Source organism: Solirubrum puertoriconensis (assembly GCF_001483135.1).
Lineage (GTDB): Bacteria > Bacteroidota > Bacteroidia > Cytophagales > Hymenobacteraceae > Solirubrum > Solirubrum puertoriconensis.
The window spans coordinates 1-113,982 of record NZ_LNAL01000003.1; the positions used below are offsets into that span (position 1 = coordinate 1).

At 57.7% G+C, this 113,982-nt stretch carries 99 protein-coding genes, 2 rRNA genes and 1 pseudogene (1 of these 102 only partly in view); 48 read left to right on the top strand and 54 right to left on the bottom strand.

Annotated features, from left to right (window positions below; all coding sequences use genetic code 11):
• Window positions 1-793 (top strand): 23S ribosomal RNA (locus ASU33_RS00375); the annotation flags it as partial.
• Between the two features lie 90 nt (window positions 794-883).
• A 5S ribosomal RNA gene (gene rrf / locus ASU33_RS00380) occupies window positions 884-995 on the top strand.
• Between the two features lie 510 nt (window positions 996-1,505).
• Here rrf and ASU33_RS00385 read toward each other — a convergent pair.
• The 5 genes from ASU33_RS00385 to ASU33_RS00405 all read right to left on the bottom strand — a co-directional run bounded on the left by ASU33_RS00385 (window position 1,506) and on the right by ASU33_RS00405 (window position 9,527).
• Entirely contained in the window at window positions 1,506-2,789 is a 1,284-nt protein-coding gene (locus tag ASU33_RS00385) for a M16 family metallopeptidase (RefSeq protein WP_078062748.1), read from the bottom strand.
• A 6-nt stretch (window positions 2,790-2,795) separates the two neighbouring features.
• Complete coding sequence (gene porV / locus ASU33_RS00390) at window positions 2,796-3,989, bottom strand: type IX secretion system outer membrane channel protein PorV (protein WP_059067032.1); 1,194 nt, start codon at window positions 3,987-3,989, stop codon at window positions 2,796-2,798.
• A 52-nt stretch (window positions 3,990-4,041) separates the two neighbouring features.
• Window positions 4,042-8,016: a type IX secretion system sortase PorU gene (gene porU, locus ASU33_RS00395; RefSeq protein ID WP_059067034.1), complete on the bottom strand. Its 3,975-nt coding sequence runs from the start codon at window positions 8,014-8,016 to the stop codon at window positions 4,042-4,044.
• 126 nt (window positions 8,017-8,142) lie between these two features.
• Window positions 8,143-8,874, bottom strand: a complete 732-nt coding sequence (locus tag ASU33_RS00400; protein WP_059067035.1) for a CDP-alcohol phosphatidyltransferase family protein — start codon at window positions 8,872-8,874, stop codon at window positions 8,143-8,145.
• Window positions 8,875-8,888: 14 nt separating this feature from the next.
• Entirely contained in the window at window positions 8,889-9,527 is a 639-nt protein-coding gene (locus tag ASU33_RS00405) for an MBL fold metallo-hydrolase (RefSeq protein ID WP_059067038.1), read from the bottom strand.
• A gap of 91 nt (window positions 9,528-9,618) precedes the next feature.
• On the opposite strand from ASU33_RS00405, the gene ASU33_RS00410 reads away from it, so the two are divergent.
• The 7 genes from ASU33_RS00410 (at window position 9,619) to ccsA (ending at window position 19,054) form a co-directional block, all read left to right on the top strand.
• Window positions 9,619-10,716: an NAD(P)/FAD-dependent oxidoreductase gene (locus ASU33_RS00410; RefSeq protein WP_059067040.1), complete on the top strand. Its 1,098-nt coding sequence runs from the start codon at window positions 9,619-9,621 to the stop codon at window positions 10,714-10,716.
• Between the two features lie 32 nt (window positions 10,717-10,748).
• Complete coding sequence (locus ASU33_RS00415) at window positions 10,749-14,003, top strand: PD40 domain-containing protein (protein WP_059067042.1); 3,255 nt, start codon at window positions 10,749-10,751, stop codon at window positions 14,001-14,003.
• Window positions 14,004-14,299: 296 nt separating this feature from the next.
• A complete protein-coding gene (locus tag ASU33_RS00420) occupies window positions 14,300-14,932 on the top strand; it encodes a heme exporter protein CcmB (protein WP_059068261.1) in 633 nt (210 codons plus the stop codon).
• Window positions 14,933-14,946: 14 nt separating this feature from the next.
• Complete coding sequence (locus tag ASU33_RS00425; protein ID WP_059067044.1) at window positions 14,947-15,618, top strand: cytochrome c biogenesis protein; 672 nt, start codon at window positions 14,947-14,949, stop codon at window positions 15,616-15,618.
• On the top strand, window positions 15,599-15,844 hold the full coding sequence (locus ASU33_RS00430; protein WP_059067047.1) for a CcmD family protein: 246 nt from the start codon (window positions 15,599-15,601) through the stop codon (window positions 15,842-15,844). Before ASU33_RS00425 ends, ASU33_RS00430 begins: the two co-directional genes overlap by 20 nt.
• A 110-nt stretch (window positions 15,845-15,954) precedes the next feature.
• Window positions 15,955-16,380, top strand: a complete 426-nt coding sequence (locus ASU33_RS00435) for a cytochrome c maturation protein CcmE domain-containing protein (protein WP_059067049.1) — start codon at window positions 15,955-15,957, stop codon at window positions 16,378-16,380.
• 97 nt (window positions 16,381-16,477) lie between these two features.
• Entirely contained in the window at window positions 16,478-19,054 is a 2,577-nt protein-coding gene (gene ccsA / locus ASU33_RS00440) for a cytochrome c biogenesis protein CcsA (RefSeq protein WP_059067050.1), read from the top strand.
• A gap of 78 nt (window positions 19,055-19,132) precedes the next feature.
• Here ccsA and ASU33_RS00445 read toward each other — a convergent pair whose 3' ends face one another.
• Entirely contained in the window at window positions 19,133-21,067 is a 1,935-nt protein-coding gene (locus ASU33_RS00445) for a T9SS type A sorting domain-containing protein (protein ID WP_059067053.1), read from the bottom strand.
• A gap of 128 nt (window positions 21,068-21,195) precedes the next feature.
• On the opposite strand from ASU33_RS00445, the gene ASU33_RS00450 reads away from it, so the two are divergent.
• The 14 genes from ASU33_RS00450 to rodA all read left to right on the top strand — a co-directional run bounded on the left by ASU33_RS00450 (window position 21,196) and on the right by rodA (window position 35,104).
• A complete protein-coding gene (locus ASU33_RS00450; RefSeq protein WP_078062749.1) occupies window positions 21,196-21,999 on the top strand; it encodes a Rossmann-like and DUF2520 domain-containing protein in 804 nt (267 codons plus the stop codon).
• 75 nt (window positions 22,000-22,074) lie between these two features.
• Entirely contained in the window at window positions 22,075-22,407 is a 333-nt protein-coding gene (locus ASU33_RS00455) for a 2Fe-2S iron-sulfur cluster-binding protein (RefSeq protein ID WP_078062750.1), read from the top strand.
• Between the two features lie 92 nt (window positions 22,408-22,499).
• The gene (gene iscX, locus ASU33_RS00460; RefSeq protein ID WP_059067060.1) at window positions 22,500-22,739 is read left to right on the top strand and encodes a Fe-S cluster assembly protein IscX; all 240 of its coding nucleotides are present in this window, start codon (window positions 22,500-22,502) and stop codon (window positions 22,737-22,739) included.
• 84 nt (window positions 22,740-22,823) lie between these two features.
• A complete protein-coding gene (locus tag ASU33_RS00465; protein WP_059067062.1) occupies window positions 22,824-23,297 on the top strand; it encodes a KdsC family phosphatase in 474 nt (157 codons plus the stop codon).
• A 114-nt stretch (window positions 23,298-23,411) separates the two neighbouring features.
• Window positions 23,412-23,606, top strand: a complete 195-nt coding sequence (locus tag ASU33_RS00470) for a cold-shock protein (protein WP_059067064.1) — start codon at window positions 23,412-23,414, stop codon at window positions 23,604-23,606.
• 158 nt (window positions 23,607-23,764) lie between these two features.
• Window positions 23,765-24,667 carry a geranylgeranylglycerol-phosphate geranylgeranyltransferase gene (locus ASU33_RS00475; protein WP_078062751.1) on the top strand — a complete coding sequence of 301 codons (903 nt, stop codon included), beginning with the start codon at window positions 23,765-23,767 and terminating at the stop codon, window positions 24,665-24,667.
• 121 nt (window positions 24,668-24,788) lie between these two features.
• The gene (locus ASU33_RS00480) at window positions 24,789-25,976 is read left to right on the top strand and encodes a BamA/TamA family outer membrane protein (protein ID WP_078062752.1); all 1,188 of its coding nucleotides are present in this window, start codon (window positions 24,789-24,791) and stop codon (window positions 25,974-25,976) included.
• Window positions 25,977-26,083: 107 nt separating this feature from the next.
• Window positions 26,084-27,256, top strand: coding sequence for a BamA/TamA family outer membrane protein (locus tag ASU33_RS00485; RefSeq protein ID WP_149866970.1), 1,173 nt, complete (start codon window positions 26,084-26,086; stop codon window positions 27,254-27,256).
• Window positions 27,257-27,417: 161 nt separating this feature from the next.
• Window positions 27,418-28,998 carry a bifunctional phosphoribosylaminoimidazolecarboxamide formyltransferase/IMP cyclohydrolase gene (gene purH / locus ASU33_RS00490; RefSeq protein WP_059067073.1) on the top strand — a complete coding sequence of 527 codons (1,581 nt, stop codon included), beginning with the start codon at window positions 27,418-27,420 and terminating at the stop codon, window positions 28,996-28,998.
• Window positions 28,999-29,183: 185 nt separating this feature from the next.
• The gene (locus ASU33_RS00495; protein ID WP_059067075.1) at window positions 29,184-30,209 is read left to right on the top strand and encodes a rod shape-determining protein; all 1,026 of its coding nucleotides are present in this window, start codon (window positions 29,184-29,186) and stop codon (window positions 30,207-30,209) included.
• Between the two features lie 96 nt (window positions 30,210-30,305).
• Window positions 30,306-31,232 (top strand): rod shape-determining protein MreC, encoded by a 927-nt coding sequence (mreC, locus tag ASU33_RS00500; RefSeq protein ID WP_059067077.1) that lies wholly within the window; start codon window positions 30,306-30,308, stop codon window positions 31,230-31,232.
• Window positions 31,233-31,288: 56 nt separating this feature from the next.
• Window positions 31,289-31,756 (top strand): hypothetical protein, encoded by a 468-nt coding sequence (locus ASU33_RS00505; RefSeq protein ID WP_286130379.1) that lies wholly within the window; start codon window positions 31,289-31,291, stop codon window positions 31,754-31,756.
• 193 nt (window positions 31,757-31,949) lie between these two features.
• On the top strand, window positions 31,950-33,758 hold the full coding sequence (mrdA, locus tag ASU33_RS00510; RefSeq protein ID WP_059068263.1) for a penicillin-binding protein 2: 1,809 nt from the start codon (window positions 31,950-31,952) through the stop codon (window positions 33,756-33,758).
• 56 nt (window positions 33,759-33,814) lie between these two features.
• Window positions 33,815-35,104: a rod shape-determining protein RodA gene (gene rodA, locus ASU33_RS00515; RefSeq protein ID WP_059067081.1), complete on the top strand. Its 1,290-nt coding sequence runs from the start codon at window positions 33,815-33,817 to the stop codon at window positions 35,102-35,104.
• Between the two features lie 104 nt (window positions 35,105-35,208).
• Here rodA and ASU33_RS00520 read toward each other — a convergent pair whose 3' ends face one another.
• On the bottom strand, window positions 35,209-36,465 hold the full coding sequence (locus tag ASU33_RS00520; RefSeq protein WP_059067083.1) for a DUF8457 domain-containing protein: 1,257 nt from the start codon (window positions 36,463-36,465) through the stop codon (window positions 35,209-35,211).
• A gap of 40 nt (window positions 36,466-36,505) precedes the next feature.
• Between ASU33_RS00520 and ASU33_RS00525 the strand changes: the two genes are divergently transcribed.
• Window positions 36,506-36,835, top strand: coding sequence for a 2Fe-2S iron-sulfur cluster-binding protein (locus tag ASU33_RS00525; protein WP_059068265.1), 330 nt, complete (start codon window positions 36,506-36,508; stop codon window positions 36,833-36,835).
• Between the two features lie 23 nt (window positions 36,836-36,858).
• Here ASU33_RS00525 and recO read toward each other — a convergent pair whose 3' ends face one another.
• From recO to ASU33_RS00560, 7 genes are all read right to left on the bottom strand, one after another.
• The gene (gene recO, locus ASU33_RS00530; RefSeq protein ID WP_059067086.1) at window positions 36,859-37,575 is read right to left on the bottom strand and encodes a DNA repair protein RecO; all 717 of its coding nucleotides are present in this window, start codon (window positions 37,573-37,575) and stop codon (window positions 36,859-36,861) included.
• 126 nt (window positions 37,576-37,701) lie between these two features.
• Window positions 37,702-40,056 carry a type IX secretion system anionic LPS delivery protein PorZ gene (gene porZ / locus ASU33_RS00535; protein WP_078062755.1) on the bottom strand — a complete coding sequence of 785 codons (2,355 nt, stop codon included), beginning with the start codon at window positions 40,054-40,056 and terminating at the stop codon, window positions 37,702-37,704.
• A gap of 48 nt (window positions 40,057-40,104) precedes the next feature.
• The gene (locus tag ASU33_RS00540; protein WP_059067090.1) at window positions 40,105-40,737 is read right to left on the bottom strand and encodes a thymidine kinase; all 633 of its coding nucleotides are present in this window, start codon (window positions 40,735-40,737) and stop codon (window positions 40,105-40,107) included.
• Between the two features lie 153 nt (window positions 40,738-40,890).
• Window positions 40,891-41,331 (bottom strand): FKBP-type peptidyl-prolyl cis-trans isomerase, encoded by a 441-nt coding sequence (locus tag ASU33_RS00545; RefSeq protein ID WP_078062756.1) that lies wholly within the window; start codon window positions 41,329-41,331, stop codon window positions 40,891-40,893.
• A gap of 3 nt (window positions 41,332-41,334) precedes the next feature.
• On the bottom strand, window positions 41,335-41,877 hold the full coding sequence (locus ASU33_RS00550) for an FKBP-type peptidyl-prolyl cis-trans isomerase (RefSeq protein ID WP_160328102.1): 543 nt from the start codon (window positions 41,875-41,877) through the stop codon (window positions 41,335-41,337).
• Window positions 41,878-41,952: 75 nt separating this feature from the next.
• A complete protein-coding gene (locus ASU33_RS00555) occupies window positions 41,953-42,972 on the bottom strand; it encodes an FKBP-type peptidyl-prolyl cis-trans isomerase (protein WP_059067097.1) in 1,020 nt (339 codons plus the stop codon).
• Between the two features lie 81 nt (window positions 42,973-43,053).
• Window positions 43,054-44,094, bottom strand: a complete 1,041-nt coding sequence (locus ASU33_RS00560) for a DHH family phosphoesterase (RefSeq protein WP_059067099.1) — start codon at window positions 44,092-44,094, stop codon at window positions 43,054-43,056.
• A 414-nt stretch (window positions 44,095-44,508) separates the two neighbouring features.
• Here ASU33_RS00560 and ASU33_RS00570 point away from each other — a divergent pair, with 414 nt between their 5' ends.
• Window positions 44,509-44,928, top strand: a complete 420-nt coding sequence (locus ASU33_RS00570; protein ID WP_059067102.1) for a nucleoside-diphosphate kinase — start codon at window positions 44,509-44,511, stop codon at window positions 44,926-44,928.
• 334 nt (window positions 44,929-45,262) lie between these two features.
• On the opposite strand, the gene ASU33_RS00575 is transcribed toward ASU33_RS00570, so the two are convergent.
• The 8 genes from ASU33_RS00575 to ASU33_RS00610 form a co-directional block, all read right to left on the bottom strand.
• The gene (locus ASU33_RS00575; RefSeq protein WP_059067104.1) at window positions 45,263-46,546 is read right to left on the bottom strand and encodes a nucleoside permease; all 1,284 of its coding nucleotides are present in this window, start codon (window positions 46,544-46,546) and stop codon (window positions 45,263-45,265) included.
• Between the two features lie 175 nt (window positions 46,547-46,721).
• Complete coding sequence (locus ASU33_RS00580) at window positions 46,722-47,336, bottom strand: superoxide dismutase (RefSeq protein WP_059067107.1); 615 nt, start codon at window positions 47,334-47,336, stop codon at window positions 46,722-46,724.
• 102 nt (window positions 47,337-47,438) lie between these two features.
• Window positions 47,439-47,888, bottom strand: coding sequence for a nucleoside deaminase (locus ASU33_RS00585; protein WP_059067109.1), 450 nt, complete (start codon window positions 47,886-47,888; stop codon window positions 47,439-47,441).
• Window positions 47,889-47,974: 86 nt separating this feature from the next.
• The gene (locus tag ASU33_RS00590; protein ID WP_059067111.1) at window positions 47,975-48,433 is read right to left on the bottom strand and encodes a hypothetical protein; all 459 of its coding nucleotides are present in this window, start codon (window positions 48,431-48,433) and stop codon (window positions 47,975-47,977) included.
• A 6-nt stretch (window positions 48,434-48,439) separates the two neighbouring features.
• Window positions 48,440-52,069: a M1 family aminopeptidase gene (locus ASU33_RS00595; protein WP_059067113.1), complete on the bottom strand. Its 3,630-nt coding sequence runs from the start codon at window positions 52,067-52,069 to the stop codon at window positions 48,440-48,442.
• A gap of 37 nt (window positions 52,070-52,106) precedes the next feature.
• Entirely contained in the window at window positions 52,107-53,006 is a 900-nt protein-coding gene (locus tag ASU33_RS00600; RefSeq protein ID WP_059067115.1) for an ABC transporter ATP-binding protein, read from the bottom strand.
• Window positions 53,007-53,182: 176 nt separating this feature from the next.
• On the bottom strand, window positions 53,183-53,755 hold the full coding sequence (locus ASU33_RS00605; protein ID WP_059067117.1) for a hypothetical protein: 573 nt from the start codon (window positions 53,753-53,755) through the stop codon (window positions 53,183-53,185).
• A gap of 260 nt (window positions 53,756-54,015) precedes the next feature.
• Window positions 54,016-54,483 carry a T9SS type A sorting domain-containing protein gene (locus ASU33_RS00610; protein ID WP_059067119.1) on the bottom strand — a complete coding sequence of 156 codons (468 nt, stop codon included), beginning with the start codon at window positions 54,481-54,483 and terminating at the stop codon, window positions 54,016-54,018.
• 181 nt (window positions 54,484-54,664) lie between these two features.
• Between ASU33_RS00610 and aspS the strand changes: the two genes are divergently transcribed.
• Both aspS and ASU33_RS00620 read left to right on the top strand, forming a co-directional pair.
• The gene (gene aspS, locus ASU33_RS00615) at window positions 54,665-56,425 is read left to right on the top strand and encodes an aspartate--tRNA ligase (protein ID WP_059067121.1); all 1,761 of its coding nucleotides are present in this window, start codon (window positions 54,665-54,667) and stop codon (window positions 56,423-56,425) included.
• Between the two features lie 9 nt (window positions 56,426-56,434).
• Complete coding sequence (locus ASU33_RS00620; protein ID WP_149866972.1) at window positions 56,435-56,986, top strand: hypothetical protein; 552 nt, start codon at window positions 56,435-56,437, stop codon at window positions 56,984-56,986.
• 49 nt (window positions 56,987-57,035) lie between these two features.
• On the opposite strand, the gene ASU33_RS00625 is transcribed toward ASU33_RS00620, so the two are convergent.
• Window positions 57,036-57,710, bottom strand: a complete 675-nt coding sequence (locus ASU33_RS00625) for an MCP four helix bundle domain-containing protein (RefSeq protein ID WP_059067124.1) — start codon at window positions 57,708-57,710, stop codon at window positions 57,036-57,038.
• Window positions 57,711-57,854: 144 nt separating this feature from the next.
• Between ASU33_RS00625 and ASU33_RS00630 the strand changes: the two genes are divergently transcribed.
• The 4 genes from ASU33_RS00630 to ASU33_RS00645 all read left to right on the top strand — a co-directional run bounded on the left by ASU33_RS00630 (window position 57,855) and on the right by ASU33_RS00645 (window position 64,434).
• Window positions 57,855-60,935, top strand: a complete 3,081-nt coding sequence (locus ASU33_RS00630; protein ID WP_059067126.1) for a sensor histidine kinase — start codon at window positions 57,855-57,857, stop codon at window positions 60,933-60,935.
• A 117-nt stretch (window positions 60,936-61,052) separates the two neighbouring features.
• A complete protein-coding gene (locus tag ASU33_RS00635) occupies window positions 61,053-61,703 on the top strand; it encodes a response regulator (protein ID WP_059067128.1) in 651 nt (216 codons plus the stop codon).
• A 458-nt stretch (window positions 61,704-62,161) separates the two neighbouring features.
• On the top strand, window positions 62,162-62,959 hold the full coding sequence (locus tag ASU33_RS00640; protein ID WP_059067130.1) for a 3'-5' exonuclease: 798 nt from the start codon (window positions 62,162-62,164) through the stop codon (window positions 62,957-62,959).
• Between the two features lie 146 nt (window positions 62,960-63,105).
• Window positions 63,106-64,434, top strand: a complete 1,329-nt coding sequence (locus ASU33_RS00645) for an OmpA family protein (protein ID WP_059067133.1) — start codon at window positions 63,106-63,108, stop codon at window positions 64,432-64,434.
• A gap of 72 nt (window positions 64,435-64,506) precedes the next feature.
• On the opposite strand, the gene ASU33_RS00650 is transcribed toward ASU33_RS00645, so the two are convergent.
• The 5 genes from ASU33_RS00650 to nuoK all read right to left on the bottom strand — a co-directional run bounded on the left by ASU33_RS00650 (window position 64,507) and on the right by nuoK (window position 70,156).
• Window positions 64,507-65,940 carry an NADH-quinone oxidoreductase subunit N gene (locus ASU33_RS00650; protein ID WP_059067135.1) on the bottom strand — a complete coding sequence of 478 codons (1,434 nt, stop codon included), beginning with the start codon at window positions 65,938-65,940 and terminating at the stop codon, window positions 64,507-64,509.
• A 12-nt stretch (window positions 65,941-65,952) separates the two neighbouring features.
• A complete protein-coding gene (locus tag ASU33_RS00655; RefSeq protein ID WP_059067137.1) occupies window positions 65,953-67,410 on the bottom strand; it encodes a complex I subunit 4 family protein in 1,458 nt (485 codons plus the stop codon).
• The gene (locus ASU33_RS00660) at window positions 67,410-67,763 is read right to left on the bottom strand and encodes a superinfection immunity protein (RefSeq protein WP_059067139.1); all 354 of its coding nucleotides are present in this window, start codon (window positions 67,761-67,763) and stop codon (window positions 67,410-67,412) included. Before ASU33_RS00660 ends, ASU33_RS00655 begins: the two co-directional genes overlap by 1 nt.
• Window positions 67,764-67,776: 13 nt before the next feature.
• Entirely contained in the window at window positions 67,777-69,714 is a 1,938-nt protein-coding gene (gene nuoL / locus ASU33_RS00665) for an NADH-quinone oxidoreductase subunit L (RefSeq protein WP_059067141.1), read from the bottom strand.
• A gap of 109 nt (window positions 69,715-69,823) precedes the next feature.
• Entirely contained in the window at window positions 69,824-70,156 is a 333-nt protein-coding gene (gene nuoK, locus ASU33_RS00670) for an NADH-quinone oxidoreductase subunit NuoK (RefSeq protein ID WP_059067143.1), read from the bottom strand.
• 230 nt (window positions 70,157-70,386) lie between these two features.
• Between nuoK and ASU33_RS00675 the strand changes: the two genes are divergently transcribed.
• Together ASU33_RS00675 and ASU33_RS00680 are read left to right on the top strand one after the other, a co-directional pair.
• Window positions 70,387-70,989: an RNA polymerase sigma factor gene (locus ASU33_RS00675; protein ID WP_059067145.1), complete on the top strand. Its 603-nt coding sequence runs from the start codon at window positions 70,387-70,389 to the stop codon at window positions 70,987-70,989.
• Between the two features lie 14 nt (window positions 70,990-71,003).
• On the top strand, window positions 71,004-71,387 hold the full coding sequence (locus tag ASU33_RS00680; RefSeq protein ID WP_078062757.1) for a hypothetical protein: 384 nt from the start codon (window positions 71,004-71,006) through the stop codon (window positions 71,385-71,387).
• 40 nt (window positions 71,388-71,427) lie between these two features.
• On the opposite strand, the pseudogene ASU33_RS00685 reads toward ASU33_RS00680, so the two are convergent.
• The 15 genes and pseudogenes from ASU33_RS00685 to ASU33_RS00755 form a co-directional block, all read right to left on the bottom strand.
• Window positions 71,428-71,778 (bottom strand): annotated as a pseudogene (locus tag ASU33_RS00685) (DUF2314 domain-containing protein); the annotation flags it as partial.
• A gap of 178 nt (window positions 71,779-71,956) precedes the next feature.
• Window positions 71,957-72,469, bottom strand: coding sequence for an NADH-quinone oxidoreductase subunit J family protein (locus ASU33_RS00690; RefSeq protein ID WP_059067150.1), 513 nt, complete (start codon window positions 72,467-72,469; stop codon window positions 71,957-71,959).
• A 100-nt stretch (window positions 72,470-72,569) separates the two neighbouring features.
• The gene (locus ASU33_RS00695) at window positions 72,570-73,145 is read right to left on the bottom strand and encodes a NuoI/complex I 23 kDa subunit family protein (RefSeq protein WP_059067152.1); all 576 of its coding nucleotides are present in this window, start codon (window positions 73,143-73,145) and stop codon (window positions 72,570-72,572) included.
• Window positions 73,146-73,235: 90 nt separating this feature from the next.
• Complete coding sequence (gene nuoH, locus ASU33_RS00700; RefSeq protein WP_059067154.1) at window positions 73,236-74,297, bottom strand: NADH-quinone oxidoreductase subunit NuoH; 1,062 nt, start codon at window positions 74,295-74,297, stop codon at window positions 73,236-73,238.
• 11 nt (window positions 74,298-74,308) lie between these two features.
• On the bottom strand, window positions 74,309-75,316 hold the full coding sequence (locus tag ASU33_RS00705; RefSeq protein WP_059067157.1) for an NADH-quinone oxidoreductase subunit G: 1,008 nt from the start codon (window positions 75,314-75,316) through the stop codon (window positions 74,309-74,311).
• 48 nt (window positions 75,317-75,364) lie between these two features.
• Complete coding sequence (gene nuoF / locus ASU33_RS00710) at window positions 75,365-76,705, bottom strand: NADH-quinone oxidoreductase subunit NuoF (protein ID WP_059067158.1); 1,341 nt, start codon at window positions 76,703-76,705, stop codon at window positions 75,365-75,367.
• 18 nt (window positions 76,706-76,723) lie between these two features.
• Entirely contained in the window at window positions 76,724-77,290 is a 567-nt protein-coding gene (locus ASU33_RS00715; RefSeq protein WP_059067161.1) for an NADH-quinone oxidoreductase subunit NuoE family protein, read from the bottom strand.
• 12 nt (window positions 77,291-77,302) lie between these two features.
• Window positions 77,303-78,493: an NADH-quinone oxidoreductase subunit D gene (locus ASU33_RS00720; RefSeq protein ID WP_059067163.1), complete on the bottom strand. Its 1,191-nt coding sequence runs from the start codon at window positions 78,491-78,493 to the stop codon at window positions 77,303-77,305.
• A gap of 130 nt (window positions 78,494-78,623) precedes the next feature.
• Window positions 78,624-79,193 carry an NADH-quinone oxidoreductase subunit C gene (locus ASU33_RS00725; protein ID WP_078062760.1) on the bottom strand — a complete coding sequence of 190 codons (570 nt, stop codon included), beginning with the start codon at window positions 79,191-79,193 and terminating at the stop codon, window positions 78,624-78,626.
• Between the two features lie 68 nt (window positions 79,194-79,261).
• Window positions 79,262-79,819, bottom strand: a complete 558-nt coding sequence (locus tag ASU33_RS00730; RefSeq protein ID WP_059067165.1) for an NADH-quinone oxidoreductase subunit B — start codon at window positions 79,817-79,819, stop codon at window positions 79,262-79,264.
• A gap of 88 nt (window positions 79,820-79,907) precedes the next feature.
• Complete coding sequence (locus ASU33_RS00735) at window positions 79,908-80,294, bottom strand: NADH-quinone oxidoreductase subunit A (RefSeq protein ID WP_059067167.1); 387 nt, start codon at window positions 80,292-80,294, stop codon at window positions 79,908-79,910.
• A 234-nt stretch (window positions 80,295-80,528) separates the two neighbouring features.
• Window positions 80,529-82,199, bottom strand: coding sequence for an L-glutamate gamma-semialdehyde dehydrogenase (pruA, locus tag ASU33_RS00740; protein WP_059067169.1), 1,671 nt, complete (start codon window positions 82,197-82,199; stop codon window positions 80,529-80,531).
• A gap of 381 nt (window positions 82,200-82,580) precedes the next feature.
• The gene (locus ASU33_RS00745; protein WP_059068269.1) at window positions 82,581-83,279 is read right to left on the bottom strand and encodes a YjjG family noncanonical pyrimidine nucleotidase; all 699 of its coding nucleotides are present in this window, start codon (window positions 83,277-83,279) and stop codon (window positions 82,581-82,583) included.
• Between the two features lie 66 nt (window positions 83,280-83,345).
• The gene (locus tag ASU33_RS00750) at window positions 83,346-83,666 is read right to left on the bottom strand and encodes a (2Fe-2S) ferredoxin domain-containing protein (RefSeq protein ID WP_059067171.1); all 321 of its coding nucleotides are present in this window, start codon (window positions 83,664-83,666) and stop codon (window positions 83,346-83,348) included.
• A gap of 52 nt (window positions 83,667-83,718) precedes the next feature.
• Window positions 83,719-84,114 carry an ArsR/SmtB family transcription factor gene (locus tag ASU33_RS00755; protein ID WP_059067173.1) on the bottom strand — a complete coding sequence of 132 codons (396 nt, stop codon included), beginning with the start codon at window positions 84,112-84,114 and terminating at the stop codon, window positions 83,719-83,721.
• 114 nt (window positions 84,115-84,228) lie between these two features.
• Between ASU33_RS00755 and ASU33_RS00760 the strand changes: the two genes are divergently transcribed.
• Window positions 84,229-84,903 carry a carboxypeptidase-like regulatory domain-containing protein gene (locus ASU33_RS00760; RefSeq protein WP_078062844.1) on the top strand — a complete coding sequence of 225 codons (675 nt, stop codon included), beginning with the start codon at window positions 84,229-84,231 and terminating at the stop codon, window positions 84,901-84,903.
• A 252-nt stretch (window positions 84,904-85,155) separates the two neighbouring features.
• Complete coding sequence (locus tag ASU33_RS00765) at window positions 85,156-86,532, top strand: NAD(P)/FAD-dependent oxidoreductase (protein ID WP_059067175.1); 1,377 nt, start codon at window positions 85,156-85,158, stop codon at window positions 86,530-86,532.
• Between the two features lie 86 nt (window positions 86,533-86,618).
• Here ASU33_RS00765 and ASU33_RS00770 read toward each other — a convergent pair whose 3' ends face one another.
• From ASU33_RS00770 to ASU33_RS00785, 4 genes are all read right to left on the bottom strand, one after another.
• Window positions 86,619-87,023, bottom strand: coding sequence for a hypothetical protein (locus ASU33_RS00770; RefSeq protein WP_149866973.1), 405 nt, complete (start codon window positions 87,021-87,023; stop codon window positions 86,619-86,621).
• Between the two features lie 82 nt (window positions 87,024-87,105).
• Window positions 87,106-87,480, bottom strand: a complete 375-nt coding sequence (locus ASU33_RS00775) for a PH domain-containing protein (protein ID WP_059067179.1) — start codon at window positions 87,478-87,480, stop codon at window positions 87,106-87,108.
• A 322-nt stretch (window positions 87,481-87,802) separates the two neighbouring features.
• The gene (locus ASU33_RS00780) at window positions 87,803-90,163 is read right to left on the bottom strand and encodes a M1 family metallopeptidase (RefSeq protein ID WP_059067181.1); all 2,361 of its coding nucleotides are present in this window, start codon (window positions 90,161-90,163) and stop codon (window positions 87,803-87,805) included.
• Window positions 90,164-90,342: 179 nt separating this feature from the next.
• Entirely contained in the window at window positions 90,343-90,957 is a 615-nt protein-coding gene (locus tag ASU33_RS00785; RefSeq protein WP_059067183.1) for a HupE/UreJ family protein, read from the bottom strand.
• Window positions 90,958-91,045: 88 nt separating this feature from the next.
• Here ASU33_RS00785 and ASU33_RS00790 point away from each other — a divergent pair, with 88 nt between their 5' ends.
• The 4 genes from ASU33_RS00790 to ASU33_RS00805 all read left to right on the top strand — a co-directional run bounded on the left by ASU33_RS00790 (window position 91,046) and on the right by ASU33_RS00805 (window position 94,438).
• Complete coding sequence (locus tag ASU33_RS00790; RefSeq protein ID WP_059067184.1) at window positions 91,046-91,468, top strand: hypothetical protein; 423 nt, start codon at window positions 91,046-91,048, stop codon at window positions 91,466-91,468.
• 264 nt (window positions 91,469-91,732) lie between these two features.
• Window positions 91,733-92,719, top strand: a complete 987-nt coding sequence (locus ASU33_RS00795; RefSeq protein WP_059067187.1) for an L-threonylcarbamoyladenylate synthase — start codon at window positions 91,733-91,735, stop codon at window positions 92,717-92,719.
• A gap of 104 nt (window positions 92,720-92,823) precedes the next feature.
• Entirely contained in the window at window positions 92,824-93,654 is an 831-nt protein-coding gene (locus ASU33_RS00800; RefSeq protein ID WP_149866974.1) for a hypothetical protein, read from the top strand.
• Window positions 93,655-93,928: 274 nt separating this feature from the next.
• Window positions 93,929-94,438: a hypothetical protein gene (locus tag ASU33_RS00805; RefSeq protein ID WP_059067191.1), complete on the top strand. Its 510-nt coding sequence runs from the start codon at window positions 93,929-93,931 to the stop codon at window positions 94,436-94,438.
• Between the two features lie 129 nt (window positions 94,439-94,567).
• Here ASU33_RS00805 and clpB read toward each other — a convergent pair whose 3' ends face one another.
• The 3 genes from clpB to bla all read right to left on the bottom strand — a co-directional run bounded on the left by clpB (window position 94,568) and on the right by bla (window position 99,323).
• Entirely contained in the window at window positions 94,568-97,183 is a 2,616-nt protein-coding gene (gene clpB / locus ASU33_RS00810) for an ATP-dependent chaperone ClpB (RefSeq protein WP_059067193.1), read from the bottom strand.
• Window positions 97,184-97,407: 224 nt separating this feature from the next.
• Window positions 97,408-98,484 (bottom strand): AlbA family DNA-binding domain-containing protein, encoded by a 1,077-nt coding sequence (locus ASU33_RS20895; protein ID WP_160328103.1) that lies wholly within the window; start codon window positions 98,482-98,484, stop codon window positions 97,408-97,410.
• 89 nt (window positions 98,485-98,573) lie between these two features.
• Window positions 98,574-99,323: a subclass B1 metallo-beta-lactamase gene (bla, locus tag ASU33_RS00820; protein ID WP_059068273.1), complete on the bottom strand. Its 750-nt coding sequence runs from the start codon at window positions 99,321-99,323 to the stop codon at window positions 98,574-98,576.
• A gap of 183 nt (window positions 99,324-99,506) precedes the next feature.
• Between bla and ASU33_RS00825 the strand changes: the two genes are divergently transcribed.
• From ASU33_RS00825 to ASU33_RS00835, 3 genes are all read left to right on the top strand, one after another.
• Window positions 99,507-100,079, top strand: a complete 573-nt coding sequence (locus ASU33_RS00825) for a Crp/Fnr family transcriptional regulator (protein WP_059067196.1) — start codon at window positions 99,507-99,509, stop codon at window positions 100,077-100,079.
• A gap of 96 nt (window positions 100,080-100,175) precedes the next feature.
• Window positions 100,176-100,604 carry a carboxymuconolactone decarboxylase family protein gene (locus ASU33_RS00830; RefSeq protein ID WP_059067198.1) on the top strand — a complete coding sequence of 143 codons (429 nt, stop codon included), beginning with the start codon at window positions 100,176-100,178 and terminating at the stop codon, window positions 100,602-100,604.
• 113 nt (window positions 100,605-100,717) lie between these two features.
• A complete protein-coding gene (locus ASU33_RS00835) occupies window positions 100,718-101,128 on the top strand; it encodes a cupin domain-containing protein (protein WP_059068275.1) in 411 nt (136 codons plus the stop codon).
• 92 nt (window positions 101,129-101,220) lie between these two features.
• Here ASU33_RS00835 and ASU33_RS00840 read toward each other — a convergent pair whose 3' ends face one another.
• Window positions 101,221-102,237: a DUF2268 domain-containing putative Zn-dependent protease gene (locus ASU33_RS00840; RefSeq protein ID WP_078062762.1), complete on the bottom strand. Its 1,017-nt coding sequence runs from the start codon at window positions 102,235-102,237 to the stop codon at window positions 101,221-101,223.
• 214 nt (window positions 102,238-102,451) lie between these two features.
• Window positions 102,452-103,999, bottom strand: coding sequence for a DUF4394 domain-containing protein (locus ASU33_RS00845; protein ID WP_059067203.1), 1,548 nt, complete (start codon window positions 103,997-103,999; stop codon window positions 102,452-102,454).
• A 204-nt stretch (window positions 104,000-104,203) separates the two neighbouring features.
• On the opposite strand from ASU33_RS00845, the gene ASU33_RS21380 reads away from it, so the two are divergent.
• Both ASU33_RS21380 and ASU33_RS00850 read left to right on the top strand, forming a co-directional pair.
• Window positions 104,204-104,344: a hypothetical protein gene (locus ASU33_RS21380; RefSeq protein WP_160328104.1), complete on the top strand. Its 141-nt coding sequence runs from the start codon at window positions 104,204-104,206 to the stop codon at window positions 104,342-104,344.
• A gap of 526 nt (window positions 104,345-104,870) precedes the next feature.
• Complete coding sequence (locus ASU33_RS00850) at window positions 104,871-105,623, top strand: DUF72 domain-containing protein (RefSeq protein ID WP_059067205.1); 753 nt, start codon at window positions 104,871-104,873, stop codon at window positions 105,621-105,623.
• 15 nt (window positions 105,624-105,638) lie between these two features.
• On the opposite strand, the gene ASU33_RS00855 is transcribed toward ASU33_RS00850, so the two are convergent.
• Together ASU33_RS00855 and ASU33_RS00860 are read right to left on the bottom strand one after the other, a co-directional pair.
• Window positions 105,639-106,220 (bottom strand): hypothetical protein, encoded by a 582-nt coding sequence (locus ASU33_RS00855; RefSeq protein WP_059067207.1) that lies wholly within the window; start codon window positions 106,218-106,220, stop codon window positions 105,639-105,641.
• A 102-nt stretch (window positions 106,221-106,322) separates the two neighbouring features.
• Entirely contained in the window at window positions 106,323-107,789 is a 1,467-nt protein-coding gene (locus ASU33_RS00860; RefSeq protein ID WP_059067209.1) for a S41 family peptidase, read from the bottom strand.
• Between the two features lie 241 nt (window positions 107,790-108,030).
• On the opposite strand from ASU33_RS00860, the gene ASU33_RS00865 reads away from it, so the two are divergent.
• The 4 genes from ASU33_RS00865 to ASU33_RS00880 all read left to right on the top strand — a co-directional run.
• The gene (locus ASU33_RS00865; protein WP_059067210.1) at window positions 108,031-108,762 is read left to right on the top strand and encodes a DUF72 domain-containing protein; all 732 of its coding nucleotides are present in this window, start codon (window positions 108,031-108,033) and stop codon (window positions 108,760-108,762) included.
• A 204-nt stretch (window positions 108,763-108,966) separates the two neighbouring features.
• Window positions 108,967-110,367: a TolC family protein gene (locus ASU33_RS00870; protein ID WP_078062763.1), complete on the top strand. Its 1,401-nt coding sequence runs from the start codon at window positions 108,967-108,969 to the stop codon at window positions 110,365-110,367.
• Window positions 110,368-110,383: 16 nt separating this feature from the next.
• Window positions 110,384-111,679, top strand: a complete 1,296-nt coding sequence (locus ASU33_RS00875) for an efflux RND transporter periplasmic adaptor subunit (RefSeq protein ID WP_078062764.1) — start codon at window positions 110,384-110,386, stop codon at window positions 111,677-111,679.
• Window positions 111,676-113,982, top strand: partial view of a multidrug efflux RND transporter permease subunit gene (locus tag ASU33_RS00880; RefSeq protein ID WP_078062765.1) — the 5' portion only. 1,086 nt of this gene lie beyond the right edge of the window; 2,307 of the gene's 3,393 nt are visible here — the first part of the coding sequence; it begins with the start codon at window positions 111,676-111,678; its stop codon lies off the right edge, out of view. The genes ASU33_RS00875 and ASU33_RS00880 overlap by 4 nt, the downstream gene beginning before the upstream one ends.

The following is a 113,982-nucleotide window of genomic DNA, read 5'->3' on the forward strand; positions in this document are numbered from 1 at the left end:
ACATTGACCCTGGGCACCGCATGTGTAGCATAGGTGGGAGGCGTTGAACCGGGGCCGCTAGGTCTCGGGGAGCCGACGTTGAAATACCACCCTTGCGTTGCTTGGGGCCTAATCTCGGACGACGGGAAACAGTGTCTGGTGGGTAGTTTGACTGGGGTGGTCGCCTCCAAAAGTGTATCGGAGGCTTTCAAAGGTCCGCTCAATCCGCTTGGTAACCGGATGCAGAGCGCAATAGCAGAAGCGGGCTTGACTGTGAGGCGTACAGGCCGAGCAGGGTCGAAAGACGGATATAGTGATCCGGTGGTTCCGCATGGAAGGGCCATCGCTCAAAGGATAAAAGGTACGCCGGGGATAACAGGCTGATCTCCCCCAAGAGCTCATATCGACGGGGAGGTTTGGCACCTCGATGTCGGCTCGTCACGTCCTGGGGCTGGAGAAGGTCCCAAGGGTTCGGCTGTTCGCCGATTAAAGTGGCACGCGAGCTGGGTTCAGAACGTCGTGAGACAGTTCGGTCCCTATCTGTGGCGGGCGTTGGAATGTTGACAGGACCTGACCTTAGTACGAGAGGACCGGGTTGGACCAGCCGCTGGTGTACCAGTTGTGCCGCCAGGTGCAGCGCTGGGTAGCTACGCTGGGTCGAGATAAGCGCTGAAAGCATCTAAGTGCGAAACTCACCTGAAGATGAGCATTCCGTTCAAGAAGGTCCGTGGTAGATCACCACGTCGATAGGCCGCAGGTCTTAAGCCGGAGACGGCCAGCCGAGCGGTACTAATGAACCGAACGCTTCCGAATACCGCCTCGTAATTTTTCCGCTGCGTTTGCTGGCCGTGCGTCACAAGCCCACGGCGCCCGCCGCTTCACCAGCCGGGATGTCCGCTACGACAATGGTGGCTTTAGCCCGGGTGTTCACCTCTTCCCATTCCGAACAGAGCCGTTAAGCCCCGGAGCGCCCATGGTACTGCCTTCGCCGGCGGGAGAGTCGGTCGCCGCCAACCTTGTCCCTTGCCCGAGGCCCCCCGCGGGTTCCTGCCCTCCAGGAACCGCCGCGGCGGGGCCTCGGCTGTTTGTACCGCCCCACCGCCCCCGCCCCGGGGCACCAAGCGGGGGCAGCGCGTTCGTTGTGTGGGGAACTGTTGATCGTATTCATTCCGCCTTCTTGGGGTTGCGTAGCGCCGTGCTCGGCCTTACTGGCCCGTGAGGCTGTGCTTTCAGGATTTTTTGCCTGAGCCATCGCGCGCATGCGTGCTGGCTGCGGGCGTCCGAGCTTGGTGGCGGCAGCCTTCTGCCAAAGGGCAGTTCCGAAAATCTTCGCTACCCCAGTTGACTTACCCGTTAAGCCAGGTCGCACCCCGCAACGGAACTGGAACTGGCGTGGTGCTACAAGCAGGTTATACTGCGGTATTCACTGAAACAGCAATGCAAAAGCCCCGCGCTGTACACAGCGCGGGGCTTTTGCATTGCTGTTGATGAGCTAATAAATTCCGTTAGAACTCAGTTTGCTGAGCTTAATTATGTGGTGGCCCAGCTACGGCTTGGGTTAGCGTATCTGGAGCTAGATACGCTTGAGCTAGCTCTTGCAGCTCGGCCGCGGTTACCGCTTCCACATCTGCTACGAACCGCCCGTGAAAGTCAGCTGGCAATCCTAGTAATACACGGGTTTTGTATTTGTCAACCTGCTCGAAAATAGTACCGAGTTCGTTTAGGAATTTTCCCAAAATGTAGCTGCGAACTGTCTCTAGTTCTTCTCCCGGTATAGCTTCTTCTTGCAGCTTACGCATTTCAATATGTATCTCACGGATTGCTGCCTGTGCATTTTCAGCGTTGACATCGGAGCCAATTATCAAATTACTTCTGTGCTCCCGATGACTGATACTTGCGTGGATACCATAAGTGAAGCCTTTATCCTCCCTGATATTCTTCATTAGGCGGGAGCCAAAGTAACCACCTAGAACTTTAATAAGGAACTGCAGTTTGTGAGTGTCGGCATGAGTAGGAGCTGGCCAAACACGACCTAGTCTGAGAGACGCTTGCAAGCTACCTTCCACAGGTACGTAGTCTTCTTGCGCGGCGGTAAGCTCTGCATGTTCGGTTTGCTGGTCCTGTTCAGTATTTACAGCTGCTGAGCTACCTAATAGCTCTAGCAACAGTTTTGTATGGCTATCATCAACCTCGCCGCAAAGGAACACCTCGGCTTTGCTCAGGTTATAAGTTTTGCGGTGTAAAATGCGCGCGTCATTCGCAGAGAGGGCCAGAAATGCTTCTTCATTGAACACCCTGCCGTAAGGGTGTGCAGATCCGAACAGGTTGCGAGAAAACCGTTCTGAAGCTAGGTAACTAGTCTTCTGTCGCTCTACGCGTATGTTCTGAACGGTGCGAGTCTTAAGCAATTCAACGTCTTTGTCGGGAAAGATTGCGTTTACCAGTACATCATGCACCAAGGGCAGCAGCTTTTCTAAGTGCCGAGACAGGCAGTAGAGCGTGAGCGTAGCGCGGTCGAAGCCTTGGTCGCATTCCAAGGAGGCTCCGTAAAAAGCTACCTCGTCAGCTATCTGGCGAGCAGTACGGGTATGAGTACCATCTAGCAACGTGCGGGCTGTAAGTAGCGACACACCCGGAGATGGGTCGAACCAGCGGCCAGCCGGCAGCACGACTTGCAGGCGAACTACCGGTTGCGCATTGTGCGCAAGCACGTGCAATCGGGCGCCGTTGGGTATCTGAATAACATTGGCCGTAGGCAAATCGACCCGGCCAATTGGCCGGGTCGGAGGTGCAATTTGACGATTTAACATCGACAGTTAGTTTAAGGACGAATCGCCTGAAGTGGCGCCACCGTCGCTTGCATTACCAAAGTTGAAGTGGAGCGAAACCCGGATGGTGTTAGCCAGCGGATTGGCTCGGGAGTTAGGAACTAAGTAAGCTGCATCTACGCCAAATACCTGATAGCGCAGACCTAGGCCCAAGCACAAGTACTGCCGGTCGCCCTTTTTCGGGTTTTCGTAGAAGTAGCCTACGCGCGCCGCCAGCAAGTCGTTGTACCAGTATTCGGCACCAGCTGACAAGTTGATTTCCTTCAGCTCCTCACTGCCACCGCCTGGCGCGTCGCTGAACGAGCCTAGGATGCCGCTTACGATGGATTTGCGAGCAATACGGTCGTTCTCAGCCACAATAGCCGGATCGGAAGAATCAACCCCGTCGATGTAGTAGGGGGTAGGTACGAGTAGCTTATTGGCATCTACTGTTAGCGTAATCTTGTTGAAGGCATCCAGCTCACGCGTAATAGCGGTACCCAGCTTCAGGTTCGTGGGTAAGAAGTCGGCTTGGTCGGCACGCGTGTATGTGATTTTGTTGCCGATGTTGGAGACTGCTGCGCCGAAAGCCAGATTGTAGTCGCCTGCACCAATAGTGACATCGCGCGAGTAGTAGGCGCCTAGGTCAACGGCAAACGCATTGCCAGGGCGGCTATCAGCAATCTGACTGCCGGTGAGGTTGGAGCGAATGTAGCGCGTGGTGACGCCCACGCCTAGGTATTCGCTGAGCTTTTGCCCATAGGTGAGGCTTACAGAGTATTCCTTCGGGTTAAAGGTGCCCTCGGGTTGGTTGGTGCTGCTCCGAAAGTCGATCGAACCTAGATCAAAGTAGGTGAGCGAAGCAGCCAGAGCCGAACGCTCGCCCAGCTTTTTGTAACCCGATAGAGCCGAAATGCTCATGTCATCGGTTACGTTGCGCAGCCACGGCGAATACGAGGCCGATGCGCCATAAGGGTTGCGCAAAAAGCCCAGCTTACCTGCGTTGTGGAACGGTGCATTGGCATCGGGCGAAGTGGCGGCACCAGCATCACCTAGGGCTGCTGAGCGCGCATCGGGGCTAATGGTGATGAACGGAACCGCCGTGGTAATGGTGTTGGCTTCTTGTTGGGCCTGCGCGGCGCCAGCTGTGCCAAGCAGGGCTGGCAACAGCAAACGCACGGCCGTCGACTTCGGAGAGGGCATATGCAGAGAAAAGGTTCGGAAAAGCGGAAGGTAGAAAAAAGCAGGCAGCAGCTCAGTTAAGAAGTACCAGCTTCTCGTATTTGCTTACAGGTGCATCGCGTGAGGTGCGTACGCTGAGGCGGTACACGTACACGCCACGCGCAAGTTGGTCGTTGTATTCGTCGCGGCCGTTCCAGGTTATGGATTTGACATGCGACTCGCTTGCGGGCACATACGCGGAGAGGGTACGTACGAGTTTGCCCGAAACGGTGAAAATCTGCACTTGCACGTCGAGATCCTCGCCCGGGCGGTTGTGGTCGAAGTGAAAAGCGGTGTGAGTGGCAAAAGGGTTAGGGTAGTTCAGAATATGATCGAGCGCCAGCTTTTCGTCGCGTGCTACAATGAACTCAACTTCCTTTTCACCCGAGTTATTGAAGTTGTCCCAAGCTTTTACGCGCAGTACGTGCGGCCCAGCCGTTAGGCTTTTGAACAGGTAACGTACCCGGCCGCTTGTAAACTTGTTCAGATCGGCGGTGTAGTACTCGTTCAGGATAGTAACCTTGCTAGGGTCGTTATCAAGCGTAGCCGTAAGCTCGTGGCCAATGCCCGTACCAGCGGTATTAATTCCGCTGGAGTCGCTTAACGTAGCCAGCAGCGTAGTGTTGGGGCGGGTAAGCCCGCCGAACGCGAACGATTCCGTATCCATGGCCAATCGGATTGTAGGCGGGATAGTATCGTTGAGCCCGGTTTTGGAGGCGCCGCCGACGATAATGCGCGGGTTGGCCCCGTGGGCATCGGTATTACGCGTCGAGTCGGAAGCATACAAACTGATCTTACCCAACCCGAATCGGTAGTTGATATCCTTTGGAACTACAAATTGCACTGTAAAACGGCCGTTGCGCACGGTGGCTTGTCCATCGTACACCACATTGCGCTGTACTGCAACGACGGTAGCCGGGTTCTGATTGCCCAGCGTACGTACCGAATCAGCTTTTTCGTAAACCGTTACTTGTGCTTTCCCATTGAAATCGGTTTGCAGGGCATTACCCACCGAGCTAACTACCTCGCCTTCTAAGCGCACGCGCTGCATAGCCCGCACGGTATCGAGTGGCGTGCGAGCCGGATCGTCAGCGTCGCTGAGGCGGGTAGCACGGGCTACCAGATTAGGCATAGCCAACCGCATGGATGGGTCGCCGAGCAGGGAGAAGTTGCGGTTGTATACGTCCTCAAAATCGTTGTTTTTGCCAAAGACTACCGCGTCACCTAGGCGCGGCCAACGGCCCGTAGTGGTGCTGCGCTGCAACAGGTGCCGGTAGAAAGCATTGGCCAAGGCTTGGTTGTTCTGGGCGTACACCAAGCGAGTAGTGGTAAGCAGGCCAATAGCGCCGTTGGGCGTGTCGGTGAGCATCTGCTCGCCCGCGGAGGTAAGGCTAGGGTCGTCGTACTGAGCAAAATCGCACGTGCCGGTGAACATAAACGTGAGACGCTGCCGGTTTTGCAGCTGCTGCACCGAGGCTTCGGTAATCAGCTTTTCATCGGCCCACGCCGTAGGGCCACCGTGGCCTGCATAGCTTACAATTAAGCTCCCTTGCTCAATGGCAGCATCCAAGGCAGTGCTTGCCGCCGGCGAACGTTGCCCATCAGCAGTGCTTACCTGCGGGTACATATCGAGGTACACCTTGTTCACTTGAAAGCCCGGCTGGGTGCTTGCGAGCGGGTTGGCGGTATCCTCAGAGTTGTGGAGGTGCAGATTGTTGTCGCCGTCGTCGGCTACAAACGTCAGGCGGTTGCGCCATTTGCCTTGCGCCGGTGCTTGGTCGTACTCGATGAGCTTGCGCACTACTGCCGCAGCCATTGCCGATGCATTGGCTTGCTTGCTGGTGAAGCGCACGGGTAAGCGCCCCACGGCAGCATCCATTAGCTGCGAGCCTGCCGAGCCATCTTCGGGCCAAGCGCCTTCGTTGTCGTCGAGGAAGGCGTAGTAATCGTCGGAGCAGTAGGATACGCCTTGCCCATTGTAGCGTGGCGATACTTTGGCAAACGATTCAACAGCCTCGTAGGTGGGCACCAAGTTTTGGTTGTCGGCATCCTTAATCTGTCGATCCTTCCACCAAGCTGGTAACTGACTAGCTGCATTGCTCGCATCGGCTTTGTAGTCGTAGGAAGCATCGCCAAACAGCAGCACGTACAAGCCTGGGGTACCGCCCCGGCGGTCGTACAGCATCTTCACGAAATCGCGGATGGCGGTAACATCCTGCCCGCCCGAGCTAAACTCGTTGTAGATCTGGTTGGTGGTTACCACCGCAGTGCGGAGGCCGTCGTGCGTGCGGCGGTGGGCCGCCAAGCGTTCGGCCTCGGCCACAAATAACGGGTGCGTGATGATGGCCAGATCGACGGGCGAGGTGGCGCCGACGGCGTGTAGGTTTTGGTTTGCCACCCGGCCAAAAGCCCGTGGGGTATCGAAATTGCCGCTGAGGTTAAAGGCTGCGTACTCACGCACTTGGTTGGTGCGTGCCAGAAAGCGACCTGCAGCATGAGCAACGGTCTGCGGAGTGCGAGACTCGGTTACATCCCACAGCAAAGCGTTGCCGGCATTCTGGAGTACAAAGGTGCTTACGGCGCCAGTTGCGTTATTTTCGAGCGAGCGGAACAACAGCGGTGCATTGCCTAGGCGTAGCTGACGACGCGCTTGTACCTCCAGGTAATCGAGGTAGCCGGAGGCCGACAGATCAGCCGCCGTGCCTGCATACGTGAGTCCGATACGCAAATCGGGCCCGGCGGGGGCGCTGGTGGTGTAGGTACTCACCTCGGTGTTGGCGGCCTCTTGGTAGCAGAAGGCAGTGCCCGGGTTGCAACTTAGGTTTCGGATTACCTGCGTACCTAGGTTACTGCCGTTGAGCGCTAGGTTGAAAGAGGTAGTGCCGCCCGGCGGCAGCGCCGAAGCAGCTGCCGATGAGGTAATGAGCAAAGGGCTGCCCGCTACCAGATCAGAGATGCCCGAGAACGTAAACTCCTTCTGCAGGCCCGTATTGCTGCTGAACGTTTCGCCCAACCACTGCCGGCCCGATTTCAGCAAGTTGATGATGTCGCGCTCGTAGAAGAAGTGGTCGGTGTACTCGCGGATTTCGGCCGAGGAAGTGCCGGTTACGGCCGGAGCCGGGGCCACGCGCTTACCAAGGTTGCTGCCTACCGTCAGGAAGTAATAAGCGGTGTCGGTGTAAATGTTAAGCCGGTGCCGAAAGCGCCCACCGCTCAACTCCCAGGTGTGGGGGCCAGGCGAGTAGAAGAGAAAGTATTCGTCGTCGTCGAAGGAAGCATTATTGCTGCCGTTGTCGGCGAAGTAGATGGCGTTTTCCTCGAGGTCGTCGGGACGGGCGGCGCTGTTGGCTTGCGGCAGCATGCCCAGCCCATGGCCGTACAGCTGCAAGCGCTTGGGGTCGAGCGATTGTACGGGTAGCCCTAGGTTGCGTAAAAACGCCTTGTCGAGCTTGAACACGTTGCCATTACCCAAACTGGTGCTGGCCACGCCAATCTTAAACCACTCGCCTTGGCGCAGCACTGAGTTGGTGGCGTAGGTACGATTAGTACGTGCTTGCGCCGGGTTGCTGCCGGTGCGGTAGGAATACTCAAACGAAACCAGCTTTTCGAGCTGCCCGCTCTGCGGATTGCGGCGCAACGGAACCAAGGAGGCTACCGTAACGGGCAGGCGGTTTTCGGTGCCATAGCGCAGTTGCACTTGCGGCACTGCCCCAATGGTAGCATTACCAAAAGCGGCGGCTTCCTGTGTCGTAAAGGGGGCGTACTGCGTGGCTTGCAGCTGCACCTCGGTTATGTAGCCACCTAGGCGCAAGTGCAGGCTGGGCACGCGTTGCCCAGTTTCAAACACGGCGTTGACGAAGGTGGGTACCCGCACACCCTGGCCACCTTGCGGAAAGGCTACTCCTTGTCCGCGCCACGTTAGCTGTACCTGCTGAGTCGGAGCCTGCGCCAGAGCAGCCCACGGCCAACCCAAGATTGCAAGGATGAGAAGCGAGGTAAAAAAGCGCATGAACGGTAGAGCGGCTAATGAAGCGGGGCAGCGGCAAGCAGCGCGGCCTAGGTGTGATAAGTTGGCGCTAGGCTAACAGGATAGTTGCAGCTACAACTGCCACCCGCCCAAAATATTGTGCGGGTACTATCCGTACGATGGCCGAACCACTGAGAGCAGCACGTACAGCAAAATGATGAGCGGAACCGCCGACGCTTGCAGGAGGACTAGCAGCGCCACGGTCATAATCAAGAACACGAAACGCAGCGAATTGTCTTGCCATGTTAAGTTCTTGAATTTAAGTGCAAACAACGGTAACTCGGCAACCAGCAAACCCGAAAGCGCAAACGTAAGTGCCAGCAGCACCCACGGGTTGAGGATAATGCCACTAACACCAAACTGATCGTTGAGCAGAATGACGGGTAACGACGTAACCAGGATGGTGCACGCCGGCGTGGGCAGGCCGATAAACGAGTCGGACTGGCGCGTGTCGTTGTTGAATTTGGCTAGGCGTAGTGCCGAGAAAATGCTGACGGTAAAAGCCAAGTAAGCCAGCGAGGAATTGGACCCCGCGGTAGCATGTTGCAGCAGCTTGAACAGAAACGCGCCAGGCACCACGCCGAACGAAACCATGTCGGCCAGCGAGTCAAGGTCTTTGCCGATGGGAGAAGACACTCTCAGTGCCCGCGCCACCAAGCCGTCAAAGAAGTCGGCAATGGCGGCAATGCCGATAAGCACGGCAGCTGGCATCAGCTCTTGCCAATCGGAGGCCTGCTGAAACGCGGTGGTTTTGGTACCTAGGATGATGCTCAGCGCTACGCAACCGCACAGCAGATTGACGCAGGTAAGTGCGTTCGGAATATGTTTTTTGATTGCCATAATCAGCCTAGGGCCTAGCGCAGGAAGGGATTGGTGCGGCGCTCTACGCCAATGGTAGTGGCGGGGCCGTGGCCGGGGTACACCGTTACGTCGTCGGGCAAGGTGAACAGCTGCTCGCGGATGCTGCGGATCAGCGTATCGAAGTCGCCGCCGGGCAAATCGGTGCGCCCGATGCTGCTCTGAAACAGCACATCGCCACCAATAACTGCTTTGCTAGGGGCGTGGTAGAACACCACGTGGCCAGGAGCATGACCGGGAGCAAACCGCACCTCCAACTCGGTTTCGCCAAACTTCAGCGGCTCGCTTGGTTGTACGAAACCCGTGGGCTCGGCAGGATTGTAGTGCGGAAATCCGTACACCGGCGCGTAAGTGGGCACGGCGCGCAGGGTGGCCAAATCGGCTTCGTGAATGAGAAAGGGCGTGCCGGGCCAGGTGTCGAGCACAAACTGGTTGCCAAATACGTGGTCGATGTGGCAGTGCGTGTTCAGCAGCAGCTCTACCCGCAGGCCTTGGTCGTCGATAAATTGGCGGAGGGCCTGCTGTTCGGCGCGGTCGTAGCAGCCGGGGTCGACGATGGCGCAGGCGCCGGAGGCATCGTGCAGCAGGTAAGTGTTTTCGGAGAAGGCGTTGAACGTAAAGCCCGAAACAGTCATGCAGTCAGGAAAAGGCCAGCCCTAGGTGAGCGGCATACAAAGGGAGGGTAAGTTACGCAATCAGCAACGGAAAGTGCGTATTTTGCTAGGAATGCAAGAGCAAGCCGATTACCTGATTATAGGCCACGGTATAGCCGGTGTCACCCTCGGGTGGGAACTGCGCCGCCGTGGTTTGCGCGTAGTAGTACTTGATGAACACCAGCCCAACTCGGCTACGCGCGTGGCGGCTGGGCTCATCAACCCCGTAGCCGGCAAACGGTTTGCGCTGGCTTGGCGCATCGATGATTTGCTGCCCGCTGCGCAGCAGTTTTACCAAGCTTTGGAGGCTGAATTCGGGCGCCGCTTCTTCTACGAAATGCCCATTCTGAAGCTGTTTTCGTCGGTGCGCGAACAGAATGACGTGCTGAGCCGCTCGGCCGATCAGCCTTGGGGCGACTACGTGGCCGACCCGGCCCTAGGTCTGCCCAATGTGCCCGGTCTGCAACACCCGTTTGGGGGCTTGCAACTAAAGCACGGCGGTTGGGTTGATACCACGGCGCTGCTCGATGCCCTATGTACCCAAGGGCGCGAACAGGGCTGGTTGCGCACCGAAACTTTTGTGCCGGAGCTGCTTGTTCCCGACGAGCTAGGCGTGAGTTACGGCCGCGAGTTACGGGCCCGCTATGTGGTGTTCTGCGAAGGCGCCACGGTGGTACACAATCCGTGGTTTAGCTGGCTGCCCGTTACGCCTAACCAAGGCGAAGTGCTCGATGTGGAAGCGCCCGAACTGCCCACCGGCTACGTGCTCAACCGCGGAGCCTACGTGGTGCCGTTGGGCAACGGGCAAGTGCGCGTAGGGGCTACCTACCGCTGGCCGCCCTTCGAGCTGCAGCCCACGGCCGAGGCGCGGGCCGAGCTTACGCAGCGCCTGCACGAGCTGACCACGGTACCTTTTGCCGTGGTAGGGCAGCGGGTGGGCGTGCGCCCCACGGTGCGCGACCGTAAGCCCTTGTTGGGTAAGCATCCGGTGCATCCGGCACTGGTGGTTTTCAATGGCCTAGGTTCAAAAGGCGTGCTGCTGGCTCCGCGTTTGGCGCAAGTACTGGCCGATGCCTTAGAATTCGAAAAAGAGCTTTGGCCAGAAGTCAATATTATACGTTATCAGGCGTTGTATACTGCTGCTGCTTCGGCAACGGCGTCGCCCGCCTGAGTTACCTCTCCTCCAGCCTATACGCGGCTTCTATGATGCACCTGTCCAATCTATCGCCCCGCCTGCGTTGGGGGGTAAGCCTGCCGGCCTTGTGGCTGGCGCTGCTGGCTCCGGCCGGAGCGGCAGTAGGGCAAACGGCGCAGGAAAGCTTTGGCCGTACCCGCATTCAGTACAAGCAGTTTGAGTGGCAACTGCTCAGCACGGCCAACTTCAACGTGTACTACTACGGCGGTGGCGAGGCTATGGCGCGCCGGGCGGCCGAGTATGCCGAGCAGGAACTGCAGCGCATCACGGCCCTCATCGGGTACTACCCGTACTCGAAAACCACCCTCATGCTCTACAACTCAGTAGGCGACCTGCGCCAGAGCAATGTGGGCCTCAATGCCGATAAGTACCAGACGGGCGGCGAAACCTCTCTGCTGCGCATGACCAAGGTGCAGCTGGCTTTCCAGGGCCAGCAAACCCTGTTTAAGCGCGACCTAAGTTACCAGATTACCAAAGTGCTGCTGAACGACATGATGTACGGCGGCTCGCTGAAGGAGGTAATCCAGAGCAGCTACCTGCTGCAGCTACCGGATTGGTTTGTGTCGGGCGCCTCGGCCTACGCGGCCGAGGGCTGGAGCGTGGAGATGGACGACTACATGCGCGACATGACGCAGAAAGTCGACAAGGACAAAGCTGCGCAGTTTTTTGTGCGCAACCCCGAGCTGGCTGGCCAGAGCGTGTGGAACTACATTGCCGAGCGCTACGGCTACACCAGCATTCAGAACATTCTGAACCTAACGCGCATTACGCGCGACGTGGAAACGGGCATCAGTTCGTCGCTGAACGTGCCGTACCGCCAGTTCTTGCGCGATTGGCTGGGCTACTACCGCCAGCTGAACGCCCAGCCCGAAACTGCTTATACCCTGCCCGACGAACAGCGGCAGGTAATGCACCGCAACAAGCGTAACCTCAGCTTCAGCGAGCCAGTTATCAGCCCCAACGGCAAACTGCTGGCTTACACCGAAACCGACCGCGGCCGCTACCGGGTCAGTGTATCGAATGTAGATGGCTCGGGGCGCCATGTGGTATACAACGGCGGATATAAAACGCCCGACCAGGAAATAGACCGTCGTATGCCCGTGCTGGCTTGGCGCAACAACAGCCAACTGGCCATTGCCGAAGAAGTTAGAGGCTTGATGTCGTTGCGGTTGCGCTCCGCCGACGGCGGTGCGGTGGGCATTTTTGCTCGCCTCAAGGAGGCACTGCCCTTCGGCGACAAAGGCTCGTCGGTGCTCAACCCGTACTCGCAGGTGCACAGCATGGCCTACTCGCCCGATGGCAAGGCGCTGGCATTTAGCGGTACCCGCAACGGCCAAGCCGATTTGTATTTGTTGCGCGCCGGCAGCCGCCAGCCCGAGCGCCTCACCAACGACGTGTTCGATGATGTGCAGCCCGTGTTTATGCCCGATGGCAACTCGCTTGTGTTCAGCTCCAACCGGTGGCTCGATTCGGCTGGCACCGCCAAAGGCTCTTTCAATGCCGTCGTAAACAACTACGACTTATTCCGGTACCGCCTCGATGGCAATGCCCAGCGCATCGAAGGGCTGGTAGCTACCATCTCCAACGAAAGCCGGCCTAGGGTGCTATCGGAAAACGAGCTGCTGTACCTAAGCGAGGAGAGCGGCGTCCGGAGCGTGTACCGCTACAACCTTGCTACACGCGAGCGTACGCCAGCCACAAGCTTCCTTAACAACCTCAAGAGCTTCGATTACAACGCCACCAGCGGTGCGCTGGGGTTTGTGGCTGCTGATCGTGCCCGCGACTTCGTGTATGCCTATCCTAAGTACGAACTGCCACAAAACCTGAAGCTGAGCAAAACAGCTCGCCAGGAAATCCTGGAGGATCGTTCGGCCGCGGCAGCCCGCCCGCGCCCGCAAGCACAACCGCAGCAGCAACAAGCGGTACCGCCTACCGAGCCTGGTACCTCCGGCAACAGTACACAGCCCACCGAACCGGTTCGTAACCAAGGCGTTGATGTGAGCGACTACCAGTTCGAGGAAGATACGCCTCAGTTGCGCCGCCGCACCAATGCCCCGGTTGCCCAGCAGCCCGCACCCACTGCTCCCGACCTAGGCCTCACGGGCCCGGTACGCTACGACACCCGCTTTAGCCTCGATAATGTGGTATCGACGATTTATGCGGATCCGCTCCTAGGTATTGGTTTGGTGGGGCAAGCCTCCATGTCGGATCTGTTCGAAGATCATCGCATTCGGGCCGGCATTTTTGCGCTTACCGATTTGCGCACCAGCAACCTGTTTGCCGAGTATACCAACCTCAAGCACCGCTACGACTGGAGCATTGGCTTTCAGAAGCAAAGCAACTACGTGCAGCTCGAGGAAACCGGCGCGCAAGTGCGCATGGGCCGCTACGAGGTTACGCCCGGTGTGTCGTACCCCCTCACGCACAACCTCAGCGTGCGGGCTAATTTGCGCTACGTAGCCAGCACCATTTCATTCCTCGACGACATCTCGCGCGGCGACCAGCGCGAGCATTACTACGGGGGCAGCGGCGAGCTGGTGTTTGATAACTCGGTAGCCACCGGCGTAAACATGCTCGAAGGTTCGCGCATGAAAGTGGGTGTAATGAAACTGCGCGAGTTCAACGACTCCGACGGCGACTTCGGCAAGGTATACGTTGACTTGCGGCACTACCAGAAAGTACACCGCCAGATTATATGGGCTAACCGGGCTTCGTATGGGCAATTCTTTGGCAGCTCGCCCAAGCAGTTCCGCCTAGGTGGTATGGACAACTGGCTGAATGCCCGCACCGACGATTTCCGCGACGTGCGCCCGCAAATTGATGCTTCGCCCACCGATTTCTTCTACCAGCAGTTTGTAACCAACCTACGCGGCTTTAACTACAACACGCGGTCGGGGCCCAAGTACGTTCTGTTCAACTCGGAGCTGCGTGTGCCCATCATTCAGTACTTCTCGCGTAAGCCCATTTACTCCGGCTTCTTCCGCAACCTACAGCTGACAGGTTTTGTGGATGCGGGCACGGCTTACCGTGGCTCCAACCCGTTCAACGTCAACAATTCCTTCAACACGCGTCCGTACGCCGGCAACGACAACGCCTTCTCGGGCACCGTTACCAACTTCCAGAACCCCTTTTTGGTGGGTTATGGGGCAGGGGCCCGTACCACGCTGCTGGGCTTCTATGGCAAGCTCGATGTGGCTTGGGGCCGCGAAAACGGTCAGGAAAACGGGCCGAAGTTCTACTTCACGCTCGGTTACGATTTCTAGTAAACATTCTCTCTAGCTCAACAGCATGCACTGCCCGGCCGCAAGGTTGGGCAGTGTTGTTTAGGGCCTAGGTGGTTTGGCAGCAGGCAGGGTGGCCAGCTAACAAGAGGAGCCTCAAGCAGCGTAGCACAATTGGGTGAGGTGCTTTGTCCAGTACCAATTCTGGCCCAAGTAGGCGGTCGAGTCATTCACATATTCAGGCTATACCAACCCCTTTCCGCGCGTTGGGTTGTATCTTTGCACTTTCGCTTACCCACCGACCGGCCGTGCAGCTGTTACGCGAGATTTGGTATCTGATGCAGAAGGACTTCCGCCTGGAATGGCGGCAGCGCTCAGCCCTCAATGGCATGTTGCTATATGTGGGTAGCACGGTGTACGTATGCTACTTGAGCTTTGTGCGCGGTGGCCAGTTGCCGGCTCCAGCCTGGAATGCGCTGCTTTGGATTATTCTGCTCTTCACCGCCATCAATGGGGTAGCTAAAAGCTTCCTGCAGGAAAGCCGCGGGCGGCTGCTCTACTACTACACCCTGGCACGGCCCGAGGCCGTTATTCTGGCCAAAATAGCTTACAACACCTTGCTGCTGCTGGGCCTTGGGCTAGTGGCATTTGGCGCATACGCCCTGATACTCGGCAATCCCGTGCAGGATGTGCCGCGCTTTACGCTCGTAGTTGCTCTGGGTGCAGTGGGGTTTGCTACATCCCTCACCCTTATTTCGGGAATTGCGGCCAAAGCGGCTAATAGCAACACCCTTATGCCGGTGCTGGGTTTTCCGGTGGTCATTCCCATTCTGCTTCAACTAATCAAAGCCGCCAAAAACGCACTCGACGGCCTCGATGCTTCGCCGCAACCCTTATACATGCTCATGGGATTGAGCCTGCTGGTGGTGGCAGTTTCTTATTTACTCTACCCGTTTTTGTGGCGCACTTAATGCGCTAAGCTCTTATGAGAAACGCTTGGTGGAAAGTTCTGACGGTGGTACTGCTGATTTACTCAGTAGTGATGGGCTTGCTGGGTACTGTGCCCAGGCTGGCCATTCTAAACGAAACCATCCGGAACCTGTACTTCCACGTGCCGATGTGGTTCGGCATGACAATCATTCTGTTTGCCTCGGTAGTGTACTCGGTACTGTACCTGCGCAAACCTTCCGATCGGCTCGATGTATGGGCGTACCAAACGGCCCGCACCGGTATCGTGCTGGCGGTACTAGGCTTGGCTACCGGAAGTGTGTGGGCCCGCTTTACGTGGGGCACTTGGTGGACGTCGGACCCGCGGCTCAACGGAGCGGCGGTAGCTGTGCTGATCTACGGCGCCTACCTGGTGTTGCGCTCCTCCATTGTCGATGAGCAACAGCGGGCCCGTATCTCGGCCGTCTACAACATTTTCGCCTTCTGCGCGGCCATTCCGCTGCTGTTCATTTTGCCACGCCTCACCGATTCGCTACACCCTGGGGCTGGTGGCAACCCTGGCTTCAGCCAGTACGACCTCGACAATAACATGCGGTTGGTGTTTTATCCGGCCGTGATTGGCTGGACGCTCCTCGGCGTCTGGATTACGAACGTGTCGGCTCGCCTGACCTTCGTTAAACACAAGCTCTATGAAAAACAATTGGCTTAACCGCTTAGGCCGTCGCGCCCTGTTGGTCCTGTCGGCCGTGTTGCTGCCACTACTGCCCGCACTCGCGCAAGAAACCACCTCGCCCGAAATGGCCGATCAGCTACGCCAAGATGGCAAGATCTACGTGGTGGTAGCCGTGGTTGTAGTGATTTTGGTAGGCTTGCTGCTCTACTTGTTGTCGATCGACCGCAAGGTGAGCCGCTTAGAGCGCGAGCTGCGCGACTGATAAAAATCATTTCGATGGTGCGGATTTTTTCCGCCCTTCGTGGTTGTTCAAAGAGGGCTGGCTGCCGAGCAGTTGGTCCAATTTTCCGGCTGCTTTTCTAGGTAAGCACCATGAAAAAAACACATTTATTAGCCCTTGTGGTTATTGCCCTAGCCATCGGCATTGTGATGGCAACCGCTGGTGATGCCAGTGTGTACGTGTCGTTTAAGGAAGCGAAAGAGCTTGCTGCCGACGGCGACCTGCGCAAGGTGCACGTAGTGGGCCGCCTGCCGCACGACGCAGGCAACAACATCGTGGGCATGCAATACAACCCCACGCTCGATCCTAACTATTTCACTTTCGTGCTCGTCGATACGAACCGCGTGCACCAGCAAGTGGTTTACTTCAACCCTAAGCCCCAGGATTTCGAGAAATCGGAGCAGGTGGTAATTACCGGCAACATGCGCAACGATGTGTTTGTGGCCGATAAGATCCTGTTGAAGTGCCCCTCGAAGTACGTGGAGAACGAGGTGAAAGGCGCTACCGCCGCGCGCTAAAGCGGCAACCATTGAACTTGGCCAGCTGAGCCCGCGCCGAAGCAGCGCTGGGCCAACCGCTCCTAGTTCAGGATTCAGATACAGCATTCCAAGAGAAATGAGCATCGGCGACTGGGGACATTTAAGCGTTATCGTAGCCTTTGTGGCGGCGGTAGTGTCGGCGTTAGGATATTATATGGCAGCGCGGGGCCGGGCGCTGGGCGAAGCGGATACGGCTTGGCTGAAGCTGGGCCGTGGCGGCTTTGCTGTACACAGCCTGGCTGTGATTGGCGTAATCGTAACGCTATTTGGCATTATTTACGGCCACCGCTACGAGTACTACTACGCTTGGTCGCACTCCAGCAACCACTTGCCGGTGCATTACATGATATCCTGCTTCTGGGAAGGGCAGGAGGGTTCATTCCTGCTCTGGATCTTTTGGCACGTGCTCCTAGGTGCAGCCCTGATGCGCATGGCGCGGCAGTGGGAGGCACCCGTAATGGCTGTGTTTGCGGGCGTGCAGCTTTTCCTGATGTCCATGATTTTGGGCGTTACGGTAGGCTCGCTCAAAATTGGCTCGTCGCCGTTTATTCTGATGCGCGAGTTCATGCCCGATCTGCCGGTGTACAAGCTTAACCCTGATTGGGTACCCCAAGATGGTAAGGGCTTGAATGCACTGCTGCAGAACTACTGGATGGTGATTCACCCGCCCACGCTGTTCTTGGGCTTTGCCCTGACGCTGGTACCGTTTGCTTACGCCATTGCCGGCCTCTGGAAGGGCGAACTGACGAAGTGGGTACAGCCAGCCATCCGGTGGAGCCTGTGGGGCGGTGGCGTACTCGGTATTGGCATCATGATGGGTGCTTACTGGGCCTACGAAACCCTGAACTTTGGCGGATACTGGAACTGGGACCCCGTTGAGAATGCCGTGTACATTCCGTGGCTGGTGCTGGTTGCCGGTTTGCACGCCTTGGTGTTGTGGCAGCGTGGCCGCACTGGTTTGCGTACTGCCTTTGCTTTGGTAGTAGCTACATTCCTACTGGTACTCTACGCCACCTTCCTCACGCGTAGCGGTGTACTGGGCAATGCATCGGTACACTCCTTCACCGACCTAGGCCTCTCGGGCCAGCTTATCCTCTACTTGGCAGCTTTCGTAGTGCTGAGCATTGGCATGCTTGTATGGCGTTGGAAGAGCATTCCGGTATCGGAAAAGGAGCTGACGATGTACAACCCCGAACTGTGGGTGTTCATTGGAGCTACGGTATTGTGCCTAGGTGCCTTCCAGGTGTTGGTTACTACCAGTATTCCGGTATACAATGCCTTCGTAGGCTTCTTCGGCGTTAAGTCGAACCTGGCTTTGCCGGCCGATCAAATTGCCCACTACACCAAAATCCAGCTCTGGATGGGCGTAGGCGTGGCAGTGCTTTCGGGCATTGCGCAGCTGATGTGGTGGCAGAAGAACGACAAGGAAAGCGTTAGCAATACGTTTACTATCCCGGCAATGCTCACGCTGCTGGGTGCTGCGCTGGTGATTTTGTTGGTGCGCCAGAATGGCCACCAGATGACACTGCCTTACATTGCCTTGCTTACTACAGGCTTGTTCGGAGTGTTGGCTAACCTCGGAATGCTGCTGCAGTTGCTGCGCCGCAAAGTGAGAATTTCCGGCGGTGCGGTATCGCACATAGGGGTTGCGCTGATGCTGTTGGGTATTCTGGCTTCGGCAGGTTATTCCAACATCATTTCCAAGAATACCTCGGGTTTGCTGTACTCGCGCGAAATGCCCGAGGAAATCAACCGCGACAACGTGCTCTTGTGGCGCAACGACGCCACCAAAATGGGCCCCTACGAACTCACCTACACCGGGCAGTACTTTGATGTGCCCAGCGTACCCGAGTACGTGAACAAAGAGCTGCTCTTCCCGGTGATGAACGACGAGTACAAAGCCGTAGCTCGTGGCGAAATCAAAGTAGGCGACAAGTCGTACTACAAAGCCGGCGATACGCTCGAGATTCGTCCCGAAGACACGTACTACCGCGTGGTGTACAAGCACAAGGATTCGGGCGAAGATTTTGTGCTGTTCCCCCGTGCGCAGGTGAACGAGGAAATGGGTGGCCTGCTAGCGTCGCCCGACATCAAGCTGTTCTGGGACCACGACATTTACTCACACGTGTCGTCGGTGCCCGATCCGACTAAGGAAAAGGATTGGAGCGAAGCCAAGGAGTTCACCGTATCGATGAATGACACCTTGTTCCTGAACGACTACTTTGCCGTATTCAAAAATGCCGAGCCCGCGCATAACACCGCTGGCCTAGGCTTGGGTAAGGGCGATATTGCCGTGCAGGGCGACATTATCGTGTACGGCGAAAAGGGCCGCCAGTACCACGTACACCCAGTGTTTGTGGTACGCAATGGTGGCATGGTTGGCCGCGTGCCCGATGAGATTGAGGACCTAGGGCTTCGCATCACCTTGGATAACATCGACCCGCAAAAGGGCAAGTTCACCTTCGGCGTAAGCACCACTCAAAAGGATTATGTCATCCTCAAGGCGATGGAGAAACCTTTCATCAACCTACTGTGGAGCGGAACCCTGCTGATGGGCTTTGGTTTTGCCTTGGCTATCTATCAGCGTGGCCGTAAGCCCAAGCCGGCACCTGCCGTTGCCAAAGCAAGCAAGAAACAGGTGCAAGCTGCATAACGATAGCGCTAAAGCAAAAAGACCGGTGGTCACTTGGCCACCGGTCTTTTTGCTTTAGCGCTATGCAACTCGCGGATACTAGTGGCGAATGGAGATGTTGCGCACCATGTACTCGCTGCCCTTCGTCACTTTCAGGGTGTGAATACCGGCGGCTAAGTGCGAAAGTTCGAGCTTGTTCTCGAAGTTGTCGCGCGCTGCGCTGCTGTACACCCGCTGACCTAGGGAGTTAAGCACCTCTACCTTCAAGCCTTCCTTGGCATTGGCGCCGCGCACATCCAGCGAGAAGCTACCATTGCTGGGGTTGGGATACACGCTGATGGAGCGGTCAAGCACCTTTGAGACACCAGTGGTGGTGTTCATAACCGCCTCGATGATAAAGGCGCCCAAGTTCGATGGAGCTGTGTCCTGGAGGTTGTAAGCGGTAGTAGAAGCTGGGTCGAATGGCGAAACGAAAAAGAAAGTACCCGGGCGAGTGGGGATTTCTGAAGTTGTGCCCATTGGGAAATAGGCGCTGCCACCCACTGGTACCGAGCCCTGAACCAGACCTACGTAGAAGTTTCCGGCAGGGATTGTCAGGGGTGTAGGCAGGTTAAATGTCTTCAGAGCAGATATGTCGTTCGCAACAGCTACATAATCCGGCGTGCGACCCAGCAGAGCACCGTTAGCGTCTAGTACAACTGCGTACAACGTCCGGCCAATGGTATTGGGATCTTCGAGATATACCCGAACTGCCGTTACCGCTTGTGGCGCGTTAGTATTGTACTTGGTGAGCAGCGCAGCTCTGGGGTTTGGAGAAGTGGCAGTAGCAACCGTATTTCCGCCTACACCACCACCAGCCGGACCGTTGATATCGGCTGCACCGAATATGTTATCGGTTACCGTTTGCGTAAATGTTTTGGTGTTGTTGAGGGGTTGATCGTCGTTCGGTACAGTTGCAGTGATGGTGCTGTTGCCTAAGCTGCTTGGCGTATAAGCAGGAAAGGACACTACAGTGCTGCCGTTGATTGGCAGCGAAGCAATCTGCTGCGTGTTGCTATAGGTTGTGGCGCCAGAAATAGTAAGCGTAACCGGGATGTTGGCTTGAGCAGCACCACCGGAGTTGCGCACCACCACCTGCACCGTGTGGGGTGTTGCTAGCCCTCGAGGCAGCTTTCCAAGGGCGTAGATGGCTTGAACCTCGATTTCATTTGGCGGCGCTGGGCGGAAGCGATAGGTCCGACCGGCGTTGGGCGGCGCCACATTGCGCACAAAGTGTGCAGAAAGTGTGTTGCCCGTAACACCAACGAAAGTAGTAGTGCTCCATGGGTTAGCGCTGCTGGTCTTGGAGGCAAGTAGGCTGCCCAAAGTAGCATTAGCTTTCAAGCCGATGAGAAAGGGCTGACCCGATGGAGCCGCTACGCCACTAGAAGTCCAGGTGCCGTAAACGAAATCTATGTTGTTGGTGCCTTCGTACAGCTTTATCTGGAACTGCATGGCACTAAACTGGCTAGGAATAGTAGTTGTGCCAGACGTCGTAGTTTTGTCGGATACATTCTTGTACTGAATCGTGCACACGCGGCTACCTGCGGCCCCGGTGGTAAATACCCGATACTCCGTTGGGGTGCTTGCTTGGTTAGCAGCACCTTGTAGATCGATACCGCCAGCTACGGAAATGATGTTTACATCAGCCGGGCTTGTGGTAAAGAAGTTAAATAAATTTGGCGCTGAAGGAGCGGTATTGCCAAGCTTGATAAAACCGTTCGTATTCAGTACAAATTGAGAGAACGACTGCCCTGCATAGTTGAAAGTAAATCCAATCTCTTGAGGTGCTGAATTGTCGTCGTCGGTATTTGCGGTGGGTATAACCGTACCATCGGTACCCAAGTCGGTGTAGGTACCGTTTAGGTTTTGCGCAAAAAGCGACGTGTAGTTTAGGCTTTGCGCTTGCGCCGCTATGCCGGATAGGCTAAGCAGACCTAGCAGCGCTAAACCGCGCCAGCTGCAAACGCGGGCGATGTTGGTTGAAAAAGGCATGAAGAAGAGTAAGGGTGTGTAATACGGCCGAAAAAAAGTGGGTGAAAAAGCTTTTTTGAAGCTGTTAAAATTTCAGTTCTCAAAATGCGAAACTTTAACCCAAAACCCACCTCAACTAGTCAAATACTTTGAATTATTCCCTCCGAATAGCATTTATAGGGGCCGGGAGAGTGGCTGGGCACTTGGCTCCTGCTTTGGTGCAGGCAGGCCACCAAGTTGTGGCAGTATGGAGCCGTACTCTATCAACTGCTCAGCAACTGGCGGACAAAGTAGCCGCTACTGCTCTGCACGGCGACAAACCTGATTTTGCAGCCGTGCAGGCAGATTTGTACCTGTTGGCGGTGCCCGACGATGCAGTGCCTACCGTGCTGCAGGCGTCAAAGTGGCCATCCGGAGCACTGGTAGCACATACTTCCGGCGCGTTGCCCCTAGGTGTATTTGCCGGTTATCCACAGATAAAAGGTGGAGTGTTCTATCCGCTTCAAACGTTTAGCCCCGGGCGTGCACTTACCTGGGATGCCGTTCCATTGTGCCTCGAAGCAGCCGATGCAGCGGGGTTTGCAGTACTGGAGGCGGTTGCTCGTTCTTTAAGCCAGCGGGTATTGCGGGTGCCTTCAGCAGCACGCCAACAGCTACATGTAGCGGCCGTGTTTGCATGCAACTTCACCAACCATTTGCTGGGCATTGCTGATGCGCTGTTGGCCGGCGCCGATTTGCCCGCCGATATACTTGCGCCGCTCGTGCGCGAAACCATTGACAAAGCGCAAAGCAACCCGCCCTTTGCAGTACAAACCGGGCCTGCCATCCGGCGCGATGCTTCTACCATTGAGGCGCATACCCAGGCCCTAGCCACGCACCCCACTTGGCAGTTGCTGTACCAGCAGCTTACGGCTAGCATTCAGCAAGCGGCCGAAACGGGCCGGCAGGCGTAAACATCTGAGCGGGTTCAGGCTTTATGGAAAGGCGTGCGTACCTTCGCGGCCGCATTTGTAACAGCACAGGATTCAGTGAAAGCCGTTAATATCACCTTCAAGTTTTCGGACGGGCAGCCCGAGCAAACCCACGTGGCCGCTGAGGGCGAGTCGGTGCTCGATGTGGCGCTCAACAACGGCATACAGCTGCAGCACAACTGCGGGGGCGTGTGCGGTTGCAGTACCTGCCACGTGTACGTGCTCCAAGGGGGCGACGAACTGCCCGAAATCAGCGACAAGGAGGAAGACTTTATCGACCGTGCGGTAAACCCGCGCATCAACTCGCGCCTAGCTTGCCAGTGTGTTGTACAAGCCACCAGCGAGAACCTCGTCATCGAGGTTCCGCCGCAAGATTTCCTAGGGCACTAATACTTGAGTTGGCAGTTGCGGATTGTCGGTCGACAGTTCGTACTAATTTCCGCGCACTGACAACTCGCAACCGTTAACCGAAAAATTTGCAAATGACTCATTTCGAGCCGCCCATGCAGTGGCAGGACCACGAGGATATTGCCATGGCGTTGTACGAGAAGTTCGGCGACGACTTTACGGAAGCCAAAATCTACCGCATCCGCTTCACCGATTTGCTCGAGTGGATCCTGAGCTTGCCCAATTTTGAGGGCACACGGGAGCAAGCCAACGAAGGCCACCTGGAGCAAATTCAGGCCAAGTGGGTGTACGAGTGGCGCGATAACCAGAAGTAGTAGTGAACCGCCCATAAGCAGCAAGTGACCGGTAGCAGGTGTTGCCGGTCACTTGCTGCTTATAAGCCATACCGGGTGCTTACCATGCTTGATTTTTCGGCCATCGAGGCCTTTGTATTCGACGTTGACGGGGTACTGACCGACGGCACGTTGCTGGCGCTGAGCACGGGCGAGCAGGTGCGCAGCTTTCACATTCGCGATGGTTTTGCCATCCGGCACGCGCTGCGCCGCGGCTACCGGGTGGTTATCATCTCGGGCCGCCAGGAAGAGGGCGTACGCAAACGCCTAGAGTCGCTCGACGTAACGGAAATCTACCTAGGGGTCGACGATAAGCTGCAAGTATTTGCCGCTTGCGGACTCGATGCCGACCGCGTGGTATACATGGGCGACGATGTGCCCGATTTGGAGGTAATGCGCCGCTGCCGCATTGCCGCGTGCCCCGCCGATGCCGCCACCGATGTTATCGGGATCAGCCAGTACATTGCCAAACTGCCTGGCGGCCACGGTGCTGCGCGCGAGCTGATCGAGACCGTGATGAAAGCGCAGGGCAAATGGTAGCCGCCGCGTTTACAATTCCTTAATATTAGCCGACTTTGATACAGGGGTTGCAAGTGTGAGATATTCCGGTACATTTACCGGAACATTATTCACCTTTTCCCTTTTCGCGTACCAATGAAAACAGGAACCGTCAAATTCTTTAATGAGTCGAAGGGCTACGGCTTCATTACGGAAGATGCCACCAAGGAAGATTTCTTCGTGCACATCACAGGCCTGAACGGGCTGCAGATTCAGCAGCACGACCGCGTGGAGTTCGAAACCCGCGAGGGCCGCAAAGGCATCAACGCAGTTAATGTGAAGAAGGTATAACCTACTATTACGCGCTTTTGCGCTACCCCTATCAGAAGACCCTTCCGCACCATGCAGGAGGGTCTTTTTTATGCGCGTAGCAGGGTGGGTGGGTGTAGGCATATAGCTTTGCACCATCTGGCTTGCGCAGTACTGTAGTCCGTTGCTTTTCCGTGTTTATGCCTACCCCCGTCAGTGCTTCTTTGCCCCCTGGTGTTGCCGCGCGCTGGCGTCACCTAGGCCGGTTGGTGCGCCTGCCCAACCTGCTGATCATGGCTTTGTGCCTAACGCTGACGCAGACCTGCCTGCTGTATCCGCAGCAGCCTTTGCAAGCACTCCTGAACGTGCGTTTCTTGCTGTTGCTGCTGGCCACGCTGTGCGTTGCCGCTGGTGGTTACATCATCAACGATTACTACGACGTTAAAATCGACGCCATCAACCGCCCCGAGCAATTGGTGGTGGGCCACAGCGTAGGGCGCCGTGCCGCCATGATGGCGCATCTTATTTTATCATTCGAGGGGGTGCTGGTGGCGGGTGTACTCAGCCGCGTGGTAGGATTGGTAACCTTGGGTGCTGCACTGCTGCTGTGGGGGTACTCGGCGCGGTTTAAGCGGTTGCCGTTGGTGGGCAATCTGAGCATTGGGCTGCTCACAGCGGCCTTGGTACTGCTGCCCGAGCTGTTGCAGCGCACAGGAAGTACTGCCGTGTGGGCGTATGCGCTGGCGGCTTTTCTGCTCACGGTAGTGCGCGAAATCATCAAGGATATTGAGGACATGCGTGGCGATGCGGCCCACGATTGCCGTACGCTGCCTTTGGTAATCGGTATAGCACGCAGCAAATGGGTTGCGGGGCTGTTTCTGGTTAGCCTGGGTTGGCTTGTGGCAGCGGCTGCTCTCGAGGGGTTTGCCAGTGGGTATTGGCGCCTCGGTTTGTGGCTGCTAGGTGCTGTGTTGGGGCCCATGCTGATGATGGGTTGGCAATTGCTCAGAGCCGATCGGAAGCGGCATTTCGCCCAGTTGAGCCTGCTTTGCAAACTCACGATGTTGGCAGGCGTGCTCTCCATGCTGGTGCTCGGGCGTTAGCGCACCTAGGTAGGGGCAACCGCAAGGGGCAGAGGGCCGTTAGCTCATCGTTGCTCACTCGCTGCGGTTGGCAGAGCGGCCCAAGCGCCGTTGTTGCCCGCGGCTCATTCGCACCTACTACATGTTACTCCGGCTTTGCCTCGTGTCTGGGTTGTGCCTTGCGGCCTTATCGTCGGCCCGTGCCCAAACCCCAGACTCTACTGCCACACCTGTTGGGCAGCCCGTTACCACTCAGCAAACACCACCAGCCACCACGCAGCCACCGAAAGATCCACGTGATAAGCCCAGCTTTATTCCGGCGCCTGTGTTGTTCTACGAGCCCGAAACGGGTGTAGCCGCCGGTGCCACTTTTCTGCCTACCTGGCGCCACGGCCGCGACACTACGGTGCGCAAATCAAACGGGCGCATAGGAGGGTGGTATTCCCAGAAAAAGCAGCTCAACCTGCAGCTCTCGCACACCATCTTCACGCGGCAGGAGCGCTACTTGGTTATGGGCGACATTCTGTTCTACGATTACCCTATTTTCTTCTACGGCATCGGCAACGATACCAAGGAGAGCAACGAAAGCGAAATCTCCTACAAGTTGCTGATTGTGCAGCAGCGTGGGCTTAAGCGCTTCCGACCATTTTGGTTTGCCGGTGCCACTTACCGCCTCACCGATATGCGCAGCATCAAGGCAGATAAGCCTACGGTGAACGATGGCGATACGCCCAACTTGTTGCTGGGGCTTACGGAGCGCGAGCGGCAGCCAACCCTTATTTCGGGATTGGGCCCAACCATCATTCACGATAGCCGCGACAACATCCTGAGTTCATTCACGGGTGATTACCTCGAAGCGCAGGCCCTGTTCAATGGTAAAGGCCTGGGTAGCGACTATTCTTTTACGCGCTATTTGCTCGATGCACGCCACTACCAACCGCTCTTTGGCACCGCCAATACCATTTGGGCATCGCAGGTTATCGGGCAGTTCCACAGCGGCACGGTACCCTTTCGCGAGCTGGCCAACCTAGGCGGCATTAGCCTGCTGCGCGGTATTTACGAAGGCCGCTTTCGCGACCGGCAGCTGGTAGCGGCGCAAACCGAAATTCGTCAGCACCTGTTCTGGCGTATCAACGGGGCTGTATTTGCGGGGGTAGGCCAAGTAGCTCCCCACGTCAACGACCTAGGGTTTGATCGGTTCAACTTTGCTGGCGGGGCCGGCATCCGCTTTCAGTTCAACCGGCGCGACCGGATTAATGTGCGCTTCGACTATGGCGTAGGCTCGGGCGGGAATAGCGGGCTGTACTTCGGCGTGAACGAAGCCTTCTGACCTAGGCAGCCCAGGCACGAAACTGCGCCCCACAAGTTCACCTATTCACAGCATTATTCCTGTACATTTAGCAGCCGTCCGAGTTGGGCGGCTGCTATTTTACGTTGATGCGTAGCCGTTTACTTCTGCTCGCGCTTGGGTTGCTGCAGGTTGCCACCCACACCTCCAAAGCCCAAATCCTGCCACCGCCACCTGCCGCCGATGAGCCTGCTGCCGTCCCGCCGCAGGCTGCTCCGCGCAAGGAGCGCCGCGTTAAGGTAGCCGCACTGCCCATTGTGTTTTCGCAGCCCGAAACGGGAATTGCGTACGGAGCGGCGGTGCTGCCGGTGTGGCGCTTTGGCACCGATACGGCCACGCGCAGCTCTACGGCGCGGTTGCTGGGGTATTACACCCAAAAAAAGCAGTCGAGTGCCTCGCTTACCTACAACATCTTCACCGCCGGCGAAAAGTGGGCCCTTAGCGGTGAGGTGTTCTACTTCAATTTGCCCATTTACTACTACGGCATCGGCAACGACACGCGCAAAACCGACAAGAGCGACATATCCTATAAGGTTGTAATTGCGACGCAGCGGGTACTCAAAAACCTACGCCCCCACGTGTTTGCGGGCCTGAGCTACCGCCTCACCGATCTGCACCATATCCGCATCGACGACCCGCTTACCGACGATGCCTCGCGCCCCAATCTGTTGCTCGAGCGCGATGCCCGGGAGCGGCAAACCACCGTTACCTCGGGCGTGGGCCCCACATTCCTGTACGACAACCGCGACAACATCCTCAGCGCTTGGCGCGGCAGCTACCTCGAGGCCACTTCGCTCTTTATGGGGCGCTACCTAGGCAGCGACTATGGCTTCACGCGTTTGTCGGTGGATGCGCGGCATTTTCGGCCGTTGCGCCGTGGCTCTACCAATACCATTCTGGCGGGGCAGGTGCTAGGGCAATTTCATTCGGGGCAGGTGCCCTTTCGGGAGCTGGCTAACCTAGGCGGCGAAAAAATGCTGCGCGGCATTTACGAGGGCCGCTTCCGCGACCGGCAAATGATAGCCGCCCAACTCGAGCTACGCCAAAAGCTGTTCTGGCGCCTAGGCGGTGTGGTGTTTGGCGCTGCCGGGCAGGTGCACGAGCAGCTCGATCAGTTCCGCGTCAACGACTTCAACGTGGCCGCCGGCGCCGGTTTGCGCATCGCCGTCAATCGTAAAGACCGGCTAGCCATCCGCATCGACTACGCCGTAGGCTCGGGGCAATCGAGCGGGTTATACTTCGCTTTCAACGAAGCGTTCTAGCATGCTATACCTCTGCTATAGGCTTAATTGATCAAAGTTTTAACCAACGATTACTGTCGACCTAGGGCCGCAGATAACAATTCGGTAACGTAGCTGGGTTGAGTGAGCCGGCGGCAGGGGCTACCTTCGCCCCGCGTTTCACCCCAATTTCCCTGCTTGCTATGTCTACCGTGCCGTCGCTCACCACCCCCGAGTCGGTTGCCGATGCGCAGCTGTTGCCCATCCGCGCTGCCCTCGTATCCGTGTATTACAAAGACCGGCTCGAGCCCTTGGTGCGCCTACTGCACCAGCACGGCGTGAAGCTGTACTCTACGGGCGGTACACTCAAGTTTATCGAAGGCCTGGGGGCCGAAGTAACCGCCGTCGAGTCGCTCACAGGCTTTCCAGAAGTGTTTGGCGGCCGCGTAAAAACCCTGCACCCCAAAGTGTTTGGAGGCATTCTGCACCGCCGCCACGAGGCCGGCGACCTGCAAGAAGCCGAGCAGCACCAGATTCCGCCTATCGATCTGGTAATTGTTGATCTGTATCCGTTTGAGGAAACCGTAGCCAGCGGGGCTGCCGAGGCTGATGTTATTGAGAAGATCGACATTGGGGGCATCTCGCTGCTGCGCGCCGCGGCCAAAAACTACCGCGATGTACTTGTAGTAAGCTCGCGCGAGCAGTACCAGGCCGTAACCGAGCTGCTAGAGGCCCAGAACGGCGGCACTAACCTAGAGCAACGCCGCCACTACGCCGCAGCAGCCTTCAATCAAACCTCGCACTACGATACCGAAATCTTCAACTACCTGGCCCAAGGCACCGAGCTGGCCGGTAGCGCTCTGAAGATTAGCCAAAGCCCGGCCACGCCGCTACGCTACGGCGAAAATCCCCACCAGCAAGGCACGTTCTACGGCGACCTAGGCGCACTGTTCGAGCAACTGCATGGCAAGCAGCTGAGCTACAACAACCTGGTTGATGTAGACGCCGCCGTGCTTCTGATGCAAGAGTTTCAGGAAGGCAAGCCTGCTTGCGCCATCCTTAAGCACACCAACGCATGCGGTGTAGCCCAAGCCGATTCGCTGCAGCAGGCATACCTGAACGCACTGGCCTGCGACCCGATTTCGGCGTTCGGTGGCGTAATCATCGTAAACCAGGAAGTGGATGCCGCTACGGCCGAAGAGCTGAACAAGCTGTTCTTTGAGGTGCTGATTGCACCCGGCTTTGCTGCCGATGCACTGCCCACGTTGCAAAGCAAAAAGAACCGCATTCTGCTGCGCCAGAAGCCGGTGGCTTTCCCACAAAAGCAGGTGAAGACTTTGCTCAATGGCATCATCGAGCAGGATTTCGACCGCGTGATAGAAGGCCGCAACGAGTTCCGCACCGTAACCGAAACGGCGCCTACCGCCGAAGAAGTAGAAGCCCTGGAGTTTGCCCTGAAAGTGTGCAAACACACAAAAAGCAACACCATCGTGCTGGCCAAAGCCGGTCAGTTGCTGGCTTCGGGTGTAGGCCAAACTTCGCGCGTCGATGCCCTCAAGCAAGCCATTGAGAAGGCGCGCTCGTTTGACTTCGATCTGCAGGGCGCCGTTATGGCTTCCGACGCGTTTTTCCCGTTCCCCGACTGCGTCGAGATTGCCGGCCCGGCTGGCATTAAGGCCGTAGTGCAGCCCGGCGGCTCGATCAAAGACCAGGATAGCATCGACGCCTGCAACCGCCTAGGCATGGCCATGGTGCTCACCGGCGTACGTCATTTTAAGCACTAAGCGCTTAGCTACTTAGCAGAAAAAAGACCCGGCTGGGGAATAACAGCCGGGTCTTTTACGTTTAGGGGCCCAATCGGCAAGCTTCATCCAGCACAAAGGGTTGGGCTTCGCCGAAGAGTGCTTACCTTTGCCCACCTTTTTGCAAGCGCACAACCCGCGCTGTATCTTTCAATTGCCGCTACTCAATGGGATTTTTCAACTTCCTCACCAGCGACATCGCCATTGACCTGGGCACGGCCAACACGCTCATCATCCACAACGATAAAATTGTGGTTGACGAGCCGAGCATCATCGCTAAGGACCGTACGACCAATAAAGTAATTGCCGTGGGCCGGCAAGCGCAGCAAATGCACGAAAAGACCCACGACAACATCAAAACCATTCGTCCGCTGAAGGACGGCGTAATTGCCGACTTCCACGCCGCCGAGGAGATGATCAAAGGCATGATTCGCATGATTGATGCGAAAACGCGCCTGTTTCAGCCCTCGCACCGCATGGTTATCTGCATTCCGTCGGGTATCACCGAGGTAGAGAAGCGCGCCGTGCGCGACTCGGCCGAGCACGCCGGTGCCAAGGAAGTGTGGATGATTCAGGAGCCCATGGCCGCCGCTATCGGTATCGGTATCGACGTGGAGCAGCCCGTAGGTTCGATGATCATCGACATCGGAGGTGGTACTACCGAAATCGCGGTAATCGCCTTGTCGGGTATCGTGTGCGACCAGTCGATCAAAACCGCCGGCGACGTGTTCAACCAGGATATCCTGGACTACATGCGCCGCCAGCACAACCTACTCATTGGCGAGCGTTCGGCCGAAAAGATCAAGATTGAAGTAGGTGCTGCCCTCACCGAGCTGGAGCAAACGCCGCCTGATTTCGAAGTACGTGGCCGCGACTTGATGACCGGTATTCCGAAGGTTATCAAAGTTACCTCTGCCGAAATTGCTATTGCCCTGGACAAGTCGGTAGCCAAAATTGAGGAAGCTACCTTGAAAGCCCTCGAAATTGCCCCGCCCGAACTCTCGGCCGACATCTACGACAACGGCATTCACCTAACGGGTGGTGGCGCGTTGCTGCGTGGCCTCGATAAGCGTTTGGCCGCCAAAACCAAGCTGCCCATCCACGTTGCCGAAGACCCGTTGCGTGCTGTAGTGCGCGGCACCGGTGCGGCCATCAAGAACATTCAAGGCTTCCGCAGCGTGCTGCTGACCTAGGCAAACACACTCTTGCCCAATGAGCAATGAACAGTGGCCGCTGGCACCGCAAGCCGGCAGCATTGTTCATTGCTCATTGTTGTTGATAATTGCATAATGCGTAATCTGCTCGCTTTCCTTTTTCGCTACCGGGGTATCCTGGTTTTTGCGTTGCTGGAAATCGTGAGCCTAATTATGCTTATTCGCAATAGCGCCTACCAGCGGGCGGCGTTTTTCAACTCCTCCAACGCGTACGTAGGGCGCGTGCTCGAATTCCGGACGCAGGTGTACGACTACTTCCGGCTGGTGGACGTGAACAAGGCCTTGGTAGTTGAAAACGCGAAGCTGCGGCAGCAACTCTACCGCTCCGACTTAGCCAGCCGCCTCCACGATAGCCTGCGCGTGCCTGGCGACACCACTGGTTCGCGCCTACGGCCCGACACGCTCATCCTTGGCATGCAGGCGGTGCTTACGCGCTCTTCCGACTACCCACTCATTCCGGCACGGGTGATCAACCAAACGCTGCGGCGGGTTGATAATTACCTGACACTGAATGCGGGCAGCAACCAAGGGGTGCAACCGGGTATGGGCGTACTTACGGCTACCGGCGTGGTAGGCCGGGTGCGGCAAGTAAGCGCCCATTACGCTACCGTAACGTCGGTATTGCACTCCAAAACCAACCTTTCGGCCAAGCTACAGCGCGACAATACTTTCGGTACCATCAAGTGGTTGGGCGAAGATCCCACGCACGCGTTGCTCGACTACATTCCGCGCCAAAACAAGCTGCTGCGCGGCGACACGGTGGTTACCTCTGGCTACAACGCCGTATTCCCCGAGGGAGTGATGGTCGGCACGGTAGATTCGTTCACCCAAGAGCCCGACAAAAACTTCTGGACGGTGCGCGTGAAACTCGCCGTTGATTTCTCGAAACTGAGTTACGTGTACGTGGTAGGCCCGCAACCGCGCGCCGCCGAGCGCGACACATTAGAAACCCGCTCGGGTTTGCGTACGCCTGCTGTGGGCGAGGAAGGAGTGCAACCCTGATGGGCAACGTAGGGCAAATATTGTTGCAGCTACTGCGCTTTGCTTTGTACGCGGGCGTGCACGTACTCCTAATCAGCCGATTGTCGTTGTTCAACGTAGGCTGGTGCTTATTCTACCTAGGCTTTCTGCTGTTTCTGCCGATTGCCACGCCCATCGTACTGCTGTTGGTGATAAGCTTCGTCACGGGCTTCACCATGGATTTGTTCTACGACACAGGCGGGGTACACGCCGCTGCTGCGGTGCTCCTAGGTTATTTGCGTCCGTGGGTGCTCAAACTGCTCACTCCGCGCGATGGCTACGATGCGCAGGATTCCGTCAACATTCACCAGATGGGTTGGCAGTGGTTTTTGGTGTACCTAGTACTGCTGGTGGGCATTCATCATTTTGCCTTTTTCTTTCTGGAACTGGGCAGCTTCAGCGCCATTGGTCTTACTCTCCTGAAAGTATTAGCCAGCACGTTGTTTACGGGCATTACCATGCTCATCGTGCAGTTGCTCTTCTTCCCGGCCAAGCGCCGCCGCTAAAGCCTGCAGCAACAACGAGGGAGCTAAACTCCGCCGAGCAATGTTGTGGCGGCAGCTACTCGGCTCATTCGGCGCGGAGCATAGGGATAAAGCCACACTTGTGGTACCTTTGCTGGCTGATTGCACCTAGGGCAGTCACCTCACCTTCAGATCGTAACGCAACTTGCAGTACTTAGAAGGCCGCAAATTTGTCGTGCAAGGAATTTTCCTGGCAGTGGCGTTGGTGTTTGCGGTGCGGCTCTTCCACATTCAGGTGCTCGACGGCAGCTACAAGCTGGCTGCCGATAAAAACACGCTGCAGCGCATTGTGCAAACGCCCTATCGGGGCATGATTTACGACCGGAATGGGCAGTTGCTCGTGCACAACATACCTGTGTACGACCTGCTGGTCATTCCGCGAGAGGTAAAAAACCTCGATTCAGCGCGCTTCTGCCAGATACTGCAGATGCCCATCGAAGAATTGCGCGAAGGCCTCAAAGCGGCCAAAACGTATTCGCGTTCCAAGGCTTCGCCGTTGGTGCAAAACCTCTCGACTCCCGAACTGGCAGCCATTCAGGATAACCTGGTCGACTTCCCGGGTTTCAGCATCAAGGCACGTATGGCCCGCGCCTACCGTACCGATAACATGGCGCACGCCCTAGGGTACGTAGGACCTATTTCGCCCATGATGCTGGAGAAGCCGAAGTATGCCAAGTATGTGGCGGGCGACTTTCTGGGCATCAGCGGCTTGGAGTCGTTCTACGAAAAGGAGCTGATGGGGCGCCGCGGCGTGCAGTACCGCATGGTAAACGTGCGCGGTGTGGAGAAAGGCGCCTTTCGTGACGGCGAGTTCGACACGCTGTCGGTGGCGGGGCAGGATTTGCACCTGAGCATTGATGCCGAGCTGCAGAAGTACGGCGAGTTTCTGATGCAAGGTAAGCGTGGCTCTATTGTGGCCATCGACCCCAAAACCGGCGAAATCCTGGCGTTTGTGTCGGCGCCGGCGTTCGAGCCGACTCGCCTAACGGGCAAGGGCCTTGGCAACCGCTACATGGAACTGCTGCGTGATGAGTCGCGCCCATTGTTCAACCGCCCCTTGGCGGCTACTTACCCTCCGGGTTCGGTATTCAAGCTTGTAAACGAAGCTATTGCCTTGCAGGAAGGAGTGGTAACGCCCGAAACCGGTTTCCCGTGCAATCAGCGCTTGGTGCGTTGCACTCACCGCCACGAGTACCCGGCCAACTCTACCATTGCCATCAAGAACAGCTGCAACCCGTACTTCTACCAGGTGATGTTTGCCACCGTGCGGCGCAACCGTTCTCCTAACAAGTTCAAGGATGCCGCCCTGGGCCTGGCCGAGTGGCGCAAGCATGTTACCTCGTTTGGGTTGGCGCAGCACCTAGGGGTCGATATTCCGGGCGAACGGATGGGCCTAATTCCCTCGCCCAATTTCTACGACAAGCGCTACGGACAAAACCGTTGGGGCTACAAAACGGTGTACTCGCTTAGCATCGGGCAAGGCGAGATTGGTATTACACCGCTGCAAATGGCCAACCTGATGGCCATTTTTGCCAACCGCGGCTGGTACTACGCGCCGCACTTTGTGCGCCGCATCGGCAACGGTGGCCCGCTGCCCCAGTTCGCTCAAAAGCATTACACCACTGTAGCAGCCCAGCATTTCGAGTCAATTATTCCGGGTATGCTGGCGGTAGTAAACCAGCGCGGCGGCACGGGTATCAACGCCAACCTCTCAGATGCCGGTATTTGGGTGGCCGGTAAAACGGGCACCGTGCAAAACCCCCACGGCGACGACCACGCCACCTTTGCTGCTTTTGCACCAGCCGAAGACCCCAAGATTGCCATTTCGGTATTCATCGAAAACGCTGGCTTTGGTGGCTCATCGGCTGCGCCGCTAGCGGGGCTGATGATTGAGAAGTACTTACGGGGCAAGATTGCCCCGTGGCGCAACCGCTGGGAGCAGTGGTTGCCTGGGCCGGCGCATCGGTTTGTGGTGCACCACTAAAGCAAGCCGCTTAAGCATTAGCCTGTTTACCAAACGCTCTTAACCGCACCTCGCACTTGAACCAGGTTCGCTACAGCCGCAGCATCGATTGGGTAACGCTGCTGCTTTACATCCTGATGGTAGGCCTAGGGCTGCTCAACGTGTACGCCGCGTCGTACTCGCCCGAAATGCCTTTTTCCAAGGTATTCTCCTCGGACTGGAGTGGGCTGATGGCCTTCAACTGGTTCAAGCAGCTGGTCTGGATTGGCGCCGCCGTGGTGCTGATCGTAATACTTATCGTAATCGACTACAAAGCCTACGATACGTTTGCGTACGTGCTCTACGGCGGCATGATTGCGTTGCTGCTGGTAACGCTTGTTATTGCCCGTCCCATTGCGGGTTCGCGCTCCTGGCTCGAGCTTGGCCCCGTGCGCCTGCAGCCCGCCGAGTTTGCCAAGTTTACCACTGCCTTAGCCGTATCCCGGTTTATGGCGGGTATCAACCTGCGTCAGCAAAATTTTCGGCAGCAGATGGTGCTGGTGGGTCTCACGCTGTTGCCGCCCGCTCTCATTATTGCTTCCAACGAAACGGGTCAGGCGCTGGTGTTTGGCGCTTTTCTACTGGCATACTTCCGCGAGGGTATGTCGCCGCTGATTCTGTTGATTTTGGCTGCGGGAGCGGTAGTCCTCATTCTGTCGCTGCTGGTGCCTAAGCTATGGCTGGTGGGAGTATTTACCGTGATACTGGCACTGGTATTTGTGTTCAACTCCCGCATTCTTCGCCACCATCTACCGCTTGCGTTATCAACCTACGCTGTGGTAGTGGGCATGGTGTTCGGGGTTGATTTTTTCTATAACAACGTGCTTCAGCCTCACCAGCGCAAGCGAATCGAGGTGCTCATCAACCCCTCGGCCGACCCGCTGGGCTTTGGCTGGAACGTAACCCAATCCAAAATTGCCATTGGCTCGGGCGGACTGCTCGGCAAAGGCTTTCTCGAAGGCACCCAAACGCGCTTCGACTTTGTGCCCGAGCAAAGCACCGACTTTATCTTCTGCACCGTGGGAGAGGAGTGGGGCTGGTTTGGTACCATGATAACAGTTGTGCTGTTCATGACGCTCTTGGCCCGCATCATTTATGTAGCCGAACGCCAGAAATCGGTGTTTGGCCGCACCTATGGCTATTGTGTGGCCAGCATCATATTCTTCCACTTCTGCGTGAACATCGGCATGACCATCGGCCTCGCGCCGGTAGTAGGTATTCCGTTGCCGTTCTTCAGCTACGGAGGTTCCTCGTTGTGGTCCTTCACCATTCTGCTGTTCATCTTGCTAGGCATTGATGCCTACCGTAAGCAAGATCTGGTGCGGTAGCCCCTGGGCCCCAACCCGCAGCACAACGCCCGTTTCGGTAGGCACTGTAGCAGTAGCCTTCCGAAACGGGCGTTGTGTTTTGTTGCAACTTCGCGCAGCCGGGCTTACGCGAACTTGCGCTCGATAAGCCGCAGCAGTTTGTTTACGTGTTCTTCCTTTCGCACCCATTGGTAACGCTGGGCCAGCTCTTCGGTAACAAAGGAGCGGGCAGCATCGCCATTAGCCAACGAGTCGAGGTGCTCGATGGCAGCGTGGTATTCCATGTTTTCGCCATTGAACAGCTCGTTGATAAAGCTGAAGCGCTGGTTGATGGAAATGGCTCCGCGCAGCGAATCAATCTTGGGCTGAGCTTCGGCAATGGTGTTGCTGGAGGCTTTTACGCCAAGCTTTTCACCTAGGGCCACGGGCCGGTTACTAGCCAGCTTATCGTTGAGGGTATTGATGGGTTGTACCGTTTCAACCAAAGGCTTCGTGCGGGGCGGCACCGGTATTGCTTCGGACGGGGCTGGCGGCGCAGTTGCCACTGGGGTAGCAACGTGCACTACCAGCGGCTCCGCGGGCGGCACCGGCTCAGCAACTGGCTCCGGCGCTGCTGCCTGAGGAGCAGCAGTGGAGTTGGTAACCGCATCCGTAACGTTCTGGGCCTCATGAACCGCTGGAGCAGCAGTAGCAACGGCTGTTACGGCCGGCTCTGGAGCAGGCTGCTGAACCGCTACGTTGCTGGGCTTTTGCCGCAACTCGCTGGCGGTTACCGGCAGCAAAGGACTGAGGTCCGAGAGCAGCGCACTTAGGGTTTTAACCTCTTGGTAATGCGCATCGGAATACACCCGGAAGCGCGTTAGCAGCGCATCGCGCTCCTGTGGTAGGTCGGCGGGTAAGCTGTCAATAAAGTCCTGGTAAAGCGGCTTGTTTACCTCCACGTAGCGCAACGCATCGCGCAGTTGGGCAGGGGTGACAGCTGCTTGCTCGGCGGGCAATAGCTTGCTTTCGAAAATAGCCGCCGGATCGAGCGCGGTGCGCAGCGTATCGGCAACCGCCAAAGCCAGCAGCGGCTCGTAGGTGGCGCGTGTGAGCTTGATACGGCGCGAAAGCAGGTTCATCAACTGCGTAAGGGCCTGCCGAACCGCCGCATCCTCGTAGTCGAAGTACGGACTGCGCAGGCGCGCCATCTCTTGCGTCCACTGCGCCAAGAGCTGCTGCACTACATACAAATTCAGCTGTCGGATGGGCGCCAACCGCAGCACGGCGGGGCCATCGAGGGTGGTGCCAACGGGTTGCGTGGCAAAGTATTGGTCGCAGAGGCGGGCCGCCAGCTGGCGGCCGTAAGCCAGTAGCTGGTCGTTGCTATACGTATCTTGCATCCTCAAAAAAAGCCTGCTTCAAGTAGGCAAGTTAGCCAAAATGCCTACACTAACCGTGCAAAACCTGCCCGGCGGGCCTATCAACGTAAGTAGCGGCCAGACGTTGCTGCGCGCGCTCCACGCAGCCGGCCACGACTGGATGCACGCCTGCGGGGGCAAAGGGCGATGCACTACTTGTCGCATCGAGCTCGTAAGCGGCTCCGAAAACCTGGCGCCCCCTACCACGCACGAGCTGCGCTACCTCAACACCGGGCGGTTGGCGCCAACGGCCCGCCTAGCGTGCCAGGCCCAACTGTTGCAAGGCGAACTGACGGGGCGGGTGCCAGAAGCTACCAAGCTGCCGCATGTGCAGTACGTAGAGGAGAGCTAAACGAGCGGGCGGCAGTTTGCCGATTACTCAGCTAGCACCTCCGAGAGCACGTCAAGGGAGCGAATATCACCTAGGCCTTCGATGTGCAATTGGTAGTAACGTAGCAGGATATTGAGCAAGTCGCGGCGCACCCGCCCGTTTGGAATGCTAACGTGCTGGGGCTGGTGCAGGAGTTCGTCGTAGAAGTGCTCGAACTCCTGGAACCGCAGCACCGTGCTACGAGCCGTTGACGTCTGATTGACATCGGTAGCGAAAGCAACCTGCTCGGTAATCTGCTGCCCCGATTCGGGCCCGAACCCTAGGTAGCCGGCAAGGTTGAGCAAAAACAGCAAGGGAAAATTCTCAAAACCGGTTTCCTGCTCGTCGAAGGCAATAATGGCATCGTACAGAAAATCGAACAAGGCCGCGTTTTCTTCCTCCTCGCGCAAGGTGCGGCTTACCACTTCCGATAAAAACAACAATACGCTGCTCTTGCGCATGTCGTACGGAATGCTGCGGAACGGCCGCACGCAGCGGTATTCCGAAAGGCGCGTTAAGCCCCCACGCGGCGAAACGTAGGCCACCATATCGAGCAGCGTGAAAGGCTGGAAAAGCGCAATGCGGCCCGGTGGCTTGGCCTTGCGCACCCCATTCACGATGTAGGATTGCACCCCGCGTTCTTCGGTGTAGACGCGGGCAATGATGCTGGTTTCGCGGTACTTCAGGTAGTTCAGGACGATGCCCCGGGTTTTTATCAGCATGCGCTGTCAGTTGTCTCGTATGGTTGATAGCTCAACACCGATTTGCCTGCTGAGGTGCAATTGTGCTAGGTGCAAATACGCGTTATGGGGGCAAACAGCTGCTTTTTGCGTGAGCAGCGCAGGTGCTTACTTACCCAATACGGCCACCTTCGAGATGCAGCCATTCTTGCCCTGCGCATCGGCGGTGAGCACCAGGTAAACGCCCGATTGCACACGGCGGCCGTTGTAGTCGGTCAGGTTCCAGACCACGGTGCCGCCGGTGGCACGCGTTTGATACACGAGCGTGCCCGTAATGTCGGTAATCTTTACCTCGGCGTTGTTGGCCAGGCCCGAGATGCCCACTTGCCCGCTGAACTCGGCTCGCACCGGGTTCGGAAACACCTTGGCGCATTCGATTTTGCCCTCGGTAACCGTGGCCGAACCGCGGTAGCTCACCAAACCGTTGTCGGTGGCTACCCATACTTCGCCGGTGCGGTCGTCCACGGCCACATCCACAATGCGGTTGGAGGGCAGGGGGCTGTTGTCGGTGGTGAAGTGCAGCAAGCCTTCGTTACCATCGGGGCTAAAGAGCCACAGCCCGTTGTCGGTGCCAAACCATTTGCGGTTGGCCCCGTCGACGGCAATAGCTCTCACCACTTCAGCATACAACAGCTCGTTGCCGCGGCCCTCGCCCCGGGTTACCACTGGTTTGATAAAGTCGGGGGCATCTTGCTCGAACACCTGGCCGGGGTTGCTGTACACCACCGCCCCCTCCGAGGTAGCCACCCAAATGTCGCCGTTGCGGTCCTTCACAACATCCCAAACAATGTTGTTGGGCAGGTTGCCGTTGCTCACCGTAAAATTGCGGTAGCGGCCATCTTGGGGGCGGTAAGCGGCCAGGCCGGGCGAGCTGCGCCGGTCGCGGCCTACCCAAGCGTTGCCTAGGTCGTCGAACACCAAGCGCTCCAGCGTGCCCGAGCCCGGAAATGCCTGCGAAGCCTGCCAGGAGTTGGTAGCCGGAATGTACTTATAGAGGCCCGGGAAGCGCGTTTGCAAGGGCGGATCGTTGTTGTCGCCCCAGCGGTTTACGGCCCACACGTTGCCTTCGGGGTCGGTGGCAACATCGGTAACGCGCACGAAGAAGGGGCGGTTGGGATTCTGCAGATCCTGAATACTCGAGCGTAGCGGACTATTATTCAGACCGAATACCTGGTACTCGCCGGGGCCCTTCCACTGCAGTACTCCTTGCCCGTAGCTGGCCACGTAGAGGGTACCATCGGGGGTGCGGGTGCCGCGGCTTAGGTCGAGCAGGTTGGGGAATTGGTTGCCCGGCAGGGTTTGGGCGTTGAAGCTCGTCCAGCGGCCGTCAGCATCGAACTGGTAAAAGCCGTTGCGCGAGCCTTGCTGCAGGTAGCTCTCTTGGTAGCCACCCGTAAACACCGTCACCGTGCGGGTAGTAGCATCGGTCAGGATGTTGAAAGCTGCCGTGGTAGGCGGTGCATTGCTTACAAACGCCTCGGCGTTTTGCCCGTTGGCATCGATACGAATCAGCCCGTTCCGAAAATCAGCTACGTACATCGGGCCGCTGTTGGTGCGTATAGCGTCGCGGATGTCGGCAAACGAAGCGGCTTTAAGCTGGTAGCGGCCGTTGGTGCGGGTGTTGAGCACGTTTACCACGGTAGGCTCGGCAACCAGCAGCCCCGCCGCCGACGAACGCAGCATCCGAAAATCGGCCGAGCCAAAGCCAGCGCTTACTAGGTTGGCTCCTACCGCGCGGTACAGATTATCGTTGTTGATGCCGGCAAATACTTTGCCTAGGTGCGTAACAAGGTTGCGGTAAGGATTACCGGGGCGCGGGCCAAAACCGGTGTAGCCGCGCCAGCTGTTGAAATCGAGCAGGTTGGTGCCTATCCGTCCGCGGAGCAAACCAACGCTGGTGGCCGCGTACAGGCTGTCGTTGAGCACGGTAGTGGCATACACTTGCGGCACGGCGCCGCCGGGCGCAATGTTGGCGTACGTGTCGCGGATTTCGCGTCGCTGCAAATCGAGTATTACAATGCCAAAGCTGGTGCTTAGGTAAGCCAAACGGCGCGCAACGCTGATGCTCGCTATTTCTTTACTACCCGAAATGGCTTTACGCCGGATATCGGCATAGGAGGTAACGAGCCGCCCGGCGGCATCGAGCACATCAACCGTACCGCTACGGTAACCCACTACTACCTGCTGCGTGAGCGAATCGTAAGCCACTGCGCTAACGCCCACATCGGTAAGCCCGTCGCGGCGCGAGAGTAGCTGAAGGCTGGTTGTTTCCTTGTCGAAAGCATAAAAGGCATCCTGCGCCACTACAAACACGCGCTTGCCTGCATCGGCCAGCATAAAGCTGCGGTTGGTGGGCAGGTGCAGCTGCCAGTCGCCGTAGGCGGCGGTGCGCTGCGCCACGGCTTGCGTGGCCGCGCAGGCAAGTCCAACCAGCAGCAAAAGCAAACGGAGCGCGTGTGTCATAGCGGGGGCAGAAGCAGGCGTGCGCACCTAACGCCGCCTAGGTGGCGGTTAGTGCTTGAGGTGCTCTACAGCAGCGGCCGACTGCGCCTCCGATTTATCTTGCTGGCCTTCCAGAAAGCAGTGGCGGCAGCGGGCCTCGTACGAATCGGTTTCGCCCAGCAGCACCTGCTCGGCCGAAGCGATTTTGCGGAACGAGTAGGAGGCAATATCGCCGCAGCGCACGCACACGGCGTGTACTTTGGTAACGTACTCGGCCACGGCCAACAGCGCCGGCATCGGACCGAAAGGTTTGCCTAGGTAGTCCATATCGAGGCCAGCCACAATAACGCGCACGCCGTGGTCGGCCAGCTGGTTGCACACATCCACCAACGAGTCGTCGAAGAACTGTGCCTCGTCGATGCCCACTACGTCGCACGAGGAAGCGGGCAGCAGCATTTCGTTGGGAAACGTAACGGGCGTGGAGCGGATGCTGTTGGAGTTGTGCGATACCACATCCTCGGCGTGGTAGCGCGTATCCAACCCGGGCTTGAAGATTTCGACGTGTTGGCGCGCAATCTTGGCACGGTTGAGGCGGCGAATCAGCTCCTCGGTTTTGCCCGAGAACATCGAGCCCACAATTACTTCTATCCAGCCCCGGCGGGGCAATCCGCGGCCATTGCCGACACGGGGTTCAATAAACATACTCGGGTAAGAAAGCGGCAGGTTCGAAGTCCGAAGTTACGCCGCTGGGCAGCGCTTTTTCAAACCTCGTTTCGCGGCACCTAGGGTCCACAACGGGTTCGTCCAAAAACCAACCGGCCGAAACACCTAGGGTTTAGGGTTTCGGCCGGTTGGTTAGTTGATGCGCACAATTTCGAGTTCAAACACCAAATCGGTATTGGGCGGTACGCGGTACTTGCTGTCGTCGTCGGGGTCGCGGGCGCCTTTGGCTCCGTAGGCCAACTCAGCCGGAATGCGGGCCCACACGCGTGCTCCTTCGGGCAGCAGCGGCAGCAACTCTTCCCAGCCCTGGATTACCTCGTGCTTGCCAAGCTTCACCCGAATAGGTCGCCCGTCGGTAGCCGATGAGTCGAAAAATTTACCGTTAGGCAGAAAGCCCGTGTAGTTCACCCGTACGGCCGCTGATGGGCCAGCTGGCTTGCCTTGCCCAGCCTCCCGCAGCACGTAGCGCACGCCGCTGGGGGTGCGCAGTGTGTCCGCTTCGGGGTTTGCAGCAGCAATACCTAGGGCCGGCAGCCCGGCAAACAAGGCTAAGAAAAAGGCAGTACGTAGCACGTCTTACTGCTTAACGTCGAGCAGCTCCATTTCAAACATAATTGGCGTGAACGGCCCTATCGAAGTACCGCTGCCCGTATAGCTGTAAGCCAAGTGCGACGGAATCAGCAGCAGCACGTCCTCGCCTTTGTACATGTGCTCTGTAAGGGCTTCGTTCCAGCCCTCGATTACCTGGCCTACCTGAAAACTGGTGCATCCGCAGCTCGTTCCGTTGTCGATGGAGGAATCAAACCGCAAACCACTGCTGATGATGCGGCCGATGTAGCGCGTGGAAACATTATTGCCACGCACTGGGCGCAAACCCGAGCCAATTTTCTTGCGCCACACGATGTACAAACCCGAGTTGGTGCGGGTGTAGTTGGTGATGTTATTTTTCTTCAGGTAGTCCTGAATGGTGGCATCATCGATGGGCTTTTGGGCCTCAATCTTCTTCTCGATGTCCTTCTGAAAATCGGTTTTGTTATCGCAGGCACCTAGGGCCAGCAGGAGGGGCAGCAGGGCCCACAAAGCGAGGCGGGCAAACATGGAGGTTGAAGCAGTGCGCATGGTTTTGTTAAATAACAGCGGGCGACCAGCTACAGGAGCCGGCCGCCCGCCGGCGGGTTGCATCAATTTAGCGAATTAACGGCCAGCCGGAGCGCCACCGCCGGGCATCATGCCCATACCGGGTTGCGGAGCCGGCGCAGCTTTCACGTCAACCAGCTCCACGTCGAAGCGCAGCACGGCATCAGCGGGGATGTCGTTGCCGGCGCCGCGCTGGCCGTAGGCCAGGCCCGACGGAATCAGCAGGGTGGCTTTGGTGCCTTTGTTGAGCAGGGCAATGCCTTCGTCCCAGCCCGGAATTACAGCGCCTACGCCAATCGGGAATTCAATCGGCTTGCCGCCGTTGCCCTTGGCCGACGAGTCGAACTCTTTGCCATCGAGCAGGGTGCCACGGTAGTTTACCGATACCAATTGGCCCTGAGTGGGCTTGGCGCCGGTGCCAGGCTGCGTAACCACGTAGTACAGACCGGAGGCGGTTTTCTGCCCCTTCAGGTTGTTCTTCTGTACGTACTCCTGAATGGTCTTCTCGTCGACGGGCTTCTGCTGCTCGGCATGCTGCTGCATTTTAGCCATGGCAGCTTGCTGATCTTTTTGCTGGTTGGCCATGGCCGTAGCCTGATCTTCGATAGCCGCCACCTTCACGAACAGCGTCATGGTGTTGCCGTGCTTCTTGATCTGGGGCGGAGCGGGCTGGCCTGTGGTTTTCACCGACAGCGTGTCGGCGTTGAAACGGAACACGGCCGAGTCGCCGGGTTGCAGCAACGAAATGGCTTCTTCGAGGCCGCCTTTGCGGGTTACATCTTGCAGGGGCACGCGCACCGGGAAGCCCATCTGCTGCTTGCGCGACTGGAACAACACCGAATCCTTGGCAGTGCGGTACTCTACGTGCAGGGCAATGATCTGGCCCAGGCGCTTTTTGTAATCAGCTTCCGCGGTTTCGGGCTTGATGTCGCGGGCTTTGCCGCTTTTGTCGAACACCTTGTATTCGATGCCCGATTTGGTTTTGGCAAAGTTGCCGCCGGCAGAGTTACAGCCGTTCAGGCCTAGGGCGCCAACCAGCAGAGCGGCCGGCCACAAAAGGAGGGAGTTGCGGAGCATGAAGTAGAAAAAGAGAGAAAGTGCGGCTAAAGGTAAGGATACCTAGGTGCTGTGTGCGATGCGCCCGCCAAGGCAGGCAATTTACTGTTGTGGAGCGGCTGCCAGGGGCGCAGTTACCAGTTGGGCCTGGTAATTGGGCAGCAAATCAAGAAACTTCTTGACCGTGGCGTCGAGCGGCTCGTAGCTCACGCCGCCGGCGGCGTTGTGGTGGCCACCGCCGTTGAAGTGCCGGCGCGAAAACTCGCTTACCGAAAAGTCGCCCACCGAGCGGAACGAGATTTTGACGGCCTGCACGCGGTCGATGAGGATGGCCGCGAATACAATGCCCTCGATGCTAAGCGCAAAGTTGACGAGGCCTTCGGTGTCGCCGGTTTTGGAGTGATACTGGCGCAGCTCGTCGGACGTAATGGCAATGTAGGCCGTGTTGTACTCGCGCAGCACCGTAAGCTTGTCCTTCAGGACGAAGCCCAGGAAACGCAGGCGCTCCTCGGAGTGCGAATCGTAGATGCGGCGGTGTACGGCCGAGAGGTTGATGCCCGCATCGAGCAGCTCGGCAATGATGAGGTGCACGTTGCGCGAGGTGCTGGGATGTCGGAACGAGCCCGTGTCCGTCATGATGCCGGCGTACAGGCACTCGCCGATCGAGGGGTCGATGAATGACTGGTCGCCTAGGTCGCGAATCAGCTCAAAAACCAGCTCGGCTGTGGCAGCGGCGGTCGGAAAGGAGAAAGCAATGTCGGCAAACTGCTCGGGCTGCTCGTGGTGGTCGACGAGCACTTTTTTGCCCGGGGCCTGGCGCACGTACTCGCCCAGCTCGTTGATGCGGCCGAGCGAGGAGAAGTCGAGGCAGAAGATGACGTCGGCGGTGCCAACCAGTTCCTGTACTTGGCGGTCGTTGCGGCCGGGCTCGAACACGACAACCTCGTCGTTGCCGGGCATCCAAGCCAAGAAATCGGGGTAATCGGAAGGCGTAACCACCGTTACGTGGTGGCCTTTCTTTTTGAGGTACCCCGCAAGGCCCAGCGACGAGCCGAGGGCGTCGGCGTCGGGTTTGTGGTGGGTGGTAATAAAGATGTGCCGCGGCTCCCGCAGGAGCTCCTTCAGCGCCGTGACTTCGTGCATTGTCGGCTGATAGGTGACTGACTTTGCGGCCCTTACAGGCCGTGCAAGGGGCAAATTTCGGGAATGATTCGCAAAGTTGTTCTGGCTTGCAACATTCGGCCTTGGTCTTTCGGTTCGCCGAGGCACCCGAAGTACGTTACGCATGTAGGCAAAAGTGCCCTAGGTGCCTCAAAAGGGGAGTAGGGCTTCGCGAGCAAAGGCACCGGCGCTTGCCGCTGCAGCTCCAAATTAGTAGCTGGAATAAACGCGGTGCCCAACAGTAATGCGGCCAAATAGGCAATCTTAATCGGGGTTACTGCTGCCGGGCTACACCGCGTCTTCGCATTAACTCCTACTTTTGCGCCCGCAATTCCATTGTTTCTGTAATCGACCGCGCACCCTAGGTGCTGGTCCATCATTTCATTCTCCGACCACATGGCAACGAACCGCACCTTCACCATGATTAAGCCCGACGCTGTACAAGACGGCCACACGGGCGCTATCCTCGCTGACATCGAGAAAGGCGGCTTCCGCATCGTAGCGCTGAAGAAAGTGCTGCTCACCCCCGAGCGCGCTGGCAAGTTCTACGAAGTACACAAGGAGCGTCCGTTCTACAACGACCTCGTGAAGTACATGTCGTCGGGCCCGATCGTAGCGGCTATCCTGGAGCAGGACAACGCCGTAACGGCTTTCCGCGAGCTGATTGGTGCTACCAACCCGGCTCAGGCTGCCGAAGGTACCATCCGCAAGAAGTACGCTAAGAGCATCGAGGCCAACGCCGTGCACGGCTCTGACTCCGACGAAAATGCCGAAATCGAAGGCAGCTTCTTCTTCGGCGCCGACGAGCGTTTCTAAGCTCAGCCACAAATAGTTTTCGAGCTGAAAAGCCGCGCTGTAACCTACAGCGCGGCTTTTTTATGTACTGGTTTTAGACCAGTTTTATACTACTTATGTATTGCTGAGCTTACTGCAGAAGGGTATGTATCCTTGCTTTGCTCAGGGTTTTACACGGTAGTCAGCCTGCAGTAACACGGCCGCTGCCAAGTGCTTTAATGGTAATTACCGGGCAAAAGCCGGCGCAAGGTGCTAAGCCTAATTAATGATAGAGGTTAAAGCAAAAAAACCGCGCCGCCTGCAGTCGAAAGCTGCAGGCGGCGCGGTTCATTATGGGTGTAAAACCCTGGCTTCTCTATGCTGAAAGTACGGGCTCAGCGGCGTGCGTATCGGCGTCGCGTACTTCCTGCGGGTTATGCTTATGCTTGAACAGGAACAGGAACAGCACGGCTATTACGAGGGCATACAGTGCGAAAGCCGTCCAGATGCCGGGCCAGTTTTTGCTTTGGTCGGCGTAAGTGAAATACCTCTCGATAACGATGCCGCTTACGGAGCTGCCCAGTACGGCACCAAATCCGTTGGTCATCATCATAAACAAACCTTGGGCACTGGCACGGATGGAAGGTGCCGTTTGCGTTTCGACGAATAACGAGCCGGAGATGTTGAAGAAATCGAAGGCCATGCCGTACACGATGCACGACAGGATAATCATCCAGAGGCCGTTGCCGGGGTCGCCGTAGGCAAACAGGCCAAAGCGCAGCACCCAGGCAATCATGCTGAAGAACATTACCTGCTTGATGCCGAAGCGGCGCAGGAAGAAGGGAATGGCCAGGATGAACAGCGTCTCGGAAATCTGCGAAATCGACATGATGATGGCCGGGTACTTCACCGTGAGGGTGTCTTGATACTCGGGCACTTTGTCGAAGTCGTGCAGGAAGGTGTCGCCGTAGGCATTGGTCAGCTGCAGAGCCGCACCGAGGAGGAGCGAGAAGATGAAGAAGGTGAGCATCTTGGAGTCGCGCAGCAAAGCGAACGACTTCAGGCCCAACACATCAACCAGTGAGCGGCTCGGGGTATCCTTGGCAGTAGGAGGGCAGGCCGGCAGCGTGAACGAATACAAGCCCAGCAGAATGGCCGCGCCGGCCGCTACGTAAAACTGGCTAGCCGATTTTTCCAGGCCCAGGAGGCTCACCGTCCACATGGCGGCGATGAAACCAATGGTTCCCCATACCCGGATGGGCGGGTAGTCCTTCACCACATCAAGCCCCTCGCGTTTGAGAACGGAGTACGAAACGGCAATCGACAAGGCCAGCGTAGGCATGTAGAAGATCATATTCAGCAACATAACCCAGAACATGAGGCCCGGATCGGTGACCAGTGGAACGGTGCACAACACCGCGCCACCTAGGAGGTGCAGAAAGCCGTACAGCTTCTCGGCATTCACGTACTTATCGGCCACAATGCCCATGAGTGAGGGCATGAAAATGGACGCAATGCCCATGGTCGAGAAGATGGCGCCAAACTGAGCTCCCGACCATTGTTTGGTTTGAAACCAATATGCCCCGATGGTGATCAGCCACGAGCCCCAGATAAAGAACTGTAGAAAGCTGAGGATAATAAGACGCAGCTTAGTACTCATGCGAGTGCAGTTGGGAGAAGGTAGGGAATGTTTAAGTCCATAAAGATACAAGTTTTCTGCCGTGGCAGGTTTTTGAAGCAACTCGACCTAGGTACCAACAAAAAGCCCCGTACAGTGCTGTACGGGGCTTTTTGTTGGTGCTTACCAGCTATGCGACTGGCAGCAGCAAGCCATACTACATGGGGGTAGCCTCCTGAAGGCGGCGGTTTACCTCGTCCCAGTTAATCACGTTGTAGAACGCCTGGATGTAATCGGGGCGGCGGTTCTGATAGTTGAGGTAGTAGGCGTGCTCCCAAACATCGAGGCCCAGCACCGGAATGCCCTTGCAGCCCGAGTCGGGCATCAGCGGGTTGTCTTGGTTTGGCGTGGAGCAGATTTGCAGGTTGCCGTCGTTCATTTTGCAAAGCCAAGCCCAGCCCGAGCCGAAGCGCGTGGTAGCGGCTTTGGTGAACTCCTCCTTAAACTTGTCGTAGCCGCCGAAGGTCTTCTGGATAGCGTCGGCAATGGGGCCGGTAGGCTCGCCGCCGCCGTTCGGGCCAATTACTTTCCAGAACAGGTCGTGGTTCCAGTGGCCGCCGCCGTTGTTGCGAACGGCAGCCGGAGCCTTGGCAATGTTATGCAGGATTTCCTCGAGCGACTGGTTTTCCATTTCAGTGCCCTGGATAGCGTTATTCAGATTGGTAACGTAGGCCTGGTGGTGCTTGCTGTGGTGGATTTCCATCGTGCGCGCGTCGATGTGGGGCTCCAGGGCATCGTAGGCGTAAGGAAGCTGGGGCAGTTCGAAAGCCATAGCGTTGTGTGGTTTTGGGGATGGATAGTGTGAGAATCTTGGGTGGTTAACCGCCGAAACCGGCCGCGGGTTACGTGCTAGTACGGAGGCGGCCAAAAGTAGCTATTTCCGCTTGTCGGCAAAGAAGCGCTGCATTAAAGCTGCGCACTCATCGGCCAGTACGCCCGTAAGCACTTGGCACCTGGGGTGCAGCAGTTGCCCGTGGCGCGAGTAACCCACTTTGGGCTCGGGGGTGCCATACACCACGCGTGGCACTTGCGCCCAGGCCGTGGCGCCGGCGCACATTACGCAAGGCTCCACGGTTACGTACAGCGTGCAATCGTGCAGGTATTTGTTGCCTAGGTAGTTGGCGGCGGCGGTAAGGGCCAGCATCTCGGCATGGGCGGTTACATCGCGCAGCTGCTCGGTTTGGTTGTGCCCGCGCCCGATGATCTGGCCGGTGCCGTTGTGCGCTACTACCGCGCCAATTGGGATTTCGCCTTGAGCAAAAGCCAGCTCGGCTTCGCGTAGGGCCTGGCGCATGAGGCGTTCGTCGTGGGCGGGTGGGGGCATAAGCGCAAAAATAAGTAGAGGTGCTCAGGCACGAAAAAGCCCCGTCCACTGCCGACGGGGCTTTTCTTAATCCGGATTTGAGGACATCAGGGACATCTTAAGATGGGTTGATACAGGTAGAAAGTGCTGCTTTTGAGAAAATTTAACCGTATCCCTTGCCAGTAAGTAAACTGGTTTATTTGCTCGCCACATTCGTTGAACAGACGCAAAACCGTTTTCTGGCCTTTGTAATCAACCAGCACCCACGCCGTCAGAATGTTCCGAATTGTCTGCTTGACATGCTCTGGGTTATCCATCAGCGTCTTGTAGTCCCACTCCGGAATTTCATTTGTGCGGTCGAGGTAAAATGTGAGTCCGCTTTGCGACAGTTCAAACCAGATGGGAATGGCATTGCTTGATTGCTGAGCCAACTCAAACGGCATATAAAACTCAGAATCAAAGTGCGGTTTCTGAGCGAACAACGGGTTCTTCAGAAGCCCGGGTTGCCCAAGCTCCTGAAGCACTTCGTCAAATAGGTGAAGTATGTCAACTAATTCAGCACGCATTGACAGTTACGCCTTCTTTTCTTCCGGCGCCTTCACGTTGTCGTCGGGGTTGCGGTCGATGAGCTTGTTGAAGGGGTCGATGCCGACGCGGTCGGGTTTCTGCGGCACGGTAAACTCCAGGCGGTTGAGGCCCGGCACCAGGCGGCGTTTTTCGAGCAGCATCGGCACATCCTGGTAGCTGCCGTCTTTGCCCTTTTTGCGGGTAATTACGCCCACATCAATAAAGTCGCGCGCTTTCATGTCGGGCGTTTCGTTGCCCAGCGAGTCGGCGTACAGCTTCTTGGTGTTCACGGTGAACTGCACCCGGTATTGGCCGTTGGGCAGCTTGCGGTACGAGGCCGAATCGACCTTGTTCTCGTACAGCGTGATGCGCTCGAACAGGTCGGTAACCAAGTACTGCAGCGAGTCGGGGGTGTGCTTGCGGATGTACCCCAGGAACTCTACCGAAGTGGTATATGGCGCGCGTTGGAAGGCTACTTTGTCGCGGTACTCCTTGATGGCGGCGTTTACGGCCTTCTCGCCTAGGTAGTCCTGCAGGGCGTACATCACCACCGAGCCTTTGCGGTAGTGGATGTAGGGCTGGTTTTCGACCAGATACAGCGGCACTTCTTTCTTACGCTCGGTGGTGCGGCCCGTGAGGTAGGAGTTCAGCTCGTACTTCAAGAACTTCTTCATCTTCTCCTCGCCGTAGATGTGCTTCATCACCATCAGGGCGCTGTACTGGCTTAGCGTTTCCGACATGAGCGTGCCGCCCTGCACGTTGCCGCCAATAATCTGGTGCGCAAACCACTGGTGCGCCACCTCGTGGGCAGTTACGTACAGCGGGTAGTCGATGTCCTTGGGGTCGGTCGAGTCGACGTGAGCCACAAAGCCGATGCTCTCGGAGAACGGAATGGTGTTCGGGAAGGCTTGCGCAAACGAGTTGTACCCCGGGAACTCCAGAATGCGCACCTGCCGGTGCTGGTAGGGGCCGAAGTTGGCAGTGTAGTACTCCAGGCCCTTCTGCACGCCCTTCACCATGCGCTTCAGGTTGTACTCGTGGCCGGGCTGATAGTAAATCTCAATCGGAATGTCCTTCCACTTATCCTTGTACACGGCGTAGCGCGCCGACAGAAACGAGTAGAAGTTAAGGATGGGCGCAACCATTTTGTAGTGGAAGTAGCGGCGGCCGTCCTTGGTCCATTCTTTCTGCAAGTAGCCCGGGGCAATGGCAATCTGGTCGGGCGAGGTGCTGACGGTCGTCTCAAACCGAATCCAGTCGGCCTCGTTGCTGATGTAGGTGTTCATGCGCGCCGCCGAATCGTGCACCGAGGCCATGCGCGGCTTGGGTTGCAGGCCCTGGTCTTTGCGCAGGTCGTCGTCGGCTAGCTCCAGGCCATCCTGGTAGCCGATGTGGGGCAATAGCTGAGTGCCCACGAAGGTGCCGTTGGCCACCATGTTGGTGTTGGATCCGCGGTTGCGGAAGCCCGGGTTGGTGTAGGCCATGTCGAAGTGCAGCTGCACCGAGTCGCCGGGCTGCAGGGGTTGCTGCAGGCGCACAATGCGGTACACCACCTCGCCCAGCTTTTTGTTCAGCACCTCCTTGGCGGGGCGGGCCAGCTCCAGGCGCTTCACTTCGGCGTCGGACTCGTGCAGGAGCTGCACCGAATCAATAGCCACCTTTTCGCGGTTGAGCAGCCAGTACGTGCCTTTGAAGTGCACATCGCGCTCGGCGGGGTAAATGTCGGCTTCAATGTTCACGGCCGTAATGCGCGGCTGCGGGCGCTTCTCGAAGCGCTTAAACTCCCGCTCGTACTGCGCCTGCAGCTCCTCGGTTTCGTCGGAGGTGCGGTACTCGTTCAGCACGTTGGTGTTGTAGAAGATGTAGCCGCCCATGCCCGCAAACACCAGCAAAGCCACGCCCGCTACCCCGCGCAAAGCCGGCGACATAGAAGAGCGCGCCTGTGCCCAGCGCCACGAGAAGCGCGTTTCGGTACCGCGCGGCCACAGCAGCGACGAAGCCAGGGCCAGCAGCACGGCAAACGCCCCCCAGTACAGCTTAAAGGCAAAGTACGGCCACACAAAATGCCCGTAGCCGTTCATGGCCGAGTAGCGCACGCCGGGGTCGGAGTTGAAGGAGTACAGGTTGTGCTCCAAGCCCAGCTGCCCTTTGAAGAGATTAAAGGCGTAGTACAGGATCATGATGAAATGGCCCATGTACTTGTTGTTGCAAAGCACTTGCACCAGCATGGCCAGCACGCACATAATCCAGAAATCAAGCAGCTGGAAGCCGAACAGCTCCTTCAGGTACACATCAATCTCGTAGTTGAAGTACCCTTTGAAGGTTTGCAGCGTTACGCCGCACACCAGCACCACCGCCAGCAGCACCACCTGAATGAGCATCAGCGCGCCGAGCTTGGCCGAGAACGGCACCCAGCCCGGCATGGGCATGGCGTCGTAGATCTGGTGAATCTGCGAATCACGCTCGCGCCACACCAACTCACCCGAGTAAAACGTGATGATGATGAGCATGAACAGCGAGAACGAGCCGCCCAGTACTTGCACCACCACCGGCGTAACGGGGTAGGTGTTGGTGCCGAACATCTGGCCCACTTGCATGCCGGCTATTATCAGGAACAGCACACCCGCGCCGGCAATACCCATAAAGTACACGCTGCGTACCGTGCTCAGGAACTCGAGCCGCAGCAAACGGCCAAACTGCGCCCAGGCCAGCCCCGCGGTAAAGCGTGGCGTAATGCGCGGCAGCTGCAGGCCCTTGGGCGCATCTGCTACACCTAGGGCACCCGCTTTGGGCCGCGGCCCCGAAGCCGAAGCATTGGCAAACGAGAAGCGGAATACGAAGTAGCAAGCAGCCAGCATGAGCAGCGAAATAGCCATCCACAGCAAGCGGTTTTGCACCAAGTAGTCGCTCCAGGGCAGCAGCATGGCGTTGCGCTCGGCTACCGTCCAGTAGCGTTGCGTGAGGTACACGGCGCCGCCGCCCATCGGGTCGAGCAGGTTTTGCAGCGTGTCGTTGTCGATGTCCTGCTGCAGGGTTTGGCTGATGGAGTACAGCACAAAGAACCCGATACCGCCCAAGTATACCGCCAAAGCCGAACGCGTAAGAGTAGCGCCGGTAAAGAAGATGGCCCCCGTAAACAGCAGGTTCGGGATGATGATGGTGAGGTAGGGATGCAGGTAAGCGGCCAAGTGGTTAGGGCCAATCTTGGCCTCATCGAGGCCGGGCCAGTACGTAGCCAGCCAAGCACCTAGGCCCGCGCCGGCAAACACAAGCAGCAGCACCACAAACGAGCCCAGAAAGCGGCCGCCTAGGTAGCCCAGCTTGCTGATGGGCGCGGTATAGTAGAGCGAGTGCGTGCGGTGCTCGAAGTCGCGGAACACGGGCGTGCCCATGATGGCCGACGTAACGAACACGCCAAACATGCTGATGGCCGTGAGCAGCCAGTTAATCTGGTACGGCGAGTTGGCCAGCACTTTGCCGCCGGCGGCGTCGCCCACTACAATGCCCCCGCCGAACAAACCACCCAGGGCGAGCATCAGCATGAAGGCCATCAGGAACATGAGGCCGAAATAGATGTACGTGGCCGGCCTTTTCAGGCGGTAGCGTAACTCAAACCGGAATATCTCTCCGAACATGGTCGAGTGAAGTAGAAGTTGACGATGAACGGGTGGGTTAGGCTACTACCGATTTGGCCGCTACTCGCTCGGCCGCATGAATGCGCGCGAAGTACACGTCTTCGAGCGTGGGCTCCACGCCCTCGAAGCCGTTGCCGGGCTGCGCCACGCTGTGCACGTGAATGATGGTTTGGCCCGCAAACAAGCGCGACGATATCACCGAGAACTGCTCCTGGTAGCTGCTGAGCTCCTCTTTGCGGATGAGGCGGCGCCAGATTTGGCCGCGCATTTCCTCGATGGCCTGCAGCGGGTCGCCGGTGTACAGCACTTGGCCTTTGTTGATGATGGCAAACTGGCGGCACAAATCCGACACGTCGGACACGATGTGCGTGCTCAGAATCACGATGCGGTCTTCGCCGATTTCAGCCAGCAGGTTATGGAAGCGGTTGCGCTCGGTGGGGTCGAGGCCGGCCGTGGGTTCGTCCACAATAATCAACCTGGGGTTGCCCAACAGGGCCTGTGCAATGCCGAAGCGCTGCTTCATGCCGCCCGAGTAGCCGCCCAGGTTTTTGTTGCGCACGTTGTAGAGGTTGGTTTGGTGCAGCAAGGCATCAACCACTTGCCGCCGCTCGCTTTTGTTGCTGATGCCCTTGAGTACGGCAAAGTGCTCGAGCAGCTCGGCGGCCGTTACTTTCGGATACACCCCAAACTCCTGCGGTAAGTAGCCCAGCACCTGGCGCACGCGCTCCGGCTGGTGCAGCACGTCAATATCACCTAGGCGGATAGAGCCCGAATCGGCCTCTTGCAAGGTCGAAATCGTGCGCATCAGCGACGATTTGCCGGCGCCGTTGGGGCCAAGCAAGCCAAACATGCCCGGCTCGATGCGCAACGATACATCGTTGAGCGCTTTGGTGCCGTTCGGGTACGTTTTGGAAAGGTTTTCGATGACCAGTTCCATGCGAGTATGAGGGTTAGGGTGTGGAAAGCAAGAGTAGATTGTGGATAATATATCGGCGTTTGGCCGTGCGCATTACACCCACAAGCATAAAAAAAGCCCGTTGGGTAAAACCCAACGGGCGAAAGATGCGTATTCGGCCGCCTTTGTCGCCTAAAAAACGAAGCGGATCGGCAAATTTATTTCAAGGCAATGCTCTGCATTACGGCCTGGGCCACCGGCTGGTACTGCTTCTGCTCCTCAATGGGGCTGTTGAAGTGGAACACGTACAGCTGGTCGCCCGAAATGGCGTACTGCATCAGCTGGTAACGCTTCAGCGGGGCCATCATCTCGCGGCCGCGGCGGTTATCGGTCAGCGTCGAGACAAACTCCAGCACCACAAAATCACGCTTGTTCACGGTACGAATGTCCTTGCTGATGAAATCGACCTTGGTGTAGGTACGTTGCAGGTTCGATTCGTACACTTTCAATAACAAGGCGTAGTCGCGGTCGGTGAAGGTGGTTTGCTTGTTGGCAATGCTAAAATCGACGCGGCCGGCCGGGTTGCTAAACACGGCCAACGGCTTGCGCGCGGCGGGGTACTTAGAGGCAATGGCATCGTCGGGCAGCGGCTGAAAATCTTCCGGCACGCTCACCGTCAGGTTTTTCGCCACCTGTACTTTCTTCAGATTGGGGGCTACAAAAGCTACCAGTAGCAGGAGCAGCGGCAGCAGCCACAGGGTGGGGCGGAGGGTATTTCGCGAAGTGGTCATTGATTTATGCATCGTCGGCAAAGTAACGCAGCTACGCCCAACAGAATTTCGTGCCAATTCATTTGCCGAACCAACGGCCTTGCTCATGGGGCAACAAAAAGCCTCCGATACCCAGGGCATTGGAGGCTTGATGAGGTGGCGAAGCGAAGTGTAGCGCGGGCTTCAGCCCGCGTCTGCCAGAACGGTGTCGTTGTTGCGTTTATTGTTCAACTTCAATCGTGCGCGCAAACGCGGGCTAAAGCCCGCGCTACACCTGTTGGTTAGCGGCGGCCGCGCTTCTTCTTGGTAGCAACCGGCGTCGAGGGGTACTTTATGCGCACCTTCTTCCAGTACAGGTAATTATCAATTTTTGCCTCTACCAAGTAGGTGCCGGCCGGAATGTGGCCTAGGTCGACGGGGGCCCCGGTGTGGGTAGCCGGGTCGAGGTCCTCGGTGTAGATAGGGTTGTTCTTGTAGTCGGTAACGGTGAGCTTACCGGGCTTCGTGAATTGCTGCGTGAAGCTCAGCAGCACCGAGTTGGAGTTGGGCTTCGGGAAAATATCGATGCCCGAAAGCGTTTCTACGCGCTTAACGGCGCCATCGAGCACCACCGGCTCGGCCGTCGACTTGGTTTTGATTTCGGTGCCCGTGGTTTCCGACTTGGTTTTCGTCTTCACCTTGGTTTGGGCGTGGGCGGCGGGCAAGGCCAGGAGAGTAGCAGCGACGAGCGACAGCGCAAAGCGTTTCATATCGGTGGTAAGAGTAAAAAATGCGAATCCGTGGAGGGCTGAACGGCCCTTTGCAGAATCCGGGCCAAAATTAACGAAGCTCTTTGTACGTACCCATCGGCCGCACGGCTTGCCTATCTTTGCCGCCTCCGATTTAGTTGTCCGGCTGCCCGCCCTAGGGGGTGGGCCTACCTCTGAGCTTATGCTTCGAACCAATACCTGCGGTGAACTCCGCCTAGCAAATGTTGGCCAAACCGTTACGCTGTGCGGCTGGGTACAGCGCACCCGCGACAAAGGCGCCGTGCTTTACCTGGATTTGCGCGACCGTTACGGCCTTACCCAGGTAGTATTTGAGCAAGGCGTGGAGGCCGACGAGCTGCGCGAGCAAGCCCGCAACCTAGGCCGCGAGTTTGTGGTGAGCATTACGGGCCGTGTAGCCGAGCGCTACAACAAAAACCCCAACCTGCCCACCGGCGACATCGAAATCCGCCCCGAGGCGGTGCAGGTGCTTAACCCGGCCAAGCTGCCGCCTTTCCTCATCGAAGACGAAACCGACGGCGGCGACGACCTGCGCATGAAGTACCGTTACCTTGATTTGCGCCGCAACCCTGTGCGCCGCAACCTCGAGCTGCGCCACCGCCTGGCCCAATCGGTGCGCCGGTACCTCGATAACCAAGGCTTCCTGGAAGTAGAAACCCCGGTGCTCATCAAGAGCACGCCCGAAGGCGCCCGCGACTTTGTAGTGCCCTCGCGCATGAACCCCGGCCAGTTCTACGCCCTGCCGCAGTCGCCCCAAACATTTAAGCAGCTGTTAATGGTGTCGGGCTTCGACCGGTACTTCCAGATTGTGAAGTGCTTCCGCGACGAAGACCTGCGCGCCGACCGCCAGCCCGAATTCACCCAGATCGACTGCGAAATGGCCTTCGTTACGCAGGAAGACATTCTGCAAACCTTCGAGGGCATGACGCGCCAGATGTTTGTGGAGGTGAAAGGCTTCGACCCGGGCGAGTTTCCGCGCATGAGCTACGCCGATGCCATGCGCCTCTACGGCTCCGACAAGCCCGACACGCGCTTTGCCATGCAGTTCGTGGAGCTGAACGAGGTAGTAAAAGGCCACGGCTTCCCGGTGTTCGACAGCGCCGAGCTGGTGGTGGGCATCAACGCCGCCACGTGCGCCCAGTTCACGCGCAAGCAACTCGATGAGCTTACCGATTTCGTGAAGCGCCCGCAGGTAGGCGCCACCGGCTTGGTATACGCCCGCGTGGAGCAAGATGGCAACGTGAAATCGTCGGTTGATAAGTTCTACTCGCAGGAGGTGCTGCAGCAATGGAAGCAGGCTTTCAACGCTAACCCGGGCGACTTGCTGCTCATCTTGGCCGGTCCCGCCGACAAAACCCGCAAGGCCCTGAACGAGCTGCGCCTCGAAATGGGCCAGCGCCTAGGTCTGCGCAACAAGGAGGACTTCCGCCCGCTGTGGGTGGTCGATTTCCCGCTGCTCGAGTTCAACGAGGAGGAGGGCCGCTACTACGCCATGCACCATCCCTTTACCTCGCCCAAGCCCGAGGACATTCCGCTGCTCGATACCAACCCCGGTCAGGTACGTGCCAACGCCTACGACTTGGTGATCAACGGCGTTGAAATCGGCGGCGGCTCCATCCGTATCCACGACCGCAGCGTGCAGGCCAGCATGTTCAAGCTCTTAGGTTTCTCCGAAGAAGAAGCCAAGGCGCAGTTCGGATTCTTGCTCGATGCCTTTGAGTACGGCGCGCCGCCCCACGGCGGCATCGCCTTCGGCTTCGACCGCCTGTGCTCCATGTTCGGCGGCGCCGACTCAATCCGCGACTTCATTGCCTTCCCAAAAAATAACTCGGGCCGCGACGTAATGATTGACTCGCCCTCGGAGATTTCGGGCGCTCAGCTGAAGGAGCTCAGCATTGAGTCGAAAGTGGAAGCGGCGAAGTAGGCCTAGGTCGTGCCCTTACTTGATAAGCGTCAAAACCACCCTGAGCCGACAGAATGGCTCAGGGTGGTTTTTTATTCCTGTGATAAGCTGTTGCAGCATGTGCTACTCATCACCCTTATTCTGGCGATGATTGTAGCGTTAGCGTACAAAGAGTTGGTAGATAAGCCGTTCATCGAAGCTCTGCTCTTGGGGATGCTTGCATTTGTTGGCATGGCTCCATTGTGGAAGCCAACACGCCAATTAGGAAAGCCTCAGATCAAACTCAGCAAAGAAGGCATTTGGCTGAATGAAGTAGGCTTTCAACCCTGGGGGTGCGTAGTTCCTGCTATTGAAGGCACTACAAAAATCTTAGGCGCTGATGACTACTTGTATAGTGCCAACTATGTGCATTTATATCGACGGTCCAATCCACAGGAGCGAGTAGTTGGTGCCAAGCTGACTTTTCTGGACATCAGCAAAGAGGAGCTAGCCGCTTCGTGCGAAGGCTATATGTGGAAATTAGAGATAAGCGACAGCACCTGCTATTGGCCACATAACAGGAGATTGTTCGGCGTGAGATGATTGTTGTCGAAATGCTATGAAGAGACCAGGCGGTGCGTCTGTGCAAGGCTTAATTTAAGTGAAAGTTCTTCAGGCTCCTAGGTACCAACGGGTGCCGATCAAGCAACAGCACTTGCTGAATGGCTAGGGCAAAAACAACCAGAATGGCAATCTGCAGGTTGCTCAGCAGGGTGGCGTTGCTCTCGGTAGTGGCCGAACTCTCCGACAGCTCCTGGCCAACCTCCAGCTGAATTTGGCTCAGTTTGGCTAGTTCGGTGTGAATGGTGTTGAACTCGCGGGCGAGCTGCTGCACCTCAGCCACCGAGGGGCTATTGGCAGCGGCCAGCAGGTGTTTCTCGTGGGCGTTGTAGCGGTGCAAATTGCGTTTGAACTCCTGCAGCACACGGTTTTCTTCGACCACCAGGTAGGTTTGCTCGTAGCGGCTCACCAGTGAATCAATTTTTACGTTGCGGCCCGCCAGCTGAATGGCGGCGTAGCGCTGCTGCTCCGCGGTGGGGTGCCCTAGGTAGCTGGCCAGCAACTGCTGCTTGGCATACATCAGGTCGTTGAGCTGGAACAGGCCCGTAGCCGGAAGCAGCCGGTCGTTGTACAACGACGTGGCCGACGTGGTGGCGTCGTGCATCAGGCGCTTCTCGATTACGCTGCTGCCCAGTACCACCAGCAGCACCACAAAAAACAAGAAGGCCGGCTTGGCTTTATGATGAATGCGGTAGAGAGGACTCATGGCGGGTGAGGGAGTGGTAATCCTATATAAGATAAGGAAAAAACCGGCCCTAACCTAGGCCGCAGCGCTTGCAGCTTTGGTGCTGCTGCTGCCTTATTTATGGTGCGTTTGGCAAGCTGCGATGCGCCCGCTTACTTGCAGTAAATGACGCGTTTTGGGTTTCTGCAGCTACCAAGGCTGTACTTCTTGCTAGCAACGTGCTGCTGGCTGCTTGCCAGCTCGTGGGGGCTGGCTCAAAATCTTACGTTCCGTACCCTGACGTCGCAAAACGGGCTGTCGGAAAACAACGTGTACGCCATTGTGCAAGACCAGCGCGGGTTTTTGTGGCTGGCCACGCAAGATGGCCTCAACCGCTACGATGGTGCCTCGTTTCGGGTGTTCCGTAGCGACCCGCAAGTGCGCGGCAGCCTCGGCAGCAACTTTGTGCTGGCCCTCGCTGCCGATAAAAAAGGCGGCGTGTGGGTGGGCACCGGCGGCGGCGGCTTGGCATGCTTCGACCCCCTTACCGAACGTTTCCGCATCTACGAAACCGGCGGCCCCGGCACTCTGGCCGATAACTTTGTGCGCGCCGTGTACGCCGACCGCCAAGGCCGTATTTGGGCGGGCACCGAAGGTGGCTTGCACCTGCTAAACCCCACCACGGGCAAGTTTCGGTTATTTAAGCACAGCGCAAGCGTAAGCGGCAGTGTGCGTGGCAACTCTATCCGCAGCATTGCCCAAAGCGCCGATGGCCGCGTGTGGGTAGGCACCGGCGAAGGTCGCGTGAGCTACGCCAACGAACAAACGGGCGAGCTTGTGCCGCTGCCCAACTGGCAGCACGGCGACGCTATAAAGGACTTGGAGCCTACCACTGATAACGGCCTGTGGGTGGCCACCGAACACACCGGCCTGTACTACCTAGGGCTGAACACCAACCAACAGGTGCATTACCAGCACGAGCCTGGCAAGGAAGGTGGCTTGCCCACCGACGACATCCGCAACTTGTTGGTTGATAGCCAGGGGCGGCTGTGGGCGGGCACGGCTGCGGGCTTGTGCCGTTACAATACTCGCACACGTGATTTTGAAGTGTGGCGGCACCAGCAAAACGCACCGCGTGGCCTGCCCACCGACAGGGTACACAGCATATTCGAAGACCGCTCGGGCTTGTATTGGGTTGGCACGGAGCAAGGGCTTTCCAGCTTCGACCCACGACCCAACGCTTTCACGCAGCCCATTCCGCACCGCGTTACAGGGCCTATTTGGTCTATGGCCGAAGATGCGCGGCGCAACCTATGGTTCGGCTCCGAGGCCCTAGGTCTGCACCGACTCGAGCCGCTCACGGGCCGCATCACCACCTACCGCAGCAACGAAAACGACCCCGAAAGCCTACCCGAAGATTTTATTCGGGCCTTGCTGCCCGACCGCGACGGCCGCCTGTGGGTGGGTACGCAAAGCCAGGGCTTGGCCTACCTCGATCCGGCCACCGGGCGTTTCCGCCGCTTCCGCCACAACCCCGCCGACCCAACCAGCCTCTCCGACGATTTTATCCGCTGCATTTACCAGGATAAGCAGGGCCGCTTGTGGGTAGGCACCGAGGGCGGCCTCAACCTCTTCGATCCGGTAAGCGGCCGCAGCGCCGTGTACCGCCACAACCCGCGCGACCCGCGCAGCCTAAGCAGCAACTTTGTGCGCTGCATTTTTCAGGATAAGCGCGGGCGTATATGGGTGGGCGTGGGCGGCGGTGGCTTGTGCTTGTTCGATCCGCGCACCGGTCACTGCCGTACGTTCCGGGCCAACCAAACCGATCCGCACAGCCTCAGCAACAACTTTGTGCGCTGCATGCTCGAGGACGAGCAGGGGCGCTTGTGGCTCGGCACCGAAGGCGGCGGGCTTACCTGCATGGTTGATGCTGAAAAGGGCCGCTTTGTAACGTACCGCGAGCGGCAGGGCTTGCCCAACAACGTCATCTACGGCATGTCGGCCGATGGGCGGGGCGGGCTTTGGATGGCCACCAACAAAGGCGTGGCGCAGTTTACGCCCAACACCGGCAAGTTCCGGACCTACGACATGCGCGACGGGCTTCCCCAAGACGAGCACAATGCCGGGGCCTACCTGCGCACGGCCGATGGCCGCCTGCTATTTGGGGGGCCTAACGGAGCCGTGGCGTTTTACCCCACGGCCGTGCGCCACAACCCCGTGCCGCCGCCGGTGGTACTCACGCGGTTCCGCAAGTTCAATCAACCGGCTGAGCTCGACACCAGCATCACCGAAAGCCGCGAAATTCGACTCACCCCGCGCGACTACTTGTTCTCCATCGAGTTTGCGGCCCTCAACTACCGTCTGCCCGATAAGCACCGCTTCATGTACAAGCTGGAGAACTTCGACGACAACTGGATCGACGCGGGCAACCAGCACCAGGCCACCTACACCAACCTCGATCCTGGTACTTATACCTTCCGGGTGCGCGCTGCCAACAACGATGGCGTTTGGAGCCCCAACGGCACGGCGCTGCGCCTGATTGTGGAGCCGCCGTGGTACCAAACGTGGTGGTTCCGCATCTTGGCCAGTTGGTTCGTGTTTGGCTTGCTGTTTCTGGCCTACCGGGTGCGCGTAAGCCAGCTGCTAGCCCTCGAGCGGGTGCGCCACAACATTGCCCGCGACCTGCACGACGACATGGGCTCGACGCTCAGCTCCATCAGCATTCTGAGCCAGTTGGCCCGCACGCACCAGCAGCGCGGCAGCGTGGAGCAGTCGTCGCAGCTGCTCGAGCAAATCGGCGAGTCTTCGCGGCGCATGCTCGATTCGATGGACGATATCGTGTGGGCCATCAACCCCGCCCACGACAGCATGGAGTCGGTTACCTCGCGCATGCGCTCCTTTGCCTCCGATGTGCTCGAGGCGCGTGGCATAGATTTTATATTTAAGGTAGCGCCCGAGGTTACCGAGCACCGCCTGCCGATGCGGGCCCGCCGCGAGTTTTTCTTGCTTTTCAAGGAAGCCGTAAACAACCTCGCCAAGTACTCCAAAGCTGAGTTTGCCTCCATCAAGCTCGACTACGAAAACCGCCACCTAGTGCTGCGCGTGCAAGACGACGGCGTGGGTTTCGACCCGAACGCGCCGGCGCAGGGCGGCGGCAACGGCATGACCAACATGCGCAGCCGCGCCGCCGCCATCAAGGCCAGGTTGCACATCGATACTGCGCCTGGCCAGGGCACCAAGCTGGAGTTACTGGTGCCAATGAAGTAAGCTTTGGAACAGGTGGTTGCACCTAGGCGGCATCACATCATTATGCGAGGCGGCGCGTTGGGGCTTTGTCTACCTTGCAGCATCCAGTCCGCTCTTGTATCCACCACCGTTCAGCATATGGAAGCCGCTACCCGCGTACTCATCTACGAAGACAATCCCGACCTACGCCTTAGCCTTAGCCACCTGCTGGGCGGCACTCCCGGCCTCGAGCTGGTAGGGGCCTTAGGTAACTGCCAGCAGGTAGAAACCGACATTCCGCGCCTGAAGCCCGATGTGGTGCTGATGGACATCGACATGCCCGGTATCAACGGCATCGAGGGCCTAAAACGCATCAAGGCCTCGCAGCCGAAGGTGAGCGTCGTGATGCTCACGGTATTCGAAGACAACGACCGGGTGTTCCAGGCGGTGTGCGCCGGTGCCGATGGCTACCTGCTGAAGAAAACGCCCCCGGCCAAGCTGCTTGATGCCATTGGCGAGGTGCGCGCCGGCGGCGCGCCCATGACGCCGGCCATTGCCCGCCAAGTGCTGCGTTTGTTCCCGAAACCAGCCGCCCCGCGTCAGCAGGAAGACTCGCCAGCCAACCTAAGCGCCCGCGAACAGGAAATTTTGGGGCTGTTGGTAGAAGGCTACAGCTACAAAATGATTGCCCACGACCGCGGTATTTCGCTCGATACAGTTCGTTCGCACATCAAAAAAATTTACGAGAAGCTGCACGTGCGCTCCATGACGGAGGCCGTAAGCAAGGCCCTGCGCCAAGGGCTTACCTAGTCTCAGGCAGTTTCCTAGGTACCAAGGCTTGCTTCACAACAGGGCAGGGGTGAGCGGGCTCACATCGTATCACATCATCATGTGATTGTGCCTCCCCCCAAGGCTACTGATCTTTACCCTATCAGACTCTCGCAGTCAGTTTGTTAGCTCACTCTTTCGCCCGACGCCTATGTCAACGAAATCCCGAAAGCAGCTGCTGATTTCCTTGCTGGGCTTGTGCCTCACCGGCCGCCCGGCACTGGCTTAGCGCGGTACCGCCGCCTAGCCCCGACACACCTCTTGCAGCCCGGCAGCTGCACTTGGGGAGTGAGCAAAACATACACCCGCCCGGTTGGTTGAAGCACCAGCTGGGCGGGCTTTTTTGTGGCCAGCATAGCCAATTTTCTGGTTGCGCACGTTTGATAGTTAGCTCGGCTGCGGGCTATCTTCGTTACCGCGCCCCTGTTCCACCGTGCCCTATGCAGCTACTCCGCAACCTCAAGCTCACCGACGTTTTCGTGCTCGACATTGAAACCGTGCCCTGTGTAGGTTGCCACGACGAGCTCGATGATATGCTGCGCCACCTGTGGGAGCACAAAGCACAGAGCCTGCGCCGGCAGCAGGGCTTCCCCAGCTGGGGCGCCGAGGAGGTTGAACCCATGCCCGACCGCCTTTCGGCCGCGGCGTTGTTTTCGCAGGCAGGCATCTACGCCGAGTTTGGCCGCGTGGTGTGCATTTCCCTAGGTTGCTTTTATTACGACAAGCAGGAGCAGCTGCGCTTTCGGGTAAAGAGCTTTGCTGCCGACGACGAAGCCACCCTGCTGCGCGAGTTTGCTGAGGTGCTCAGCCGTAAGCCCGGGCATATGTTGTGCGCCCACAACGGCAAAGAGTTCGATTTTCCGTACCTCTCGCGCCGCATGATGATAAATGGCGTGCTGCTGCCGCCTCAGCTCGACATTGCTGGCAAAAAGCCTTGGGAGGTAAACCACCTCGATACCATGGAGCTGTGGAAATTCGGCGACCGGAAATCGTTTACTTCCCTGGCCCTGCTGGCCGCAATGTTCGGCATTCCAACACCCAAAGACGACATCAACGGTGCCGACGTGGCCCGCGTGTACTACGAGGAGCGCAACCTACCCCGCATTGTGAAGTATTGCCAGAAGGACATCATCACCACCGCCCGCGTGCTGATGAAGTTTCGGGGCGATGAGCCCTTCGACGACGAGGCAGTGGTGTATGCCGACCAGCCCGAAATGTCGGTTTTGCGGTTAGCGTAGGCCATATCACAGCTAAGCAAGAAAAAGGCAGCCCCGCGGGGCTGCCTTTCATGTTTGTAGCAGGGAATATTGATGTGGATAACTATGTTAATATGTTGATAAATTATTGTATTATTATCTATGGTATAACTCATATCCCCTAAGTCATGTCGCAGAATGTGTTGGAGGAAGTCTTGGCCTGTTTCACGGCGCCGGCCGTAAGCCAGGTAAGCGCAGTGGTGGGAGAAAGCGAAACAGGCATCAGGAAAGCTTTGCCCAAAGTAGTGCCGCTGGTACTGAGCAACTTTATTAAACTCTCGGAGCAAGTGGGTGGCAGCGAGGTAATCTGGACGATGGCACACGATGCCTACCGTGCCGATATCCAAGCCGATGTGTTGGCTGCCGAAAACGAAAGCAGCCCAGCACACCGAGGCCAACAGCTCATCCGCTCGCTACTGACGGAGAGCAACCACCGGCGCATAGGCGAAATAGCCCTGGAAAGCGGCTTGCGTCATGCCGCGGTTGAGCGAGTGTTGGGGATTGTAGCTCCCGTAATGCTGGGCGTATTGGGCCAGTACGCTACCACGCAGCCGCTCGATGCTTCAGCACTAGGCCGCTGGTTGCAAACCCAACGCAGCAGTGTTTCGGGCTTGCTGCTAACCGAGCGGGAGCGTGGCTTGGCTGCGCCGCAGCCCGTACCCGCCGAGCCTAGGCGTGCTGCACCGGCCGTGCACGAGCCAGTAGGAGCATCGGAGGGCTTTCCGCAGCGGCAGTGGCTGTGGCCGGCGCTACTAGTATTGCTGGCGGTGCTTACCGGATTTTTTCTGGGGCAAAACCGCACTGCACCCATTGCCAGCTTGCCAACCGCTAATTCCTACACAGCCGGCCTAGGTGCCGCCAACGAGCCCGCAGCACAAAGAGTAATGCCCACGCGCTCAGCCGAAAACCTAGTAGCCGACGACCCCACAACCACCGCAGTTAGTGGCCGTTACGACGTCACCACCGAAAACTACATTTACGATACCGGCAAACCAGTGCAGCTCACGCTGCTGGGCGGCGTTACGCACACAGTAGGCGTCAATTCCACCGAAAACAAGCTCTATCGATTCCTGGCCGATGCCAATGTGCAGGTCGATTCCATCAACCGCACGAAAGGCTGGATCAACTTCGACCGGGTGTATTTCGATGCCCGCAAAGCCACGCTTACCGACGAATCAATGGCGCAGCTACGCAATGTAGCCGATATCCTAGAAAGCTTCCCAGACTCACGCGTGAAGATTGGCGGCTATACCGATACCACGGGCACGTTCTTGCAAAACCTTAAGCTAAGCGAGGAGCGGGCTACCGTGGCTATGGCCGCGCTGGTTGACCTAGGTGTGCCCGCAAACCGCATCGAGGCCAAGGGCTACGGGCAGAAATATCCTGTTGCCAGCAACGAAACGCCGGTGGGCCGGGCGCTCAACCGGCGCATCAGCATCCGCGTAACTCAGAAGTAAGCCCAACTGTAAAGCACAAAAAAGGCAGCCCAGTGGGCTGCCTTTTCTTATTCGTAGCTCGAAAAGCCAGCTTTATACGTTAAGTACGCCTTCCACAATGCCGGGCATTACGCCCAACAGCACCGTAATGGCAATCAGCAGCACCAGCACGGCCGACTGAAAACCGCCTACTTCAACCGGTGCATTGTCGCCTTCGGGAGCTGAGCGCATGTACATGGCAATGATGGGGCGCAGGTAGTAGTAAATACCTACTGCCGACATTACCACCGCAAAAATCACCAGGCCGATATAGCCCTCTTGTGCGGCGGCCGCAAACAGGTAAAACTTACCGAAGAAGCCGCCCGTGAGCGGAATACCAGCCAACGACAACATCGCAACCGTCATGGCAAATGATAACAGCGGATTGGTGCGCGCTAGCCCATTCAAACCTTCGTAGTCGTCGCGGCCGCGTTGGTCGTGCACCAGCTTCAGCACAGCAAAGGCGGCAACCGTAGCCACCGAGTAAGCCAGCGAGTAGAAGAAAATAGCGTTTGACGACAGATTGCCGCTGCGCAGTGCTACCAGCGCCAGCAGCAAATAGCCAGCGTGCGAAATGCTCGAGTAGGCCAGCATGCGCTTGGCGTTGGTTTGCGCTACAGCGCCTACGTTGCCAATCAGCAGCGTGAGCACCAGCATAGCCGTGAGCGTGGGCAACCACAGGCTCATGGTGTTGTCGCCGAAGGCAACGAGCAGCAGCTTAAAGAAACCAGCTATGCCGGCTGTCTTCACCACCGTGCTCATAAAGCCCGTGAAGATGGTGGGCGCACCTTCGTATACGTCGGGTGTCCAGAAGTGAAAGGGGGCCGCCGAAATCTTAAAGCCAATGCCAATCAGCATCAGCAGAATGCCGATGTACAGCATGGGGGTTAGCGACGCATCGGCAGTGGGCAGGGCGCGAGCGGCTACTCCCAATTGGTCGAGCGCGAAAGTTCCGGAAGCACCGTAGATCAGCGCCATGCCAAACAGCAGAATGCCAGTGGCAAAAGAGCCCATCAGGAAGTACTTGAGGGCTGCCTCGTTCGAGCGCAGGTTGTTCTTATCGGAGCCGGCCAGCACATACATAGCAATGCTGAGGGTTTCGATACCTAGGAAGAGGATGAGCAGGTTGTTGTAGCTCACCATCATGATAGCACCTACCAGCGAAAACAGCATTAGGCTATAGTACTCGGCCAGGTTGGGGTTGCCTTCGCGCACGTACTTGTGCGAAAACGGCAGCAACAGCAGCGTTGTGAGCACCACCACCGCAGTGAATACCTGCGCGTAGCGGTCGAAGATGAGCATGCCGTTGAAGTAGGGCGAGGCATTCCAGGCGGCCAGCGGACCGGTGGTGTCAATGCCCGAGATGTTCACGGCAAATACCACTGCCAGCACCAGCAGCACTGCTGGCAGCAGCAACCGGTTGGAGCGCAGAAAACCTAGAAACAGGTTGGCCAGCCCGGAAACAGAAAGCAGAATAATCGAGAGCATGAGTCGGGTGGCTTAGCGGTTGATTAGCACCAGCAGCTTGTTCACGGCGGGCTCCGAAATGTGCAGGAAGGTGCCGGGGAACAGGCCGATCCAGAATACCATCAGGATGAGCGGGACGAGTACGGCTAGCTCAGCGCCAGTTAGGTCGCGAATCACGCTCGAGAACGACGAATCGGGACCAAGCATTACGCGCTGGAACATACGCAGCAAGTAAACCGCACCAAAGATGATGGTGAGACCAGCTACGGCGCCCAGCCAAGGGTTGTACTGATACACGCCCATCAGGAGCAGGAATTCGCCCACAAAGCCGTTGGTAAGCGGCAGAGCAACGGTACCCAGCAGGATTACAAGGAAGGTTACTGACAGCAGCGGGGTAGCGCGGGTTAGGCCACCTAGCTCGGGAATTTGGCGGGTGCCGGTGCGGCGCTCGATAATGTCAGAGATGAAGAACATGCCTACCACGTTTACACCGTGAGCGAGCATCTGCACGGCGGTGCCCTGCAAGCCAACGGCCGTGAGCGAGAACATACCGGCAATCATCAGGCCTACGTGCGAGAGCGACGAGAAAGCAATCAGGCGCTTCATGTCACGCTGACGAATGGCGATAAGCGCACCGTAGATGATGCCGATAACGGCCAGAATCATCACCACCCAACTCCACTGGCTAACCCCTAGGGGCACGATGGGCAGTACCCAACGCATGGTGCCATAGATACCCATTTTCAGCATAATGCCCGAGAGCAGCATGGTAGCCGGCGTGGGGCTCTGCTCGTAGGTGTCGGGCTGCCACGAGTGCAGCGGGAAGATGGGCATTTTCACGGCGAAGGCCGAGAACACCAGCAGGAATACCCATGATTGCTCGGCCGCCGAGAGGCGCAAGTTGTAGAAAGCGGCTAGGTCGGAGCTGCGCACCGCACCATTAGCACCAGTCATGTAGTACAGGTACACAAAGCCGGCCAGCATCAATAGCGAGCCAACGACGGTGTAGATGAAAAACTTAAGTGTAACCTGCACCCGACGCTCGCCACCCCACACACCGGCGAGGAAGTAGATCGGAATGAGTGCCACTTCCCAGAAGAAGTAAAACACGAACGCATCCATGGCCACAAACACGCCAATCAGGCCCGTTTGCATGAACAGCACCAAGGCGTAGAACACCGAGGGGTTCTCGTAATCGTGGCGGAATGAGGCCAGCAGAATCAGCGGCACCAAGAAAGCGGTGAGTAGCACCAGCAACAGGCTCAGGCCATCAATACCGATATGGAAGTTGATGCCAACTGAAGCCAACCAAGGGTAGTTGATTTCGAACTGTGGCTGGGAGTTAACCTGGAACTGGATGGCCATAAATACGGCCAGCGCCAGTTCGACCAGCGAAGCGCCAAAGGCCAGCGCCCGCGCGGCGTTGCCCCGCACAAAGTGCAGCAGCAGCGCAGCGGCCACGGGCCAGATAAGCAGAAGGGCAGTCAGCATTAGCTAAGCAGATTGTTCTTTTGACGTTCGAACTCCTCAGAGGTAATTACGCCTTGGTCGCGCAAGTCCCGAAGCTTGGAGAGTTCATCCGCAACCGAGGTTGCGCCGGTGGCATAAGCAGTAGGTGCGAGACTTGTCTGTCGACGAACCGCTAGGTACAAAGCGATGAACCACCCGATAATTGACCAACCTGCTAGCAAATTCACTAAGAGGATGATTAGGAAATCAGGTCGCTTCCGGCCAATGATTGATGGAAGGAAGTAGAGCAGCCCAAGAGGAATAAGGAAGACCATTACGAGCAGCAATTCGCCACCGCCCAGGTCACCTAGAAAAAGCAGCAAAGGCTTCATCATGGGCTGCTAAAAATTAGAAGTGGATGAAATTCAGGGCCAGTACTACCACAATGCCGATTACCATCAGCAGCAGGTAGGTTTCAACGCGGCCGGTTTGCAGATTGCGCAGCAGCTGCGAGCTACCCATTACCAAACGACCTAAGCCATTCACGGAGCCATCTACCACGCGCTTTTCCACGCCATCGTGCAGGCCGCGCGAGAGGAACATGGAAGGACGCACGAACAGGGCGTTGTACAGCTCATCGACGTAGTACTTGTTGTACACCAGGTTTTCGAAGAAGCCGCGTGGCTGGTTCTCCTCGGCCGGGCGGCTGCGGCGAGCCACGTAGAGCACGTACGCTAGCACAATGCCCAGCACACCGGCTGCTACCGAGAAGCCAATGAGCATGTACTCGGTAGCGTGGTCGATTTCAGCACCGAAAGCTTCGGGGCTTAGCTGGCGCGAGTAGTTGAACAATGGCGCCAGGAAATCGGCCAAGTAGCCTTTGCCCAAGAAAAGCGTCGCATTCATAAAACCGCCTACGGCAGCCAGAATGGCCAGGATGATGAGCGGCAGCGTCATGCTAGCCGGCGACTCGTGCAGGTGGTGCTTCTGCTCCTCGGTACCGCGGAACTCGCCGAAGAAGGTGAGGAACAGCAGGCGGAACATGTAGAAGGCCGTCAGGAAAGCCGTAAGCAGGCCAATGCCCCACAGCACTTTGTTGTGCTCATAGGCGTGGGCTAGAATCTCATCTTTCGAGAAGAAGCCCGAGAACGGCGGAATGCCCGAAATAGCCAGGCAGCCGATCAGGAACGTGAGGAAGGTAATCGGCAAAGCCTTGCGCAGGCCGCCCATGCGGCGGATGTCCTGCTCGTTGCTCATGGCGTGAATCACCGAACCGGCACCTAGGAACATCAGCGCCTTGAAGAAGGCGTGCGTGAGTACGTGGAACAGCGACGAGCTGTAGCCCATTACGCCCAGTGCCAGGAACATATAGCCCAGCTGCGAAACGGTGGAGTAGGCCAGTACCTTTTTGATGTCGTTTTGGGCTATGCCGATGGTGGCCGCGAACAGCGCCGTGATGGCACCAATCCAAGCTACTACCTCCAGCGTGTCGGGCGACAACGTGTAGAGTACGTTGGAGCGTAGCACCATGTAAATACCAGCCGTTACCATGGTAGCGGCGTGGATAAGCGCCGAAACCGGCGTGGGGCCGGCCATAGCGTCGGGCAGCCAGGTATAGAGCGGCAGCTGCGCCGATTTACCCATAGCACCCACGAAGAGCAGCAACGTAATGGCCGTTACTACACCTGCGCCAATCTGCATTTGCGAGGCTTTCTGAAAAACCTCGCCGTACTGCACCGAGTCGAAGGTGAAGTAGATCAGGAAGATGCCCAGCAGGAAACCTAGGTCGCCAATGCGGTTGATGATGAATGCCTTCTTGGCGGCGTTGTTGTAATTGGTGTTCTGATTCCAGAAGCCGATGAGCAGGTAGGAGCAGAGGCCCACGCCTTCCCAGCCAATGAACAGAATCACGAAGTTGGCGCCCATTACCAGCACCAGCATTGAGAAAACGAACAGGTTAAGGAAGGCGAAGAACTTGCCTACGTTCTCATCGTGGTGCATGTACCCGATGGAGTACACGTGGATGAGGAAGCCTACGCCGGTAACCAGCAGCAGCATGATGAGGCTGAGTTGGTCGATCTGGTACGCGAATGGGATGCTCAGCGAGCCGACCGAAATCCAGTCGAACAGGTGCACCACGTAGGGATACTGGAACGTGGTGAACAGGTACACCGAAATCAGGAACGAACCCAGAACGGTGGCGCTGCCGATTAGCCCGGCTACCGTGCCCGAAAGGCGGCGGTTGAGCAAGCCGTTGATGAGAAAGCCCAAAAACGGCAGCAGCGGAATAAGAATGTAGAGCAGCGGCGAGCCGGTAAAAACGGCGAGAGGCGCTTGTTCAGCCATGAGCGTCGATGTGCTGATGTGCGTTGTTTGCGTGTCGGCCTAGGTAAGCTGGTGCGTAAGTCGCCCAAAGGCAGCTAGCAACCCGCTTAGTACGAGCCGGCAAAATTGATTACCACTTCAACCGGTCGAGCAGGTTGACGTCGGTGTTCTGAATGTTGCGGTAAATCATCACGATGATGCCCAAGCCTACTGCAACTTCGGCAGCAGCCACGGCCATGATGAAAAACACAAAAACTTGCCCGTTGGGGTCGGCGCGGTAGGCCGAGAAAGCGGCAAGCAGAACGTTCACGGCGTTGAGCATCAACTCTACGCACATGAAAATGATGATGGCATTGCGCCGCGTCAGCACGCCCAGCACGCCAATGGCAAACAGGGCAGAAGCAAAGAATATGTAGTGCTGAAGCGGAATCGTGCGGATGACTTCCGGTATCGTCTGTTCCATTCAGGACGGGGTAGCGGCAGAAAAAAGATCTACCTCAACGGTAGGCAGAATTAGCGGGCAAAGGTATCCTGAAAATTGGAAAACTCCCGCGGAAAAGTACCTGCAAAGGCAGTTGCATCTGCACTAGTTCGTTGCTGCTGCCGGGCTGCTGGCATTAGGTGCTGCACGTTCCTGAAAATTTTCTATTCCTGATAAAGTATTTTTCCGGTGCCTGCGTCTTCCCCTTCAGAATGGAACAGGCACTGACCATACTTCCTACCGCGGCGGCCATGACCGAGCAAAACGACCGGGTGCAAGAGGCCGTGCGGGAGCAGCGCAGCAAGTTGCTCTCGTTCATCCGCCGCCGCATTCCCGACGAGGCCGACGCCGAAGACGTGCTGCAGGACGTTTTCTATGAGCTCGTGCAGAGCTACCGCCTAGTGAAGCCCGTGGAGCAAATGGCGGCTTGGCTGTTTCGGGTGGCGCGCAATAAAATCATTGACCGCTACCGTCGGCCCAAGCCTGCTTCGCTCGAAGAAGCCGCTTCGTACCACTCGGCTGCCGACTCCGACGAGCCCTTGCTGCTAGCCGATGTGTTGCCCGCCCCCGACGACTCAACGGAAACGGCCATGGCGCGCGAAACCATTATGGAAGCCATTTTGGATGCCCTGGAGGAACTGTCACCCGCCCAGCGCCAAGTATTCGTATGGCACGAGTTCGATGGCAAAACATTCAAGCAGATGTCGGAAGAAACCGGCGTGCCGCTGAAAACCCTGATTTCGCGCAAGCACTACGCGGTGCAGCAACTCCGTACCAAGCTGCAGGCGCTCTACACCGATTTGTTCCTCGACTAAACTCCCTCTCCGATATGAACCGCAATCTTTGGCTGCTCCGCAGCCTACGCTTTCTGCTCTTCGTGGCCGTGTTCGTGTCGTTGGCCAGCCTTGCCGTAATGGCGCTCTGGAACTGGCTAATGCCGGCCATTTTCGGCTTGCCCTTTATCTCGTTCGCGCAGGCCCTAGGTTTGCTGGTACTGAGCAAAATTCTGTTTGGCGGCTTCCGGGGCGGCCCAGCCGGCGGCTGGAAAGCCCGCGCTCAAGCCCATTGGCGCCAGAATATGGAAGCTCGAATGCAAGGCATGACAGAAGAAGAACGGGAGAAATTCCGCCAGAAAATGAGCCGTTGTAGCGCTGGTTGGGCCCGAATGGCCGCGCCGGAAGTTCGGCCTAGCCAAACTGCTCAAGCTGACTAACACAGCAGCGGCGCCTGATTCTTCGGGCGCCGCTGCTGTGTTAGTCAAACTTCCATTCAACTGATTTGTCGAACTCCGCTCTTTCTGCTGGAGTCATCCGTTCCTTGATTACTTTAATTGAGTAGCCGCCGATCAACTTGTTGTTTCGGGTGTAGTTCCAGTCGGCGATAGAATCCTTGTGGATGCTTACTAGCTGGCCGCTTACAACGTTGTGGATGTATTCGGGCTCGTTGTCGACTTTCCCATGAAGCGAGTCACCCTCTACGGTTAAATCACCTATCCACATGTACTCCCTTTCGCTACCATCAACGAAGCCATACTTCACGGCGAAGTTGTAGCTGGCGGTACCCCGGCTATTTAGCGCTGTAATAAATTCCTCAACAGTAGCGCGACTTTTCGTTAAGCCTCCAGCATCGCTAAGTCATTACGCTCGGCGTTGTACATGAAAGTATCAGCGTTCCAACCCTTCTCTTTATCGAGGCTTACACAACCTGCTAGAAGCGACGCAGCCGCCCCAAAGACTAAGAGTGTCTTCGGCAGCGGCTGAACCAATATTTGCTTGTTGATTCCTAGAAATTCCGCTCCCCGGTTTCGCGTTTGCCGAGCATTACCGAGCCCACCATAGCCACCAGGAACAGCACCGAAGCTAATTCGAACGGCAGCAGGTATTGCTGATACAGCACCAAACCTAGGCGGTTTACCATGCCAATCTGCGAGTCGAAGGTAGCGAGGTCAGCACCAGCAGGGTTTACGTTGCGCAGCGCGGCAATCAGCACAAACAGCAGCAAGCCACCGGCAATGGCAGCCGTAATCTTGGCCAGAGCCGGCTTATTCGGTTCCGTTTCGGCGTTGAGGTTCAGGAACATCACCACGAACAGGAACAGTACCATAATGGCACCTGCGTACACGATGATGTTCACGGCTGCCAGAAATTGCGCGTTCAGCAATAGGTAATGACCCGAAATGGCGAAGAACGTCAGGATCAGGAACAGCACTGAGTGAATCGGGTTCTTGGCAAACACCACACCTAGGGCCGACAGCAGCGCCACAAACGTCAGGAAGTAGAATAAGGAGGTACCCATGGGGGAGAGGAGGCTCGGGCTTCGGTACTTGGTAAATAAAGTGCCATGCTGAGCGAAGCTGACCTAGGCCGACTTCGCTCAGCACGGCGTGCTGCAATTGTTAGGCTTCGATGCCTGCCATGCGGCGGGCCAGGGCTTCGGCTTGCTCGGGCGTGAGTTGAATGCCTCGTTTGCTGCGGGCATTTGGGTCAACAGGCTCTACCAAGCGGTCTTTGCCGTAAATGAACTCGTCGCGCTCAAAGCGCGGCGGCGCCATCTTATCCGCCTGCAGGTAAACAGCTGCTTTGGGGCAAGCCTCTTCGCACAAGCCGCAGAAGATGCAGCGCAGCATGTTGATTTCGTAGCTGACAGCGTACTTCTCTTCGCGGTAGAGGTTCTCTTCGCCTTTTTTACGCTCGCCAGCCACCATGGTAATGGCTTCGGCCGGGCAGGCTACGGCGCACAAGCCGCAGGCGGTGCAACGCTCACGGCCTTGCTCGTCGCGCTTGAGCACGTGCAAGCCGCGGAACGTAGGCGAGAAGGGGCGCTGCTCCTCCGGGTAACGGATGGTAGCCTTCTTCGAGAAAAAGTGCTTTAGCGTGATGAGCATGCCTTTGGTAACAGCGGGCAGGTATGCCCGCTCCATCAGCGTCATCGGCTTCTTCTCGATGTGTTTTCTTCTATTGGTCAGTTGCATGTTTGTCGTCGGTAGCGCAGAGTTGTGCTTTGCGTAACGTTGCCTTTCGGAGCGGCAGTAACGCGCGGTTTGGAGACCCGCGCAGCACTGTTATTTGCCAAAGAACAAAATGAAAGCGCCCGTCAGCAGAATGTTCACGATGGCAATAGGGAAGAGCATAGTCCAGCCCAAACGCATCAGCTGGTCGTAGCGGAAGCGCGGTAGCGTCCAGCGCACCCACATAAAGAAGAAGATAAAGAAGAAGATCTTCGCGAACAGCGTGATGGTGCCCAGAATAGTAACAGTGTTGTGCGCGAACAGCTCGCCCTGCGACTTCAGCAGCACATCGTAGAGCAGGTGCTCACCGGGGAAGCTGAAACCACCGAAGTACAATGTGCTCATCACGGCCGAAGCCACAAATACGTTGATGTACTCGGCAAACAGGTACAGGCCCATCTTCATCGAGGAGTACTCGGTGTGGTAGCCACCCACCAGCTCGGTTTCGCACTCCGGCAAGTCGAAGGGCGTACGGTTGGTTTCGGCGAATGCGCATACAATAAAGATGATGAAGCCCAACGGCTGGTACACAATGTTCCAAAGGCCATTGTACTGTTGCAGCGCAATCTCGCGCAGGCTCAGCGTTCCGGTAACCATCAGGAGGGCAACCAATGCCATACCCATAGCCAGTTCGTAGCTAACGGCTTGCGCAGCAGCACGAACAGCACCCAGAAGCGAGAACTTATTGTTTGAAGCCCAGCCGCCAATCATGATGCCGTAAACGCCCAGCGAGACCACACCGAACACATACAGCATGCCAATGTTAACCTCAATGGCTTGCAAGCGAATTTCGGTGCCGTTGCCAAAGATCAGCGTGTTGCCGAACGGGATAACCGCCGAAGCCATCAGGGCTGTGGTCATGGCCAAGCAAGGGCCGAACACGAACAGCCACCGGTTGGCACCGCTTGGGAAGAACTCCTCTTTCGTGAATAGCTTCACAGCGTCGGCTAGCGGCTGTAGCAAGCCGTAGGGGCCAGCACGGTCGGGGCCTACGCGGTCTTGCAAGAAAGCCGCTACCACGCGCTCGGCGTAGGTAGAGTAGGTAGCAATCAGCAGCGTAATGCCGAATACCGCCAGAATTACGAGGCCTTGCCAGGCCAGTACGGGTATTTCCATGGTGGACTAGCTTAGCGGCCGAGTTTAAGCGGCGGGTTCTGTTCTAGGTCGCGAATGGTGCTTTCCGGCATATCGGCAATTACCTGCGGGTTCACCACCGGCAGCTCATAGTGGTTGGCCGAAATTACCGACGAACGCTCGATGTGAGTCGGGCCTTCGATTGTCCAGTCGCTGGTTTCTTTTTTCTCGAAGCGGCAGGTGTTGCAGATCCACTCCTTCACCTCGCCGTACTCATCCTTGCGGGCCGTTACGCGCAGTACGTCTTTGCCTTTGTACCACAGCACCACGTTGCCCGAGCACTTCGGGTTTTCGCAGTTGCGGTGAGCGTTTACCGGCTTGGTAAACCACACGCGCTGCTTAAAGCGGAAGGTTTTATCGGTGAGGGCGCCTACCGGGCACACGTCGATAACGTTGCCCGAGAAGTCCTGATCGATGATGTTGTCGATGTACGTGCCGATTTCGGCCGCATCGCCCCGACCTAGGACGCCGTGCACGCGCTGTTCGGTGAGCTGATCGGCGGTGTACACGCAGCGGTAGCACAGTATGCAGCGCGTCATGTGCAACTGGATGTACGGGCCGATGTCGATCTTCTCGAAGGTGCGGCGCTCTTCTTCGTAGCGGGTGGTAGCCATACCGTGCTCGAAGGCGAAGTTCTGCAGGTCGCACTCACCGGCTTGATCGCACACGGGGCAATCCAGTGGGTGGTTGATCAGCAGCATTTCTACAATGCCTTTGCGCACGTCGAGCACCTGCTGGTTTGTGGTGTTCTCTACCACCATGCCATCCTGCACCGTGGTGATGCACGAAGGCACCAGTTTGGGCATGGGGCGCGGGTCTTTGGCTGAGCCGGCCGACACCTTCACCAAGCAAGCGCGGCATTTGCCGCCCGTGCCTTTCAGCGGGGTGTAATAGCACATAGCCGGCGGCACAATGTCGCCCCCGATTTTGCGGGCTGCATTCAGGATAGTGGTACCATCTGGTACTTCTATCTCGATGCCGTCGAAGGTTATTTTAGCCATTTTCAGAACTCCCTAGGTCGGGAGCGAAAAGTCAGTTCAAAAGGAAAGTTAAACCAGTACGGCTTTGCCGGGGTACACCGCGCCGGGGCGAGCTGCCTCTTCGCGGTGCGTTACGTGCCACTCAAACTCGTGGCGGAAGTGGCGCACAGCGGCAGCTACTGGCCAAGCCGCAGCTTCACCTAGGGGGCAAATGGTGTTGCCCTCAATCTGCTTTGCCACGCTCACGATCAGGTCGATGTCGTGCATGTTGCCGTGGCCGTGCTCGAGGCGGTGCAGCACCTTCTCTAGCCAGCCCGTACCCTCGCGGCATGGCGAGCATTGCCCGCACGATTCGTGGTGGTAGAAGCGCGAGAAGTTCCAGGTGTTGCGCACGATGCAAGTCGTCTCGTCCATGGCAATGAAACCACCCGAGCCGAGCATGGTACCCGTCACAAAGCCACCATCCGACAGCGACTCGTACGTCATCAGACGCGATTCGCCGGCAGCGGTCTTCAGGATGAGCTCCTTAGGCAGAATCGGCACCGACGAACCACCGGCCACTACAGCCTTCAGGTCGCGGCCTTTCCAGATACCACCGCAGTACTCGTCGGAGTAGATAAACTCCTCAACGGGCACGCCGAGCTCGATTTCGTAGATACCGGGCTTGTTGAGGTGGCCGCAAGCCGAAATCAGCTTAGTGCCGGTACTCTTGCCTACGCCCAGCTTCGCGTACTCGTCGCCGCCCTCGTTGATGATTGGAACGACAGCCGCAATCGACTCCACGTTGTTTACCACCGTGGGGCGAGCGTACAGGCCCTGCACAGCCGGGAACGGAGGCTTATTGCGCGGGTTGCCACGCTTGCCTTCCAGCGACTCCAGCAGTGCGGTTTCTTCGCCGCAGATGTAGGCGCCGCCGCCGGGATGCACGTGCAGGTCTAGATCGTAGCCCGAACCTAGGATGTTCTTACCCAGGAAGCCGTTGGCGTATGCTTCGGCTATGGCTTTCTCCAGAATGCGCAGCACGTACAACAGCTCGCCGCGGATGTAGATGTACGAGGTGTTCGCACCTAGGGCGTACGAACTCGTAATCATGCCCTCGATGAGCAGGTGCGGCAGGCGCGACATCAGGTGGCGGTCCTTAAAAGTACCGGGCTCCGATTCGTCGGCGTTGCATACCAAGTGGCGCGGCACTCCCTCGGGCTTGGCCAGGAAGCTCCACTTCATGCCCGTGGGGAAGCCAGCGCCGCCGCGGCCACGCAGGCCCGACTTCTTTACTTCTTCCACCACCTCGTCGGGCGTCATCGTTTTCAGCGCCTTCTCCACCGAGCGGTAGCCGCCGTGCTGGCGGTATACCTCGAAGGTGTCGATGCCGGGAACGTTAATATGTTCGGTCAGTAGCTTGCGGCCCATGACAGTAGTTGCTTCGGATTATTGTTGCGTGTGCTGCAGGCCAGTCTGCTCCCACGGGAGCAACGGGCGGTGCACCATGTTGCGCAGCTCATTGAGCATGGCATCAACAGCTTCGGGCGAATCGAGCTGCTCGTAGTACTTCTCGCGCACCTGCACGATGGGAGCCGTGCCGCAAGCGGCGAGGCATTCTACCTCCTTCAGCGTGAATAGGCCGTCGGGCGACGTTTCACCAACCTTCGCGCCGGTAATGCGCTCTAGATTAGCGGTCAATTCGTCGGAGCCGCGCAGCATGCAAGGGCCCGTGCGGCAAATTTCCAGCACGTGCTTGCCTACCGGCTTGAGGTTGAACATCGTGTAGAACGAGGATACCTCGTACACTTCGATGGGCTTGAGGCCGAGCGTTTCAGCTACCAGGTCCTGAACCTCGGGGCTAACCCAGCCGCCAAACTCGGCTTGCGCAATGTGCAGCAACGGCAGCAGGGCCGACTTTTTGCGGTCGTCGGGGTAGTGGGTCAGCAGACGAGCAATTTCAGCCTTAGCGGCTTCCGAAAATTGCGGCTTTACGGGCGCGGTCGTCGATTCCATAAGCAGCGCAGATTAAGCGTCCAGCTCGCCAGCAATGACGTTCATGGAGCTCAGGGTAATAATGGCGTCGGAGAGAGTCGAGCCTACCACCATTTCGGGGTAAGCCTGGTAGTAGATGTAGCAGGGCCGGCGGAAGTGCAGGCGGTACGGGGTGCGCCCGCCGTCCGACACCAGGTAGAAGCCCAGTTCGCCGTTGCCGCCTTCCACGGAGTGGTACACTTCGCCTACCGGGGCGTCGATTTCGCCCATGATGATCTTGAAGTGGTAAATCAGGGCCTCCATGTTGCGGTACACCTCCGTCTTGGGCGGTAGGTAATAGTGCGGCGCGTCGGCGTGGTAAGGGCCATCCGGAAGCTTAGCCAGTGCCTGTTCGATGATGCGGTAGCTCTGCCAGATTTCCTCGTTGCGAATGAGGTAACGGTCGTAGGTGTCGCCGTTCGTACCCACCGGAATTTCAAACTCGAAGTCTTCGTACGACGAGTAGGGGTTCATCACCCGTACGTCGTAGTCGACGCCGGCCGCACGCAGGTTGGGGCCCGTGAAACCGTAGTTGAGCGCACGTTCCGCCGAAATTGGACCCACATCGATGGTGCGGTCCATGAAGATGCGGTTGCGGTCAAAGAGGTTCTGGAACTCCTTCATTACAGCCGGAAACTCCTTCATCCACTTGCGCAGCTTCTGAATCGCCACGTCGGAGAAGTCGCGCTCCATGCCGCCTACGCGGCCCATGTTGGTGGTGAGGCGCGAGCCGCACACCTCCTCATAGATTTCGTAAATCTTTTCGCGCTCCTCGAACAGGTAGAGGAAGCCCGAGAAAGCGCCGGTATCTACGCCCAAGATGCCGTTGCAGATGAGGTGGTCGGCGATGCGTGCCAGCTCCATCATGATTACGCGCATGTACTGGGCACGCTTGGGCACCTCAATGCCCAGCAGTTTTTCCACCGTCATGTGCCAGCCCATGTTGTTGATGGGGCTGGAGCAGTAATTCATCCGGTCCGTCAGCGGCGTAATCTGATAGAAAGGGCGCCGCTCGGCAATCTTTTCGAATGCCCGGTGGATGTAGCCGATGGTGGGCACGCCCGAAATGATCTTCTCGCCATCCATTTGCAGGATGTTTTGGAAGATGCCGTGCGTAGCCGGGTGCGTCGGACCTAGGTTCAGCGTGGTAAGGTCCTGGCCGAAGTCTTCGGTTTTTTGGACCATCACGCCGCGCTGCTGTTGGGCAGCTTCGTGATGTATAGGACGGGTCGCTTCGAGTGCGTCGTTCGTTGCCATTGATTCGGGGTTCGTGCGGCTGGTCCTGACCTAGGAAGGGTAGGGGCCGCGGCAGAAACTATCGGCCGAAGAAAAGGTCGGTCTTGTCTTCGCGCGTGCCGTCTTCGAGCGGGTACTCCTTGCGCAACGGGTGGTAGTCCATGTCTTCCACATTCAGGATGCGGATAAGATTGGGGTGGCCCGTGAAGATTACACCGTAGAAGTCATAGGCTTCGCGCTCCATCCAGTTGGCGGTGGCGTACACATCCGTGAGGGTGGGCACAACCGGGTCCTGAATGGGGAAGAAGATTTTGAGGCGCAGCCGGATGTTGTTTACCAAGCTGTGCAGCTGATACACCATGCCAAGCTCCTGCCCAACCTTATCGGGCCAGTGCATGCCGCACATGGTAGTCAGGAAGTTGAGCTGCAACTGCTCCTCGCCGTGCAGCACGTCAATGATTTCGTGAATCTTGTCGCGCGATACCGTGGCGGTAAGCATGCCGTAGGGCTCTTCCACATCCGAAAACGTGTCGGCGCCGAAGAGCTCCTGCAGGCGAGCCAAAATTTGCTCGTTGCTGATAGCAGCGTGGGCCTTAACGTAGTCGGCAGCTTTTTGCTGGGCAGCCGGCGAGGTGTTGAGTTGGATCATGTGAGGTACTTGGTAGCAAGTAGTCGGTAGCCAAGTGTTTACTCCGGCTACCGACTATCCTTTACCGACTACTTAATGTTGTAAGACGCCAGCAGTGCTTGGTATTCGGGCGAATCGCGGCGGCGGAGCGACTCGTTCTTGGCCAGCTCCTGAATGCGCATGAGGCCTTCCAGCACCTGCTCGGGGCGGGGCGGGCAGCCGGGCACGTACACATCCACGGGAATGATGCGGTCAATACCCTGCAGCACCGAGTAGCTGTCGAAAATACCGCCCGACGAAGCGCAGGCGCCCATAGCCAATACCCAGCGAGGCTCGGCCATTTGCTCGTACACTTGCTTCACAATCGGGGCCATTTTCTTGGCAATGGTACCCATCACCATAAGCAGGTCGGCTTGGCGGGGCGAGAACGACGGACGCTCCGAACCGAAACGCGAAATATCGTAGTGAGAACCCATGGTTGCCATAAACTCGATGCCGCAGCACGAGGTGGCAAAGGGTAGCGGCCACAGCGAGTTGGCGCGGGCAATGCCCACCACCTTCTCCAGCGAAGTGGCAAAGAAGCCGGCGCCTTCAACCCCGTCGGGGGCGGCTACCGTCTTGATTTCTGGAACGCGGTTATCACTCATGGCGAAAAGTCTGGTTAGGTGTAAGCTGCGGCGGCAACCTCAACTTCTCGAACATCGGCTCAGAAGTAAAGGTTTACCTAGGCTTGGCTTACTGATTCCACTTCAGGATGCCCTTCTTAATGATGTAGAAGAAACCGGCCAGCAGCAACGTCATGAACAGCAACATCGTGACGAAGCCGGCAGCGCCTAGCTCCCGGAAGTTTACCGCCCAAGGGTACATAAAGATGACTTCCACGTCGAAGAGTACGAAGAGGATAGCCGTGAGGAAGTATTTCACCGAGATAGGGGTGCGGGCGTTGCCCACCGACTCGATGCCGCACTCGAAGGACGCGTCCTTCACTTTGGAGTGGCGTTTGGGGCCGATGAGGTGCGAGGCAATCATCGAAAACGCCACAAAGGCCAGTGCAAGGCCAAACTGAATTAGAATCGGCACATAGTCGGCCGGTTGGTACGCAGCAGTGGTAGCTAACAGCATAGGAAAAGGAAGTTGCTGTTGAGGAAATGGCATTGGGGGGCAAAGGTAGGACGAAAACCGGGGGGGTGCAACGAATCGAAGACCATAGATACCGATGATGCGTGTAGTTACAGCTTTGGGCTTCTAGCTTAGATTTGTTCTAAAAAAGAAAACACAAAGCCAGCTTCCACTCTGATAAACACAAAAGCCGCCCTGTTTGTCACAGAACGGCTTTTGTGTTTGTAAAAAGAAGGCTTAGAAGCCGCCTTTGCCGGTCACGTTCAGGTCTTCGTGATTATCCACTCCCATGAAGGGGTAACGGTAATCAACGGGCGGCACGAAGGTTTCCTTGATAGTGCGCGGCGACACCCAACGCAGCAGGTTCAGGATGGAACCGGCTTTGTCGTTGGTGCCCGAGGCACGCGCACCGCCGAAGGGCTGCTGCCCTACCACCGCGCCGGTAGGCTTATCGTTGATGTAGAAGTTGCCGGCCGCGTGCACCAACTTGCGCGTCGCCAGGTCGATGGCGTAGCGGTCTTGCGAGAAAACGGCACCGGTGAGGGCGTAGGGCGAGGTGTTGTCGACCAGCTCCAGCGCCTTCTCAAACTCCTGCGAGTTGTACACGTGCACCGTCAGCACGGGGCCGAACAGTTCGTCGCACATGGTAACGTACTGCGGGTCTTTGGCCACAATGACGGTGGGCTCGATGAAGTAGCCTTTCGACTTATCGTAGTTGCCACCAGCAACAATTTCTACCGACTCGTCCTGTTTGGCTTGGTCGATGTACTTAGCCAGCTTGTCGAACGATTTCTCGTCGATAACGGCGTTGATGAAGTTCGAGAAGTCCTCCACATCGCCCATTTTAAACGATTTCAGGTCCTCTTGTAGGTACTGACGCACCTCATCCCACATATTGCTGGGAATGTACACGCGCGAAGCCGCCGAGCACTTCTGGCCCTGGAACTCGAAAGCACCACGCGAAATAGCCGTAGCCACCTGGCGCGGGTGCGCCGACTCGTGGGCGATGATGAAGTCTTTGCCGCCGGTTTCGCCTACCACGCGGGGGTACGAGCGGTAGTTGCCCACATTTTGGCCAATGGTTTTCCAAATGTTGTTGAAAACACCCGTGGAGCCAGTGAAGTGAATGCCAGCAAAGTCGCGGTGCCTAAAAATTACGTCGCCAGCGGTGGGGCCATCAACATACACTAGGTTGATAACGCCAGCCGGTACGCCAGCTTCCTGGAATAGCTCCATCAGCACCTGCGCCGAGTAGATCTGGGTGTTGGCGGGCTTCCATACCACCACGTTGCCCATCATGGCCGGGGCGGTAGGCAGATTGCCGGCAATGGAGGTGAAGTTGAAGGGTGTGAGGGCGAACAGGAAGCCCTCAAGCGGGCGGTGCTCCAGGCGGTTCCACATACCAGGCGCCGACTCGGGCTGCTGCTGGTAAATCTGCTGCATGAAGTGCACGTTGAACCGGAAGAAGTCGATCAGTTCGCAAGCCGAGTCGATTTCGGCTTGAAACGCGTTCTTGCTCTGGCCCAGCATGGTGGCGGCGTTCAGGCGGGCGCGGTAGGGCCCGGCCAGCAGCTCAGCCGCTTTCAGGAAAATGGCGGCGCGCTCCTGCCAGGGCAGTTCGGCCCACATGGGGCGGGCCGCCAAGGCAGCATCAATGGCCTGCTGCACGTGCTCGGCCGTGCCTAAGTGGAAATGACCTAGGGTATGCTGATGATCGTGAGGTGGAGCAATGCGCTGGGTGTTGCCGGTGCGCACTTCCTGGCCACCGATGTACATCGGAATATCGCGCTCCTGCTTTTTGAGCGCCCTCAGCATGGCTTGCAGCTCGGCGCGCTCGGGCGAGCCAGGGGCGTAGCCTTTTACAGGTTCGTTTACGGGAGCAGGTACGTTGAAAAAGCCGTTGGCCATAGCGTGGGAATATCTGTTGGCGATGGGGTGTCTGGAAAGTGCGGCAAAGGTAGAACGAAAGCAGAGAAGCTATCCAAATGCCAACAAGCAGCTTAAATCTTCATGTCGGCAAAGAGCCAGAAAAAGAAAGACAGCAGGATAACACCCCCAACCAAGAGCAGAAATAACCAAGTGGCATAAGTGGTTTGTCCGACTTGCGCTTCGTGCTCAGATATCTGCTTTCCACTCAAGCTTAGTAACAGCAACTGACCTAGCGCAACCGCTAGCCAAGTGCTCCTACTGTGTAGTGTACTCACTAGAAGTGCTGTTCCTACTGGCACCCAGGTGAGCAACACTCTGGAAAGAGTAGAATACATAAAGAGCTTGGCTTGCTGAACTGCCTTACAAAAAGCACTTCAGCTCGCTTAGGCAGCTAATCTCGTACGTAACCTCGGCTGAGTGGCGGCGCTTATCGGGGTTGAAGTACACCTGATCAATGCCAGCGTTGTAAGCACCCAGCACGTCGCACTCCAAGTTGTCGCCGATCATCAGCGACTCGGGAGCTTTGGCGCCGCTGCGCTCCAAAGCGTGCTCGAAAATGCGGCGGTCGGGCTTGAGGCAGCCACTGCACTCTGATGTTACAATTTCCTGGAAGTAATCGGTAAGCTTGGAGGAGGCAAGCTTAACGTACTGAACATCCTTAAACCCGTTGGTAATGAGGTGCAGCTCGTATCCACGGTCGCGCAGGTAGTCGAGCACCTCGTAGCAGTACGGGAACACGGCCGATTTCTGCGGCAGAATATCGGTAAAATCGCTGCTGATGGTGGCCGGCACTTCATCCTCGGGCACCCCAAATTTGCCTAGGGCGCGCACAAACCGCACGCTACGGAGCTGCTCCTGGGTAATCTTGTTGGCTTGGTAAAGGCGCCAAAGGCCGTGGTTTACCTCACTGTAGCGGCTGATAAACTCATCGACCGTGAAGTTGCCGAAGCGGCCTAGGTTGTGCTGCTCGTAGAGGTGGCGGAGGGTTTCATCGGCGTTGCGCTCAAAATCCCACAGCGTATGATCGAGGTCGAAAAATAGATGACGGTAAGCTTTCACGAGAAGCAGCAACTGATGAATGAGCAAAGAACAATGCTCCTGAGTAAATGGGTGCTCGGCGCGGCGTTATTTTTCGATAACGAGCCGGCCTACGGCCTGGCCTTCGCCTAGGTGCTGGTGCACAATGTCGGCGGCGTCGCGGGGCTGCACGTTGCCGTACCAAACGCCCTCGGGGTACACCACCAAGGCCGCGCCGTTGCCTTTTTTGCACTGTTTGCACACATCGAGGCAGCCTACAGTTTGCACCCGGTTTTTACGCTTTTTGCCGCCCACCAGCAAGCTTTTCAGGTCTTGCTTTTTCAGCTCTTTCTTAATGGCCTTGGCCACATCGGAGCCGACGCCGCTTTTTTGATTGGTGCAAACGAAGAGGTGATGCTGGTATTTCATGGGGCGGCATGGTCCGTTGTGGCACTGAGCAATGCGCCCTGAAATGCATAGCCTAGGTGCGCGAGGTACCCGTCCAGTAACGGTTTTGCAGCTTATACGCAGCCAGCTCCCGATTCGACCATAACGTGTCGTAGGTCTTCTGGTCTTTCACCAATTGCGGGTCGCGCTCCATGTAGCTGAGCTGTTGCTGCAGCAGGTCAATTACCTCGTCCTTGATGAAGTAGAACATCCAGTTGTCGAGCCGGCGGAAATTTACCAAACCTGCATTTTTCAGGTAGGATAATTGCCTAGAGGTTTTTGTTTGGGTGAAATCCAGCACTTGCTCCAAGTCGGAAATGCACATTTCCTGGTTTCGCCAGAGCAAATGCAAGATGCGCACCCGCGATTCGTCGCCCATGGCTTTATATAAGCTGAGCCCAAATGCAACGGAAAAGTGTTTGAGACGCATCTTTTGCCAAGCGTGGGGGTTATAGTGGCGATTGGCCTACCCCTCAAAGGTAAGCTCGTGCCGCCCCACGCCCCGCGAAAGAGCCGTATCTTTGTTTATCTGCAAATTGCCCTCATGCCCACCATTGCCCGATTCAATCATCTGCTAGTGTGCTTGCTGCTTGTGCTGGTAGCTGCCTTTACGCTGCCCCGCCACGCGCAAGCGCAAGGGCAGCGGCAGGTAGTGCAGTTTACCGGTATCGTAGCCACCGGCGACTCGCTGCTGGGCGTGCCCGGCGCCACTGTGTTTTTGCCCAAGGCCGGTCGTGGCACGGCCACCAACGCCTACGGTTATTTCTCGATACCCGTACTGGCCGGCGACAGCATCGTGATTCGCTCGCTGGGATACCGTAATCAGTACGTGGTTATCCCGCCCGATTACCCCCGGCAGAGCTACTCCGTAATTGTGCAGCTGAAGGAAGATGCCACCGTGCTGCCCGAGGTACGCGTGTTTCCTTACGTGACGGAAAAAGATTTCAAGCGGGCGTTTCTGGCCCTTAAGCTGCCTAAGGAGCGCGGCACCCGCACGGCCGAAAACCTCAACGAGGATATTCTACGCCGCATTTTTCAGAATGCGCCGGTTACGAGCATGGCCAACTACCGCCAAACCATGCAGCAACAACAACTCGACCAGCAGCGCCGCATGGGCACCGCGCCCAACCCGTACTCCAACAACCCGCTGCTTAACCCGTTCAGCTGGTTGCAGCTGATCAATCAGATTAAAAACGGCGAGTTCAAAAAGAAGGATTAACCCAAGCCGAAAAGTAGGTTGCCCCCTGTATGCCAGCTCCCGAAGCCGCTCTTTTATAGCGGCTTCTTTCGTTTTGGCCGGTGCATCATCAGTAGAGCTGCTGCTGTGCATCAGGCTCAACAGTTGGTGTACTGGCGAGTAAGCAGAGTTTCGGGCGTTTTGCAACCGTACGGGCACTTTAAAGGTAAAGCCGAGGAACGGCCGCAATGTGCCACAACGTGCTACCTTGGCGCGTCATCATCACGGTTTGCTATGGATACGAACCTTCCGAAATCGAACCACCCGCGTGTTGTCATCATCGGCTGCGGCTTTGGCGGTATGCGCTTAGCTCAGTCGCTCAAACACGATCCGGTGCAGGTGGTCGTAATCGACCGCCACAACTACCATAACTTTCAGCCGCTGCTCTACCAAGTGGCCACGGGCGCCCTTGAGGCCGATAGCATTGCTTACCCCATCCGCAAAATCTTTGCGGGGCAGAAGAACTTCTTCTACCGCATGGCCGATGTGGAGCACGTTGATACCACCAGCAACTTGGTGCACACCAACATCGGCGACATCAGCTACGACTACCTGGTGATTGCCACTGGCTCGCTTACCAACTTCTTCGGAATTGAAAGCATCGAGCGCAATGCTATGCAGATCAAGAGCATCCCGAATGCCCTGAACCTGCGCAGCTACATCTTCCAGAACTTCGAAAAAGCGCTACTAAAGGAAGACCCCGCGCAACGCCAAGCCCTCATGAACATCGTGGTGGTAGGCGGGGGGCCTACGGGCGTCGAAATCAGCGGTTCGTTGGCCGAAATGCGCCGCACGGTACTGCCCAAAGACTACCCCGAACTCGACCTGAAGCAGATGAACATCATTCTGGTGGAGGCGGGCCCGGCACTCCTAGGTCCGATGTCGCAAAAATCGCAGCAGGAGGCTTTGCGCTACTTGCAGGAGCTGGGCGTGGATGTGCGCCTGAACACCGGCATCAAGCGCTTCGAAGACTGCCGCGCCTACTATACCGAAACGGACTTTATTCCGACGGAAAACCTGATTTGGGCCGCTGGCGTGAACGGGGCTGCCCTGCCCGGCCTGCCCGAGCAGGTAGTTACGCGCAACAAGCGCATCAACGTGAACACCTGGAACCAGGTAGAAGGCTTCGAGAACGTGTTTGCCATCGGCGACGTGGCCAACATGGTAACCGACGACATGCCCAAGGGCATGCCCATGCTGGCTCCCGTGGCGCAGCAGCAGGCCGAGCACCTAGCCGACAACTTCCGCCGCCTAATCCGGCGCGAGCAGCCCGTGCCGTTTAAGTACTTCAACAAAGGGGTAATGGCCATTGTAGCGCGCAACAAAGCCGTGGTCGATTTGCCCAAGGACGTGCACTTCCGCGGCTTCTTGGGTTGGCTCACGTGGCTGTTTGTGCACCTGATGACGCTCGTGGGCTTCCGCAACAAAGTGGTGGCTTTCGTCGACTGGGCGTTCAGCTATTTTGCCTCCGATCAGGCCCTGCGCCTCATCATCCGTCCCTTCAACCGCCGCGATATGAAGGACGATAAAGGCAAGCGCGCGGCCGAGCACCAAGTGGCCACGCCGCAATACAACCCCACACCGCCCGCTATTCAAACTCCGGCTGCCTAGCACCTAGGGAGCCAAAACAGCAACGGCCCCGCAGCTCAGCTGCGGGGCCGTTGTTTTTGTAAAAATTGCGTTTGAGGCTGCACACGCTATTGGCAAGGAGTACTGTTTACGCTTTCCAACGTAACCGGAAGGGGAGGCGCCGGGCAGTCGGCCGTGCGGACGCCCAAGGCGGCTAGCTCGGCGTTGGTAGCTGGGTGCGACACAAAATAGACTTTGTGCCCCGCTCGCTGTAAATCCGTAGGCAGATTAAGGGCCGTAACCACGTGCTTGTAGTTGGTGCCGGTGGCAGGATCGGTCCACGAAACCGAAGTGGGGTAATCGGCGGGTACCTCTAGCACGTAGCCGTAGTTGCCGCTGGGCGAGCCGCAATGCGCACCTAGCACTGTGCCACCCACGCAAGTCGGCTGAGGTTCATCATCGCCGCACTGAAATGCCAGCAACATGGTGGATACGGCAGCAAGCAGCAAAGCCGGGCGAAACAAGACACGCATAAGTTTGAAGCTGTAAGGTGAGCTGTCTGATGAGGCTTACCTTGCAGAAAAGGTTGCAGGCAGAAGCCCTGACTTATACAACCTAGAGCGCGTACTCGGCCAAAGCGCGGCTGATGTCGTGGATGTTCTGGTCGTTGCGGAAGTTTTTGCTGATGGGCTCAACCTGCCCACGTATCCAGATTTTTAGCTCGGCATCGAGGTCGAAGTGGCCGGTGGTTTCCATCGAAAACCGGTCGATGCTGCGGTAGGGCACGCTTAGGAACTCCTTCTTCTTACCCGTCATGCCTTGCTTGTCCACCAAAATCAGGCGCTTGTTGGTGAAGATGATTTGGTCGCGAATGATGGCGTAGGCTTTTTCTACGCGCTCATTGGCAGCCAAAATGCGGGCAAGTTCTTGTTGCGTTTCCTGAATGTCGCTTTCCGAAGCGTTGCCGAGTAGTGCGTCGAGGAGGCCCATGGTGTTTAAGGTTGAATTGCAGTGTAAGATAAGCGGAAGCTTCAGGCCATATTAGGTAGGTCTGAACCTTCTATCAATATTCTTCCAGAAGTTCGTTAACGAGTCCATCGAGCTGTTCGAGCCCGAACGATAGGGTAGTAGCTAAGTACTTCCTCGCCACCTAGGGCGGTAAGTTCTTCAAAAGCCTGGTCTGCTACTGCCGCATCGTCTGCGCGCGTCAAAGTCTGCAAAAGCGCGATTCTACTAGCATCTGAATTCATCGACGCAAATAAAAACAGCCGGACCAAATGGCCCGGCTGTTCAAAGCTAAACGAAAGCAGGATTAGCGAGTACCGCCGCCCGTGGTGCCGCCGCCTTGCTGCGGCTGCTGCGACGACACATTACGCTGCTGCATGGGGTTCGGCTGGGCTTGTTGTTGCTGCTGGAACAGCTCGAAGCGCGACGGAGCCAGCTTACGCGGGAAGGCGTTGTTCGAGAGGTCGGTGTCGGCCGTTTGCTGGTAAGGGTCCAGCGTGAAAGCGGCTACGGGCTTCTCGGTGATGAACACCTTGGTTACCTCGGCGTTGTTCTTGCGCCAGATTTCGGCCGGGATGTTCACCACTTCCTGGGTGCCGTCGTTGTAGGTCATCTGCACCACCACCGGCATTACCAGGCCACCTAGGTTCTTCAGATTTACCTGGTAGAAGTTGAGTCCTTTGCTGAGGATTTGCTGCTGCTCGGGGTTCAGCCCCGATACGTACTTCTGGTAGCGAGCCTTGTCGGCGTCGGTTACGGCCAGCGCGTCGAAGCTGTTGTAGAAGTCCTTCAACTCGGGTTTATCGTCAACCAGCGTCTTTTTAATGTCCTGCAGGTTGCGCTGCTGCGAGAGGCTCTGCGGAGCGGCGTTCAGCTCTTCGCGGCGGCGGGCATTCTCGATTTCGGGGTTTTTCGAATCGGCCTTGTACCACTGCACGCCTTCAATGCTGATGTCGGTGTGCTCGGTGCCGTAGAACCAGCCGCGCCAAAACCAGTCGAGGTCAACGCCTGAGGCATCCTCCATGGTCCGGAAGAAATCGGCTGGGGTGGGGTGTTTGTAAGCCCAGCGTTTGGCGTAGGTTTTGAAAGCGAAGTCGAATAGCTCGCGGCCCATCACCGTTTCGCGCAGAATGTTCAGCGCCGTTGCGGGTTTGCCGTAGGCGTTGTTGCCCAGCTGCAGCACCGATTCCGAGTTTGTCATGATCGGGTTCTGCAGGTTTTGGGCCATGCTCATGTAAGGCACAATGTCCTTCGGCTCGCCGCGGCGCGAGGGGTAGCCACGCTCCCACTCCTGCTCGGTGAGGTACTGCATGAAGGTGTTCAGGCCTTCGTCCATCCACGTCCACTGGCGCTCATCCGAGTTCACAATCATCGGGAAGAAGTTGTGACCCACCTCGTGGATAACTACCGAAATCAGACCGTACTTGGTGTTGGCCGAGTAGGTGCCGTCTTTCTCCGGGCGGTAGCCATTAAAGCACAGCATGGGGTACTCCATGCCACCGATGGGGCCGTGTACCGAAATAGCTACGGGGTACTGGTAGGGCACCGTCATGCGCGAGTACACGCGCAGGGTGTGCGCTACCGACTCGGTGGAGTACTTGCCCCACAGCGGGTTGGCCTCCTTGGGGTAGTACGACATGGCCATTACGGGTTTGCCCTCAATGTTCAGGCCCATGGCATCCCAAATGAACTTGCGCGATGAAGCCCAGGCAAAGTCGCGCACGTTTTTGGCGGCGTACACCCAGGTTTTGGTGGCTTTGGCGCGGCCTTGCTCGGCTCGGGTAGCCTCGTCCTGCGTTACCACCACTACCGGGCTCTTGGCATTCTTGGCTTGCTCGAGGCGCTTGCGCTGGGTAGCGGTGAGCACCTGATCGGCGTTTTGCAGCACGCCGGTAGCGCCCACCACGTGGTCGGCGGGGGCGGTGATGCTCACGCGGTAATCGCCGAAGGGCAGGGTAAACTCGCCGCCGCCCAGGAACTGCTTGTGCTGCCAGCCGTTCACGTCGTCGTACACGGCCATGCGCGGATAGAACTGCGCAATCTCGTAGAGGTAGTTCTTGTCCTCAGGGAAGAACTCGTAGCCCGAGCGGCCGCCGGTGGCTTTTTGGTCGTTTACGGTGTAGTGCCACTTCACCGTGAAGGTTACGGACTGCTTAGGTGCCAGCGGCTGCGGCAAATCCACCCGCATCATGGTGTAATTGATGGTGTGGGGCAGCTGCTTGCTGCCGCCCTTCATCCGGATGTCGTCAATTTTGAACGAACCATCGAAGCCGGTGCGCTGCAGGTACTCCATGGCCTGAAACGACATCCGGTCGCGCAGCTCGGCGGTCTGCGTCAGGGCCGTCATCGACTGCGGATGGTAGATGTTCGCGTCGAGCTGCAGCCAGAGGTACGAGAGCTTATCGGGCGAGAGGTTGGTGTAAGTAATGTCCTCGGTGCCAGTGATGCTCTGGTTCTCGTCGTTCAGCGTTACCTTGATGTTGTAGTCGGCACGCTGCTGCCAGTAGTCCTTGCCCGGCGCGCCCGATGCCGTACGGTAGGTATTGGGCGTAGGCAGCTCGGTGCCGAGCTGGGCAAATTTGTCGGTGCCGGAGTGGGTTTGCTGCGCAACGGCCGGTGCGGCCAAAGCCAGTGCAACTCCCGCGGCTAGTAGTAGGCGAAAACGCATGGATGGTGAGTGAGGCAGAATGGGCTTGTAAGGTAGCTTACAGTGGCTAAAACTCAGGTAACCCGGAAAGCTACTATTGCTAAAGAGCAATAACGTTGGGGTAACACAACAGCTGCGTAAGCAGTGTTGAAAAACAAGAAGGATGAAAAAAGTTGCCGCCTAGGTGATAAATCGATCGGCTAAGCACCGGTTAACTGGCCCAGCAACAACACGGTAGCAATGCCCGCAGCGGCGCCGCTTACCACCAACACCCAGTCGCGGCGGGCAGCGCCAAACCCGCGCAGCACCACAAAACCAACAACGAGGATGATAAGCACAATCAGCAACTGGCCCAGCTCTACGCCTAGGTTAAAGGCAAACAGCTCGAGCACGGGGCGGCTGTTTTGGCCCAGCAGCTCGCGCAGGTAGTTCGAAAAGCCAAGGCCATGAATCAGCCCGAATACGGCCGCCAGCAAGTTGGGTAGGGTAAGCACAATAGGCTCGGTGCGGCGGGTATCATTGCGGCGCGGCTCGAGGCGGCCAACCTGCAGCAGGTTGGCTAGGCAGGTGAGCAGGATGGTAATGGGAATAAGTGCCTCGATAAGGGCCGCATTGAACGCGATGATACCTAGGGTGGCTAGGGCCAGCGTAATGGAGTGGCCAATGGTGAAGCTGGTAACCAGGGCTACCACGCGGCGCCAATCGCCGAGCACGTAGGGGGCACACAGCGCCAGCAGGAACACGAGGTGGTCGTAGGCCTGCAGGTTGAAGATGTGGTAGAAGCCCAACTGCAGGTAAGTCTGGAAAACGGACATGCGGCAAAGCTATACGCCCGGCGCAAATCTGTACTACTGTTGAGGTGCCGGGCGTTATCTTGCACCAATCATTTCCCCTAGAATTCAGATGCGCAAGCAAATACTAGTAGCTGGGTTGTTGGTGCTTTCGGCTGCCGGAGCATCGGCCCAAACCAACCCCTCGCTACCCGAAAAACCCGCACCACCCATTGAGGCTGCGCCGCAAGTAGCAGCCAAAAACGACTCGGTGCAGGCCGTGCAAACCCTGTTTCGGAAGCGCCGCAACGGCGGCACGGTGTTTACGGCCATCGGCTCGTTGGTGCTGCTGCGCGGCGTGCTGGCCAGCGGCGACGCCAGCGGAGTAGCGGTTTCGGGTGCCGTTGCCGCGCCGTTTTTGGCGGTGGGCATTGGTAAGCTTGCGCGCTTTGGCAGCAAGAAAGAAGACGCTTACATCAAGCAATACCAGCAAGGCAAACCGCTACCCGCCTACATTCGGAAGCGCTTGCGGCCGGAGTACTTTCGGGCGCGCTAATCATAAGCGACATAAGGTGTGGCCCTGGGTGCGGAGTACTAGCCGAGCACCTAGGGCCATTGTTCTGAAAGGAAGGATTGCTCCTGAATAGCGTAGATAATTTTGGAGCAGCCAAGGAGGGGCAACGCGGGCAGCGTAACCGCTGGCCTTGCTGCGCCGTTGCCTAGGTGCGAAAAGGCCAAACAGCAGCAGCTGATACTGATAACCGGCGCCGCCGCTACCTTCGTCCCCGCGTTACGCACCGATGCTGCGGCGTGCTTTGCTATGGAAACACTTTTAGGTACCGATGTGGCCCGTGCCGCTGCCCTGCTGCGGGCCGGCGAGTTGGTTGCCATTCCGACGGAAACCGTGTACGGATTGGCGGGCCATGGCCTGCGCGAAGACAGCCTGCAGCGCATTTTTGCGGTGAAGGGCCGGCCGCTGAGCAACCCGCTCATTCTGCACTTCGCCAGCCCCGAGCACCTAGGCGGTTACGTGCGCCCCGAGGCCGTGCCGGCCGCTGCGCACACGTTGTTAGCTGCCTTCAGCCCAGGGCCACTTACGCTGCTGCTCCCGCGCGAGCCCGCCGTAGTGCCCGATACCGTAACCGCCGGACTGCCCGACGTGGCCGTGCGCATTCCGGCGCACCCACTGGTGCGGCAACTGCTGCACCAGCTCGATTTTCCGCTGGCAGCACCCTCTGCCAATCCCTTCGGCTATATCAGTCCGACTTTGCCCGAGCACGTGCTGCGGCAATTGGGCGGCAAAATTCCTTACGTGCTCGACGGCGGCCCCTGCGAGGCTGGTATCGAAAGCACGGTAGTAGGTTTTGGGCCGGCGGGCGAGCCGGTAGTGTACCGGCCCGGTGCCATTTCGCTGGAGGCGCTGCAGCAGGTGGTGCCCACGGCGCGCCTGCGCACGGCCGCCGAAAAAGCCCAGCGCGTGGCCAGCCCTGGCTTGCTGCCCTACCACTACTCGCCCCATACGCCGCTACAGCTTTTTGGCCCGGGCCTAGGTGCCGCGCCGGCTTTTGAAGCTGGCAGCACGGGCGCCCTCACGTTTCGGGAGCCGCTGCCCGGCTTGCCGCTCGAGCAGCAAGTGGTGCTCAGCCCCGGCCGCGGCAACCTCGCCGAAGCCGCCCACGGCCTGTACGCTGCCCTGCACCACCTCGATGGCCTTGGCCTACAGCACCTGCTGGCCGAACGCTTTCCGGAAACCGGCATCGGTATGGCTCTGAACGAGCGACTGGAGAAGGCAGCCGCCCGCGGATAAGCACGGCCCACCAACAAAAAATAAACGCGACAGTAGCTTAGCCAACTGCCTGTAAAACAGGGTAGCTTTGGCGGTATTTTCACACCTCTAATCCTGTGCTGTTCATGCGTTTTTCTACTCTTTTTGTGCAGCCGCGCGCCGCGTCGTTGTGTTTGTTTATCCTGTTGGCGCTGGGCGCGTTGGCCACACAGGCCCAACAAGTCGCCCTGAAGGGCGACATGATTGTGGTAGATAAAAAGCCCTTTGGCAAGCTCGTGAAGGGCGGCAGCATGCTGATGCGCGACTACACCCTGCAGAGCGTCGACGGCAAGGATGTAATGAAAGCCAAAGGCAACATCGTGGCCCTACCGAGCAACGAGACGTTCGTGTTCTATGTGCTGTCGTTTCAGCCCGGTGGCGAAACCGCCGAGATGAGTAAGACCGGGCTCAACTTTCAGCAGCAACTAGCCGAGGCATTGGTGCAGAACGAAGTAATGCGCGAGGGCCAGCCCAACCCCGAGGGTATTCAGCGCTTTGTGGCCGCGTACAGCGAAAAGCTCTCGGCTAAGTACGCCGCCGAAAGCGAAAAGCAAGCCAGTGCAAAACCCCTGGAGTATAGCACCGTGCAGCGCCAGCGAGGCGGGCAGGTAGCTACCGTGTTCAACAAGCTTACCCAACGCACCGAAATCGTGCAAGGCAACGAGGTCATTGGCTACCTCAGCCCCCTCGATAACGATAAAGGTCGTGCAAAGTGGGATGTACGCTTGCCCGATGGCATGTCGGTGGCCGAAATGAACATTGAAGCCTGGATGGCCGATGCCCCCGGTGCCCGCGATATTTCCTACAAGATTCTGGTGAAGAAGAACAACCAGTTTCATACTCGCTCGGCAGTCGGCGGCGTAAGCGCGGCCCTGCAAGATGGCTTGCAATACCTAGTATCGGGCGGGTATTTATAAGCCCTAGGTGCCAAAACCAAAAGCCCCGCTGGCAGCATGCTGCCAGCGGGGCTTTTGGTTTTGGCACCTAGGGCCATGGTCTTGTTGCTATCAGAAGATGTACGTGAATTTCGCTTCGCGCTAGTGTCGGCCAATTAAGAAGCAATTCTGGCTACCGCGCTTTTTCCGAGTGCTTTTCTGGGTGCAAGATAAAGCTGCGGAGCCGGTATCATCGGGCCGCTGCGGGCGCGTAGCTTTGCCTGGTTTGCTTACGCATAACCCTTCATTTCTTTCTATGAGCAAAACTTTACTACAAGCAGGCCTGATCGTTAGCATTCTTTATCTATCTGCTTTCGGTGTGCAGGCCCAGTCCGCAGCGCCATCTGTGGCGCTGACAGTCGATTCGGCGGCCGTGGTAGCGCCGGTTCAGTCCCAAGTGGCCAAGCGCACCGCCTCTACCGACACCATCATGGCCGTGATGAAGCTGTTTTCGCGGCGGCGCGGCGGCGGTGCCGGCTGGGTTGCCTCGGCCGGCCTGGTAACCTTGCGCGGCTACGTAGCCTCTCGCAACGCCAATACCACCACCATCAACGGCGTGGTGGTGGAGCAGAGCGACGCCGATGTCACTCCGGTGCTGCTCGTCGGGGGCGCGGTGGCTGCCTACGGCGTCAGCAAGCTCGTGCGCTTCAGCAACGGCCGCCTCGACGAAGTGCTCGATGCCTACAACCAGGGCCAGCCCCTGCCCCAGTGGGTGCAGCGCCGTCTGAAACCAAAATTCTTCCTCGTTCAGCCCAAGGGCAAGTAACCAAGGTTGCCCCAAAGGCCACAAGCCCCGCCGGCGCAGTGCCGGCGGGGCTTGTGCATTCGTATCTGTGAGCTGCGAACTGCAACTGAAGGTTAGCGAGGCTAAGGTTCGCGCGACATAGGGCAGGGCTTACATGCCCGGAATCTGCACGTTCACGTTCTCGAACCGGATGTGGCCGTCTTCGAGTACGGCTTCCACCACGGCGTCCTTCGACACTTTGCCCGAGAGGATTTCCTTCGACAGCTCGTTCAGAATCTGCCGCTGCAGCACGCGCTTGAGCGGGCGGGCACCAAACTGCGGGTCGAAGCCTTGTTCGCCTAGGTAGTCGAGCACCTCGTCGGTGGCCTCCAGGCGAATGCCGGCTTCCTCCAGGCGGTGCTGAATCTGCTTGAACTGGATATCCACAATCTTGCGAATCTCGCGGCGCTTGAGCGGCTGGAACATCACAATCTCGTCGATGCGGTTCAGGAACTCAGGGCGCATGTGCTGCTTCAGGCGCTCCACCACTTCGTCGCGGGTGCGGTCTACCACCTCGTCGTGGTTGTACTCATTCAGCTCCTTGAAATTGCGCTGAATGATATCGGCCCCCGTGTTCGAGGTCATGATGATGATGGTATTCTTGAAGTTCGCCACCCGACCCTTGTTGTCGGTGAGGCGGCCATCGTCGAGCACCTGCAGCAAGATGTTGAACACGTCGGGGTGGGCCTTCTCAATCTCGTCGAGCAGGATTACCGAGTACGGCTTGCGACGCACGGCCTCCGTTAGCTGACCGCCCTCGTCGTAGCCCACGTAGCCGGGAGGTGCCCCGATCAGGCGCGACACGGCGTGGCGCTCCTGGTACTCGCTCATGTCGATGCGCACCATGGCGTTTTCGTCGTTGAACAAGTACTCGGCCAGCGCCTTGGCCAGCTCCGTCTTGCCCACCCCGGTGGTACCTAGGAAGATGAACGAACCGATGGGACGCTTGGGATCTTGCAAGCCAGCCCGCGAGCGGCGCACCGCATCCGAAATAGCCGCAATGGCTTCGCTCTGGCCGGCCACGCGCTTGCCCAGCTCGGCTTCGAGGTTGAGCAGCTTTTCGCGGTCCGATTGCAGCATTTTGCTTACCGGAATGCCCGTCCACTTGGCCACTACTTCGGCAATGTCTTCGTGCGTTACCACCTCCTGCAGCATCGAGCCGCCGTCTTTGTTGGCGTTGGCTTGCTCCTGCAGGGTCTTCAGCTTGGCTTCGGCTTCCTGAATTTTGCCGTAGCGCAGCTCGGCTACACGGCCATAGTCGCCGTGGCGCTCGGCCTGTTCAGCCTCCAGCTTAAACCGGTCGATCTGCTCTTTGGTGGCCTGAATGTCGTTGAGCACATTTTTCTCCGATTCCCAACGGGCTTTCAGGTCGTCGCGCTTCGAGCTGAGCTCGGCCAGTTCCTTGTTCAGCACGGCCTCGCGGTCCTTGTTGTCTTCGCGCCTGATGGCCTCGCGCTCAATCTCCAGCTGCATAATGCGGCGCTGCACCTCGTCGAGCTCCACGGGCATGGAGTTCAGCTCGATGCGGAGCTTAGCGGCGGCCTCGTCCATCAAGTCAATGGCTTTGTCGGGCAGGAAGCGGTCGGTAATGTAGCGGCTCGACAGCTCCACGGCGGCAATTACGGCGTCGTCGGTGATGCGTACGCCGTGGTGCAGCTCGTACTTCTCCTTGATGCCGCGCATGATGCTGATGGCATCTTCAATGCTCGGCTCGTCCACCATCACGGCCTGGAAGCGGCGCTCCAAAGCCTTGTCTTTCTCGATGTACTTCTGGTACTCCTTGAGCGTGGTAGCACCAATCGAGTGCAGCTCGCCGCGGGCTAGTGCAGGCTTCAGCAAATTAGCCGCGTCCATGGCGCCTTCGCCGCCCGCACCGGCGCCAATCAGCGTGTGCATCTCGTCGATGAACAGGATGATCTGGCCTTCGGAGTCGGTTACTTCCTTAATTACGGACTTGAGGCGCTCCTCAAACTCGCCCTTGTACTTGGCGCCGGCAATGAGCAAGCCCATGTCGAGCGACATGATGGTTTTGTCCTTCAAGTTCTCGGGTACGTCGCCGGCCACAATGCGCTGGGCCAGGCCCTCCACAATGGCGGTCTTGCCCACGCCGGGCTCACCTAGGAGCACGGGGTTGTTCTTGGTGCGGCGCGACAGAATTTGCAGCACGCGGCGGATTTCCTCGTCGCGGCCAATTACCGGGTCCATCTTGCCCGAGCGCACCTGCTCGTTCAGGTTGCGGGCGTAGCGGTTCAGGCTTTGGTACTGATCTTCGGCCGACTGCGAGGTTACTTTGCGGCCGCCCCGCAGCTCTTTAATGGCGGCTTTCAGGTCTTTCTCGTTAAAGCCCGTGTCTTTGAGCAGCGTAGCCACGCTGTCGCGGCCGCCGAGCAAGCCCAGCAGCAGGTGCTCTACCGACACGTATTCGTCGTCGAACTCCTTCAAGAAGCCGTTGGCGCGCTGCAGGGAAGCGGCGGCATCGTTGGAGAGGTACGGCGAACCACCGCTCACCTTGGGGTAGCCCGTTACAATGGCATCTAGGCGCGGGGAGAGGATATTCAGATTCACGCCGAGCTTCTTAGCCAGAAACCCGGTCACGTTTTCATCCACCTGAAAGAGCCCTTTCAGGAGGTGGCCCGTTTCGATAGCCTGCTGTTGATTGCCACCGGCAATTTCGGTAGCCTTCTGCACGGCCTCTTGGGCTTTGATCGTGAAGTTGTTGAAGTTCATATTGCTAAGTCTGTTTCAGGTGCTTGGTTAAGCTGATACGATCTTAGCAAATGGTGGGCTATATGGTGAAAGCGGACTTTTTGGCTGGTTTATTGGGTTTTTATTGTGCTATACACGGCTTTTTGTCAGGTATTGATGTGTGCTATACTTGTTAATACGCCGAACAGTCTCATTCATAAGGATTAACACTGTCAATTAACTGCAATAGTTTGTCAAGAGCTACTTTAGTTAGTAGGTTTCATCTCATCGAACCATGATTTAATATCATTAATTGTGTAATTGTCTTTAATAATTCTGTTGCTCATATTATACATGTCTTCAAAAAAGTCATTGCTTACCTCAGTAGAATTTTTGTTTGAAATATTTTTCATCGCTTGCAGATATCCCTTGAACATGTTGCGCTCATAGGTTATCTCCGGATCTTCTAAGCCTAAGTGCTCTAAGATTCTATTCGATTTCCAAGCAGTGCGAATAATATTATCATTTATTTGCTTTAGTAACTTTGCTATGTCTTGAGATTCAAGTTGTTCTTTGATGTCACTTGTTTCTTGTTGTAGAGTTTCAACGAAACTTTCTGTGTGAGCCTCCAAAACTTTAGTTTGTGATTTTACGTCTTGAACAACCTCGCTTATTTCGTAACTAAGATTGTCAATCATAGTTTGAGTGTTTATTTCTAGATCTAATGTGCTGCTTGTTAAATGATCAATTAACCGTGAGTTCTGCTTGTTTATTTCTTTGTGAAGGTCGGTAGTGGCTTCTTTAAATCTTTTTAGAAAATCAGTTCCTTCCGCTTCTAAAAACATTTGCAGTAGCTCCTTAGGAGCCAAAGTTCGTTTCTGATTGTCCTTTCGGATTTTGTATGTGCCACCTGAAGTACAATGTGGCTTATTATCACTTGAAGGTATTTCTATTCGGAAGAAGGGATTAGTATCGTTATTCTCTATGTGTATCGATACAGAAACAGGAGGTATACATTGATTAGCCTTATTGTTTATCGCTAGCTTATTTTGATCAGTAATAGCGCATCCAAATATTTTTCCTCGTTGTTGCCCTCTTTCATCATTATATTCCTCTATGCCAATAAGAATAGTGCCTCCATGAGGGGAATTAGCGAAGGCGACAATATCTTCAGGTTCTAGTCCGCTCATTCCCCTCTTAAAGTCAACATCATATCCTTCGGCCTTGCTTAACAAATGTTGTGCTCTTGCCGATAATTGATTGTAAACGGTTTCGTTATTATTAATAGCTAATGTGGATTTCTTGATCCGAGGTGTGACTTTAGTAGTTCTGTTGTCTCTCATGTGGCTAATCATTAAAATTTTAAATGCTTGGTTGTGTCGTCTGTGAAGATTAATAAGGGGGAATGTGGTAACTACAATGATACTCCTGATTACAGCTGCTTGAACAACTGAATGGTATAATCAAGCAGGCTAGTATCACCAACTTGGCCGTGGCCCGGAACAACAACCTTCAAATTCGAATAAGCCTTCTTCAGCTTGGTTACCGTAGCAGGCCAAGCCTGCACGTTGGCATCGGCGAGGTTGCCTTTGGTGGCGTTTAGCTCTTTAATCAAGCACCCGCCAAACAGCACTTCATCGGCCGGAAAATACCCAACAATGTTGTCGCGGGTGTGGCCTTCGCCGAAGAACCGGGCGTACACTTTCGTGCCGCCTAGGTCGAGCGTTAGGCTGTTAGCAAATCCACGCTGGGGCACGTTGAATTTGCGCTGCTTGGCGTAGGTAATCGTTTTTTGGTTGGCGTAGGAAGGGATGTTGTTCCGCGCAAACTCCGGCAAGCCGCCCACGCAGTCTTCATGAAAATGGGTGGGCACCACGGCGTTTACTTTGCAGTGCAGCGTGGTGGTAATCCAGCCGATCAGCTCCTTCGATTCTTTGTCGGTGGTGGGCGTATCAAACACCACGGTTTCGGCGCCGCTGCGCACCACCATGCCGTTGCAGGCCACCCGCCCAAACGATTGGGTATTCAGAAAGGAGGTGTGTACAAAGGTGTTCGGCGCTACCTGCGTAATGGTCAGGTCGCCGGACTGGTACACGACTTTGCCGGCATCGGGGCTGCTAGGTTGGCCGTTGGCTTGGGCGGCCGCGGCAATCAGCAGCAAAGCGGTAAGCAGAAATTTCATGCGTAGGAAGCTGGGCCAATGGTTGGCTGTGGCATAGCGGCACAAGCTACGCGGGCGCCGATGCCCTTGCAAGCAGCGCGTGCTTACAATTTGCATCTTGTGCCGCCTAGTTCGCGCGGTGCTGGCCCATGAGCCCGCAAGTCACCGGCACCTAGGGCTGGTTGCTACTTAAACTGCCGCTGTATGTACGCCTCGCTGCTCGCCCACATTGCCCGCTATGTGTCGCTTTCCGAAGCCGAGGCCGAGCTGCTGCCGCAGTACCTAAAGCCGCTGACACTGGCGCGCAAGGAGCACCTGCTGCTGCAAGGCCAGGTGTGCACGGCCAACTACTTTGTGGTGCAGGGCTGCCTGCGCACGTATTTCCTGACGGAGAAAGGCGCCGAGCAAACGGTGCAGTTTGCTATTGAGCGTTGGTGGCTTACTGACTACGCCAGCCTGGATGCGCACGCGCCCTCGGAGTTTTTCATACAGGCCGTGGAGCCCACGCAGGTGCTGGTGCTGGAGCAGCGGGTGCAGGAGGAGTTGTTTGCGCAGCTACCGCAGCTGGAGCGGTATTTCCGGCTGGTACTGCAGCGGGCCACGGCCGCCGCGCTGTTTCGGGTGAAGGTGCTTTTTGGGCAAACCGGCGCGGCACGCTACCAGCACTTCAGCACCGCGTTTCCGGAGTTTGTGCAGCGCGTGCCGCAGTATATGTTGGCCTCGTACCTAGGCTTCACGCCCGAGTTTCTGAGCAAGATCAGGGCGCGCATGGAGTAAGAGCTAGGCCGCGGCGTTTCTTGAACTAGTTCAAGCGGTGGCGGGGTAGGCGGGGCCGACCTTTGGTTTATCAATCACCCAAACCACACCCGCCGTATGCGACTCGACATGCTAAAAACCGAGCCCGAGGCCTACCAAGCCGTATTTGCCCTCGAAAAATACCTGAGCAAATCGCGCCTGAGCTCTACCCACAAAGAGCTCATAAAAGTGCGCGCTTCGCAGATCAACGGCTGCGCCTACTGCATCAACATGCACACCCGCGACGCCCGCAAAGCCGGCGAAACCGAGCAGCGCCTGTACCTGCTTTCGGCGTGGCGCGAAACCGATCTATTCACGCCCGAAGAGCGCGCCCTGCTGGCCCTTACCGAAGAAGTAACGCTGATTGGGCAGCATGTATCCGACGCCACCTACCAGCAGGCGGCTGCTTTGTTTGATGAGCACTACCTGGCGCAAGCCATTATGGCCATTGCTACCATCAACGTCTGGAACCGCATTGCCATAGCCACCCAAAAGCCTTTGGATTAGCAGAGCCGAGAGCCGCGCCGCCGGCCATCGGTGCAATGCTGCAGTACAGTAGCCATTGGCTATATTCAGGCAAGTACCGGGCGGGCCGGTGCCTAATAAAGCTGCTTGTACTGATGAACACCGATACCCTGCTGGCGCCCCTGAAGGACGCCACGCGCCGCGAAGTGGGCGGCGTGCTCGTGGATGTAGTGCGTACCACCGGTACCTCGCGCATGAAGCGCATGATTTACCCGCCCGGCTTCAGGTGGTCGAAGAATATGAAGCCGATTATCGGGACGGAGCTGTGCCAACACGCGCACGTGGGTTTCTTGGCCGCCGGCCACCTCATTATTGAGTACGCCGATGGGGAGCGGGAGGAGTACGTGGCGCCCCAGGTGGTAGCCATTGCCCCCGGCCACGACGGCTGGGTGGTAGGCAACGAGCCGGCGGTGCTAATAGAGTTCGACTTTGAGGGCGAAACCGTGGAGCGGCTCGCGCTGAAGCGTAACGCGGGGCAAGCCGAAGGCGGTTTTACACCAGCCTGATCTGCAACTGAAAAAAGCCTGCCGTTTCGGGGTAGAAACGGCAGGCTTTTTTCAGTTAATACTACCTAGGCGACCCGGCGCCGCTTGGGTGGTTATTTACTTACCGCCCCGCTCTCCAGCTCCGTCAGGGCTTGTTCGATTTCGGGCCGCAGTTGGGCTAGCTTGGCGTGGGCCAGCTCTTGCAGTGAGTGGCGTTTGGCAAGCTTTTCGGCTACCAAGTAGCCTAGGTAGTAGCCCGAGCGCGCGGGTGTGGCAGCTTGTTCATCCATGCCGCCTAAGAAGTAGCGGGCGTAATCTTCGCGCTTTTCCGAATCGAGCACGGCGCGTAGCTCGCGGGCATAGCGCGGCAGCTCGGCTTGGGTACGGGCGGGCGTGTTCAGGGGCAGGCCAAACAGGTTTACGCCCTCGGCCTTGGGGTTGAGGGCCTTGGCCACGTAGGTAGCCAGGCCTTCGCGCCACAGCGCCGACACTACCGACTCGTTGCCGTCGAAGAACTGGCTGTGGTAGATGTGGAAAAACTCGTGGTGGAAGAAAGGAGCGGGGTCGGCATCCTGCCCGTACACGTAAGCAATCATATCGAGCCCGAACAGCAGGGCCTGCTTGCCCTCGATGGTGCGCGTGCCGCCATCGAAACCACCTAGGGAGTACATAAAGTAGATGCGGCCGCGGTAGTCGAGGTCGGGGAAGGTTTTGCGGAAAGTGGTTTCGTACCGGGGCAAATCCCGGCCGATTTGCCTGCTGAGGCGCAGCACCAAGTCCATTTTCGGCAGCACCATGTTGTGCACTTTAGCGTAGCGCAGGGGCAGCACCTCGGCAAAGGTTTTGTCGGTGGGGCCGCCCAGCACATTGTTGTTGTACACCTCGGGATAACGCTCGGCCAGCAGCTGCTGAAACAGCTTTACCTGCGTGGCCTCATCCTGTGTTTGCGCCTTCTGCCAAAACTCCTCGAAGGCGGGCATCAGGTTGATGACTTGATATGTGGCTGCGGGGTGGGCAGCGTTGACTGAGGCCGCCCTTGCAATAGGCGGCGCAACAGCAGAGCGGCTACACGCCGATAGCAGTGCCACGCCAAAAAGCGCAGCTGTGGCCGCGCGAAGAACAGGAAACATGGGAATAGAGAGAAGGAGTAGGCAGAACGAAGAGCTGCAGAGCGCACCAAAAGCCTAGGCGCAAGCAGCGCCAAGTTATAAGCTTGCTTGGGCTTCGCCGAAAATAGTGGGCTGAGTACAGGCGCTTACCGGCCCATTCCGAAACAGTGAGCCGAGGCTAAAAAACAAAACCGCCCTAGGTGGGGCGGTTTTGCTGGACAACCGGCAGCAGTGCTTAGAATCCTAACCCAACGGCCAAGCCATTGGCCGAGCCGTTTAAGTTGCCAATGGGCGTAGCGGCTCCGGTAGTGGTATTGATGCGGAACAGGCGCGTGGTGCCATTTACGGTAAGTAGCGCGTATGGCACGTTGCTGGTGCCGCCGATATCAAAGCCGTTGGCGGCTTCCACATCCAGCCCTAGGTTGCCAATTTCAACCAGCGTGCCGGCGTTGGGTGGGTCTTGGCGGTAAAGCTTATCGGTATTCGAGTCGATGTCGAACAGCGCGGTGGAGGTGGTACCAGCAAAGTTGTTGGTGTAGGCCGCGGCCGTTACGGCCGGCGCGCCGGGGTTTAACGGTCCATCAACCAAAGCAGCGCCATCGGCGGGGTTCACGCGCAGGTTTTGGCCGGTGTTGCTCACAATGCGGATGCGGTCGACGGTGGGGTTGAAGTCAAAGCCGAAAGCCGTACCGGAAAGCGGCGTGCTAAGCGTGCCCACAGCCGTAGCCGCACCCGACGACGTGTTGAGCGTGTAGAGGCGGCTAGTGCTGCCTAGCGCATAGAGCTGGCCGTTCGCGGGCCGGAAATCGATACCCAAAATGGTTTCGCCTGATTGCAGGCCCATAAGGGGCTTGCTGACGCCGTTGGCCGCCGGGTTTTGCGGATTGAAGATGAGCAGGCTGTTGTCGGCGCCCACGGAGTAGGCTACGGGCTGCGTGGGTATGGCCAGGCCCGTGTACATCAGGTCTTTATCGTACTTAGCCACAACGCGCGTATCGCCGGTAGCCAGGTCGATGCTGAACAGCGTAGACTTCTTGTTCACCTCGAACATACCCAGGGCCACGTCGCCGGTGGGGGCAATGTCGAAGCCGCCTTCGCCGGTGATTCGCAGCTTAAGCGAGCCTACGGGTACCAAAGTGCCGTCGTTGGGCGGGGTTTGTTTGTAGAGCATCTGGGCAGCCACGTCAATGTCGTACAGGGTAGTGGTAGTAGCTCCAGCCACGTTGTTGGTGTAGGCGGCGCCCGCCAACATGGCTCCCGGCGCCCCATTGATAGCTCCATCCACCGCCGCCACCAAGCCCGTTTCGGGGTTGAGGCGCAGGTTCTGGCCCGCGTCGGTTACCAGCCGAATGCGGTCGACGGTAGGGTTGAAATCGAAACCGGCCAGCTTGCCTGTAAGCGCCGGCGTAAAAGGGCCGCTGCCAATGGCCCGGGCCGCCCCCGATTGCGGGTTGATAACGTAGAGGCGGCTGGTGCTACCCACGCCGTAGAGCTGGCCCGTGGCTGGCCGAAAGTCGATGGCCAGTATGGTTTCGCCGGCTTGCAGGCCCGTAATCGAAACCGAGCCGAGCGAGGTTTCGGGGTGCTGCGTGGAGTAGGCATCCAGGCGCACCCCGCCAGCCAACGCGTAGAAAGTAGTTGCGGTAGAATTGCTGGGGTTGCTGCGCGGCGGGTTGCCGAAACGCTCCCGCAGCTCTTTCTCCAACTCTTTTTCGCAGCTCGTAGCGCCCAACAGCAGAAAAGCGCACGCGGTAAGCCGGCCTAGGTAAAATGCCTGTTTCATCTTGCAAGGGTTTTGGTTGAAGTGAACGAGGCAAGAGCTACGAATCCTAATTGCGGCTCGGATTTAGGTTAAGTAGAATTAATCTTATATGGGCGTTAGGGCTAGTGGTATGCTCGAGCTTACAGAATGAACTCTTTTTGTGTTGATAACTGATGATAAAATGTAGTATATTGAAGAGGTGGCGCACTAATGCCTCCCAAAGTCATGGAAGTTAAACCAAGAAGGTACCAAGGCTACGCTGGCATTCGCAAAGGCCTGCCTTGGTGGGCTTACATCCTGATGCTCTTCGGTTTTTACCTCTTAGGCTGGGTGCTGCACCTGGTCGGCATCATCCCGAGTCACTAAGTACCTAGGGCACTTCGTACTGCTTAAGTGCTCGGGCAGGCAATGGCGCGGCAGCTCAGGCTTGAGCTGCCCTGTGCTTTATTGTGTTTTGGCGGGGTTGGTAGTGGGGCGCTATGCTGTTTTGGAGCGGGCGCCAGGGGGCGTGTGCCTTGGGCTCTCACCCTTAATGCCCCCTTGAAAAGCAAAAGCCCTCAGCATTGCTTTGCAGCAGCCTGACGACAACTGATAGAATAGCACGTCACGTCGGGCCCGTAGCGAGACATCTCGCGTGCTGACATTGGGGCTTCACCTCCATTCCCTCTACAAGGGAAGGCTTGAATACTATCCGGCGAGAGGTTTCCGCCTCTGTATGACAACTTAAGATATAGCAAATGAAGCACCGGCGATTCGTGGCGGCTATCTAGCCCAACTTACGGTTCGACTGCGCTCAGCATGACGCTCAAGTACCTACCAACGGGAAAGCCCTTGCCGCTCGTTTACACTGCTACGCTAAATGCGTAAAGGGTAGCTCCACCATTGGCTTGGTATGCCTGCTACCCACTACATCGGCTGCTCTGGTTTTTCCTTCCGCGACTGGAGGGGCGTGTTCTACCCCGAGGGCTTGCCGCCGCGCAAGTGGTTTGAGTACTACTGCACACAGTTCGATACGCTCGAGCTGAACGTGACCTTCTACCGCATGCCCGAGCCGGAGGTGTTTGAGGGCTGGTACCACCGCAGTCCCGAGCACTTTCGCTTTGCCGTGAAGGCGCCGCGGGCCGTTACGCACTACAAGAAATTCGGGCCTGAAGCGCAGCCAATTCTGGCCGATTTTTACGGTATGGTGCAAGAAAGCTTGCGCGATAAGCTCGGCCCGGTGCTGTTTCAGCTGCCACCCAAAGCCGCTTACTCCGACGAGCTGCTACAGCGCCTGCTCGATAGCCTCGACCCGGCTTTCCGAAACGTGCTTGAGTTTCGGCACCCAAGCTGGTGGAGCGGCGAGGTGTTTCGGGAGCTGGCGCGGCACAACATCAGCTTTTGCGGGCAAAGCCACCCGCAGCCCCTGCCCGACGAGGTGGTGGCTAACACGCCGCTGCTGTACTACCGCTTTCACGGCGTGCCCGAGCTCTACAAATCGGCCTACGACGAGACCTTTCTGCAGCACATTGCCGCGGAGGTGCGGGCCGCCAAGCAGGCAAAGGAGGTGTATCTTTTTTTCAACAACGGCATTGGTGGCGTGGGCGCCGTAAACGCCCGGCAAATGCAGCAACTGCTGCAAGCCGCGCCGGCCGTGCAGCCCTAGGTGCGCGGTGCCGGCCTATAGGCTAGGAGCAGCAGTTGGCAGCGGGGCAATCTGGCGTAGCAGGTAAAACAACATGTGGCCGATTTCCTGTAGCTGCTCGGGCTCCACCACGCCGGCGTCTTTGCTGAAGGTGAGCTGCAGCGGAGCGGCCGCGTCGTCGGAGGAAGTAGCGGGACCAAGCGAAAGGCGGCATTCGTGGTACTTCAGCAGCGTGTCGTGGATATCGGGGTAAGCAAACAGGGTTTGCAGCGCGGCCGGGTCGTTGGTCCGGATGATGAAGGCGTCGTCAATGTCCTGCACGCCCAGTTCCACGTCTTCCATGCCCAACAGCTTACCTAGCTCGTGCAGCAAATCCTGCTCGTGCAGCACAAAGCGCAGCGCTACGTTGTCGGGCACGGCGGCCGTAAGGGTGGTAAACTCGTAGCCGCCCTCAAACCCGCCGCCCAGGTCGATGTCGATATCGAGCAGGAGCTGGTAGCCGCCGAGGTTCAGCTGGGCCGTGTACTCGAGCAGGTCGGGCTCGCGGGCCATGTCGGCGGCAACTTGGCGCCAGAGTTCAGCTTCGGTTTCGGCGGCGAATACGCGGGTAGTTTCCATAGGCGGGCGGCGGTTCGTAGTGTGGCTTAAGCGAGCCGCCAACAGGCAGCCCGCAGAGGAGCTTACTTACAATGGCTGCTGCAGGTTTTGCGGGCTAAGCACCTAGGGCTGCACCGACGATGCGGTAGCATCCTGCTCAGCAATGAGTTGCCGGAGGTACTGCAGTACGGCATCCGTGCCCTCGGCTAAGTCTTTGATTGTGGATTTTACCTCCACGTCGGGCTGCACGCCGGTGTCTTGGGTTTGGGGCGTGTAGCCCGCTGCCCACCACTCGGCGCCCGCACACATGCCCCACAGCTTGGTATTGGGCAGCTGAAAGCTCAGCGGCTCGCCAAAAAAGCGCATGGCATTGCCGGTTTCTTCGCCCACAATGGTGCCTAGGTGGTAGGCCTTCACGGCTGCGGCCAGCATGTGGGCCGAGGAGAACGTGCGCGGCCCCGTAAGCAGGTAAAACTTGCTGCTGAACAATAGCTCGGGCTTGGCCAGCGGCGCAGGCGGCTGCGGCGTGCTGCTGAGGCGGTAGCGGCCATCGGCAAACTTACCCTGGTTGGCCGCGAGCATATCGTTAAACCACTTGTTGTTGGGCTGCTGCGGCAGGGCTTGTGAGTAGCGCAGCTCTTTGGCCTCGCCCTGCAGGTAGGACTTGGTGGTAAGGTACTGCAGCAGTTGGGCGCCCACCGCCGAGTTGCCGCCGCCGTTGCGCCGAATATCCACGGCCAAGTGCCGAATGCCTTTTTGCTTGATGACGGTGAAGGCCGAATCGAGAAAAGCGGTAGTGGCTTTGTTTTGCTGGAAGCCGAAAAACTCCAGCACGGCCAAGCTTTCGGGCTCGTGCAAGGTGAGCTTGTACTTGCGCGGCCCCACGTTCATAAGCTGCATCAGTCGCTCGGCCGGAATGCCGCGCAACGTGGTGGTTTGCTTTTGACGCTGGCCGTAGTTCTGAAACTCCAGCTGCACGCTTTCGCCCCAGCCGTAGAGGCTCCAAAGCGTGAAGCCGAACAGTCGGGCCGTGGTGGCTTCGCGGTTTTTCTGATGGTCGGCGGGCCAGTAGCGCAGCATTTTCTGCACCACCGCGTCGGCGCTTTCGCCGTTGATGCGCCGGATGAGGGCACCGGGGCGCGCCTCGCTTTCGGTGGCGGCTTCAGTAACGTAGAGCTTGCCTTTTTGCAGCGTTACGTTCAGCGGAAAAAACAAGCCCCCGCGCTGACTGTATGCCTGAAAAGCCGCATCCGAGAAGTCGTAGCTCAGGCCGGTGTGGCCGTCGGCGTACTGCGTGGTGAGGGGCATTACCAACTGCGCAAACTCGCCGGCCGTGAGCGGCTGATTGAGCTGCGCCCGCACGCGTTGCCACTGTCGCTCGTCGGCCTCGTGGCCAAGGCGCAGGTGCAGGTTGGGGTGCGTGGCGTGCAGCCAGGCGTGCAGGCTATCGAGGTCTTGTTGCAGCTGTGGCGGCTCGAGCAACGTGAGGCTGGAAGCGGGGGCCGCCGGAAGCGGAGCGGGCTGCTGCTGCGCCCACGCGGCCTGCGCCACGCCAACGAGCAAGCATACAAAACCTAGGAGTGCTTTCATAGCCGGAAACCGGATGCGGGAGTGAGGGAGCAGAGTACCCGCCGCTGCCTGCAGCAACGCCGGGTGTAAGCAAAAATAGCAGCTGGTAGCAAGCTGCGCAGCCACATAATAAGGTGAGCAATAGGCTAAAAGGTTGCCTGTTGTCGGGTGTTTGCCTTCGCAATGGTGCAAACTATCCAGGGCTTATGGGCAACGAAGCGGACCATTACGTACATCCTAAGCCCCGCCATTTGCTACCTCTATGCCCACCTACCACATTGGCTGCTCTGGTTATCACTACCGCCACTGGCGCGGCCTGTTTTACCCCGAAAAGCTGCCCATGCGGCGGTGGTTCGAGTATTACGCCGAGCACTTTGCTACGCTCGAGCTGAACGTGACGTTTTACCGCTTTCCGCAGCTCTCGTTTCTGCAGAACTGGCACCAAATCAGCCCGGCCAAATTCGTGTTCGCCGTGAAAGCGCCGCGCTTGATTACCCACTACAAGCAATTCAATGGAGTAGGAGAGCTGCTGCTCGATTTTTACGGCACGGTGCAAGAGGGCTTGCAAGAAAAGCTCGGGCCGGTGCTGTTTCAGTTGCCACCTAGGGCTGCCTACACCACCGGGCGTTTGCAGCGCATCTTAGATTACCTCGATCCGGCTTTCCAGAATGTGTTGGAGTTTCGGCACCCGAGTTGGTGGCACCCGGCCGTGTACGCGGCGCTAGCCGAGCGAGGCATCAGCTTTTGCGGCCAAAGCCACCCCGAGCTGCCCGATGCCGTGGTGGCCACCGGGCCGGTGCTGTACTACCGCTTCCACGGGGTGCCGCGGCTGTACCAGTCGCCCTACAGCCCGGCGTTTTTGCAGCGCGTGCACGCCGAGGTTGCCGCCGCGCCGCAGGTAGAACAAGCGTATTTGTACTTCAACAACGACATCGACGCCTCGGCCATTGCCGATGCCCAGCACATGCAGACCTTGGTGGCACCGCGCACCTAGGACGCTGGCGCGATTACATAACTTTTGCAGGCTAAAGGAGTTAAAGCTGCTGGCGCCCAGGTATGCAGCTGCTGCTGAGGTGCACGGTTTCCAATGGGTAAGCACGCTTGCGGGTGTCGGCTTGTAACCCCAAGGGGCTGCGGGCGGTAAGCTTCGGAGCCGGATGCCGGTGATTCTGTAACGCAGCCCACGCATAAGTTGCCCATGCACCCAGCGCTGTTCTTGTTATTGCTGTGCCCAGCTACTCCGCATTGGCGGCGTGCCTTGCTGCCCGTAGCGGTGCTGGTGTGGCTGCTGCGCGCGGTGCCAGCCCTAGGGCAGCAGGCACCTGCCCGCCCAGTGCCGCCCAGCCCCGAACTTTCGCTGGAGCAGTGCCTGCAATACGCGCTCAGCAATCAGCCCCTCATCCGGCAGGCGCGGCTCGATGAGCAAACCAACGAGGCCGACATTCGGATCGGGTTGGCGGGCTGGCTGCCGCAGGTAAACCTCACGGGCAATGCGCAGCACTATTTTCAGTTGCCATTCACGGTGTTCCCGAACGAGCAAGGCCAGCAGGTGCCGCGCCAAATTGGTTTGCGCAACACTTCCACGTTTTCGCTGGCCGGTACGCAGGCCCTCTACAACAACGAGGTATGGCTGGCCTTGCGCAGCGCCCGGCCTTCGCGCGTGCTTTACCGGCAAATCACCCAAACCACGCAAACCAACGTGGTAGCCGATGTCAGCAAGGCTTTTTTTGATGTGCTGCTGTCGCAACGCCAGCTGGGTGTGTACCAAGCCGATATTACCCGGCTGCAGCGCGCCCTGAAAGATGCCCGCGCCCGCTACGACGCCGGCGTGTCAGATAAAATCGACTTCAAACAAGCCGAAATTTCGCTGAATACCTCGTTGGCCGCGCGCAAACAGGTAGCCGAAAGCATCAAGGCCAAAACGGCGTTTCTGAAACAGCTGATGGGCCTGCCCAATGAGCAAGCCCTGCAACTCCGCTACGATACGCTACGCCTCGAGCAGGATGCATTGGCCGATACTACCCTAGGGGTAAACCCCACCAACCGCCTCGAGTATCAGCAGCTGCAAACCGAAAAAGCCCTGCAAGCGGCCCAAATTGATTACTACCGTTGGGGTTTTTTGCCGGCGCTTTCGGCCTACGGCAACTACAACACGGTATTTCAGAACAACGAGTTTTCGCGGTTGTACAGCCGCCGCTTTCCCAACTCGTTTGCGGGTGTGCAGCTGGCCTTGCCGGTGTTTACGGGCACGCGGCGGCTGCAAAACCTGCGCCGCGCCCGCCTGCTCGACGAACGCCTCGACGAAGACCTGGTAGCCACCCGCAACCTCATTACCACCGAGTACGAGCAGGCGCTGGCCACCTACAAGGGCTACTTCGCCGATTACCAGCTGGGCAAGCGCAACCTGGCTTTGTCGCAGGAGGTGTACGACGTGGTAAACCTGCAGTACCGCGAAGGCATTAAGCCCTACCTCGATGTGCTGGTAGCCCAAACCACGCTGCGCACCGCCCAGCTCAACTACTACGTGGCCTTGTTTCAGGTGCTCAGCAGCAAAGTCGATTTGCAGCGGGCCCGGGGCGAGCTGCCCATCAACTACTAAGCCGCCTCTATCCACCATGCCACTATACCACACACCTAGGGCTTTCTTTATCTGGCAATGGCTTCGCCGCGGTAGCCGCTGCCTGCCTGGCCAGCAACGCAGGGTAGTGCACCTAGGGCACGTGCTAGCAGTAGGCGGGTTGCTGCTGCTTGCGGCCTGCGGCGATAAGGAGAAAGAAGCCGAAGGCCAAGGCGCCAGCGGCAAAGAGGCTGGCCCTACGCCCGTGAGCCTAGTAGCCGCCACCAAGCGTCCCGCCGTGTACTACGACGAGTACCCCGCCACCGTGGTAGCCCTAAACAACGTGGAGCTGCGCAGCCAAGTGGCCGGGTTTATTACGGGCATCTTTTTCAAGGAAGGCGAACTGGTGCCCAAAGGCAAGCCACTGTATGAAATAGACCGCCGCAAGTACCAAGCTGCGCTCAACCAGGCGCAGGCCAACCTGCTCAGCGCGCAAGCCGAGCTGAAAAACGCCAACTTAAATCTGCAGCGCTACCAGCGGCTGGCCGAGCAAGATGCCGTGGCCCGGCAAATACTCGACAACGCCGTAACCACCCAAGCCAGCGCCCGCGCCCAGGTGGAGGTGGCCCGCGCCGCCGTAGCTACTGCCCGCACCGACCTCGACTACTCGCTGATAAATGCGCCGTTCACGGGCCGCATTGGTATTTCGCAGGTGCGCCTAGGTGCGCAGGTGAGCCCCGGCACCACGCTGCTGAACACCTTATCGAGCGAAGATCCGATTGGCGTCGATTTCGTCATCAACGAAAAGGAGTTGGGCCGCTATGTGGCCTTGCAGCAGGAGCAGCGTGCCGGCTCCGGGGCCGATACCACCTTCCGGCTGCTGCTGCCCGATGGCAAGCTCTACGCCGATGGCGGCCGTATTCTGGCTATTGATCGGGGCGTGGATAACCAAACCGGTACCACGCAGGTGCGCGTGCAGTTCGGTAACCAACAGCGCCTGCTGAAGGACGGCATGAGCACGGTACTGCGGGTGCTCAACCGCGCTTCGGGCGTGCAGGTGGTGGTACCGCACAAAGCCATTCTCGACCAAATGGGCGAGAGTTTTGTGTTTGTGGTGCGCGACACCGTAGCCCTGCAGCGCAAAGTAGAGCTGGGGCCCCGCCTGCGCGACCAGATAGTGGTGCTGAAAGGCCTGAAGGAGGGCGAAAAGATTGTAACGGAAGGCTTGCAGCAGCTGCGCGACAGTGCCGTGGTAACCCTAGGTGCGCCCAAACAAGGCGGCGGCAAGGGCGGCCCCGGCGCCGACAAAGCAGCCCAAAAAGGTGGCGGCCGAAAACAAGCAGGCCAGCCATGATAGCCGAAACCTTTATCCGCCGCCCCGTTACGGCCATCGTCTGCTCGGTTGTTATTGTGCTGATTGGGGTGTTGGCCATTCTCAACCTACCCATCACGCAATACCCGCAAATCACGCCGCCCACGGTGTCGGTGTCGGGTACGTACGTGGGCGCCGATGCCGAAACCGTGGAGCAAACGGTGGCTACGCCCGTGGAAGTACAAGTGAACGGCACACCGGGCATGACCTACCTCACCAGCACCTCGGCCAACAACGGGCAGATGAGCATGTCGGTGAACTTCGATGTGGATACCGACATCGACGTAGCCGCCCTCGATGTGCAAAACCGCGTGGGCATTGCCCTGCCGCGCCTGCCACAGGAGGTGCAGCGCCTAGGGCTTACGGTGCGCAAGCGCAACCCCAGCATTCTGATGCTCGTGGCGCTGTACGCCCCCAAAGGCACCCACAACATTACCTTCCTCGACAACTACGCCAACATCTACATCAAAGACGCGCTGCTGCGCACCAAGGGAGTAGGCGACATTAACGCCCGCGCCGACGACTTTTCGATGCGCATTTGGCTGAAGCCCGATAAGCTGGCGCAGCTGGGCGTAACGGCCGCCGAGGTTACGGCTGCCCTGCAGGAGCAAAATGCCCAGATTGCCGCCGGCTCGGTAGGGGCCATGCCGCAGCAGCCGGGCCAAAGCTTTGAGTACGCCGTTACAGTGCGCGGCCGCTTGGTTACGCCCGAGGAGTTCAGCGATGTAATCGTGAAAACCCGCCCCGAGGATGGCTCGGTGGTGTACTTGCGCGATGTGGCCCGCGTGGAGCTCGGCAAATACAACTACAACAACGTGTCGTTTGTGGATGGCAAGCGCGCGGCTTACCTGCTGGTGTACCAGGCCCCCGGCTCCAACGCCCTCGAAACCTACCAGAACGTGGAGGAAACCATGGAGCAGCTGAAAAAGCAGTTTCCCGCCGACCTCGACTACATGATTCCGTTTGAGGCGGCCTCGGTGGTGAAGGTGTCTATCAAGGAGGTATTCAAAACCATGCTGGAGTGCTTGGTGCTGGTGGTGCTGGTGGTGTACTTGTTTTTGCAGAGCTGGCGCGCCACGCTTATTCCGGCGCTGGTAATTCCGGTAGCGGTGGTGGGCCCGTTCATGGCCTTTGTGCCGCTCGATTTTACCATTAATACGCTCACGTTGTTCGGGCTGGTGCTGGCCATCGGCATCGTGGTCGACGATGCCATTGTAGTAGTGGAGGCTGTGCAGCTGAACATGGACGAGAAAGGCATGAACGCCCGCGAGGCCACTTTAGAGGCCATGCGCGAAATCTCGACGCCGGTAGTTACCACCTCGCTTATCCTGATTGCGGTGTTTGTGCCGGTGGCGTTTATTCCGGGCATTACGGGGCGGCTGTACCAGCAATTTGCACTCACTATTGCTGTTTCGGTGCTGATTTCCACGTTTGCGGCGCTGTCGTTTACGCCGGCTCTGTGCGCTCTAATCCTGAAGCCGCGCAAACAAACCGAAAACCAACCCGCCGAAGGCGAGCAAGCGCAACAAACCCCAACCGAAACCAACGAGCAAGCAGCACCCAAGCACAAAGCCAAAGGCTACCTCCGGCGCTTTTTCGATTGGTTTAACCGCTGGTTTGGCAACCTTACTAACCGCTATACCAACGGCGTTGAGAAAGGGCTGAACTACCCGCGCTGGGTGTTGGCAGGGGTGGTGGCCATACTGGTAGGCACCGTGCTGCTGTACCGTATCAAGCCCTCGGGCTTTATCCCGACGGAAGACGAAGGCCGCCTGATCATCACCTTTACACTGCCCGAAGCGGCCTCTACCGGCCGCACCGTATCGGTGCTCCAGGGCATGATGAAGGAGCTGCAACGCACGCCCGGCGTCAACCACTTTTCGGGCTTGGCGGGCCTGAACGCGGTAAACTTCTCGTCCAAATCAAACAGCGGTACCATCTTCTGCCAACTAAAGCCTTGGGATGAGCGCAAAGACAAGGAACTCAGCTCGCAGGCCTTGGTCGACTCGCTGCAGCGGCGCTTTGCCAAGTTTAAGGAAGCGCGCGTAGTAGTGATTCCGCCGCCGGCTATTCCGGGCTTGGGCAACACCTCGGGTTTCTCGTTTATTCTGCAGCAGCGCGAGTCGACTACCGATATCAAAGAGTTCGACCGCACGCTGCAGCGCTTCTTGGGTGCCATGCGGCAGCGGCCCGAAATAGCCAAGGGTTTCTCGTTCTTCACCACCAACACGCCCGGCTACAAGCTCGAAATCGACCGCGAAAAGTGCAAGAAGTTGGGCGTGCAG

What these genes read in the sequence shown, in the direction of transcription:
- ASU33_RS00385 (WP_078062748.1), bottom strand. Translation starts at nt 2,789, where the DNA reads ATGTTAAATCGTCAAATTGCACCTCCGACCCGGCCAATTGGCCGGGTC.
- porV (WP_059067032.1), bottom strand. Translation starts at nt 3,989, where the DNA reads ATGCCCTCTCCGAAGTCGACGGCCGTGCGTTTGCTGTTGCCAGCCCTG.
- porU (WP_059067034.1), bottom strand. Translation starts at nt 8,016, where the DNA reads ATGCGCTTTTTTACCTCGCTTCTCATCCTTGCAATCTTGGGTTGGCCG.
- ASU33_RS00400 (WP_059067035.1), bottom strand. Translation starts at nt 8,874, where the DNA reads ATGGCAATCAAAAAACATATTCCGAACGCACTTACCTGCGTCAATCTG.
- ASU33_RS00405 (WP_059067038.1), bottom strand. Translation starts at nt 9,527, where the DNA reads ATGACTGTTTCGGGCTTTACGTTCAACGCCTTCTCCGAAAACACTTAC.
- ASU33_RS00410 (WP_059067040.1), top strand. Translation starts at nt 9,619, where the DNA reads ATGCAAGAGCAAGCCGATTACCTGATTATAGGCCACGGTATAGCCGGT.
- ASU33_RS00415 (WP_059067042.1), top strand. Translation starts at nt 10,749, where the DNA reads ATGATGCACCTGTCCAATCTATCGCCCCGCCTGCGTTGGGGGGTAAGC.
- ASU33_RS00420 (WP_059068261.1), top strand. Translation starts at nt 14,300, where the DNA reads ATGCAGAAGGACTTCCGCCTGGAATGGCGGCAGCGCTCAGCCCTCAAT.
- ASU33_RS00425 (WP_059067044.1), top strand. Translation starts at nt 14,947, where the DNA reads ATGAGAAACGCTTGGTGGAAAGTTCTGACGGTGGTACTGCTGATTTAC.
- ASU33_RS00430 (WP_059067047.1), top strand. Translation starts at nt 15,599, where the DNA reads ATGAAAAACAATTGGCTTAACCGCTTAGGCCGTCGCGCCCTGTTGGTC.
- ASU33_RS00435 (WP_059067049.1), top strand. Translation starts at nt 15,955, where the DNA reads ATGAAAAAAACACATTTATTAGCCCTTGTGGTTATTGCCCTAGCCATC.
- ccsA (WP_059067050.1), top strand. Translation starts at nt 16,478, where the DNA reads ATGAGCATCGGCGACTGGGGACATTTAAGCGTTATCGTAGCCTTTGTG.
- ASU33_RS00445 (WP_059067053.1), bottom strand. Translation starts at nt 21,067, where the DNA reads ATGCCTTTTTCAACCAACATCGCCCGCGTTTGCAGCTGGCGCGGTTTA.
- iscX (WP_059067060.1), top strand. Translation starts at nt 22,500, where the DNA reads ATGACTCATTTCGAGCCGCCCATGCAGTGGCAGGACCACGAGGATATT.
- ASU33_RS00465 (WP_059067062.1), top strand. Translation starts at nt 22,824, where the DNA reads ATGCTTGATTTTTCGGCCATCGAGGCCTTTGTATTCGACGTTGACGGG.
- ASU33_RS00470 (WP_059067064.1), top strand. Translation starts at nt 23,412, where the DNA reads ATGAAAACAGGAACCGTCAAATTCTTTAATGAGTCGAAGGGCTACGGC.
- ASU33_RS00475 (WP_078062751.1), top strand. Translation starts at nt 23,765, where the DNA reads ATGCCTACCCCCGTCAGTGCTTCTTTGCCCCCTGGTGTTGCCGCGCGC.
- ASU33_RS00480 (WP_078062752.1), top strand. Translation starts at nt 24,789, where the DNA reads ATGTTACTCCGGCTTTGCCTCGTGTCTGGGTTGTGCCTTGCGGCCTTA.
- ASU33_RS00485 (WP_149866970.1), top strand. Translation starts at nt 26,084, where the DNA reads ATGCGTAGCCGTTTACTTCTGCTCGCGCTTGGGTTGCTGCAGGTTGCC.
- purH (WP_059067073.1), top strand. Translation starts at nt 27,418, where the DNA reads ATGTCTACCGTGCCGTCGCTCACCACCCCCGAGTCGGTTGCCGATGCG.
- ASU33_RS00495 (WP_059067075.1), top strand. Translation starts at nt 29,184, where the DNA reads ATGGGATTTTTCAACTTCCTCACCAGCGACATCGCCATTGACCTGGGC.
- mreC (WP_059067077.1), top strand. Translation starts at nt 30,306, where the DNA reads ATGCGTAATCTGCTCGCTTTCCTTTTTCGCTACCGGGGTATCCTGGTT.
- ASU33_RS00520 (WP_059067083.1), bottom strand. Translation starts at nt 36,465, where the DNA reads ATGCAAGATACGTATAGCAACGACCAGCTACTGGCTTACGGCCGCCAG.
- ASU33_RS00525 (WP_059068265.1), top strand. Translation starts at nt 36,506, where the DNA reads ATGCCTACACTAACCGTGCAAAACCTGCCCGGCGGGCCTATCAACGTA.
- recO (WP_059067086.1), bottom strand. Translation starts at nt 37,575, where the DNA reads ATGCTGATAAAAACCCGGGGCATCGTCCTGAACTACCTGAAGTACCGC.
- porZ (WP_078062755.1), bottom strand. Translation starts at nt 40,056, where the DNA reads ATGACACACGCGCTCCGTTTGCTTTTGCTGCTGGTTGGACTTGCCTGC.
- ASU33_RS00540 (WP_059067090.1), bottom strand. Translation starts at nt 40,737, where the DNA reads ATGTTTATTGAACCCCGTGTCGGCAATGGCCGCGGATTGCCCCGCCGG.
- ASU33_RS00550 (WP_160328102.1), bottom strand. Translation starts at nt 41,877, where the DNA reads ATGCGCACTGCTTCAACCTCCATGTTTGCCCGCCTCGCTTTGTGGGCC.
- ASU33_RS00555 (WP_059067097.1), bottom strand. Translation starts at nt 42,972, where the DNA reads ATGCTCCGCAACTCCCTCCTTTTGTGGCCGGCCGCTCTGCTGGTTGGC.
- ASU33_RS00560 (WP_059067099.1), bottom strand. Translation starts at nt 44,094, where the DNA reads ATGCACGAAGTCACGGCGCTGAAGGAGCTCCTGCGGGAGCCGCGGCAC.
- ASU33_RS00570 (WP_059067102.1), top strand. Translation starts at nt 44,509, where the DNA reads ATGGCAACGAACCGCACCTTCACCATGATTAAGCCCGACGCTGTACAA.
- ASU33_RS00575 (WP_059067104.1), bottom strand. Translation starts at nt 46,546, where the DNA reads ATGAGTACTAAGCTGCGTCTTATTATCCTCAGCTTTCTACAGTTCTTT.
- ASU33_RS00580 (WP_059067107.1), bottom strand. Translation starts at nt 47,336, where the DNA reads ATGGCTTTCGAACTGCCCCAGCTTCCTTACGCCTACGATGCCCTGGAG.
- ASU33_RS00585 (WP_059067109.1), bottom strand. Translation starts at nt 47,888, where the DNA reads ATGCCCCCACCCGCCCACGACGAACGCCTCATGCGCCAGGCCCTACGC.
- ASU33_RS00590 (WP_059067111.1), bottom strand. Translation starts at nt 48,433, where the DNA reads ATGCGTGCTGAATTAGTTGACATACTTCACCTATTTGACGAAGTGCTT.
- ASU33_RS00595 (WP_059067113.1), bottom strand. Translation starts at nt 52,069, where the DNA reads ATGTTCGGAGAGATATTCCGGTTTGAGTTACGCTACCGCCTGAAAAGG.
- ASU33_RS00600 (WP_059067115.1), bottom strand. Translation starts at nt 53,006, where the DNA reads ATGGAACTGGTCATCGAAAACCTTTCCAAAACGTACCCGAACGGCACC.
- ASU33_RS00605 (WP_059067117.1), bottom strand. Translation starts at nt 53,755, where the DNA reads ATGACCACTTCGCGAAATACCCTCCGCCCCACCCTGTGGCTGCTGCCG.
- ASU33_RS00610 (WP_059067119.1), bottom strand. Translation starts at nt 54,483, where the DNA reads ATGAAACGCTTTGCGCTGTCGCTCGTCGCTGCTACTCTCCTGGCCTTG.
- aspS (WP_059067121.1), top strand. Translation starts at nt 54,665, where the DNA reads ATGCTTCGAACCAATACCTGCGGTGAACTCCGCCTAGCAAATGTTGGC.
- ASU33_RS00625 (WP_059067124.1), bottom strand. Translation starts at nt 57,710, where the DNA reads ATGAGTCCTCTCTACCGCATTCATCATAAAGCCAAGCCGGCCTTCTTG.
- ASU33_RS00630 (WP_059067126.1), top strand. Translation starts at nt 57,855, where the DNA reads ATGACGCGTTTTGGGTTTCTGCAGCTACCAAGGCTGTACTTCTTGCTA.
- ASU33_RS00635 (WP_059067128.1), top strand. Translation starts at nt 61,053, where the DNA reads ATGGAAGCCGCTACCCGCGTACTCATCTACGAAGACAATCCCGACCTA.
- ASU33_RS00640 (WP_059067130.1), top strand. Translation starts at nt 62,162, where the DNA reads ATGCAGCTACTCCGCAACCTCAAGCTCACCGACGTTTTCGTGCTCGAC.
- ASU33_RS00645 (WP_059067133.1), top strand. Translation starts at nt 63,106, where the DNA reads ATGTCGCAGAATGTGTTGGAGGAAGTCTTGGCCTGTTTCACGGCGCCG.
- ASU33_RS00650 (WP_059067135.1), bottom strand. Translation starts at nt 65,940, where the DNA reads ATGCTCTCGATTATTCTGCTTTCTGTTTCCGGGCTGGCCAACCTGTTT.
- ASU33_RS00655 (WP_059067137.1), bottom strand. Translation starts at nt 67,410, where the DNA reads ATGCTGACTGCCCTTCTGCTTATCTGGCCCGTGGCCGCTGCGCTGCTG.
- ASU33_RS00660 (WP_059067139.1), bottom strand. Translation starts at nt 67,763, where the DNA reads ATGATGAAGCCTTTGCTGCTTTTTCTAGGTGACCTGGGCGGTGGCGAA.
- nuoL (WP_059067141.1), bottom strand. Translation starts at nt 69,714, where the DNA reads ATGGCTGAACAAGCGCCTCTCGCCGTTTTTACCGGCTCGCCGCTGCTC.
- nuoK (WP_059067143.1), bottom strand. Translation starts at nt 70,156, where the DNA reads ATGGAACAGACGATACCGGAAGTCATCCGCACGATTCCGCTTCAGCAC.
- ASU33_RS00675 (WP_059067145.1), top strand. Translation starts at nt 70,387, where the DNA reads ATGGAACAGGCACTGACCATACTTCCTACCGCGGCGGCCATGACCGAG.
- ASU33_RS00680 (WP_078062757.1), top strand. Translation starts at nt 71,004, where the DNA reads ATGAACCGCAATCTTTGGCTGCTCCGCAGCCTACGCTTTCTGCTCTTC.
- ASU33_RS00690 (WP_059067150.1), bottom strand. Translation starts at nt 72,469, where the DNA reads ATGGGTACCTCCTTATTCTACTTCCTGACGTTTGTGGCGCTGCTGTCG.
- ASU33_RS00695 (WP_059067152.1), bottom strand. Translation starts at nt 73,145, where the DNA reads ATGCAACTGACCAATAGAAGAAAACACATCGAGAAGAAGCCGATGACG.
- nuoH (WP_059067154.1), bottom strand. Translation starts at nt 74,297, where the DNA reads ATGGAAATACCCGTACTGGCCTGGCAAGGCCTCGTAATTCTGGCGGTA.
- ASU33_RS00705 (WP_059067157.1), bottom strand. Translation starts at nt 75,316, where the DNA reads ATGGCTAAAATAACCTTCGACGGCATCGAGATAGAAGTACCAGATGGT.
- nuoF (WP_059067158.1), bottom strand. Translation starts at nt 76,705, where the DNA reads ATGGGCCGCAAGCTACTGACCGAACATATTAACGTTCCCGGCATCGAC.
- ASU33_RS00715 (WP_059067161.1), bottom strand. Translation starts at nt 77,290, where the DNA reads ATGGAATCGACGACCGCGCCCGTAAAGCCGCAATTTTCGGAAGCCGCT.
- ASU33_RS00720 (WP_059067163.1), bottom strand. Translation starts at nt 78,493, where the DNA reads ATGGTCCAAAAAACCGAAGACTTCGGCCAGGACCTTACCACGCTGAAC.
- ASU33_RS00725 (WP_078062760.1), bottom strand. Translation starts at nt 79,193, where the DNA reads ATGATCCAACTCAACACCTCGCCGGCTGCCCAGCAAAAAGCTGCCGAC.
- ASU33_RS00730 (WP_059067165.1), bottom strand. Translation starts at nt 79,819, where the DNA reads ATGAGTGATAACCGCGTTCCAGAAATCAAGACGGTAGCCGCCCCCGAC.
- ASU33_RS00735 (WP_059067167.1), bottom strand. Translation starts at nt 80,294, where the DNA reads ATGCTGTTAGCTACCACTGCTGCGTACCAACCGGCCGACTATGTGCCG.
- pruA (WP_059067169.1), bottom strand. Translation starts at nt 82,199, where the DNA reads ATGGCCAACGGCTTTTTCAACGTACCTGCTCCCGTAAACGAACCTGTA.
- ASU33_RS00750 (WP_059067171.1), bottom strand. Translation starts at nt 83,666, where the DNA reads ATGAAATACCAGCATCACCTCTTCGTTTGCACCAATCAAAAAAGCGGC.
- ASU33_RS00755 (WP_059067173.1), bottom strand. Translation starts at nt 84,114, where the DNA reads ATGCGTCTCAAACACTTTTCCGTTGCATTTGGGCTCAGCTTATATAAA.
- ASU33_RS00760 (WP_078062844.1), top strand. Translation starts at nt 84,229, where the DNA reads ATGCCCACCATTGCCCGATTCAATCATCTGCTAGTGTGCTTGCTGCTT.
- ASU33_RS00765 (WP_059067175.1), top strand. Translation starts at nt 85,156, where the DNA reads ATGGATACGAACCTTCCGAAATCGAACCACCCGCGTGTTGTCATCATC.
- ASU33_RS00770 (WP_149866973.1), bottom strand. Translation starts at nt 87,023, where the DNA reads ATGCGTGTCTTGTTTCGCCCGGCTTTGCTGCTTGCTGCCGTATCCACC.
- ASU33_RS00775 (WP_059067179.1), bottom strand. Translation starts at nt 87,480, where the DNA reads ATGGGCCTCCTCGACGCACTACTCGGCAACGCTTCGGAAAGCGACATT.
- ASU33_RS00780 (WP_059067181.1), bottom strand. Translation starts at nt 90,163, where the DNA reads ATGCGTTTTCGCCTACTACTAGCCGCGGGAGTTGCACTGGCTTTGGCC.
- ASU33_RS00785 (WP_059067183.1), bottom strand. Translation starts at nt 90,957, where the DNA reads ATGTCCGTTTTCCAGACTTACCTGCAGTTGGGCTTCTACCACATCTTC.
- ASU33_RS00790 (WP_059067184.1), top strand. Translation starts at nt 91,046, where the DNA reads ATGCGCAAGCAAATACTAGTAGCTGGGTTGTTGGTGCTTTCGGCTGCC.
- ASU33_RS00795 (WP_059067187.1), top strand. Translation starts at nt 91,733, where the DNA reads ATGGAAACACTTTTAGGTACCGATGTGGCCCGTGCCGCTGCCCTGCTG.
- ASU33_RS00800 (WP_149866974.1), top strand. Translation starts at nt 92,824, where the DNA reads ATGCGTTTTTCTACTCTTTTTGTGCAGCCGCGCGCCGCGTCGTTGTGT.
- ASU33_RS00805 (WP_059067191.1), top strand. Translation starts at nt 93,929, where the DNA reads ATGAGCAAAACTTTACTACAAGCAGGCCTGATCGTTAGCATTCTTTAT.
- clpB (WP_059067193.1), bottom strand. Translation starts at nt 97,183, where the DNA reads ATGAACTTCAACAACTTCACGATCAAAGCCCAAGAGGCCGTGCAGAAG.
- ASU33_RS20895 (WP_160328103.1), bottom strand. Translation starts at nt 98,484, where the DNA reads ATGAGAGACAACAGAACTACTAAAGTCACACCTCGGATCAAGAAATCC.
- bla (WP_059068273.1), bottom strand. Translation starts at nt 99,323, where the DNA reads ATGAAATTTCTGCTTACCGCTTTGCTGCTGATTGCCGCGGCCGCCCAA.
- ASU33_RS00825 (WP_059067196.1), top strand. Translation starts at nt 99,507, where the DNA reads ATGTACGCCTCGCTGCTCGCCCACATTGCCCGCTATGTGTCGCTTTCC.
- ASU33_RS00830 (WP_059067198.1), top strand. Translation starts at nt 100,176, where the DNA reads ATGCGACTCGACATGCTAAAAACCGAGCCCGAGGCCTACCAAGCCGTA.
- ASU33_RS00835 (WP_059068275.1), top strand. Translation starts at nt 100,718, where the DNA reads ATGAACACCGATACCCTGCTGGCGCCCCTGAAGGACGCCACGCGCCGC.
- ASU33_RS00840 (WP_078062762.1), bottom strand. Translation starts at nt 102,237, where the DNA reads ATGTTTCCTGTTCTTCGCGCGGCCACAGCTGCGCTTTTTGGCGTGGCA.
- ASU33_RS00845 (WP_059067203.1), bottom strand. Translation starts at nt 103,999, where the DNA reads ATGAAACAGGCATTTTACCTAGGCCGGCTTACCGCGTGCGCTTTTCTG.
- ASU33_RS21380 (WP_160328104.1), top strand. Translation starts at nt 104,204, where the DNA reads ATGGAAGTTAAACCAAGAAGGTACCAAGGCTACGCTGGCATTCGCAAA.
- ASU33_RS00850 (WP_059067205.1), top strand. Translation starts at nt 104,871, where the DNA reads ATGCCTGCTACCCACTACATCGGCTGCTCTGGTTTTTCCTTCCGCGAC.
- ASU33_RS00855 (WP_059067207.1), bottom strand. Translation starts at nt 106,220, where the DNA reads ATGGAAACTACCCGCGTATTCGCCGCCGAAACCGAAGCTGAACTCTGG.
- ASU33_RS00860 (WP_059067209.1), bottom strand. Translation starts at nt 107,789, where the DNA reads ATGAAAGCACTCCTAGGTTTTGTATGCTTGCTCGTTGGCGTGGCGCAG.
- ASU33_RS00865 (WP_059067210.1), top strand. Translation starts at nt 108,031, where the DNA reads ATGCCCACCTACCACATTGGCTGCTCTGGTTATCACTACCGCCACTGG.
- ASU33_RS00870 (WP_078062763.1), top strand. Translation starts at nt 108,967, where the DNA reads ATGCACCCAGCGCTGTTCTTGTTATTGCTGTGCCCAGCTACTCCGCAT.
- ASU33_RS00875 (WP_078062764.1), top strand. Translation starts at nt 110,384, where the DNA reads ATGCCACTATACCACACACCTAGGGCTTTCTTTATCTGGCAATGGCTT.